The following is an 81,162-nucleotide window of genomic DNA, read 5'->3' as shown; positions in this document are numbered from 1 at the left end:
GAGTTTGATCATGGCTCAGATTGAACGCTGGCGGCAGGCTTAACACATGCAAGTCGAGCGGAGTTATGGTGCTTGCACTATGACTTAGCGGCGGACGGGTGAGTAATGCTTAGGAATCTGCCATTTAGTGGGGGACAACATTCCGAAAGGAATGCTAATACCGCATACGTCCTACGGGAGAAAGCAGGGGATCTTCGGACCTTGCGCTAAATGATGAGCCTAAGTCGGATTAGCTAGTTGGTGGGGTAAAGGCCTACCAAGGCGACGATCTGTAGCGGGTCTGAGAGGATGATCCGCCACACTGGGACTGAGACACGGCCCAGACTCCTACGGGAGGCAGCAGTGGGGAATATTGGACAATGGGCGGAAGCCTGATCCAGCCATGCCGCGTGTGTGAAGAAGGCCTTTTGGTTGTAAAGCACTTTAAGCGAGGAGGAGGCTCTCTTAGTTAATACCTAAGATGAGTGGACGTTACTCGCAGAATAAGCACCGGCTAACTCTGTGCCAGCAGCCGCGGTAATACAGAGGGTGCGAGCGTTAATCGGATTTACTGGGCGTAAAGCGTGCGTAGGCGGCTGATTAAGTCGGATGTGAAATCCCTGAGCTTAACTTAGGAATTGCATTCGATACTGGTCAGCTAGAGTATGGGAGAGGATGGTAGAATTCCAGGTGTAGCGGTGAAATGCGTAGAGATCTGGAGGAATACCGATGGCGAAGGCAGCCATCTGGCCTAATACTGACGCTGAGGTACGAAAGCATGGGGAGCAAACAGGATTAGATACCCTGGTAGTCCATGCCGTAAACGATGTCTACTAGCCGTTGGGGCCTTTGAGGCTTTAGTGGCGCAGCTAACGCGATAAGTAGACCGCCTGGGGAGTACGGTCGCAAGACTAAAACTCAAATGAATTGACGGGGGCCCGCACAAGCGGTGGAGCATGTGGTTTAATTCGATGCAACGCGAAGAACCTTACCTGGTCTTGACATAGTAAGAACTTTCCAGAGATGGATTGGTGCCTTCGGGAACTTACATACAGGTGCTGCATGGCTGTCGTCAGCTCGTGTCGTGAGATGTTGGGTTAAGTCCCGCAACGAGCGCAACCCTTTTCCTTATTTGCCAGCGGGTTAAGCCGGGAACTTTAAGGATACTGCCAGTGACAAACTGGAGGAAGGCGGGGACGACGTCAAGTCATCATGGCCCTTACGACCAGGGCTACACACGTGCTACAATGGTCGGTACAAAGGGTTGCTACCTAGCGATAGGATGCTAATCTCAAAAAGCCGATCGTAGTCCGGATTGGAGTCTGCAACTCGACTCCATGAAGTCGGAATCGCTAGTAATCGCGGATCAGAATGCCGCGGTGAATACGTTCCCGGGCCTTGTACACACCGCCCGTCACACCATGGGAGTTTGTTGCACCAGAAGTAGGTAGTCTAACCGTAAGGAGGACGCTTACCACGGTGTGGCCGATGACTGGGGTGAAGTCGTAACAAGGTAGCCGTAGGGGAACCTGCGGCTGGATCACCTCCTTAACGAAAGATTGGTGACCGGTAAGAATCCACAACAAGTTGTTCTTCGAAGATGTATCTGAGGGTCTGTAGCTCAGTTGGTTAGAGCACACGCTTGATAAGCGTGGGGTCACAAGTTCAAGTCTTGTCAGACCCACCAAATCTGATTGCAGTAGCTTAGATTGAAAGATATGTCGTTCATTAAGTGATAAGCTGGGGACTTAGCTTAGTTGGTAGAGCGCCTGCTTTGCACGCAGGAGGTCAGGAGTTCGACTCTCCTAGTCTCCACCATACATTACGAAGTAATGTAGAAAACGAAAGTTAAATTCCAAAGATAGCTTATAGAAATTAATAAATAAGAAGATCGAATGATCTTGGTTTATTAACTTCTGTGATTTATCACAGTTTACTACTCACCGACGAGGTGGTAGTTAATCATTAACAGATTAGAAAATTGAGTCTGAAATAAATTGTTCAAACTCGATTAATTTGACACTAACGGTAATACGTAAGTATTTCAGTTAGATGAAGAATTAATCTGAGAACTAGCAAAAACACTGAATCAAGCGTTTTGGTATATGAATTAGATTGAAGCTGTATAGTGATTAAATTCACAGACAACAGATAGTAGCAATTAAGTTTGCAACGATAACACTCACTTGTATGTGTTAACGACTGTTTGGGGTTGTATAGTCAAGTAATTAAGTGCATGTGGTGGATGCCTTGGCAGTCAGAGGCGATGAAAGACGTAATAGCCTGCGATAAGCTCCGGGGAGGCGGCAAATATCCTTTGATCCGGAGATTTCTGAATGGGGGAACCCACCCGCTATAAGGCGGGTATCATAAGCTGAATACATAGGCTTATGAAGCGAACGAGGGGAAGTGAAACATCTCAGTACCCTTAGGAAAAGAAATCAATTGAGATTCCCTTAGTAGCGGCGAGCGAACGGGGAGCAGCCCATTAAGTTGTGTGTGTTCTAGTGGAACGCTCTGGGAAGTGCGAACGTAGAGGGTGATATTCCCGTACACGAAAGGGCACACACAATGATGACGAGTAGGGCGAGGCACGTGAAACCTTGTCTGAATATGGGGGGACCATCCTCCAAGGCTAAATACTCCTGACTGACCGATAGTGAACCAGTACCGTGAGGGAAAGGCGAAAAGAACCCCTGTGAGGGGAGTGAAATAGATCCTGAAACCGCATGCATACAAGCAGTGGGAGCCGACTTGTTCGGTGACTGCGTACCTTTTGTATAATGGGTCAGCGACTTATATTCAGTAGCAAGGTTAACCGAATAGGGGAGCCGTAGAGAAATCGAGTCTTAATAGGGCGTTTAGTTGCTGGGTATAGACCCGAAACCAGGCGATCTATCCATGAGCAGGTTGAAGGTTGGGTAACACTAACTGGAGGACCGAACCCACTGTCGTTGAAAAGCCAGGGGATGACTTGTGGATAGGGGTGAAAGGCTAATCAAGCCTGGTGATAGCTGGTTCTCCCCGAAAGCTATTTAGGTAGCGCCTCGGACGAATACCATTGGGGGTAGAGCACTGTTTCGGCTAGGGGGTCATCCCGACTTACCAAACCGATGCAAACTCCGAATACCAATGAGTACTATCCGGGAGACAGACTGCGGGTGCTAACGTCCGTAGTCAAGAGGAAAACAATCCAGACCGCCAGCTAAGGCCCCAAAATCATAGTTAAGTGGGAAACGATGTGGGAAGGCATAGACAGCTAGGAGGTTGGCTTAGAAGCAGCCACCCTTTAAAGAAAGCGTAATAGCTCACTAGTCGAGTCGGCCTGCGCGGAAGATGTAACGGGGCTAAAACTATGTGCCGAAGCTGCGGATTTGACTTTAAGTCAAGTGGTAGGGGAGCGTTCTGTAAGCCGATGAAGGTGTATTGAGAAGTATGCTGGAGGTATCAGAAGTGCGAATGCTGACGTGAGTAACGACAAAACGGGTGAAAAACCCGTTCGCTGAAAGACCAAGGGTTCCAGTCCAACGTTAATCGGGGCTGGGTGAGTCGACCCCTAAGGCGAGGCCGAGAGGCGTAGTCGATGGGAAATTGGTTAATATTCCAATACTTCTGTGTAATGCGATGAGAGGACGGAGAAGGTTAAGTCAGCCTGGCGTTGGTTGTCCAGGTGGAAGGTTGTAGGCATGTATCTTAGGCAAATCCGGGGTACTCTATGCTGAGAACTGATAGCAAGCTGTACTTGTACAGTGAAGTGGCTGATACCATGCTTCCAGGAAAAGTCTCTAAGCTTCAGTTACACAGGAATCGTACCCGAAACCGACACAGGTGGTCAGGTCGAGTAGACCAAAGCGCTTGAGAGAACTCTGCTGAAGGAACTAGGCAAAATGGTACCGTAACTTCGGGAGAAGGTACGCTGCTGACGGTGATGGGACTTGCTCCCTGAGCTATTGGCAGCCACAGAAACCAGGCCGCTGCAACTGTTTATTAAAAACATAGCACTCTGCAAACACGAAAGTGGACGTATAGGGTGTGATGCCTGCCCGGTGCTGGAAGGTTAATTGATGGGGTTAGCGTAAGCGAAGCTCTTGATCGAAGCCCCAGTAAACGGCGGCCGTAACTATAACGGTCCTAAGGTAGCGAAATTCCTTGTCGGGTAAGTTCCGACCTGCACGAATGGCATAATGATGGCGGCGCTGTCTCCAGCAGAGGCTCAGTGAAATCGAAATCGCTGTGAAGATGCAGTGTACCCGCGGCTAGACGGAAAGACCCCGTGAACCTTTACTGCAGCTTGACATTGAACTTTGACCTTACTTGTGTAGGATAGGTGGGAGGCTTTGAAGTTAGAACGCTAGTTCTAATGGAGCCGTCCTTGAAATACCACCCTGGTAATGTTGAGGTTCTAACTCTGCCCCGTAATCCGGGGCGAGGACCATGTCTGGTGGGTAGTTTGACTGGGGCGGTCTCCTCCTAAAGAGTAACGGAGGAGTACGAAGGTGCGCTCAGCGTGGTCGGAAATCACGCGTAGAGTATAAAGGCAAAAGCGCGCTTAACTGCGAGACCCACAAGTCGAGCAGGTACGAAAGTAGGTCTTAGTGATCCGGTGGTTCTGTATGGAAGGGCCATCGCTCAACGGATAAAAGGTACTCTGGGGATAACAGGCTGATACCGCCCAAGAGTTCATATCGACGGCGGTGTTTGGCACCTCGATGTCGGCTCATCTCATCCTGGGGCTGAAGCAGGTCCCAAGGGTATGGCTGTTCGCCATTTAAAGAGGTACGCGAGCTGGGTTTAGAACGTCGTGAGACAGTTCGGTCCCTATCTACCGTGGGCGCTGGAAATTTGAGAGGATCTGCTCCTAGTACGAGAGGACCAGAGTGGACGAACCTCTGGTGTACCGGTTGTGACGCCAGTCGCATCGCCGGGTAGCTATGTTCGGAAGGGATAACCGCTGAAAGCATCTAAGCGGGAAGCCTACCTCAAGATAAGATTTCCCTAGGAATTTATTCCTCTAAAGAGCCGTTCGAGACTAGGACGTTGATAGGTTGGGTGTGGAAGCACGGTGACGTGTGAAGCTGACCAATACTAATTGCTCGTGAGGCTTGACTATACAACACCCAAGCAGTTGTATATAAAGCTCAATTCGATTCAAAACCAAACAGTCAGAAGTGAAAACAACTGATTGAACTTGATTTAGTGAATAAACTAGTTACAATACAGACCAATTATCTAATCCGTTAATAACTCTTTGGACCGTAAGTAAGGCATACGACAATACATCGTGATTAAGACCCGAAAGCACCACAACAGTTTGCTGGCGACAATAGCAAGAGTGAACCACCTGATCCCTTCCCGAACTCAGAAGTGAAACCTCTTAGCGCTGATGGTAGTGTGGCACTTGCCATGTGAGAGTAAGTCATCGCCAGCTTTTAAATACTAAACACCCCCAACCTAACGGTTGGGGGTGTTTTTTATTGGACGGAAGAAAATTGGTAGAAGAAATAGGCTAAAATCGGTTAAATCATTCTTAAAATTAACAATACAATGAAAATTTCTTTGCTCGTAGATCACCCCGAGGCAATTGGAAAAATTGCGAAGTGGTACTATAACGAATGGGCTTATCTCTCTTTACAGATGACCGAAGAAATGATGCACCAAAAGGTGTTGGAAAAAGCAGCTAATCGTGATGTTATCCCCTTAGCAATTGTAGCTCATCATGAGAATGAATTGATTGGCGCCTTAGAACTTAAGCGACATGAGAATAAAAACTATCCAGAATATGAGCATTGGATCGGTGGGATTTTTGTTGATCCTTTATGGCGAGGACAAGGTGTTGCAGGTCAAATGATTTTACTGGCAAAAGAAAAAGCCAGAAAATTAGGTGTAAAGACACTCTATTTACAGTGTGAAAGCCATAATATTTCACTCTACCAAAAACATGGTTTTAAAGTGCTGCATCAAGCCAATCATTATACTGTAGAGGCAACAATTATGAGATATCAACAATAAGAATTGCGAAGTTATGACTTTGTTTGGAGATAATATGGAACAAAAGTTATTTCAAGCTGCGAAAGTTTTTATGGAGAGCCGTTATCCTGACGGCTGGGGTGGCGTTGCTGCACTCGCTACAGAGAGTGGCAAAATTTTGATTAGTGTCGCTCCTGAAACACGGAATGATGCTTTATCACTTTGCATGGAAGTCGGGGCATGCTTGGAGGCACATAAAATCAATGAAAAAATTACACATTCGCTCTGTATATGCAGGGCGTCGGAATATTCAAATATTCTAATTTTAACGCCTTGTGGGATCTGCCAAGAGCGTCTTTCTTATTGGGGTGGCGATGTTCTAGTAGCAGTAAGTACAGCAGAGAACAAATTATTATTTAAACCCTTAAGAGAACTAATGCCCTATCATTGGTCAATTGTGAATGGGGTGCAGCTTTAGTGCTGTGTAGAAGTTAGGGGATATTATATGCTGACTTATCGTCTTCTCTGCTCTGATAATGAAACTGATATAGCCGGTATTCAAGCTGTATTTGAGGCTACTCCAAATTATTTTAAACTCATTCAAGGATATAGCGCAGAGAAAAATGCTGCTCGAAACGATCTAAAAGCTGTACCTAGTGGGCATCCATTTACTGCAAAGTTTTTTTATGCGATTTATCATAAAGAACAGATGATTGGTTGTATTGATATTCTGCAAGGTTATCCCGAGTCATCAATAGTATTTATTGGACTGCTATTATTTATAGAGTCTCATCAAGGTTTTGGTTATGGCTCACAAGCAGTCAATTCTATTTTGGGTCTTGCTAATACTTGGGGATGTGATCGGTTGAGAATTGCAGTGGTTGAATCAAATGAATCTGCGTTCGCATTTTGGTCAAGGCAAGGTTTTGTAGAAATTTACCGTAAAGAACTCAGTGAATATATTGCTCCCGTAATTGTTATGGAGAGACCGCTAACTTTTAAATGAGAGGAACCAGATGAAACTTAACTCTTTTTCTCCACTCCCTGAAGATGATGGTGAACTGCATCTTCCTGAGCTGGTGTATTGGGCATCCCTAGGCGATGTGGAACAAGTTGAGCAATTATTGGCTGAGGGGATAGACCCAAATCAGACTGATGATGAAGGTTATAGTGCACTACAGGCCGCTGCTGAGAACGATAATTTAGCCGTGGTGAAGCTACTTGTGAGTAAGGGTGCAAATGTGGCGTATAAAGGCGAATATACTGCATTACAGCTTGCAGAAATGGCAGAGCATACCGATGTGGCTGAGTATCTAAAAAGTCTTTAGATCACGCATAGAATGACAGATAAAAAGAAGCCCCATCATCCTGACGGGGCTTCTTCATATTCAGTTTATGTCGTTGATATCCTATTAACGACCACATCCTGTGTGTATTCTTATTCTCAATGAGACTTCCTGTCTCTCTATGATTTATATAATAGGTGAAAAGTTTTAGTTGGAATATTCGCCAATCGCTACGATTGTTGTAGGTTTTAACGTACATTCAGTTAAAGGGATATTCATAAATCAGGGTACAAATAATACTTTATTATCACAATTTCAGCTAAGGTTAGCATCAAATCACATTTGTATATCAACTTTGATTATATAGACTCCAATGAATCGTATATTTATGGAAAGGCTGTCTATGGGTTGGGAAGGATGGTTGTCATTGGCGTTAACATTAGGGGGACTACTTACACTCATCTTTTCAAAAGTTGCCCCACATATTGTGATGCTGGCGATTTTGACAATCTTAAGTGTTTTTGGTGTGTTAACTGCTCAGGAAGCTTTGGCAGGTTTTAGTAATTCTGGATTGATTACTGTGGCAGCGATGTTTGTCGTTGCTGCGGGTATTTCTAATTCAGGAGGAATTGATCTGTTTGTGAATAAGCTATTAGGGACTCCAAAATCTGAACGCATGGCATTATTGCGAATTTTCTTACCCATCGCTCCGCTCAGCGCATTTTTAAATAATACACCTGTTGTTGCAACCATGATTCCTGCTTTAAATAGCTGGTCAAAGAAGATTGGAATCGCACCATCTAAATTAATGATCCCTTTGAGTTATACCGCGATTTTGGGTGGAACGATTACCTTGATCGGGACAAGTACCAGTTTAGTGGTCAATGGGCAGTATCAAGCTTTAACGGGTGGAGCTGGCTTTGGCATTTTCGATATCACGGTGATTGGTTTGCCTGTTGCGATTATTGGAATGTTGATCATGTATTGGTTCGCACCAAAATTCTTGCCCAATCATCAAGAGCAAAATGTTTTTTCAAATCTGCGAGAATTTACTTTAGAAGTTGTGGTAAGCCCAAATGGGCCATTGGTTGGTCAATCCGTTGCTGCCGCAGGCTTGAGAAATCTAAAACGAGTTTATCTGGTTGAAATTGAAAGACAGCAAACCATTTTAACAGCCGTGTCTTCGGATGAAATTTTATTCGGCAATGATCGTCTGGTATTTGCTGGAGATACGGAAGCGATCACGGAGCTTTTAAAGATTCATGGTTTGGTTGCCCCTACAAGTATTGACGAAAAAACAGCTTTGGAAGAGACGCATGCAGGCCGTCGCTTAGTTGAAGCGGTTGTTTCTCCGCATTGTGAGGCAATTGGCAGTGCGATTCGCGACTCGCAGTTCCGTAATCGCTATGGGGCTGTGGTCTTGGCGGTTGCACGTAATGGCGAACGCTTAAAAGGTGGTTTGGGTAATATCAAATTACAGGTTGGTGATACGCTATTATTAGAAGCACGTCCAGCTTTTGTGACGCGTCAAAAATACAATAAAGACTTTCTCTTGGTGAATGAGCTTGATCATGAGCCTCTGCAACATGATAAAGCTTTATTATCATGGGGAATCTTGCTTGCAGCTGTTTTTGCAGCCGGTTTTGGTCTACTGAGCATGTTGAACGCTGCATTATTAGCAGCTGGAATGATGTTGTTGACGCGATGCTTAACAGTAAAGCAGGCTGAGAAAAGTCTAGATTTGACGGTTATTTTAACCATTGCTGCTTCGTTTGCATTAGGTGCCGCTTTAGAGAAAACAGGTGTTGCTGAGATGCTGGCACAACTTATTGTGCATTTCAGTGCAGGTGAGGCAATTTTATTATTAATTTTGACTTATTGCTTTGTCTCTATCTTGACAGAAATGATTACAAACAATGCAGCGGCTTTGCTCACCTTACCAGTAGTATTAGAAATCACCACGCAGGCTGACCTGAATCCAATTCCTTTTGTGTTTGCAATTATGATGGGGGCATCTGCGAGCTTTGCGACGCCATTGGGTTATCAAACCAATCTGATGGTACTAGGACCTGGTAATTACCGTTTTAGTGACTTTATCAAAGTCGGTTTGCCCATGAATATTTTGATGGGTTCCGTCACCATTTTACTGCTGCTTTTACTCTTTCCGATAAAGTTATAAATGAGAAAGCCCTGCATCATGCAGGGCTTTTTTTAATATGTAAGTTTATTACTTTAGAAATGAATATCTAAGCCGATATAAGGACCTTTAAAGTTAAATTTAAGGTCATTTTTCTCGTAGTCATCTAGCTTGATATCGAGGATACGATAGCCTGCTTTTAAGCCAACATCGACCAAGAGATTGTCAATAAAGTTATATTGTAACTCGGCTTGGGCATCGGTGATTTTAGCATCATTAAAGTTGCTATATAACAACTCAGCTTTAGCGCTTAAGCCTGTGAAAGGTAGTTTTACCCCTGCTGATCCATAAATCACAGGAACCGTTTTATCGATATCAGTTTTGCTTAAACCTAGTGTTTTTACATCACCATTCAGATTGGTTGCACCTAGACCAACATCTGCATTTACGATGGTGTCCAAGATTTCATAATACAAAATGAAGTCGGTATGATCGATATTCAGATCATAAACTGGCTGACCAGCAACTTCATTTTCAGTCTGTGATTTTAAATTCACATAGCGAATTTTTGCATTCGGAATCAGTGGAATCGGGTGTTCAAATGCAAGAGAAACTTGTGCAGAACCTTTACGATCAAGGTCTTGATCTGGTGCAGAAGTTTGCGCAGCCATATTGGCTTCACCATTGTAATTCCAATAGCTAAGATCGCCTTTTACACCAATCATATCCGCTTGTGCTAGACCACAAAAGCTTGTCCCTAAAGCAAGCATTGATAATTTTAATATTTTCATTGCATTGTCCTAATTAGTATCAAAAACCGTAATGAATTGTTGTGAATTCATCAGTGAATGGGCGAATCATATAGTGATCTTGGGAAATATGCAGTAGTCTAATTTTAAATTTTTATAACGGGATCAAGAATAATGACAGATACAGCAAGCGTGCGGGATTATCCACTTTATGTCGCGGGAAAAGCAGTTAGCACGGGGCAATGGCTTGAAGTCCATGATAAGTATCGAAATACCGTCTATGCACGTGTTGCTCTGGCCGATGCCAAAGTGCTTGAAAAGGCCATTTCTGCTTCGGTAAAAGCAGAAGCGGAAATGGCAGCATTAAAGCCCTTTCAAAAACAACAGATTTTATTGCATTGTGTAAAGCGCTTTAATGAACTTCGTGAAGAACTGACCAATATTCTGATTGCAGAAGGCGGTAAGCCACGAGGTGCAGCAAGCGCCGAAGTCGAACGTCTGATTAATACCTTCCAATTGGCCGCAGATGCGGTGACACAGTTGGACGATGGTCGAATGTTACCTTTGGCGGTCACTCCTGCGGCTGCACGTTTTCGAGGTATGGTCAAGCATGTGCCAATTGGCGCGATTTCCTTAATTAGTCCATTTAATTTCCCTTTAAATCTGGTGGCACATAAGATTGCGCCTGCGATTGCAGCAGGCTGTCCTTTTGTTTTAAAACCGGCCAGTTTGACCCCAATTAGCGCATTGATGATAGCCAAGGTATTAGCTGAAACAGATCTACCTAAAGGCTCATGGTCGATTTTGCCGTGTGACCGTCAAGCCGCAGATATTTTGGTGACCGATGATCGCTTTAAGCTTTTGAGCTTTACCGGGTCAGATCAGGTCGGTTGGGATATGAAAGCACGTGCAGGTCGCAAGAAAGTCACTTTAGAACTAGGCGGCAATGCTGCGGTTCTGATCGATGCAGATACCGTGATTGATGAAGCGCTCATAGATCGTTTGATCAGTGCTGCTTATGGGCATGCGGGGCAGGTCTGTATCAGTGTGCAGCGGATTTTAATTCATGCTGATATTTATGCAGAAGTGAAAAAGAAACTGGTCGCCAAACTGAAAAAAATCAAAGTGGATGATCCCGCTTTAGCAACGACATTGGTTGGGCCCATGATTAAGGAGGCTGAAGCTGTTCGGCTGAAAAAATGGCTGGAGAAAGCCGAGAAAAAAGGAGCAAAAATACTGACAGGAGGAAGTTTACAAGGCATGTTGTTTGAACCCACTTTGCTGGAAAATGTAGATGCCAAACTAGAAATCTATAAAGATGAAGCCTTTGGCCCTGTGGCGATCCTAGAAAAATTTAAGGACTTTGAGCAGGGGATTGCCACCATTAATCAAAGCCGTTTTGGTTTACAGGCAGGTATATATACACAAAATCTGAATAAGATGCTGTATGCATGGGATCATTTACATGTTGGAGGTGTGATTATTAACGATGTCCCAACTTTCCGTGTCGATAATATGCCTTATGGTGGAGTGAAGGATTCTGGTCTTGGTCGGGAGGGTATTCATTCTGCAATTCGGGATATGCAAGAGGAAAGATTATTAGCCATTAAACAATAAAAAAGATTGTGGCCCAAGCGGAGTTTTAGCTTCGCTTGATTGTTTTATGTACTTGATTTTTATAAGTTGACTGCAAGGTCAAAATTACAGTCTGTTGAAAAATAATCAGTTGTTTAAAAAACACGATTTTTTCTTGCAGAATTTACAGTAAAAAGAAATAAAAACAGGTATTGTTCGGCTATTAAAAGCAGAAAAACAAAGCCCAATCTTTAAGGAAGATGGTTTGGTTTTTGCTTTGTTTGTCCATGCAAACGGAGGCCCACAAGGTTGAAATTTCATGCAAGCAAAACAAGATTTTTTATGGCACTTTTCATGTCTGTTGGATAATAAAAACCTAACACAGCATGGAATGGCCAGCAGGACAACTTAGGTGTTTTATGGCAGATTCTCGTGAAAACTGGACATCACGATCTGGTTTTATTATTGCAGCTGTTGGTTCAGCTGTAGGTTTAGGTAACATTTGGCGTTTCCCTTATGTTGCTTATGAAAATGGCGGCGGGGCGTTTCTTATCCCTTATTTACTGGCGTTGATTACCGCTGGTTTACCTCTTTTATTCTTAGATTATGCAACTGGCCATCGTGCGCGTAATTCACCACCAAAAGCATATCGTGCGCTATTTAGAGGTGGTGAGACACTCGGCTGGTGGCAAGTCTGTGTCTGTATCATTATCGGTTTGTATTATGCCAGCGTACTGACGTGGGCGGGAAGTTATATCTATTTCTCGATTGGTCAGGCATGGGGCAGTGACCCAGAAAGTTTCTTCTTCAATACCTATTTACAGACCTCGAAAGCAACAGGCTTCGATCTACAATTTGTGAGTCATTTGTTCTGGCCAATTGTAGGTATCTGGGCACTGACTTTAATCATTTTGTATGGTGGGGTTAAAAAAGGCGTTGAATTATCCAATAAGATTTTCATGCCGTTGTTATTTGTTTTATTCACGGTTTTGGTAATTCAATCATTACGTTTACCAGGTGCGGCGGAAGGCTTAAATGCATTCTTTACTCCGAACTGGTCAGCCATGATGAACTATAAAGTTTGGTTAGCTGCCTATGGTCATACTTTCTTCTCGCTGTCTGTTGGCTTCGGGATCATGGTGACCTATGCCTCTTACTTAAAACCTAAAACCAATTTAACGGGTTCAGGCTTGATCGTTGGTTTTGCCAACGCATCAACAGAGATTTTGGCGGGTATCGGTATTTTTGCTGCATTGGGCTTTATGGCGCATGCTGCAGGTAAAGAGGTACAAGACGTTGTCAGTGGTGGTATTGGCTTGGCATTTATTGCCTTTCCGAAAATCATTTCAAGTTTAGGCGCTGGCGCAGATTTGTTTGGTCTTTTATTCTTCTCTTCGCTATTTGTTGCAGGTATTTCTTCCATGGTCAGTATCTTGGAAGTGCCGATTGCAGCAATGCAAGATAAGTTGAAGTGGGGCCGTACCAAAGCGGTAACGATTATTGGTGGTGGTAGTGCGCTTGTTTCAGTGATCTTATTCTCAAGTGTGAATGCGATTAAACTGGTCGATATTGTGGATCACTTCATCAATAACATTGGGATTATTGGCGGTGCTCTCATCTCTATTATTAGCATTGCTTGGTTTAAACGTTCTGCCTTGATTGAATTGCGTGATCATGTAAATAGCATTTCTACGATTCAATTGGGCAAAGGCTGGTCCTTCACGTTAACTGTCATTACCTCGTTGATCTTATTAACCACGTTGAGTATGACTGTATTTAACTTAGTGAAAAACGGTTACGATAGTTATAGCATGAGCTTACAAGGCATCTTTGGATGGGGCAGTGTGATTTTCTGTGCTGTTGTTGCAATCGTGCTCAGTAAAATGAAAGATCGCTAGGAGAACAATAGATGAACACTTCAGCAATTGTAATGATGGTGATCTCAATGCTTTTTGTATGGGGCGGATTGGCATTGTCTATTCTGCACTTGACCAAACACCCAGAAGAACTTGATGAGGTTCTGGAAGAAGTCAAAGATCAGCATACGCTTTAAATGTTAAAGCTAAAAATAACCCAATCATAGATTGGGTTATTTTTTTGAATCATAACGCAGGCTTTAAACTGTATAATTAAATTTTAGATATTGCAGGATTTTTTATTAAGCGTATTTGTGAATAGCTTTTTACCATTTTTATCTATATAAATGTAATCAACCACAATACCATTTTTTATATAATTCTTTAAATACGTGCAATTATATGCTTGATTTTCTGGAACTAAATTGTTTTTGGCATCGTCGAGATCTACTTCATCTGCAGTATGGTTAAATGTCTGATAAGTATAAGTAACATGAAGCCTATCCTGTTTAATATTAATAAGTTTGACCGCTGAATTAACCTTAAAGGGTATTTTTGATTGTTCTACTAAAAGGTCTTTAGCTATCGATTCAACAAGCTCCGTTTGAAGCTTATGTTTATAAGCAATTAAGGCTGCTATTAGAACTACAGTAAAAGTGATTCCCCAAATGGCTAATTTATATTCTTTGTAACTAAAATTCATTATTGATCATTAAATAAGTTGTTGATATTATTTTAAACATAGACTGAAAGATTGACAATATTAGAGAAAAAAGCAGGCTTAAGGCCTGCTTTTTTATTGTGATTAAGCTAGTTTTCTAATTCGGCAATAATAGAAGCCATCACCAGCGTGTGCAGAAGGAAGCAACTGACGACCATAAGTCTGCTCAATCCCCCAATCTGCATTGATTTTAATTTCTTCTGCATCCGCATGTTCTGCAAAGAATGCCGCCATTTGCTGCTCATTTTCAGCCTTTAGAATCGAGCAGGTGATATACAGTAAAGTGCCGCCGACTTTAAGCTGTTGCCACATCTGCTGCAAAATCTGTTGTTGTAGTGCAACTGTTTGCGCGATATCAGTCGACTGTCTGAGCAGACGAATATCAGGATGGCGACGAATCACACCTGTTGCAGAACAAGGCGCATCCAGCACGATACAATCGACCAGTTCCTGTGCCTGCCACGTGGTGGCATCAGCGGTAATAATTTCAACATTGTCCTGATCTAGGGCAAGACGTTCTAAGTTTTCAGAAACACGCAGCAAACGTTTTGCATCATGATCAAGTGCAATCAATTTTTTAGGATTAAAGCGCTCAAGGATATGTGCGGCTTTACCCCCTGGTGCAGCACATGCATCGACAACAACTTTGTTATCTAAGTTCGGTAAAAGCGTGGCGCACAATTGTGCATGTTCATCTTGAACAGAAAAACCACCTTCTTCGAAACCGGGTAAATGGGTAATATTGCCCGTTTGTTCCAAAACAATACCCACATCTGAAAGTGTGCAAGGACGAGCATCAATCTGTTCTTCGTCCAAAATTTCTAAATATTCGTTACGACTGACTTGGCGTTCATTGACACGTAAGGTCAGTGGCGCGACTTGTTTTAAGGCTTGGCATAGCGGCTCTACTTGCTCAGGCCAATCTTTTTTGAGTCGTTTGAATAACCAACTTGGTAAACCATGGGTATTATTCAACGCGGTTTGAAATTCGTCTGTTTCACGTGAAACACGACGCAGAATTGCATTGACCAAACCACTCATTGGCTCGAAACCGAGTTGCTTAGCCGCATTTACAGTTTCTGAAATCGCAGCATGTACCGGAATACGCGTACATAAAATTTGATATAAACCAAGATATAAACAACTTTCTAGGGCTTCATTGTCTAATGGTTTTGTGAGCAAGGGTAAGGTAATGGCTTTTAACGAATACCATTGGCGTAAACAACCTAAAGTAAGCTCGTGATATAAACCACGGTCACGTTCAGAAACGATATTGATATGTTGATTCAAAACGGAAGACAAAGATTGCCCATTTTGAACCGCCAAAAGTGTTTTGATCACCTGCGCACGCAGATTTAAATTTTTTGCAGATGATTGATTCGATTGGTTCATGGGAGAATTTGTCCAATATGTAATTTTTGAGTTTGGGCAATTTGTACTGGATTTAAGGCTTTAGCACCTGGCCATTGCAAACTGGTTAAGCACACAGCAGTATTGTCGCCACAAGCAACGTGAACACCTTGTTTATCAATGGCAAGGATTTCACCAATTTGTGCATCGGTTTTGCTGAGCTGTGAAAGTGTAGAACCCCAAACACGTAAGGCATTGTTTTCATCGAGCTGAATAAAAGCGACTGGCCAAGGATTAAAGGCACGAATATTACGATCGATTTGAACTGCATTTACAGTCCAATCGATACGGGCTTCTGCTTTAACTAATTTATGCGCATAAACGGTCAGTGCCTCATCTTGCACTTCACGTTTTTCAATAAAATCCTGCAAGCTTTGTTCTGATTCAAGTACCGTACAAATTGCTTCTGCACCTTGATCCGCCAATTTATCATGCAGACTGGCAGAGGTATCTTCGGCGGTGATCGGGCAATAAGTTTTATACATCATATCGCCAGTATCTAAGCCAGCGGCCATTTGCATAATGGTAATGCCCGTTTCAGCATCCCCTGTGGCAATGGCACGTTGAATCGGGGCAGCACCACGCCAACGTGGCAGCAATGAGCCGTGGATATTCAAACAGCCGTACTTTGGGGTGTCTAAAACCGCTTGTGGCAAGATCAAGCCATAAGCAGCCACCACCATCACATCTGCGCCAAGAGCAGCAAGTTCTTGTCGAGCTGCCAAGCCGTCTTCCGTCGATGCTTTAAAATTCAAAGGTTGATAAACAGGTAAACCGTGCTCAAGTGCCAATTGTTTAACAGGAGAAGGTGTTAATTTTTGCCCGCGTCCTGATTTACGGTCAGGTTGAGTATAAACAGCAATAATCTGGTGGGATGTTTTTAATAATGCCGCCAATGCGGTTGCCGCAAATTCAGGCGTACCAGCAAAAATGATTTTCACAAATGGAATCCAAATAAAACTTATCGCAAATTATAAGCGAAAAAGCGACGAGTCCCTAATTCACCGCCTGAATTGCTTTTGTGCAAAAAAAGATAGGCCTGTTGGTCATCTGTTAAACGATAACTTGTAGTATGATGCAGAGAGCTCAGTATCATTTCGCCAGAGAGAATGTTCTATTCTTCTCGAGCACACACTTGTTGGGAATACAAAATGCCTGATTATCGTTCGAAAACATCAACACATGGAAGAAATATGGCTGGCGCGCGTGGTTTATGGCGTGCGACCGGTATGAAAGATGAAGATTTTGGCAAACCAATTATTGCGGTGGTCAACTCATTTACCCAATTTGTTCCAGGTCACGTGCATCTTAAAGATTTAGGTCAACTTGTTGCGAGAGAAATTGAAGCTTCTGGTGGTGTGGCAAAAGAATTTAATACCATTGCGGTTGATGACGGGATTGCGATGGGCCATGACGGGATGCTGTATTCACTGCCATCACGTGATTTGATTGCCGATTCTGTGGAATACATGGTCAATGCCCATTGTGCCGATGCAATGGTGTGTATCTCAAACTGTGACAAGATCACACCGGGAATGCTGATGGCTGCAATGCGCTTGAACATCCCAGTGGTGTTCGTGTCTGGCGGGCCAATGGAAGCGGGTAAAGTTAAATTCCGCGGTGATGAAAAGGCAATCGACCTCGTAGATGCCATGGTAGTTGCTGCAGACGAAAGCTATACCGATGAAGAAGTAGCCGCATTTGAACGCTCAGCATGTCCGACTTGTGGTTCGTGTTCAGGGATGTTCACGGCTAACTCAATGAATTGTTTAACCGAAGCTTTAGGTTTGTCTTTACCGGGTAACGGTTCAATCGTGGCAACCCATGCCAATCGCGAAAAACTGTTCTTAAGAGCAGGCCGTTTAGTGGTTGAATTGGCGAAACGCTACTATGAACAGAATGATGACAGTATCTTGCCACGTTCGATTGCAACCAAAGCAGCATTTGAAAATGCCATGACCTTGGATATTGCAATGGGTGGTTCAACCAATACGGTATTGCATTTACTTGCTGCTGCACATGAAGCAGAAGTCGATTTTACTATGGATGATATCGACCGCCTGTCTCGTCAAGTACCGGTATTGTCAAAAGTTGCACCTGCAAAACAAGACGTGCATATGGAAGATGTACACCGTGCAGGTGGCATCATGGCAATCTTGGGTGAACTTGATCGTGCGAATTTACTCAATACTTCATGCCCAACCGTGCATGAGCCTACGCTGAAAGATGCCTTGGACAAGTGGGATATTATCCGCACTGAAGATGCGGACGTGTATGAATTCTATCGCTCGTCTCCGGGTGGTATCCCAACCCAAGTGGCATTCTCGCAGAACCGTTATTACTCAACCTTAGATGGTGACCGTGAGAAAGGCGTGATTCGTAATGCTGAACATGCGTTCTCTCAAGATGGTGGTTTGGCAGTCCTTTACGGCAACATCGCTCTAGATGGCTGTATCGTTAAAACCGCAGGTGTGGATGAGTCAATTCTTAAATTTACCGGTACAGCACGCGTTTTTGAAAGCCAAGACGCCGCGGTTGAAGCGATTCTGGATCATAAAATCGTAGCGGGTGATATCGTGGTGATTCGCTATGAAGGCCCACGTGGTGGACCAGGGATGCAGGAAATGTTGTACCCAACCAGTTACTTGAAGTCGAAAGGCTTAGGTAAGGACTGTGCTTTGATTACCGATGGTCGCTTCTCGGGTGGTTCGTCAGGTTTGTCGATTGGTCACGTGTCTCCTGAAGCAGCTGAGGGCGGTGCAATTGGTCTGGTTGAAGATGGTGATACCATTGAAATCGATATTCCGAATCGTACTATTCATTTGAATGTTGATGATGCAACCATGGCGCATCGCCGTACCGTTCAGGAAGCCAAGGGTTGGCATCCAGCAGAAGAGCGTAAACGTAAAGTGTCTAAGTCATTGAAGATTTACGCAATGCATTCGACCAGCGCAGCCAAAGGCGCAGTACGAGTTTTGTAATCCCTTTCGGTCCCTCTTTCAATTAAGGGGGACTTTTTTGTTATTTTATAAGATACTGAACAGACTTATTGACTCACTTGTTCCAACCCAAGTTTGAGTATATCGATTCATATTTCACTTTATGACCATTAGAGGCTATCGACATGTCTTTGTTACGTCGTTGGTTTGATCCCATACGATCGAGTTGGTATTATCAGAAACCTTCTCGTCAGGCGGAGTTACCCACGGAACAGGGTTTAAGTATTTACCTGCGTCTAGACGATGTTTATAGCTATCTTGCGGTGCAACAACTTGGCCAGCTCAATGAAATCCTGAGTGATGAACTCAAGCCGTTAAAGGTGATTATTTCGAGGCAAGATGCTGAACCTCCAAATGAGATGTCGAAGCAAGACTGGCAAACCTATTGTTTAAATGATGCCAAAATTCTCGCCAAGCAACATCGATTTGGTTTTGATGACACCCCAGAAATCCCTAGCGCAGAAGCACTACAACAAGCTGAAACCATTCTTCGAAACACCCCCTTACGTGAACAGAACTTCTTACATTTACTGGAAGATGTGTTCCATATGCTGTGGCAACAACAATACGGCAAATTACGTACCCTGTATGCCATGGCCAGTCGGCACCAAAGCCCCCAAGATTATCCTGAACGCATTTTTAAAGATGTGCCCGTTGCTGCCAGTTATTTCGAATTTGGTGAGCGGAAATATCAAGCGGTCGATGATTTATTGCGTTTGACTCGCCGTCTGAAACAACAAAAACTGCTGACTGGAAATCCAATTTTCCTGATTAATCATATCGAATGGCGCGAGCATTTGATTAATGATGGTGAGGCGCTGAATGAAGTGCAAGCCATGCATCCCGAACTGGATCTATATATCGCGCTTGAAGATCCAATGAGCTGGTTATTATTGGCCTATATTAAAGAAGAACTGGCCAATTATTATAATATTCAGTTGAAAGTCTATCCGCTGAGTTATCACGGGCGGGATTGGTTTGACTGGAGTTTGGCAACCCGTGTTTCCAAGCGAACACAAGTGGCATTTACGCCGTTCTGCCGTCCGACCAAGGAAGCGACGTATGAGATGGCACGACTGTTTTATAGTGTCCCAGAGGAACAGCAAGTCGATTGCATCCACCAGATTTTTGAAGGGGTCTGGACACGGGGGAAAGACCTCTCATTTAAAGCCCATTTTCAGCGCATGCAAAAACGTTTAGAGATCGAGCATATCACTGAACAGGATGTCGAAGCTTTACTGCAGCAGAACGATGAACTGTGTCAGCAAAAGCATCAGCCTGATTTTCCAGTGTTAGAATTGCGGATTGACGGGCAAAGTTATGTCTTTAACAGCCTGTATCGGGTCTGGATGATTGAAAGCATTATCAGCAATGTGTTGGAAGATAAATATAGAACCGCCTCAAGCTCTGCCTGAGGCCCGCTCCCAAAAATAAGAATAGGGCAAACTTGGCTTTTTTTCGTAGCATAACTCCGATGCAACATCGGAGATTCGGGCGTGACTTTTTTAGCAATTATTGTGATGGTATTTGTCTTTGCGGGCATGATTAAAGGCATGATCGGCTTAGGCTTACCTGCGGTCTCAATGGGACTGCTGACGATTGCCATGAGTCCATTTCAGGCTGCATCCCTGCTGATTGTTCCGTCCATGATCACCAATATCTGGCAGCTGTTTGCTGAGGGGCGGGTCTGGACTTTTGTACGCCGCTTCTGGTCTTTGTTGGTTGGGATTGTGGTTGGATCGATCTGGAGTTTTTTACCCACTTTAAGCCAAAGCCATGGGCAAAGTAGTGAAATTCTATTGGGTACGATGCTGATACTGTACGGGCTTTATGGTTTATGCGTTAAGAATCTGCCTCACTTGAGCAAGTATGAGCGTTGGCTCTCACCTGTGGTCGGTTATATCGGTGGGGCGGTGACCGTAGCAACAGGGGTGATCATTATTCCTATAGTGCCTTATTTACAGTCTTTGCATTTAAAACGGGATGAGCTGGTTCAGGCTTTGGGCTTGACCTTTACTGTGTCCACCATTTGCCTCGCCGTATTTTTACAGCATAACCCAATGGCTGGCATCACCTTGGATTATCGCCTATCGATAGTGGCCTTGGTCGCGGCTTTAATTGGCATGTGGTTGGGCAAAAAAATCCGCTATCAATTGAATGAGCAACGCTTCCGCCGCCTATTTTTTATGGGGTTAGTTGCATTAGGTGCTTATATGCTATCGCATTAATTTGGGTCTGAACTAAGGACGATGCTGCAATAAAAAATCTGCAAACTGTTGATAAGTCTCGGGGAGTTGGCTGAAATCCTGCGTTGCCAACAGCAGTTTCCGATTGGCCCAAGCGCCCAGCAGTTGTACCGTGTGGAAATGATAATCTGGTTCTAAACGCTGTGCAGCGCGGGCAGGCATAATCGCGATGCCAACACCTTTCGCTACCACTTCAGCAATCGCAGCAAAATTGGGCAAACGCAAACGGTATTGGATATTAAAGCCTAGTAGCTTGGCTTGAGTTTCGATGGATTGCTGCAAAGAATGGTGCGGCATCAACCCAATAAAACCATAGTTTAAGGCCTCGACCAAATTCAATTGTGTGTATTGAGCAAGGGCATGCGAGGCTGGGCAAATCAGCACTAAGGGATCACTGGCAAACTCTTGGGTCTGCAAAGGGCGAATATCAAAGAAACTGGAAACCAAGCCGAGCTTGGCCATACCTTTGCCGAGAGCCGCAATAATCTCTGAACTTTCAGCTTCATGCAGATCGATATTGATGTCAGGATGACGCATCAGATATTGCGGTAACAGCGGTGGCAGATATTCACTTTGTGCAGAGGAGTTGCACCACAGGGTTATGGATTCGGGCTGTTGCTGCCGAAAGCGTTGCATCTCTTGTTCAAGTTGGTCTTTTTGTCGGAGCAAACGTCGCGCATGTTCGGCTAAGGCATGGCCTGCACTGGTGAGCTCAACGCCTGTGGTCTGTCGAATAAACAGAGGTGTATCGAAATATTGCTCAAGTTTTTTGATGCGCTCACTGGCTGCTTGCAAGGAAATTGCAGAACGTTCTGCCCCTTTGGTCAGACTGCCTGTAGTGACGATATGCAGAAATAGGTGTAAATCAAAAAAATCAAAACGCATGATGGCAACGTATTGAAATATAAAAAGCCATCATACTAAACATCGCTTAAATAAAGATAGTGGACTTAATTGCAGCAAAAACTGTTTTTGATGAGCAGCGAAACGTTTAAGCCTGATCCAAAGGATGATCTTTAAACAACTGCACGATCCATTCAATAAATACCCTTTGTCGAGGCGAAACCCGTGTTTTTGAGGGATAAAGCAAAGAAACGGGTAAAGACGGAACAGCATATTGGGTTAACACAGGGCACAGCTGACCATTTTCGATTTGCTTTAAATGACCATAACGTGGCACCTGAATAATACCAAAGCCTTGTTCTGCCGCAGCAGAGTAGGTGTGCGCCCCATTGACCTGAATTCGGGAAGTTAGGTCATAAAACTCAAGCTGATGATTGATGATGAATTCTAAGGGAAGCGCTTTTTGTCGTGCGCTGGAGTAAAAACCCACCATAAAATGCTGTTTTAAATCGCTAAGTGCGTTGGGTGTGCCATATTTTCTGAGGTATTCAGGACTTGCAAGGGTGACTTGCGGGATCTGCCCCAAGGGTCTGACTACCAGTTCACTATTATTTAAATGACCAATCCGAATCACACAGTCTATGCCTTCTTTAATCAGATCAACATAGCGATCACTTTCAGTCAGTTGTAATTGAATTTGTGGATATTCACCGAGAAACTGATGTAGTTTGGGCAGAATAAAATGCGCAGCAAAGATACCGTGAACTTCGACCTTTAACGTGCCTTGCGGTTTGGCATGTAAAAAATCATGATCTGATTCATCAATATAAGCCAGAATATATTTACAGCGCTTATAATACAGATGGCCTTCGTCGGTTAGATTGACCTGTCGTGTGGTTCGAAACAGTAAGCGGGTATTCAGCTGCGTTTCTAATTGTTTAATCGCATCTGTCAGGGTTGAGCGCGGTAAATTCAGAATCTGTGCTGCTTTGGTAAAACTTCGCTGCTCAACCACATGTACGAATGCCGACATTGCATTTAACTTGTCCATAGGCTTGATTCTTTTGTTCGGCCTACCCGTATAAAGAAGCCGAAATTTGATAGATTATCTTGTTCTCAGTGAACAGTATCATAGATCGTATTCCGTGATAAGTTGACTTGAATGAGGTTGAAAATGAATACGCCAACAAATGATAAAAAAGTGATTTTGATTACAGGAGCATCCCGAGGCATTGGTGCTTTTACCGCTGCTTTATTGGCACAACAAGGCCATCAAATCGTGATTAATTATGCACGTAATGATTTAGAAGCGAATCAGCTCGTTGAAAAAATTACAGCTGCAGGCGGGACCGCAAGCGCATTTAAAGCAGATATCAGCCAGTCGCATCAGGTTGAGCAGCTATTTGAATATGTCATCCAAAGCTATGGACGAGTGGACGTTCTGATTAATAATGCGGGCATTATGTGCTTTCAAAAAATTGAAGCTTTAGATGATGAAACCATTGAAAAGGTCTTAGCGATTAATTTAAAAGGTAGCTTATATAGCATGCGAGAGGCGGCGAAACGACTGGAGCAGGGTGGAAAAATTATCAATCTGTCCAGTAGCGTGATCGGTATGAAGCTGGAAGGGTATGGTATTTATACTGCGTCTAAAGCAGCCATCGAAGCTTTGACGGCTATTCTTGCCAAAGAATTAAGAGGCAAAAATATTACCGTTAATGCAATTGCACCTGGGCCAACAGCAACGGAGCTATTTTTTGAGGGCAAGAGTGAGGCATTGATTGAACAGTTGGCCAAAGCAGCCCCTTTAGAGCGTTTAGGTACTGTGGAAGATATTGCTGCGGTGCTTGATTTTGCCGTGAGTGATGCCAGTAACTGGATCAATGCACAGGTGATTAGAGCCAATGGTGGCATTATCTAGTAGAGGTATCATTCGCAAAATAAAAAAAGGCAGCTTACGCTGCCTTCAAGGGTTTAGTTTTTATCTTTTAAACTGAATAACAGGTTCAGGAAAATCGCAGCAAAAGTTGCTGTTCCAATGCCACCTAAATTAAAGCTACCAAATAACAATTCAAAGTTGCCTGCACCTAAAATAATGGTGACTGAGGCAATGATCAGGTTTTTATTGTTTGAGAAATCGACTTTGTTTTCGATCCAGATTTTTGCACCAGCAATGGTAATCAAGCCAAACACCACAATCGAAGCACCCGTCAGGACTGCGGTTGGAATGGTGCTGATCACTGCACCAAACTTAGGTGAAAGGCCCAAGAAAATTGCAAACACACCTGCGATTACAAACACAATGGTGGAATACACACGGGTAACGGCCATCACACCAATGTTCTCACCATAAGTGGTCATACCTGGTGCACCAACACTGCCCGATAAGGTAGTGGCTAAACCGTCGGCAACAAAAGCTTTGCCCAATTGCGGGGTCAGGTTTTCACCTGTCATTGCCCCCACGGCTTTGATATGACCTAAGTTCTCTGCCACTAAGATGAGGGCCACAGGGGCAATGATCAGAATCGCATTTAAATCAAAAGTTGGATGTGAAAAGCTTGGAATACCAAACCATGGCGCTGCGGCGATTTGGGAGAAATCAATCGGTTTGCCATAGCCTAAAACGTTGGTGGCAATCGCATACAATGCATAGGCGATCAATAGACCAACGAGCAGTAATAAGCGTTGTAATAAGCCTTTGGTAAAGACGGCAATGATGCCCATACTCAGTACAGTGATGAGCGCCATCCACATCTCAAACGGTTGACCGGCAACCCCTTTGATGGTGACAGGTGCTAGGTTGAGACCAATGATCATCACGATCGCACCAGTTACCACAGGGGGCATCAGTTTTTCAATCCAGCGCGTACCCGTCAGCATCACCGCAAAACCGATCAAGGCATAAAAAATACCACAGGCGACGATCCCGCCAAGTGCAACCGAAAGGTTAGGATTAGCCCCAGAGCCGGTGATATGTCCTGTTGCCGCAGCAACCACACCGATAAAGGCAAAACTTGAACCTAAATAGCTCGGTACGCGCCCACCTGTGATCAGGAAGAAAATGATGGTACAAATCCCTGACATTAAAATGGCAAGGTTTGGGCTAAACCCCATTAATAAAGGTGCAAGAACTGTTGCACCAAACATTGCAAATGCGTGTTGAACCCCGAGTACCGCACTTTGTAAGGGCGGTAAATATTCATTTGTCGCAACAGGTCGATGATCGATCTTCCCCTGATACGGTTGCCATTTTGGAAACCAACTTGACATAAATTAGACTCATTATGTGATATCAGCGCGTATGATACCCTGTCTTAAAACGAGCTTTCACCTATAAGCCATGGAGAATATTGCCAGAACAGGCATTGTGAGTTTATGTTTTTACCTTTTGGTAAAATTTGTTTCAAAATAAGCTAGCGGTTTTATTATTTATTTTCGTGTTGATGGTTTGAAAAGTTAACTCTCTTATTTTTAAAATATTTTTTGAATTTTTTCTCTTTTTAAAATTTAGATGGCATATTTTGCCAGTCTTGCCATCAATAGGCAGAGTTCCTATTGATGGCAAAGCCGAGTTTAGTGCTTAACCTGTATTACGCAGACCCGCAGCAATTCCTGCAATACTGACCATCAAGGCGTGATCGACAGGGCTGTGTTCGGTTTGATGTTCCGACAGATACAGGCGACGACGTTTCATCAATTCGGCCTGTAATAAATGTAGCGGCAGTAAATACGGTTTACGTACCTGCATGGATTGATCTAAAACCTCATTATTGCTGAGCAGTTTAGATTCACCCTTTAAGCTTAGCAGGGTATCCACTGCATTTTGCAGACGTTGACGTAATTCCACACCGAGTAATTTTAAGTCCTGATCTTGAGTCAGATGTGACTCATAATACAGGGCAATATCGGCATCAGATTTAGACAATACCATTTCTAGCATATCAATCAGGGTCTGGAAATAAGGCCATTGTTCCAACATCTCGTTCAAGGTGTTTTTATGCTGCTCATGCACCTGATTAATCGCCGTACCTGTACCCAACCAAGCCGGCAGCATCAAACGGATCTGTGTCCATGCAAACACCCAAGGAATGGCACGCAGTGATTCAATACCGCCACTGACTTTACGTTTGGCTGGGCGTGAACCCAATGGCAACATTTGTAATTCTAGTTCTGGTGTAACAGTACGTAGGTAGCTGACAAAGTTTGGATTTTCGCGCACAGTTTGACGATAGACTTTGACGGATAAATCAGTCATTTGATTCATCAGATCACGCCACTGTTTTTTCGGTTCAGGCGGTGGCAACAAGGTCGCTTCTAAAGTTGCAGCGGTATAGATTTCCAGATTTTGCAGCGCAATACCTTCTAGACCGAATTTGAAGCGAATCATCTCACCTTGTTCAGTGACGCGGATCGCACCTGAAATAGAACCTGGTGGCTGTGAAAACAGAGCCTGTTGCGTTGGTGCACCACCGCGGCTGATTGAACCACCACGACCATGGAACAAGGTCAATTGCACACCATGCTGTTTGGCAATTGCAGTCAATTCCTCTTGAGCACGATATTGTGCCCAGTTGGCGGACATAAAGCCCGCATCTTTGGCTGAGTCTGAGTAGCCAATCATCACCTCATGTTTGCCCTGAATATGCTGTTTATACCAATGCATATTGAACAAGGTATTCATGGTTTTGGCTGCGCCATCCAGATCCTTTAAGGTTTCAAATAAAGGCACGACACGTAGCGGATGTTGAATCCCAGCTTCTTTTTGCAGCAATAAAACCGCGAGTACATCACTTGGATATTCTGCCATCGAAATAATATAGGCGCCCAGACTCTCGGTCGGCTGTTCCGCCAAGGTACGCATAGTGGCAAACACTTCAAGTACGTCTGGATGCTGAATCAGGCTACCTTCTGGCTCATTGAAGAACTTCGGTAATAATGGGCGTTTGCTTTGTAACTCTTGGATCAGGAAGTTTTGACGGGCTTGTTCAGTCCACGATTCAAAATTGCCTAGACCTAAATATTCAGTAATGGCTGAAATGGCCTGACGGTGACGGCCTGATTCTTGACGAATATCCAGTTTGAGCAATTCAATGCCGAAACAGTTGACCCGATAAATGAAATCCAGCAATTGTCCATTGGCGATTTCGGCTAAGTTACTGTCAATCAATGAGCGATAGCAGAGGAGTAGAGGCGCTAATAGTTCATCTTTATCTTTGATGATATTGCTGTCATCGGCTTCAGCACCTTGTAAGCGTTGCCCCAACCAATAGCGGGTGGCTTTTAAACGTTCACGGGTGTCACGCAGGTATTCACGATACGGTTCAGGGTGTTCATAGCCCAATGCTTGAGTCAGTTCCTCAGAACAACTTTGAATTGACAGTTCCCAACGCAGATTTTCAATATCACGCAAATACAAATCAGCAGCTTGCCAACGTGATAGCCACAGCACTTCTTGGGTGACTTGATGGGTGACATTCGGGTTACCATCGCGGTCACCGCCCATCCATGAGGCAAAACGAATCGGTGCGATGCTCAAAGGCAAGGCATGTTCACAATGCTGCTGCGTCAGTTCATTCAGTTCACGTATGAATTTGGGTACTGCATTCCAGAGCGACTGCTCAATGGTCGCAAAGCCCCATTTGGCCTCATCGACAGGGGTTGGGCGATGTTGACGAATCTCATCGGTTTGCCATGCTGAGCTGACCAATTGCTTCAGGGTAGCAATGGTTTGCTGACGTTCTCTAGGTGTCAGTTTTTGTTGATCTAGCTGTGAGAGGCAGTCGGTAATATCATCATATTTTTGAATTAGGGTGCGACGGCTGACCTCGGTTGGGTGTGCTGTCAGTACCAGTTCAATTTTTAAATCACAGATCTGTTGGAACAATTGCTGTGCATTGATCTGTTGAGTTTTGAATTTTTCGAATAAATGGGGCAGCGGGTTTGGGCTTGGGGCTTGTTCATCAAACTCGGCCTGACGACGGCTACGCACCACATGATATTGTTCAGCAATATTGGCGAAGTTAAGAAAATGGGAGAATGCGCGAGTCAGCGGCAAAATCTCTTCATCTTTTAAACCGAGAAACAATTGTTCGAGCTGTTTTTCGGCTTCGATCTGGCCGTCACGTGCGCCTTTGGCTAATGCGCGAATTTGCTCAATCTGATTAAACAAATCTTGCCCAGCATGTTGCTTTAAGGTCTCTCCGAGTAAATTGCCGAGTAAGCGGACATCTTCACGTAATGGAGCAGTGATTTGCTGAATCATTCTAATTCTCCTGTTGTTCTCACTCGACTATAGCGCGATTGAGAGACATTCCAAGAGCAGAACGTAAAAAAATGTGAATATTCTCTAATTTATTGGTTGATATTTAAGCATAAAAATTTCGATGGCATGTTCAATCATCTGATTGATTTCAGTTGCGGTTGGCACAGGGGCTAGACCAAGTAAAACCTGCTGATGACGGATACCCAACATCAGCGAGATGATCAGCTCCGTTTGCTTGAGCGGTTCATCTGCGCGAATAAATTTAAAGGTGATGGCCTGTTCAAAGAAATCACACCAGACATTGCACATTCGAGTATGCGAGGCATCAAAAAACTGTTGGGTTAAGGGGCTTTGTTCCGCTGCCAATTCAAACAGCAGGCAATCTAATTTCAGCGCTTCAGGCAGATAAATAATACTTAATGCACGTTGACACATGAGCACCAACGCCTGTTTAAAATCAGCATCTGCGGTCAGTTCAATCTGTTTGGTTCGAATCGATTCTTCACAGCTTTCTTCAATCGCACAGATAAACAGATTGCCCTTATCTTGGAAGTGGTTATAGACCGTGAGTTTGGTCACACCAGCTTCTTTGGCAATCTGATTCATATTGGTGGCGTGATAGCCCATTTTTAAAAATATAGATTTTGCAGCCTGTAAAATCTTGGCTCTTTTTTCTAAATCTTTAGGGCGACCACTGTTGATTTGCACGTTATCGTTCTCTTTTAATTAATTTAAAAATCAAAATTCTAGCTTTAATTTTTAATTAGTGTACTCATGGGTATATTAATTAAAAAATAAACAATCTATGATAATGCTCATATCACGCCTTAAAAATCAATTTGAATAAGAGCGCAAAGAGATGAATCAGATCAATCGTATCATATTGGGGTTACTCATTGTCAGTAGTGTACTCCTCAGCGCATGTCAAAAAGAGGTGCCGAAGACTGAGGAAATTCCCTATGTCATGGTGACGCAACCGAGCAGTAATCATGTCGATCAAAAAAGCTATGCGGGGGATGTGCAAGCGAGACAGCAAACTGCTTTGGCCTTCCGCGTCGGGGGACAGATTACCGAACGTTATGTTGATGTCGGTGATCGGGTCAAAGTGGGACAAGTGCTGGCAAAATTAGATGTCAAAGATGCGCAGTTGCAGATGAATGCAGCCAAGGCCCAATTAGATAGCGCGCAGGCAGCTGCAAAGATTGCTGCTGAAGAATATCAGCGTTATCAGCAACTTTTACCGGTCAATGCGGTCAGCCGTTCGCAGTTTGATGCAGTGAAGAATCAATATGAATCTGCACAAGCCAGTTTGCAGCAGGCACGTTCTAATTATGAAGTGTCATCCAATCAAACCGGCTATAACCAGTTAGTTTCCAATAAAAATGGCGTGATTACCCAACGTCAAATCGAGATTGGACAGGTGATTGCAGCAGGGCAAGCCGTTTATCAGTTGGCGATTGATGGTGAACGTGAAGTGGTGTTTGGTGTGCCAGAACAGGCGGTCAGTACCATCAAGGTTGGGCAACCGGTATGGGTCACTTTATGGTCGCAACCAGATGCGCGTTTTGCAGCCAAAGTCCGCGAGGTTTCACCCGCTGCCGATCAATCTCGAACCTTTACGGTGAAAGTTTCTTTACTTGAAGGGCAGTCGACGATTCAACTCGGGCAGAGTGCACGAGTATTCTTTGTCGCAAATGAAAATAACGTGTTGAGTGTACCGCTATCCAGTGTGACCGCCAATGATCAACAAGCGTATGTTTGGGTGGTGAATGCCAATCAAAGCATACGCAAAGTACCTGTTACTTTAGGCACTTATGGTCGAGATAGTGTGCCTGTTGTGTCAGGTTTAAAAGCAACGGATTGGGTTGTGGTCGGTGGTGTACATTTACTGCGGGACCAGCAAAAGATTCATCCTGTCGATCGTGATAATCGTGAAGTCACTGTAAAAGCGGGAGGTTAAACATGAAATTTAACCTTTCAGAATGGGCACTCAAGAATAAGGGGATTATCCTTTATTTTATGCTGTTGCTCGGCATCGTCGGGATTATTTCCTATTCCAAACTGTCACAGAGTGAAGATCCACCCTTTACCTTTAAAGTCATGGTCGTACAGACTTATTGGCCGGGAGCAACCGCCAAAGAAGTCTCGACGCTGGTCACTGATCGCATTGAAAAAGAATTAATGACCACAGGTCAATATGACCGCATCATGGCCTATTCACGGCCGGGTGAGTCTTTGGTGACCTTTGTCGCGAAAGACAGTTTGCCATCCAGTGCCATTCCTGATGTTTGGTATAACGTGCGCAAGAAGGTCAACGACATTCGTTCGCAGTTGCCGAGCGGTGTACAAGGACCCTTTTTCAATGATGAGTTTGGCGATACTTTCGGCAACATCTATGTGCTGACAGGTAAAGACTTTGATTATGCGGTGATGAAGGAATATGCCGACCGTTTGCAATTACAATTGCAGCGGGTCAAAGATGTTAATAAGGTCAATCTGGTGGGTCTGCAAGATCAAAAAATCTGGATTGAATTATCAAATACCAAAGCGGTACAACTGGGTGTACCAGTCACCGCCATTCAGGAAGCCATTCAAAAACAAAATGACATGGCCGGTGCGGGGTTCTTTGAAACAGGTACAGACCGTATTCAAATCCGAGTCAGTGGGCATTTGCATAGTGTCGAAGACCTGAAAAAAATGCCGTTGTTGGTCGGTGATAAAACCATTCAACTGGGTGATGTGGCTGAGGTCTATCGAGGCTTTAGTGAACCTGCTCAGCCACGTATGCGTTTTATGGGTGAAAATGGTATTGGTATTTCGGTTTCGATGCGTAAAGGTGGCGACATCATTGCGCTGGGTAAAAACCTTGAAACCGAGTTCAATCGCCTACAAAAAAGCTTACCTTTGGGTATGAAACTGCAAAAAGTCTCTGATCAGCCTGTTGCGGTACAACGCAGTATCCAAGAGTTCTTAAAAGTCTTGGCCGAAGCTGTGATCATCGTATTATTGGTGAGCTTCTTCTCGCTGGGTTTCCGTACTGGTTTGGTGGTGGCGCTGTCTATTCCACTGGTATTGGCAATGACTTTTGCAGGCATGAATCTATTTGATGTGGGACTGCATAAGATTTCCTTAGGTGCATTGATTCTGGCCTTAGGGTTGCTGGTTGATGATGCGATTATCGCCGTTGAAATGATGGCGATTAAAATGGAGCAGGGCTATAGCAGACTCAAAGCGGCTGGTTTTGCGTGGCAAACCACAGCCTTTCCGATGTTGACGGGAACTTTGATTACCGCAGCAGGCTTTTTGCCGATTGCAACAGCTCAATCGGGGACAGGTGAATACACCCGTTCTATTTTCCAAGTGGTGACCATTGCGCTGATTGTGTCATGGATTGCAGCAGTTTTATTTGTGCCTTATTTAGGTGAAAAGCTATTACCCGATTTTACTAAACAGAATCAGCAGGCGGCATGGTATCTACGTTTATGGGCGCGACTGCGTAAGCAACCTGCACCTGTGGTAGAAGCACATGGTCAGCATCATGACCCTTATCAATCCAAGTTTTATCAAGCCTTCGGTCGTGTGGTGGAAATCTGTATTACCTATCGCAAAACCGTGATTGCGGTGACCGTAGGCATCTTTGTGTTGTCGGTGGCCATGTTTAAACTGGTGCCGCAACAATTCTTCCCGCCATCGAATCGTGCAGAAATTCTGGTGGATTTAAAACTTGAAGAAGGGGCATCACTGACCGCAACTGAACAGGCGGTACACAAGGTGGAGCAGTTCCTGTCCAAGCAAAAGGGCATTGATAACTATGTGGCCTATGTGGGAACAGGTTCACCACGTTTCTACTTACCGCTAGACCAACAATTACCGCAAGCCAGTTTTGCCCAATTCGTTGTGTTGGCTTCCTCCCTTGATGATCGTGATGAAATCCGTCGCTCTTTAGACAAGCAGATTAAGCAGTTATTGCCTCAAGTACGGACAAGGGTATCGTTATTGGAAAATGGTCCACCTGTGGGTTATCCATTGCAGTATCGTGTATCGGGTGAGGACCTCGGCACAGTACGTCAATGGGCGCAAAAAGTTGCCAAAGTCTTAAGTGAAGATCCAAATACCACCAATGTGCATTTGGATTGGGGTGAACCGAGTAAAATCATTGCGATCGAAATTGACCAAGATCGCGCACGTCAGATGGGCGTTTCCAGTGTGGATTTAGCCAATTTCCTCAATGCTTCGGTGACGGGTGCGGTCATGAATCAATATCGCGAAAAACGTGAATTGATTGAAATTCGGTTACGTGGTGATAAATCAGAACGTGTTGAAGTCGCATCTTTAGCAAGTTTGGCGGTGCCGACCAGTAAAGGGACAACAGTTCCGTTAGCGCAAATTGCCAATATTGAATCGCGCTTCGAAGAAGGTTTGATTTGGCACCGTAATCGCCTGCCAACCATTACGGTACGTGCCGATATCCGCACGCACTTACAACCTGCAACTGTGGTGCAACAGTTGGCTGATCAGATGCAGAGCTTACGAGCAGATCTACCAAGTGGTTACCTGCTTGAAGTGGGGGGGACGGTTGAGGAGTCGGCTAAGGGGCAAAATTCAGTGAATGCAGGTATGCCATTGTTCTTGGCTGTGGTGATGACCTTATTGATGATCCAGCTTCGTAGCATGTCACGGGCAACCATTGTGTTACTGACAGCACCATTGGGTTTGATTGGTGTCGTTGCGTTCCTACTGTTATTCAATAAACCCTTCGGTTTTGTGGCGATGCTTGGCACCATTGCCCTGTCAGGGATGATTATGCGTAACTCACTGATTCTGATTGATCAGATTGAGCAAGATATTGATGCGGGGCATACACCATGGGATGCGGTGATTGGTGCAACCATGCGTCGTTTCCGTCCAATTGTGTTGACGGCACTGGCAGCGGTGCTGGCGATGATCCCTTTATCACGCAGTATTTTCTTTGGTCCGATGGCTGTTGCAATTATGGGGGGGCTGATTGTTGCCACCTTATTAACCTTATTTTTCCTACCTGCACTGTATGCGGCATGGTTTAAGGTTAAGAAAACAACACAACTATCGTAATTATTTTGTGAATAAAGGTGCGAAAGATTGAAAATTTCAATATAGTAGCACCTATATTTTAAGACCAAAAAATAATTGAATTTCATAGCATGACAAATTTTGCATAATGCTGTGAATGAGGTGATAGAGAGCATGGGGCAAGACGGTATTGAGCAGCATCGCCGCTATGTGGCGATTTCTTATGTGTTCATGTTTCTTGCATTATTTACGATAGTGTTTGCTGTATTTGCGTACCTATTAGCACGAAAAGTTGCGATTGTGGATAATGCCGAAGTATGGATACATGCGCATGCACTCTGGATTATGCGTAATGTGATGTTGTTTTTACTGATGGCTTTCTTTGCAGCGCTATGGTTTATTCCATTGTTCTTTTTCGCTTGGGATAGCGCACTCTGGGTAACGGCAATGACGGTCGCAGGTGTGGTATTTAGTTCAATTGCATGGTTATTTTTATTGAATGCTTGGCTGAAAGGTATTGCGAAGTACTTCAAGAATAAAGCTGTTTTCTAAAATTATCGCTTTTTTATTGCAATAGACCTTGTAAATTTATCGTACAGTCCCTATTAAGGCTCTGTTGACTTTTTATTTTGAAAGTCGGCAGAGCCTATTTGTTTTTTTAGATTTAAATAAATTCCGTGAGGAGCATCGCCAACCATGGCTAAACGTGATTATTATGAGGTTTTAGGCGTTTCGAAAACCGCAAGTGATGATGAGATCAAAAAAGCCTATCGTAAGTTGGCGATGAAGTATCATCCAGACCGTAACCCTGACAACGCTGAAGCAGAAGAAAAGTTCAAAGAAGCTGCGGAAGCATATGAAGTCCTTTCTGATGAAGAAAAGCGCAGCATGTATGATCGTGCTGGACATAGTGCTTTTGAAGGTGGCTTCGGTGGTGCAGGTGGCGGTTTCGGCGGCTTTAGTGCAGAAGATATTTTTAGTCAGTTTGGCGATATCTTTGGTGGTGCGTTTGGTGGCGGTGGCCGTCAACAACGTCAACGCCGTGGTTCAGACCTTCGTTATGTCATGGAACTCACACTTGAAGAAGCTGTAAAAGGCGTGAAAAAAACCATTACCTTTACTGCCCCAGCGCCATGTGAAACGTGTGATGGAAAAGGATCAAAAAATCCAAACGATGTAGAAACTTGTCGTACCTGCCATGGTGCAGGTCAAGTGCGCATGCAACAAGGGTTCTTCTCCGTTCAGCAGACCTGTAGTACTTGCCGTGGTCAAGGTAAAATCATTAAAAATCCATGTAATAGCTGTCATGGTTCAGGTGTTGCAGATCGTCAACAAACCCTTGAAGTTACCATCCCAGCGGGTGTGGACAATGGTGATCGCGTACGCTTAACTGGTAAAGGTGAAGCCATCCGTGATGGTCAAGCTGGCGATTTATACGTTGAAGTCGTGGTTCGTGAACACGAAATTTTCCAACGTGATGGCGCAGATCTTTATATGGATGTACCTGTTAGCATTGCAGATGCAGCTTTAGGTAAAGAAATTGAAATCCCGACCCTTGATGGTCGTGTCAGCTTAAAAATTCCAGAAGGTACACAAACAGGTAAATTGTTCCGCTTGCGTGCTAAGGGCGTTCGCCCTGTACGTAGCAGCATGGTGGGTGATTTACTCTGCCGTATTGTGGTTGAAACGCCTGTGAATCTAAACAGTCGTCAGCGTGAATTATTGAAAGAATTACAAGCGTCTTTTGATGGTGATGGACATGCTGCCTCTCCAAAGAAAAAATCATTCTTTGATCGTCTATTTGACTAATTAGACATCAATAAAAAAACCTGCTGCGGCAGGTTTTTTTATTGGAAATTTTTAGCGCAGCCACAGAGTTTTGCTATAGTAGCTGAATTGTTTAAATAAAAGACTGGGAAAAATTATGTCATCTTCTCCACGCATTGGAATCTTGGGTGCAGGCGGACGCATGGGGCGTATTCTGATTCAAGCGGTACAACAAGCAGGCTATCAACTGGCAGCGGCTGTTGAACGTCCTGAAAGCAGCTTGGTGGGTGCTGATGCAGGGGAACTTGCAGGCATTGGCAACATCGGTGTCAAGATTGTGGGAAGTTTGAGTGATGTATTAAAAGACTGTGATGTGGTGATTGATTTTACTGCGCCGGTTGCAACTGAACAGCACTTAAAGTTATGCCGTGAAGCGGGTGTGGCAATGGTGATTGGAACCACTGGAATGTCAGATGAGCAAAAGGCATTCCTTGATGAAACAGCAACCCAGACTCCTGTGGTGTACGCTGCCAATTATTCAGTTGGGGTAAACGTTTCGATCAAATTATTGGAACTGGCGGCAAAGGTGTTTGGCGATACAGTGGATATCGAAATCATTGAAGCGCATCACCGCCATAAAGTGGATGCACCATCAGGTACTGCTTTTATGATGGGTGAGGCGATTGCCGATACGTTGGGTCGTAACTTGAAAGAAGTGGCAGTTTATGGACGTGAAGGTTATACCGGTCCTCGTGATCGTCAGACCATTGGTTTTGAAACCATTCGTGGTGGCGATATCGTCGGTGAACATACGGTGATGTTTATTGGTGAAGGTGAGCGTGTGGAAGTAACACACAAAGCCACCAACCGTATGAACTTCGCTTCAGGTGCAGTCCGTGCAGCGGCGTGGGTGGTTGGCCGTGAAGCGCGTAAATATGATATGAAAGATGTTTTAGGCTTTAACGAGATTGAAGTTTAAAACGTTCCTTTTTTGTACTATAAAAGAGCTTGTTGAGCTTTCTTTCCGAGAGGAGTGAAACAAGCTCTCGCCCTTATTACAACAATTGAGCATGACATGAATAAAAAACATATCGTTCTTGCCACATTGCTCAGTCTCAGCAGCTTTGCAGTGACTGCAGCAACAGATACAGCCAAACTCAGTTTGCATCGGAACAATATTAAGGTTTGGACGTACCAAACAGAAAACAATCCGATTATCCAATATAAAGCTGAAACCACATTTGACGTACCCTTAGAGCGCGCTGTAGCAGTAGTACTAGATGTAGAACGTACGCCGCAATGGGTGCCATATGTGGGCAAGGCACAAATGCTGTCACGTGATGATAAGAAAGGTGAATTCACCCTGTATATGGTTTTGGACTTCCCATTTCCTTTAAAAGACCGTGATGTGGTGATTAAAGGTAAAATGATTAAGAATTCGGATGGCAGCATTAGTATTAAAAACAATGCCATTCAGAATAATTACCCTGAGCAGCCTGATGTGGTGCGGTTAAGTAAATATGCCGGTGATTGGACGTTCCAGCGATTGGCAAATAACAAAGTTAAAGTGACAACCAGTGGCTATGCCGATCCAGCAGGCTCAATTCCATTGAGCTTTGTGAATATGTTTGTGCAGCAGCAACCTTATCAAATGCTGATGAAAATGAAAAAAGAAGTGAATAATCCTATATATGCACAACCGAAGTTACCAGATTTATTGAAATAATAAAAAAGCCTGATTTAAATCAGGCTTTTTTATTTGAGCTTAAGCTTGCGGACATTGTTGTAATGGTGCATCTGGCTTGCTTGCTAATTTCATTTGAATGAAAACCAAGATTAAACCAATACCTGCCAGTACTGCACCAATCATGGAGACTGCCGCATAGTTTAAGCCGAGGCTTAAGACGGCACCGCCTGCTGCAGCTCCAATGGCATTGCCTAAGTTAAATGCGCCAATATTCACTGAAGAAGCAAGGCCTGAGGCTTCATGTGCAACCGACATCACTCGCATTTGTAATGGCGGAACAATGGCAAAGGCTGCTGCACCCCAGATCACCAAACCGATTGCTGCGCCTAATTGGCTTTGAGCAAGGATTGGGAAGATGACCATCAACGCGATCAGTAGCACCAAGAAACCAATCAGGGTTTTATCAATAGATAAGTCTGCAAACTTTCCACCGAAATGGTTCCCGATAGAAAAACCAATTCCGATCAAGACCAGCATCATGGTGATAAAGGTTGGAGAGGCATGGGTGAACTCAACCAGACTTGGTGCGATATAGGTGTATAAGGTGAACATCGCTGAGGCACCAAACACGGTTGTGAGTAATGCCAATACCACGGGTAGGCGAGTAAGAACGCTTAACTCCATTTTTACATTTGGCTTTTGTCCAACAGATCCGACAGGAAGAGCTTTCCAAAGTGATAGCATGGTGATGACACCGAGGGCTGAAATCGCGAGGAAAGACATTCTCCAACCAATGTTTTGCCCCACCCATGTTGCGAGTGGTACACCACCAATATTGGCGATGGTTAAGCCCATAAACATGGTTGCCACCGCACTGGCCTGTTTATTTGCTGGAACAACACTGGCTGCCACCACAGAACCAATTCCGAAGAAGGCGCCGTGGTTTAAGCTGGTAATTAATCGGGCACCCATTAAGCTCATGTAATTGGGTGCAAAGGCTGCAATCAGATTACCAATGGTGAAGATTGCCATCAGTAGAATCAGGGCATTACGACGCGCAAAGCCACCAAACCATAAAGTCATGATTGGCGCACCGAGCATCACGCCCAATGCATAACCTGTAATCAACATGCCCGCACTTGGGATCGACACCCCAAGATCATTGGCAATATTGGGCAACAGCCCCATTGGAGAGAACTCTGTTGTCCCAATTGCAAATGCACCAATAGCCAGTGCCAGCAAAGGAAGGTTGATGCGGCTGCTCATGTTATTTGTCCCATTCAGGCGCAAATGGTTCAGGACTCACTTCTCGACCATTACGTTCAAGTTGGGCGATCAACTGCATTTCCTCTGCACTTAAAGTTAAGTCTTGCGCTTTTAAGTTGCTGATCAGATTTTCACGTTTGGTTGATGATGGAATCACCGCAAAACCATTTTGTAAGGCCCAAGCCAAAGCGACTTGTGCTGTCGTTGCGTGATGCTGTGCAGCGATCTCAAGTAAGGTTGGGTCCTGCAATACTTTGCCATAAGCCAAAGTCATGTAAGAAGTCACATCAATATTTTGTTCACGTAAAAAATTGACCAAGGTGCGGTTCTGCAAATAAGGACTGAGTTCGATCTGGTTGGTGGCAATGTGTTCTACACCAATGCTATCAATCGCTTGTTGGGTCAAGGCGATATTAAAGTTTGAAATCCCGATTTGTTTAGTCAAACCCTGTTGTTTCGCCTCTAATAACAATTGCATCACGCTTGGGATGGATACACCGAGTTGTGGTGCCGGCCAATGAATTAAAGTGAGATCAACTGCATCGGTACGTAGTTTTTGCAGACTGTCTTTTAAGCTTGGAATGAATTTATCTTCAGCAAAATTGTCGACCCAGATTTTTGTGGTGAGGAACAGATCTTGGCGGGCTACACCACTTTCAGCAATGGCTTGACCCACTGCTGCTTCATTTTCATAAACTTGTGCGGTATCAATGGCACGATAACCCACTTCCAGAGCGGTTTTAACTGAGTCAATGACGGCTTGATCTTTAAGACGGAAAGTACCTAAACCGAATTGAGGGATACGCATATTTTTCACCTAATCTTTTTTCATGCTCTAAAGAGCTGTTTTGTGGATGGCTGTTATTTTGCGATGATTATTGTTGCTAAAAAATAGAGGAATTTGCAAAATACAGTTGACTAAATATCAATAATTGAGAGGGTGGCAATGAAGTCTACGGTAGAAGAACTGCTTGCTTTTATGACCATCGTCGATACAGGTTCATTTATTGCCGCTGCTGAACGACTGGGACAGACTGCATCTGGACTGAGTCGCTCGCTCAGCCGTTTAGAATCCAAGCTCGAAGTGACCTTACTAGAACGGACCACGCGAAAATTAAAGCTTACCCAAGAAGGCCAGCAGTTTCTGCAACATGCCCGTAAAATCCTGAGTGATTTGAATGCGGCCGAAGAAGCATTACAGAAATCAGATCAAGATACTTCAGGGGTGATTCGGATTGACTCCGCCACACCTTTTATTCTGCATGTGATTACGCCATTGGTACATAAGTTTCGGCAGTGTTATCCCAATATTGAAATCGAGTTGAATAGTAATGATTTGGTGATTGATCTACTCGAGCATAAAACCGATGTGGCGTTTCGTTTTGGTGAATTACATGATTCCAGCTTACACGCCAAATTGGTGTGTAAAAGTCGTATCTATATTGTTGCTAGTCCTGAATATCTAAAACGCAAGGGCACGCCTTTACAGCCGCAAGCATTGCTTGAACATGATGTCATTGGTTTTACCCGTCCAACCTATATCAATACTTGGCCGATTAAAATTGAGGGTGAATATTTTCAAGCACAGCCTAAAGTGAGAGCGTCAAGTGGTGAAACTGTTCGACAACTCTGTTTGCGTGGGCAGGGTATTGCTCGGCTGTCTGAATTTGAAATCTGGCAGGACATTCGAGAAGGACGTCTTGAGGCGCTGTTTGAAGATCAAATCGAATATTCTTATCAAAGCATCCATGCTGTTTATTATCAACAAGAGCACTTGCCGAAACGTGTCCGTTTATTTATTGAGTTTTTGACTGAGCAATTAAGTCAGGGCTTCTCGGTTTGCCAATAGCATCATTTTGAAGTTGTACATTCAGCACCGGAATTGATGGCCCTGTTTTTTGTATCACTGAAACAACAATATGTTGCTGTTGTAGCTTGCATTCAAGTTCGACCGTTGGTAGAAAGTTGCTTGAGAGCATCAGGCCATTTTCATTGGGCTTCTTATAGGTCATTTTGATGATACGAGTCTGTTCGGGTGCATCGCTTTTCTCCATTTTCCATAACTCATAGGTCGGTTGGTTTTGAATTTGCAGATAGCCCTGAGAAAGCGATTTACACACTTGTTGTTGCTGGTAGGTGGCTTGGTCAGTCAGATTGCAGCCTGTAAATAAAACGGTGCTTAATATAAATAAGATATTATTTTTCATGGTCTTATCCTTTGGCTGTTGATTTTTATAGCTTAAAGGTGTTGTATAAACCAATACAGATACAGAAATTTATAAAAAAGCAGTACAGATATGACTTTCCACTATCAGCGCTTGGCAGAACAATTGGCTCACAAGATTTATCAGCATGAGTTACAGCCCCAACAAAAGTTGAGTTCTTTAAGGGAATTTGCGCGTCAGCAAAGTATTAGTTTAAGTACGGCACAGCAATGTTATGAATTGCTGGAAGCAAAGGGGCTGATCTATGTAAAAGCCAAATCGGGCTATTTTGTCAATTCAAGACAATATCAAAGTGCAGTACCTGACAGTCCCAACTTTGAGTCCAAAGCCCGTCAGGTTTCAAATTTAGATCTGCAAAACCAAATTCAAACTGCCTCGATCCAGCATCATTTAACCCCTTTGGGGGCAATCCAACTGTCTCCGCATTTGATTCCTGTCGATGGATTACGTCGCTCTTTGCAACGTGCTTTGAAACATTGCCAGCCTGAAGATTTTTTATATTGTAATAAGCAGGGACATCAGCAACTTCGTAAAGCCTTATCTGATCATTGGCGTGAAGATGGTATCTATGTTGCGACCGATGATATTTTTATTACCAACGGCTGTATGCCTGCCTTATCGCTACTGATTCAACAGATCAGCAAAGAGGGTGATAGTATTTTAGTACCGACGCCGACTTTTAATGGTCAGTTGCAAATGTTGGCTAGCCTGAAACGCAAAATTATTGAGATTCCAGCCGATCATCGTGGCATTGATCTAGAGCGCTTAGAATTTTTTATGAAACAGGGTGATGCCAAACTGTGTTTACTCACCGCCAATTTTCAAAATCCTTTGGGCTATTGTCTTAGCAATGAACAAAAACAGCAGATTGCTCAACTGGCACAGAAATATCAATGTTTTATTTTGGAAGATGATATTTATGGCGAATGTAGCTTTCAAAAAGAACGACCTTTACCTATTCGCTATTGGGATCAGGAAGGCTATGTAATCTGGTGTGGTTCGGTATCCAAGTCATTATCAACCGCCTATCGCGTCGGTTGGTTTTGCTTAGGTCAACAGCTGCAATATTTAAGACCACAATTATTGGCCAACAATGTGGGGGTGAATACGCCTTTGCAACTCGGTTTAGCCGATTTTATTTACAGTCGTGGTTATCGAGAACATTTAGATCAGTTAAGGCCTAAACTGATGCAGCAGGTTGAACAGTATCGGGCTTATATTCTCGACGTGTTTCAGGGTATTCCAATTAGATTAAGCCAGTCACAAGGTGGCTATGCTTTATGGATGCAACTGCCAAATAGTATCACGGGTTTGGAATTGTATTATCTAGCACAAAGCAAAGGCATTAATATCGTACCCGGTGAGGTCTTCGGTGAAGACCGCCGTTATCAACACTTTTTGCGTTTAAATGCAGGTCATGCTTTAACAGCAGAAATCCGCCAAGCGATTCAACAGTTGGCGGATTGGGTACGGCAGAGTATGAATTAGTCGAAGTCTGCTTTGAGTACGATGCGATAACGTGCTTGGCCTGAATGCAGTCGTTCAATCGCTTCATTCAGCTGTGACATTGGAAATAATTCAACCTGTGGTGCGATATTTTTGCGCGCAGCGAATTGTAAAAGTTGGCGCAGGGCTAACGGTGAGCCCGTTGGTGATGAGGTGACAGATTTGGCACCACCCATGATGGCACCGACAGAAACAGGGATCGGTTCCAAAGTCACACCTAGGAAATGTAGACTACCTTTTGGGGCCAAAGTATTGAGATAGGCTTGCCAGTTTAGGGTGACATTGACCGTACTCAGTAATAAATCAAACTTGCCACGTTGTGCTTTGATGGCTTGCGCATCACGGCTATTGACCACGTGATCGGCACCCATGGCTTTGAGTTCCTCAGATTTATCTGGGTTAGAGCTGAAAGCCGTAATTTCACAGCCCCATGCTTTGAGTAACTTAATCGCGATATGGCCTAAACCACCAATACCAATCACACCAACATGATGTGTGGCTTGGATTTTGTGTTTCAGTAAAGGATCAAATACCGTGATGCCGCCACAGAGCAGTGGGCCAGCACTTTCAGGGTCTAAATCGTCTGGTAGGGGAATGACCCATTGCCAACCTGCACGGACTTTATCGGCAAAACCGCCTGCATGCCCAATAATGGTTGCTTTCTTTTCACCTGTACATAGGACTTGATTACCCCCAATACAAGGATCACAGGCTTGACAGGTTTCAGCAGTCCAGCCAATGCCAACACGTTGACCGACGCGTAGTCCTTTGGCTTCTGATCCTAGTGCAATGATAGTGCCAATGATTTCATGTCCAGCCACCGCAGGGTAAACCGATGATTGCCACTCATTATTAATCACAGATAGATCGGAGTGGCACAGACCACAATATTCAACTTTGACTTCAACTTGATGGGCTTGTAATTCTCCCGCATCAAATTGGTACGGCACCACTTGCTCACCTGCTTGCATTGCAGCATAAGCGCGAATTTGATTATTGCTCATTGGAACTCCCATTCAAGGAAAATCGATGATGATTTGTTATTTAAATTGGCAATCATTTTCGTGGTCATTGACCATACCAACCGCTTGCATAAAAGCGTAGCAGGTGGTCGGGCCCACAAATTTAAAGCCACGTTTTTTTAGGGTTTTGGATAGTTTTTGGCTAAGCTCAGTTTGTGCAGGTGCTTCGCGGTAATTCGCCACATCATTATTTTCAGTTTGATGTTCGACAAAACTCCATAACCAAGCAGGGACATCTTCGACTTCATCCTTAAGCTTGAGCCAAGCAATGGCATTGTCGCGGATGGCTTTGAGTTTGCCGATATGACGAATTAAACCTGCATCACTGAGTTTAAGTTCGAGTTGATCATCGGTGAGTGCTGCGACGTCTGCGATGGAATGTTGAAAGAAATGTGAGCGGTAGTGTTCGCGTTTTTTCAGTACCGTGATCCAAGAAAGTCCTGCTTGCTGTCCTTCCAGACAGAGCATTTCAAACAAGTGGGCCTCATCATGTTGCGGCTTGCCCCATTCCTGATCATGGTAGGCAATATAGAGGGGATCATCGGAGCACCAGCCACAGCGTTGAGTTGACATATTTGATGCTCCTTGTTGTTATTTGAACAGTATAATTTAAAGTTGGAATGCCACCCATTCATTTGGGCGAGTATCCCAATAATACAGTTCTGCGCTATTTAAATCAGTAAACTTAAGCCAAAAGTCTTTACCTGATTTATCGGCAAAGCCTGTACTAATCAACAAAGCATCTTCGGTAATTTCCATGATCCAACCTTGATAGCTGGTACCACCCATGACGATTTTTTGCTGATTTCCAGACTCTGCAAATTCAACCAGACGTTCAATCAATGCTTCTGACATTGTAGATTCCTAACGTAAATACGGGTATGGATTGACTGCACCACGCCCTTTGCCATTTAAATAAATTCCGTAGTGTAAATGCGGAGAGGTATAACGAGCATTGCCGGTATTTCCCACATAACCGATCAGATCACCTTTACGCACATAGTCGCCAACATTGAGGCCGCGCTTATGACCATCCAGATGCGCATAATAATGCCAAGAGCCTGCTGGCCCAATAATCCAGATGACTTTGCCGCCTAAATTATTATTACGTAAATCAGCAACTAAGCCTTCGGTCGCACTATACACTTTCGTACCACGCTCTGCCATGATATCGATACCTTCATGGCTACGACCTTGACTACGTGCCGCACCCCAAGTATCGCGTAATTCGTTTCGACTCACGCCTTTAACTGGGACTGGCAGGCGACTGTCTAAACGCATCATTTTGAGTTTATTTACCTGCGCGTTGGGCAAGGGCGTTGGTTTTGGGGGGGCAGTGGTACATGCTGAAAGTAGAACCATCAACACGCCAACAACGGTATAGGAAATCGAATGACGCACATAAACTCCTTGCGTTTGATATACAGCGTTTGCGGCGTTAAGCCTTTTGTTTGGCTGTAATCAATTTTTTCATGGCTGTTGGAATGCCTTTGGCAATCGCATTTTCTGGGCTTAGCCATATGCCATTTAATTCGATACTCAACTGTTCTTTTTGATCGTGTTCCACGTGGAACAGTTTTTCATGCAGTAACCAAGTGAAGTGAGTAAAGCTATGGCTAATCTGCAATGATGATACTTGAGCTTTTAGTTTGAAGTGTTGTTCAATCTGTTGTAATTCGGTTGCTTGTTCAATGATTGGAAGGCAATACAATCCTCCCCATAGGCCATGTGCCTCACGTTGTTGCCACAGCCATTCATCTCCAGATTGGATCAGGAGTACATTGGCTGTTTTGACAGGAACGGGTTTCTTGGCTTTTTTGAAAGGAAGTTCCTGTTCCATGCCTTGTTGATAGGCTTGGCAGTGTTGCTGCATTGGACAGTATAAGCATAGCGGCTTTTTCGGGGTACACACGGTTGCCCCTAAATCCATGATCGCCTGGGTGTAATCATGATTGCGTGTTTCTGGGCAGAGATCTTCCGCAATTTGCCAGAGTGCCCGTTCATGTTGTGGCTTGGATAGATCATCTTCGATGGCGAGGAAACGAGCCAATACACGTTTCACGTTACCATCCATAATTACGCCATATTGACGTAAGCCAAGTGACATGAGCGCACCAGCGGTGGAGCGGCCAATGCCTGGTAGGTCAATCCATTGTTCTAGTGTTTCTGGAAATTTCCCTTGGTGACTGACAATGCCTGCTGCTTTATGTAGATTGCGTGCACGGGCATAGTAGCCGAGACCTGCCCAATAAGGCGCGACATCATCCCAACTGGCTCTTCCTAGGGTTTCTACGGTCGGGAAGCGTTCAATAAAACGGTCGAAATATTGCAGTACTGTTTTGACTTGCGTCTGTTGCAGCATGATTTCTGAGACCCAGACTTTGTAGGGATCATCGACCACTTGCCATGGTAGGTCGTGACGACCGTGTTGGTCGAACCATGTAAGTAGTGCATCAGAAAATGAGAAATCAGACATGAATCAGAACAGTAAAAAGCAGAGGCGTAGTATAGCGGAAATAGGTTTTTTTAGGCGTTAAAATTCGATTGGAACATAAACGAGGCACAGGTTGTCAAAGACATGGTTTGAAATTCGATGAGCATTTGGTAAGACTCCGTTAAGTTTGCACTGCCCCATTTTTTGAAAGTTTATATATTTACGTGCAGGCGATGCCTTACTTTTGGCGGGGTAAAAGTAACCAAAGCATTTGTTGAACTGACATTAGGTCCATGTAATGCTGTTCAACGGGCGACATCCATGTCGCCTTGCACGAGTAGAAATTTTCTAGGATTTAAACAAACGATATATTCTCTCAATTCCGTATAGATGGGGTTTTTAGAGATCGTCTTTTCAAATCACTTTAAATGTTTATCTAACAGCTCATACATCGCTTCAAGACTTTGATGTTCTGCTTCCGCGTTATAGCCTAAGTCAACATTGTTGGCCTTGGCACGCTCATCTGCAAGAGGGTTACTAAAACCATGCTTGGCATCTTCAAAAATAATCACCTCATGATCAACAGCAGCATCGTGCATTTCCTGACGGAAGCTGGCCACATTATCCAAGGTCACCATGCTATCGAGTTCACCATGCAGGACTAAAATCTCGGCTTTAACTTTGCCTTTTTCAGCAGGGGCTTTCGGACTTAATATCGCATGGAACGTGGCAACGGCTTTGATATCAGCACCTGAACGCGCCAAATCTAGTACCACTTTACCGCCATAGCAGAAACCAACCGCTGCCAATTTGTCGGCATTGACTTCAGTTTGAGCCGCTAAAGTATTTAAGCCTGCTTGAGCACGGTCAACAATGGTATCCGCATGCTCAAAAGTTTGATTCATCCATTCAGAGGCTTGTGGCACACTGGTTGTAACTTTTTTATCACCATACATATCAATGGCGAGAGCGGCAAAACCATGTTCTGCAAGTTCACGGGCACGTTGCTCGGTATAAGCATTGCGACCCCACCATTCAGGCGCCACAATCACGCCAGCAACGGGCATATCAAGTGCAGGAGCAGCAAAATAACCAATTAGGCGTTGACCATCCGGAGCGGTATATTCAATTTCACGTGTGTTAATCGGGAAGCTCATTGTTTAATCCTGATCTGTATTTTTAGAATGCATTGATTAAAGCATAAAAAAGTAAAATGAGTGATATAGCAAAATGAGAAATGCAGTGTCTATCATGACTTTCAGTAATAAAAAAAGAAGAATCAAAGATTCTTCTTTTTATGTTTTCGCGATGTGAGTATTGAACTAAACTTTGCCTCTTGATAAGAAGCCGACGATCGCCAAAATTGCGGCAACTACCAGTAAAATCACAGCAAAGTCTTTGGATAACCCTGCTACTCCACCGAAACCTAATAAGCTGGCGATTAATGCAATGACTGCAAAAATAATGGCCCAACGAAACATGTTGTGTCCTCCTATTTTTTCATTATTTTTTTACTATAACGCGGCTTTTTTGCACAAAATGTGGTGTTTATGTGGTTTAAATGTTTAATACTTAAAGAAGTGTTAAATCAATTAAAAGAGATTGAAGCCAGCAAAGCAAAGATGAATGCTATAATAGAAAGCTCATTTTTAGTATTGAAACCTCTGTATGTCCGTCGAACTGCGTCCCAACTTTTGGAAACACTATCCGCTTGATCAGCTCAGCAACGCGGAGTGGGAAGCATTGTGTGATGGTTGTGGTTTATGTTGTTTGGTCAAGTTAGAAGACGAAGAAACAGCCGAGGTTGCGTATACCAAAGTGGCATGTAAATTACTGGACTGTAACACCGCGCGTTGTTCCGATTATCCTAACCGACAGCAGCAAGTGCCTGATTGTATCCAACTTACTCCTGAGCGGCTCAGCACGATTTCTTGGTTGCCACCGAGTTGTGCCTACCGTCGATTAAGTGAAGGTAAGAATTTACCTTCTTGGCATTACCTCAATACAGGTTCACGTCAAAGTGTGATCAAGGCAAAGAAGTCCGCTGCAGGGCGTTGTATTTCAGAAACTGAAATCGATGAAGAACAAATTGAAGATTATATTGTGCGTTGGATACGTTAATCGCGTCTAGTAAATCAATAAGACATGATGATCATAAAAACAACACTTTTACAGTATTTTTATTAGCGATGTCCCCTAAGATGAAGGATAAACAGGGAGATAAGCAATGAATAAACTGTGGATGACACCTTGGCTATATAGCGGCATTTTATTGCTGGCTGCATGTGGTGCCAATGAAAGCAACTCCAAAACGCCAGAACAGACGACAGCACAACAGGCGTCAAGCCAGCGCATTGCACAAAAGTATCGGATTGAGACCGTCGCTGAATTTGATGAGCCATGGGCGATTGCAAGTTTGCCAGACCAACGGTTGTTGATTACTGAGCGCAAAGGGCAATTAAAATTATTTGATCCCCAAACCAAGAGCAGTATCAATGTTGCTGGTGTTCCAACTGTTAGCTATGGTGGGCAAGGTGGTTTAGGTGATGTGATTTTGCATCCTGATTTTCAGCAGAATCACGAAATATATTTGAGTTATGCCCGCAAAGGTCAGGGGGGGTATGGTGCGGAGATTGCACATGCGAAACTGGATTTATCTGATCCTAAGCAACCCAAGCTCACGGATTTAAAAACCATCTGGCAACAAGTGCCAAAAGTGTCAGGGCAAGGTCATTATGGTCATCGCATGCAGTTTGGCCCAGATGGCAAACTGTGGGTCAGTTCGGGTGAACGTCAGAAGTTTGATCCGGCACAGGATTTAAAAAGTAATCTCGGTAAGATTCTGCGTTTAAATGCAGATGGAACGGCTGTAGCAGACAATCCGTTTTATCAGCAAAGTGGTGTAACTGCGGAGATTTGGTCATTGGGCCATCGTAATCCACTGGGAATGGCCTTCGATGAACAGGGGCAACTGTGGGTAGTTGAAATGGGACCCAAAGGTGGCGATGAATTAAACCGTATTGTGAGAGGGGAAAACTATGGCTATCCAACGGTTTCGAATGGTGACCATTATTCAGGTTTGCCTATTCCTGATCATCATACCCGTCCAGAATTTAAAGCCCCTGAGATCGATTGGACACCTGTGATCTCACCGTCTAGCTTGATCATTTATTCAGGTCAGCAGTTTCCTTTGTGGCAACACAAAGCATTGATTGGAGGGTTGTCTTCTAAAGCAATTGTAGTGGTTGATTTAGCTGCTAAGCCTGTCCAAGAAGTTCAACGACTTGAGATGAAACAACGAATTCGCGGCCTACATCAAGCGCAAGATGGTTCGATCTGGGTGATCGAAGATGGACTGAAAGCCAAACTACTTAAACTTCATGCTAATTAAATTTTAACTTCAAGTGATGCACACAATGAATCAGCCGAAAGCCTTTTCTATGACTTTAAAAAAACTATTTTTATTTACAGGACTATTGTCCTGCGGTTCGGCGCTTTGGGCTGGAAATTTGACCGAGCAACAAGTTCAAACGATTGTTGACCAGCAATTTAAGCCTTTATTAGCACAATATAAAATTCCAGGTATGGCCGTTGCTGTGACCTTGAATGGTCAACATTACTTTGTGAATTATGGGCTTGCCTCTAAGCAAAACCAACAAACGGTAAGCAGCAATACTTTATTTGAACTTGGCTCTGTCAGTAAGACCTTTAATGCGACTTTAGCCGGTTATGCACAGGCACAAGGACAACTATCTTTGTCGGATCATCCTGCCAAATATTTTCCTGAACTGAAAAATACTGCGGTCAATCGTGCCACATTATTAAATCTCGGAACTTATAGCGCAGGTGGCTTTCCGTTGCAATTCCCTGATGAGGTAGTGCAGCAACAGGAGATGGTGAAATATTTTCAGACTTGGCAGGCAAAAACCAAAGTCGGTGCTGCGCGCCAATATTCCAATCCAAGTATTGGTTTGATGGGCTATGTCACGGCCTTGGCAATGAAAAAACCGTATAGCGAACTGATTGAAAAAACCTTGCTGCCGCAATTGGGAATGACACAAAGTTTTATTCGAGTACCTGAGCAGCACATGCCGCAATATGCATGGGGATACAAAGCGGATCAAGCCATGCGTGTTTCACCAGGTATGTTTGATGCAGAAGCTTATGGTCTGAAAAGTAGCAGTGCGGATATGCTGAAATTCCTCGATGCGCAAATCAATCCGCAGCAGTTCAAACAACCACTTCGCCAAGCGATTGAAAATACTCATGTGGGCTATTTTAAAGTGGGTGCAATGACCCAAGGTTTGGGCTGGGAACAGTATGCTTATCCAGTATCACTTGAAACACTTTTACAGGGTAACTCGAGCAAAATGGCTTTAGAAAGTCATGCAATCACAGCGATTAAACAACCGAAGCTTGCCACACCCGCGACCTATTTTAATAAAACAGGCTCAAGTAATGGTTTTGGTGCTTATGCCGCCTTTATTCCGCAGCAAAAAATTGGAATTGTCATGTTAGCCAATACCAATTTTCCCAATGAAGAGCGGATCAAAGCCAGCTATCGGGTGATACAACAGTTGGTTCAGAGCAACAGCGCGCAATAGAATGTCGCGTGAGTGCAGATTCAAATTGTAGATTTGAGCCAGACACAATAGACTAGGGTAAAAGATCATAAAGCCAGTGATGATGTCAGATACGCATATTCCTTTACCTGAACGTTTACGCCCTCGTGACTTGTCCGAAATTATTGGACAAGATCATTTGCTGGGTGAAAATGCCCCTTTACGTCAGATGATTGATCAAGGGCATTTGCCTTCGATCATCTTCTGGGGGCCTCCAGGGGTAGGGAAAACCACGATTGCATTGTTATTGGCGCAGGCTGTGGATCGTCCTTTTATCAGCCTTTCTGCACTCAATACAGGCGTGAAAGAACTCCGTGAGGTGATTGCGGAAAGTGGGGACTTGTTGACCCCTGTGGTGTTTATTGACGAGATTCATCGCTTCAATAAATCGCAGCAAGACGCCTTACTCAATGCAGTTGAGAAAGGCAAAATCACCTTGATCGGGGCGACTACAGAGAATCCTTCCTTTGAAGTGAATAGTGCCTTGCTGTCTCGCTGTCAGGTGTATACCCTGAATAATCTGAGTGCTGAGGCGATTCAAACTCTACTGAATAAAGCCATTCAAACGGATAAGTTTTTAAAAGAACGTTTTATCCAGATTGAAGAATATGATGCGCTGATTCAGTTTGCGGCAGGTGATGCACGTAAGGCACTCAATCTGATTGATTTGATTGCCAGTACCTTTGAGCCTGACATTGAGAATATCGTAACCAATGCCATCGTCGTTAAAGTCGCGCAGCAAAATATTGCGCGTTACGACAAATCGGGTGAGCAGCATTACGATCTGGTTTCGGCATTTATCAAATCGATTCGCGGCAGTGATCCAGATGCGACCCTGTACTGGATGGCACGCATGCTGAAAGGTGGTGAAGATCCAGTTTTTATTGCACGTCGTATGCTGATTGCCGCATCGGAAGATATAGGCAATTCCAATCCAAATGCCTTGTTGCTGGCGGGAGAGTGTTTCCGTTCAGTCCAAGCGGTAGGAATGCCTGAAGCGCGTATTATTCTAGGGCAATGTGCTGTGTATCTGGCTACCAGCCCGAAAAGTAATAGTACCTATCTCGCGATTAACAAAGCCTTGGAGCTGGCAGAAAAAACCGCAAACCTGCCTGTGCCTTTGCACTTACGCAATGCGCCAACCAAGTTGATGAAGCAGCAAGGTTATGGCGTGGATTATCTGTATCCGCACAACTATCCTGAACACTTCGTGTTACAAGACTATTTGCCTCCAGAATTACGCGGTACCAAACTGTATGAGCGAGCCTTAAATAAACGTGAAGTCGAAGGCGAACGTTTGCAGCAGCGTCGTTGGCAACAGGAACAACAGCAGCAGTAATCAAAACTCGGTGAATTCACCGATCATTTTAAAATTGTCCAAAGCAAGATTCTGAATCGCATCGATAGATTCTGCTTTGGCCTCAATATTCTATTTGTATAAAAATGAACGCAAAAAAAGCAACACTAATTGGATTGGTCGCGATCTTGCTCTGGAGTTTGATTGTTGCCTTGATTAAGGATGTCAGTAGTCATTTTGGCGCAGTGGGTGGTGCAGCACTAATTTATACACTGGCCTCAATTTTTCTGTTTTTCTCGGTCGGTTGGACCAGCCTCAAAAGCTTTCCCAAAACCTATTTAATCTGGGGCAGTATTCTATTTGTTGCCTATGAAATTTGTTTATCGCTTTCGATTGGCTATAGCAGTAATAATCGACAGGCGATTGAGGTGGGGATGGTCAATTATTTATGGCCGACCTTTACCATGGTCGCTGCCATTGTTTTTAATCAGCAAAAAGCCAATTTTTTGATTATTCCTGGCTTTATCATTTCAATATTGGGGATCTGTTGGGTACTCGGTGGAGAGCAGGGCTTAGATTTGTCAGGGATGTTACATAACATCCAGAATAATCCATTCAGTTATGGGCTTGCCTTTATCGGAACATTGCTGTGGGCAGCGTACTGCACGCTCACAGCAAGAATTGCGCAGGGAACCAATGGCATCACCTTATTTTTTATCCTCGTCTCGGTGGTGCTTTGGATTAAATATGCATTGATGGGTGGTGGTCGCTTTGATTTTGATTGGTCCTCTTCAATTTCATTGTTTTTTGCGGCAGCAGCGATGGGCTTTGGTTATGCCGCTTGGAATGTTGGGATTTTGCATGGCAATGTGACGTTATTGGCAGGGGCATCCTATTTTATTCCAGTTTTATCTGCCTTTTTCTCGGCAATTCTACTCAGTACGCCATTAGGCCTTTCTTTCTGGTATGGCGCATTTATGGTGTGTTTAGGCTCGATTCTATGCTGGCTAGCAACGCAGAAAAAACACTAAAACATTGTCTGGTTTAGCTTGTTGTTGCTGATGCGCTGAACAGTCACTGTATTTTTGTAAGTGACCTCTAGACACTATAGATAAAAGGTCGCATCATCCCGCTTATCAAGGATGATCAAGCTCCACCATGACCACAAACAAAATTAATGCTGCGGAAAGTATCCGAGGCTTGGCATGTCTCGCCGTTGTGTTGTCACATTTATCACTGACCTTTTTTCCGCAACTGCATAATTTTGATGTCAGTGCTGTACCACGATATGACTTTTTTGCGCAGTTACATCACTCGCCCTTGGCCTTCTTTTATTCAGGTACAGGTGCAGTTTTTGTGTTCTTTGTTTTAAGTGGCTTTGTACTGACATTATCCAGTTTTAAAAAGCACAATACCGCAACGCAATTGAAAAATTCCTTGGTCAAACGTTACCCACGCTTGGCGATTCCAGCCTTTGTCTCTTGTATCATCGCGTATCTGGTGTGTTTTGTGCCTGTGGATGTGTCGCATGTTTCCGAGTGGGGAGCAGCACTTGCCAACCCACATCCGCAACTGGGCACCGCCTTATATGAAGGCAGTATCGGTGCATTCTTATTTGGTGATTCCAGCTATAACTGGGTGCTGTGGACCATGCAAATTGAGTTGCTTGGGTCACTGGTGATTTATCTGGCCTGTTATTTCTATGGCAAGCTGCCGATTCTATGCGGTCTATTTCTCATCATCAGTATTGTGACAGCGTATATGATCTCGCAAACCGTGTTGTTGGGTCTTCTCAGCTTTGTTTTAGGGATGGGGCTGTTTCTCTATGCCGCAGAACTGAGTACAGCAGTTTCAGTACTGCTATTTTTGTTGGGATTGTATTTTTGTGGTGCACATAACAGTAGCTCAAGCTATCAGCTTTTTAGCCAGTTCCTCGGTGAACAAACATATGACTACCTCAATTTTATTGGTGGCTTTTGTATTGTTTATGCAGTACTCAAAGGCAAATGGCTAGCACAGTTTTTTGATCGGTCTGTTTTGGTATTTTTAGGCAAAATCTCATTTTCAATTTATTTAATTCATCTTGCTGTACTTTATGCTTTGGGCATTCCATTGTTTAATCTTTTATATGTACAAGGCAGCTTGTCCTATCTCAATGCGGGATTACTCGCAAGTTTACTGATCGTGTTGCTGAGCATTATTTTGGCACAACCTTATAGCCGTTATGTCGATGATCTTGCGATTAAAGTCTCCAATAAACTGGCCAAAATGTTTTAACCACTGAGCTGTGTGGCACTTAGGTAACGCTGCTGCACAGTCAAAAATTGACCAAACATTACAAAAATAATCAGTGAATGCTTTCTATTACAAGCGGAATCAGCTTTAATCAAAAAAGACATAATAAAAATATGGATTTTAATTCATGAACCGTACTTATCTCAAACAGTGCATCTTATTCACTTCTATTTCACTGGCTGTTGCGGGCTGTGCAACTACAGCAATGCCTGTAGCATCGACAGAACAGCTGTTTTATGGCGGCTCGATTCTCACCATGTCGGGCAATACCCCTGAATATGCAGAAGCCCTGTTGGTCAAGGATGGAAAAATTCGTTTTGTGGGCTCAAAGCAGCAGGCTGAACGCTTAGCGGATAAAAGAGTTCAAGCTATTGATCTAAAAAATAAAACCTTATTGCCCAGTTTTATTGATGCGCATAGCCATGTGAATATGGTCGGTTTCCATCAAATGGTCGCCAATCTCTACCCAATGCCTGATGGTCAGGTCTCAGATATCAATTCTTTGGTGAATGTGCTGAATAGTTGGAAAGTTCAAAATCCATCCGTGATTAAAACCATGGGAGGTTGGATTTTGGGTAATGGCTATGATGATGCACAACTGAATGAGCAGCGTCATCCGACGGCAACAGATTTAGATCGGGTGTCTCTAGACCAACCCGTGATGATTTTACATCAATCTGGGCATTTAGCATCGGTTAATCATAAAGCACTTGAATTACTGAAGATCAATCAAAATACCCCGAATCCAGCGGGTGGCGTGATTCGCCGTGAAGCCAACTCAAATGTCCCAAATGGTGTGTTAGAAGAATCTGCTTTATTTACTGCAATTGGCTCAATTTTTAAAGATGTACCCCCTGCGGTGATGTTCCAAATTGCAGAAAAAGGCATTGATGCCTATGTAAAAAATGGTTTTACCACGGTACAAGAAGGGCGGGCCGATCAGGGGACCACTGAAATGTGGCATGCCTTAGCCAAGCAGAATCGACTGCCGATCGATGTTGTTTCGTATCCTGATATCACCACCAGTCAAGACTATATGCTCAAGCAAGGCAGTAGCCATCAGTATGATCATCATTTTCGGATTGGTGGGGTCAAAATTAGCTTGGATGGCTCACCTCAGGGGAAAACTGCTTGGCTGACACAACCATATTTGGTACCACCGGAAGGCAAAGATAAGACTTACAAGGGCTATCCAGCGATCAGTAATGATCAACAGGTCAAGGACTATATCAATTTGGCCTTTAAACAAGGCTGGCAAGTATTGGCGCATGCCAATGGTGACGCAGCCATTGATCAATTTATTGGGGCAGTGAAAGATGCCACAGCAAAACAAGGGCTGGCAGATCGTCGTAGTGTATTGATTCATTCGCAAACCATCCGTGATGATCAACTGGATCAGCTTAAGGCCTTAGATATTATTCCATCGTTCTTCTCGCTACATACCTTTTATTGGGGCGATTGGCATCGTCAGCAAACACTAGGCGAAACCCGAGCTGCCCATATTTCGCCAACTGCAACCGCTTTAAAAAAGCATCTGATCTTTACCGAACATCATGATGCACCTGTAGTACCACCGAGCAGTATGATGATGCTCGATGCGACCGTAAATCGAGTGACACGTACGGATTATATTTTGGGCCCTGATGAAAGAGTTAGCCCTTATCTGGCATTAAAGTCGATGACAGACTGGGCTGCTTATCAGTACTTTGAGGACCAGACCAAGGGTACTTTAAGCCAAGGTAAATTGGCTGATTTGGTCATTTTGAATCAGAACCCGCTGACGGTACCCAGTCGTGAGATAAAAAACATTAAAGTGCTGGCAACCTATAAAGAAGGCAAACTGATTTATCAGAACACGCAGAATTAAAGTGAAAACCGAGCCAGAAGGCTCGGTTTTTGATTACTACCAACGATAATTGATCTTGCCGTAATAGAACGCACCATTAAAGCCAAAAGGCGAGAACTGACTATAAGGCAAGCTGCCACCTGTGGGTTGGTTGATATCGTAGACATCTTTATCAGGATATACATCGGTAATATTGTCGCCACCGACAGTGAAGTTCCAGTTTTGATATTGGTAAGACAACGCTAAATCGAGTAACCATTTGGCTGAGAATTTTTGGTCTTTGGCTTCGCCAGAATTACTAAAGGTTTTAAAACTGCCATAACGTGTGACGTTGGTATTCACAGTGAAGTTTCCAAGCTTATAGTCATTCGCTAAACTGAATTTATGTTCAGGGGTACTGCCAGCCAATAAACCGTATTGCTCTCGACGATCCAAACGCATGAGGTTAATGCCCAGCGCATCTAAGATGGCTGGATTTCCATCCACGTGGGTCACTTTATTTTTATTGTAGTTGTAGGCCAGTGAGGTATTTAGTTCGCCATAAGGCAATGCAGTCCATTTATAGGTCGCAACTAAGTCAACACCGCGCGTGCGGGTATCGCTGGCATTGTTGAAATACCGAATCGTGTTGAAGTTGGTGTCGGTGATCCCTTTTGAATTCAGGTATTGGCGAACGGTCGCACTGCTGGCATTGATATTGGACGACAGACTAATCCGATTATCAATGTCGACTTGATAAGCATCCAAAGTCACATATAACTGATCTGTAGGCGTCAAGACCAAACCCACGCTATAGTTTTTTGATTTCTCTGGTCTGAGTTGTTCCGCACCAAGCAGTTGAGCAACGTATGACGTGGTTGGGAAGGTTCCTGCTTCAGCAAATTGACCATTGATCAGCTGTGAAGAGGTTTGGGTAAAATATTGTTGAGCAAGACTTGGGGCACGGAAACCCGTAGAGGCGCTACCACGTACGGCAATCGCTGGGTGAATCGCATAACGCAAAGACAATGACGCATTATCGGTGTGACCAAAATCATTGTAATATTCATGGCGATAGGCCGTAGATGCAGACAGTTTGTCAGTTAAATTGGCCTCTAAGTCCAGATAAGCTGCATAACTATCGCGTGACCATTCACCAGCATCGGCAGAGCGAAAGCCTGCTAATCCAGAAGAGCCACTTTTATAATAGGAAGCGGGATCTCCTGCTTGGATTTGATACTTCTGATTCAAATATTGCGTACCAAAAGCAATATTCAGTGGGCTGGCGAGTGCTGCAAGATTAACCTCTCGAGAAAGATCAAAATTCACCACCGTTTGTGCATTTTTCAGTGTGCCATTTTGGAATCCGAAAGGCGTGACGGTGGTGTCTTTATAGAGATCGACATTAATTGTTTTGGTATCAACATCATAGCGATTTAAACCATAATTCACCGAAGCATCATAATGCCATGCAGACCAATCACCTTTGATGCCTGCAACCGCAGCAAAATCATCGAGTTGGCCCTGAATGATCGGTAGATAGCCATTGGGAAACAGGGCAGGAATATTATTGGAGGCATTACTTAAACGATAGAATCCAGCAGTTTCTGCATTACGGTGGCTATAGGTCGCAAAAGAATACAGCTCAGCTTGATCACTGAGGTCATAACCTAAATTCAAGGCTGCTTTTACCTCATCGGAATCTGGATCCCCAAAACGGAAAGTACGCTGTCCATAGGTATTGGATTTGGGATCACGCAGGTCAGGGCCAGCACGATTGGTGGCTTGGCTATCCTGCCATTCCCCTGAAAAGATCGCATAACCATAATTATTCAGTTTGGTGCCACCTGAAACAAACGATTGTTTTTGCTCACCATCTCCTTTGTTATAAATCCCGTATTTAATCCCTGCTTCGCCATGTGTAGGGTTGGATTTCAAAATAATATTAATCACCCCAGCAATCGCATCGGAGCCATAGCGAGCCGATGCGCCTTCACGGAGTACTTCGATACGGCTAATCGCTGAGATTGGAATCGCATTTAAATCGGTTGGGGCAGAACCACGACCAATGGTTCCGCCAAGGTTAATAAAGGCACCGGTGTGGCGACGTTTGCCATTGACCAAAACCAGTACCTGATCAGGTGCTAGTCCTTTCAGTTGAGCAGGACGAACCAGTTCAGTTCCATCCACCACGGTTGGACGTGGAAAATTAATTGAAGGAATAATTCGAGATAGCGCTGTGCCGAGTTCATTGGAGCCCGTGCGTTCGGTCAGCTCTTTGGCACTAATCACATCAATCGGCTGTAAGGATTCCGTTTGTGAGCGATTGTTGGTACGGGTTCCAGTGACCACAATGGTTGCGAGTGTTTTGACTTGTTCGGGCTCTATGGGATTGTTTTCAGCTGCATGAACATTGCTATACAGGGCAAGCAGAATCAGGCTACTACTTAGACTTAAAGGAAAAGTTTTTACAAGGGGAGCATTCATTTTGATCTTCTAACTCAAGTTCTGTAAACATTTGTGAACATGGTAGGAGCATCAAAAAAAATTCAAAAACAATATAAAAACATAAGGTTAGAACAAAACTCGCAAAGCTATATCTATAGATTTTAAGTTGATGATTTATATGGTATTGATATTTAAAATGAAGTTACTCATTTTTGGGTTGGCAATAAAAAACCAGCCCGATTGAGCTGGTTTTTTAGAAACAAAAGTTTAGTCAGACTTAGATGTCATCTAAGTTAATACCTAAACGAGAAGCAACTTCTTCATAAGCTTCAACCACACCACCTAAACCTTGGCGGAAACGGTCTTTATCCAGTTTTTTCTTGGTATCTTTGTCCCATAAACGGCAACCGTCCGGAGAGAATTCATCACCCAATACGATGCGGTCGTGGAATACGCCGAATTCAAGTTTGAAATCAACCAGAATCATATTACCTGCGTCAAATAATGCTTTAAGCACATCATTCACTTGGTAAGTCAATTCTTTCATTTTTTCAAGCTGTTCTGCAGTCGCCCAACCTAAAGCAATTGCTTGAGATTCATTCACCATAGGATCGCCAAGCGCATCATCTTTGAAGAATAATTCAAATGTTGGAGGCGTCAATTCTTTGCCTTCTTCAACGCCTAAACGACGGCAAAGAGAACCAGCCGCATAGTTACGAATCACACATTCAACTGGGATCATCTGAAGTTTTTTAACCAATACTTCAGTTGGAGAAAGCAATTTTTCAAAATGCGTTTCGATACCCGCAGCAGCTAATTTGTCCATGATAAAGGCGTTAAAACGGTTGTTGACCTTGCCCTTACGATCGAGTTGCTCGATTTTTTCGCCATTGAATGCCGAAGCATCATCACGAAAGACCAAAATCAGGTGATCAGCGTTATCTGTCTCGTATACAGATTTAGCTTTACCAGTATAGAGCAAGGTTTGTTTTAACATGGAGGAACCTTTTGAAAAAAATGCCTAGTAAACGACTAGGCTGGCCAATTTTGGTAAATCTGGGCTAACACTTCAGTTGCAACTGCTGGTTCTGCAAAAGTCGTGTCGAGTTTGAAGAGGGCAATGGTATTGCTTGAGCCAACCGCAGAAAGCTTTAACAGGTAGTTTTGTTCACCGACCCTAATCGTTGCTTCGTAGCCATGATCTGCTTGAGAGATGACTTTGTAGTTGAGGCTGCTCACGGTTGCAAAGGCATATTGCCAAGCAGTTGCTGTTGGACCTTCCACTTTCAGTAATGGGTTTTTATTCCCATCCATCACCAATTGTGGACGGCCTAATGTCGTTGCAGCCGCTTCAGTGCTATTGCTTGCAGTTTTCATTGACTCTGGACGAGGCAATGCATAACGGTTGCCAGTCTTGCTCTCAAATGTTGGCGCATGTTGAATCGCAAGTGGATCAACCGTCGGTGCTGGATACAATGGCGTGAATGGTCTTACCGTTGCATTCTCAGGGAACTTGAGTGGTTCAAGCGCTTGCGCTTTTTTATAATCTAAAGAATGATTATTGAGGGCAAAACGACCACAACCAGCCAAACTTAAAGCTGAAATGACTAGGACAACACCAAGACGTAATTGCATCATAAATTGCTCGTATTAAATAATGCCCGCAGTTTTTAAATCTGTGCGGAGCGGTTCACGATATTGTTCTGCGAGAGCGGTTAACGGCAGGCGTAGACCTGTACTAATGTATCCCATCTCATGCAACGCCCATTTCACAGGAATTGGGTTTGATTCGCAAAACAAAATATTGTGTAGATTTGCAATTTGTTGATTCAAACTTTGTGCTTTGGCTTGATCGCCAGCTAAAGCTGCTTCACAAACTTCGCTCATTTGTTTTGGTGCAACATTGGCGGTAACCGAGATATTGCCTTTCGCGCCAAGTAAAATCAGTTCCCAAGCGGTTTCATCATCGCCTGAGTAAACTGCGATTTTATCATTTAGGCCTTCGATGAGGGCTTGACCACGAGGTACATCACCTGTTGCATCTTTAATCCCAACAATGTTTTTAACATCAGCTAAACGAATGACAGTTTCATTTTGCATATCAACGCCAGTACGACCTGGAACATTATAAAGAATTTGTGGAATATCAACTGCTTCAGCAATTGCTTTATAGTGTTGATATAAGCCTTCTTGTGTGGGTTTATTATAATATGGCGTCACGAGCAATGCCGCATCTGCACCGAGTTCTTTGGCTGCTTTGGTTAATTCGATGGCTTCGCGTGTTGAGTTTGCACCTGTACCCGCGATAATTGGAATGCGTTTATTGGCTACACGAATCACTTCTTTGATGACTTGTGTGTGTTCTTCCATGCTTAATGTAGACGCTTCGCCCGTTGTGCCAACAGCAACAATACTATGTGTACCTTGTTGGATGTGCCACTCAACGAGCTTCTCAAGACTCTTCCAATCTACGCGACCATCTTCAAACATAGGGGTGACGAGTGCGACAATTGAGCCTTGAATATTCTGTGCTAGCTGAGTCATTTTAAAAAACTATCCTATTTTCCCATCCGAGATTGAATTAGTTGAAACGAAATATTGGATGGTTGCAGTATTTTGATTCGTCGTTCAATAATGAATTCGATTGAATGACAATTATGCAAATTATGACTGATCGGCGGCATAAGAACAATATGCTTTAGTCAAACAGCCGAAAACTTTAATTCATCTTTTACTTGAATGATTTTCATCTTATGAAAAAGTTTAGGGCTGGTTGGCTAGTCAGAAACGGAGAGGCAGCGTATTGTACAAGGAGCAATCTAGGTTGAATAATGAGATGCAAAACGATTCAAAACACAGCGCATTAATTGTTGTCGATGTGCAAAATGGATTTACCCCAGGTGGAAACTTGGCAGTCACAGGTGCCGATCAGATTATCCCTGTGATTAATCAATTGGCGCATCAGTTTGAAACGGTGGTGCTGACGCAAGACTGGCATCCTGATCAACATATTTCTTTTGCTGACAATCATGCGCATAAAGTGCCTTTTGAAACGATAGAGTTACCTTATGGCACACAGGTGTTATGGCCAAAGCATTGCGTACAGGGGACACAGGATGCCGAATTTCACCCTGATTTAAATATTCCAACGGCACAATTGATTATTCGTAAAGGCTTTCACGTTAATATTGATAGTTATTCCGCCTTCATGGAAGCGGATCGTAAAACACCGACGGGATTAAAGGGTTATCTTCAAGAACACCAAATTAATACAGTCTATATTGTGGGCATTGCTACTGATTTTTGTGTGGCATGGACAGCCTTGGATGCTGCACAGATGGGTTTTAAAACCTATGTGATTGAGGATGCTTGTAAAGCGATTGATCTGAATGATTCATTGCACAGTGCATGGCAAAGTATGTTAGAACATGGCATTCAGCGGATTCAGTCTGCTGCAATTTTGGCATAAGCTTGAGCTGTTTGATCTAAAGGCGTTACACTTCTCAGGCTGGTGCATCAGCATCCGTTAAATTATGCCTTAAACCTTAGCTGAGCGTTTTATGACCGTCGAACTTGATGATTTTGATCAAAAAATTATCCATCATTTGCAAATGAATGGACGCTTGGCCAATCAGGAATTGGCTGAATTAGTCGGTTTGTCGACCTCGCAATGTTCACGTCGTCGGGTTCAGCTTGAGCAGAAGAAAATTATCACGGGTTATTATGCCCAAATCGCATTGAGTGCAGATCCTGCGCCGATCATGGGCATTATTGAAGTGAAATTGCAGAACTATAGTGATGCAACGCATGATCGTTTTGTAGAGTTCCTCATGCATGAGCCTGCCGTGAAGGATATCCATAAATTAACAGGCAGTTATGACTTTGCCCTTAAAGTCGCAGTTAAGAACCTTGATGAGATGGTCAAACTCATTGGAATTTTGTCTTCAAAGAACTTTGGTGTCAGTAATCTGAACACTTCAATTGTGTTGGAAAAATTAAAAGAAAACGGGATTGCGATTAAATAAAAAAATGGATTTCATCGTCACTTGATCTGAGACGAATTCATAACAAGGCTGATCGAAGCACATAGATTATTCGAAATGGATTATTTTGAATATAAATTGCATTTATGGCAAAAATATAAGAATAAATTGCGAAATTTTAATAAAAATGATCAAATATGCCATGTCTTTCTTTGAAAGATCTCTCTCCCTTTAGCTGTTCTCCTATTTGAGTTGTACCGTTATGAATACCGAGCAAAATGTATCTCTGGTAAGTCCAGTCATGCCTGTGATTGAGCAGCACTCTAAAATTGAAGATGCATTGGCGATGTTGATCGGAACATTCATTCTGTCTTTTGCAATGACTTTATTGCAGCAGGCAGGCATTATGACGGGAGGGACAGCAGGCTTATCTTTGCTGATTCATTACATTACCGATCTGAAGTTCGGCGTGTTATTTTTCCTGATTAATATTCCATTTTATTATTTTGCCTATAAAAAGATGGGCATCGCGCTGGTGGTGAAAACCTTTATTGCCGTTGCATTATTGGCGGGATTTACTGAAATTATTCCACAATTTTTTCATCTCTCCGATGTTAACCCAATCTACGCTACGATTTTTGCCAATGTCTTGATGGGTGTGAGTTTTTTGATTCTATTTAGACATCGTTCGAGCTTAGGTGGTATCAACCTACTGGCGTTGTATTTGCAGGAACGCTTTAAAATTCCAGCAGGAAAAGTGCAAATGGGCATTGATGTGGTGATCTTATTAACCTCGTTGCTATTTGTGGACTGGAAGCTAATTTTGGTCTCAATTTTCGGCGTGATCATTTTGAATTCAATCATTTTATTGAATCATAAAAACACACGTTATGTGGCTTGATGCATGTGCATTTCTGCTATGGGTTTGATTATTGCATCACTCAAGCTATATCGATCATCAGATGCTAGACGTGATCTAATCCATTAAATGACTGAGATCATAACAAATCCAAAAAAAAGCGCCATAAAGAATTTCTTTATGGCGCTTTTTTATATATCAGCGTCGTAACAAACGACGCTGATAGCAGTATCGAATTACTCGACCGTAACACTCTTCGCGAGGTTACGTGGTTGATCGACATCGGTACCACGTAAGACGGCAACATGATAAGACAGCAGTTGTACAGGCACGCTGTAAACGATCGGTGCTAACCATTCATTTACCGCTGGCACATGAACCACGTGTTGTCGGTCTTTACCGTGAATACCACTGTTTTCATCTGCAAAAACGAATAATTCACCACCACGGGCTTGTACTTCTTCCATGTTCGATTTGAGTTTATCGAGCATTTCATCCTGTGGTGCTAAGATGACGACAGGCATTTCATTATCCACCAATGCCAATGGACCATGCTTCAATTCACCTGCTGCATAACCTTCCGCATGAATATATGAAATTTCTTTCAGTTTCAATGCACCTTCAAGTGCGATCGGGAAGTGTGTACCGCGACCTAAGAATAAGCAGTGATTTTTTTCAACAAATAACGCCGATAAGCGCAGAATTTCAGTATTACCTTGTAAGGTATCTAAAATCACTTTCGGGCAATGCCACAATGCTTCAGTAATTTCAGTCAGTTGAGCATCAGACAAGCGTTGTTTAACCTGACCAATTTTTAAGATCAATAACATCAATGCTGCAAGTTGCGTGGTAAAGGCTTTGGTTGACGCTACCCCAATTTCAGGACCAGCAAGAGTCAGTAAATGATGATCAGTTTCACGAACCATTGATGAGGTCGCAACGTTACAAATCGTCATGGTGCTGATGTCAATGTTGTTGGCTTTAGCACGTTTTTGGGTTTCGCGGAGTGCCGCTAAGGTATCGGCTGTTTCACCTGATTGAGAAATACAGATATATAGTGTATTTGCCACAATCACTGGTGTGCGATAACGGAATTCACTCGCAATTTCAACTTGGCAAGGGACACCAATCAATTGCTCGAACCAATATTTAGCAATCATCCCAGCATGGTAACTGGTCCCGCAGGCAATGATTTGGATTTGCTGGATTTTATCAAAATCAGCATTGGCATGACTGAGAAAATCTTCACGTAAAGAATTGCCATTCAATGCTTGGGAAATGGTTTGCTGAATCGCTTCTGGTTGCTCATAAATTTCTTTGAGCATAAAGTGCTTATATTCACCCTTAGATGCATTGCTGACCGTTGCATCTAGCTCTTTCATTGGGCGTTCTACAGGCTCACCATTTGCAAAAACTTCAATGCTGGTACGGGTTAAGCGTGCAATATCACCTTCTTCTAAATAAACGAAGCGATTGGTCACAGGCAATAACGCCAATTGGTCTGAGCTAATAAAGTTCTCGCCAATACCGACACCAATCACCAATGGTGAACCTTCACGAACTGTAATCAGTTCGTCTGGATGTGCTGTATGCACAATCCCAAGCGCATAAGCACCTTTAAGGCGTGGCGTAATCTTTTGTACTGCTTCCAACAGGCTATCTGTTTGTTTTAACGCATCGTTAATAAGATGTGCAACAACTTCAGTATCGGTTTGCGAGGTAAATACATAGCCTAAAGCTTGCAATTCATCTTTAAGGTCTTGGTAGTTTTCAATGATTCCATTATGAACCACTGCAACATCACCCGAAACGTGCGGGTGGGCATTATTTTCTGTTGGTTTACCATGAGTTGCCCAACGTGTATGCGCAATACCCACATTACCAGTTAAATGTTGTTCTGATACGGCTTCGGCCAAGTTGGCAACTTTACCAACACGACGTTCACGTAAAATTTTCTGATTATTGAGTAATGCTAAACCAGCAGAGTCGTAACCACGATATTCCAGACGTTTTAGTCCTTCAATCAGAATATCGGTTACACAACGTTCCGCAACGCCACCAACAATACCACACATAATTTTATCCTCTTATTTTTTCAGCTTTTGGGGACGTTGATAATTTGCTTTTTCAAACTGTTTTGCTCGTTCGACAGCCAAACTATGCTCAGCCACATCTCGGGTGAGGGTTGATCCTGCACCTGTTGTAGCACCTCGACCAATTTTGATTGGTGCAACCAAAGAGTTATTGGTTCCAATAAATACATTGTCTTCAATAATGGTACGGTGTTTGTTGGCACCATCATAATTACAGGTAATGGTACCTGCACCAATATTACAGCCCGCACCAATATCTGCATCACCTAAGTAGGTAAAGTGATTCGCTTTTGAGCCTAGACCCATATTCGAGTTCTTCACTTCTACAAAGTTACCGATATGCACATCATTGGCAAGATTGGCGCCTGGGCGTAAACGCGCGAAAGGCCCAATTTGGGTATTTTCACCAACAATCGCATTCTCAAAAATGCTATAGGCCTGAACTTTGGTACCAGCAGCAATACGGGTATTCTTTAGAATACAGCCTGCACCGAGTTGGACGTTATCACCCAGCTCGCAGTCACCTTCGATGATGACATTGACATCAATTTGTACGTCTTGTCCACAGCTTAAGGTACCACGTAAATCAAAACGATTTGGGTCAATTAAGTGAACACCTTGTAGCATCAATTCTTTGGCTTGTTGCTGTTGGAACTGACGTTCCAAGGTCGCAAGTTGTAAGCGGTTATTGACACCTTCAACTTCAAATGCAAGCTCTGGTTCAACTGAGGCAACCTCTAAGCCATCTGCAATTGCCATCGCGACAATATCGGTGAGGTAATATTCTCCTTGCGCATTTTCATTGGAAAGTTGAGGCAACCACTCATGAAGTTTTGCGTTGCTCACACAATAAATGCCGGTATTAAATTCTTTAATTTGGCGTTGTGCCTCATTGGCATCTTTATGTTCAACAATGGACTGAATTTTGCCATCTTGACGGACAATACGGCCATAACCTGTTGCATCATCTACAGTGAGCGTCACTAAGCCAATGCCTGTTTGAGTTGATGCATCCAATAATTTTTGTAGCGTATCTGCCTGAATACAGGGTACATCGCCTGATAAAATCAGTGAAACACCATCTTGCGGTAAAACAGGTAAAGTCATTTGTACTGCATGACCTGTGCCTAATTGTTCTGCTTGCTCAACCCATTCGATCTGTTCTGCGGCAAAGCTTTGTTTAACCTGCTCACCGCCATGCCCATAAATGGTAATAATGTTTTGGGCATTGAGTTTTTTTGCGGTTTGAATGACATGACCGAGCAGAGGGCGACCTGCAAGTGGTTGTAATACTTTTGGTAATTGTGAACGCATTCGCGTTCCTTTCCCTGCTGCAAGAATAATAACAGTTGTTGACATAACTAACTCTAATAGTGGCTTAAGTCAAAAGATAAAAATGAAAAATAAGAATACAGAGTGCCGCCCAAAGGCCAGCAATGATGTCATCCAGCATAATCCCTAAGCCACCAGACACTTTTTGGTCAGCCCAGCTAATCGGGAATGGTTTCCAGACATCAAATATACGGAATAAGATGAAGCCTACAATGACCCACAGCCAATTCATTTGTTGTAAATAGAGCAAAGGCAGTAGGGTAATGGATTGTCCTGCAAACTCATCCCAGACAATGCGACCATCATCATGCACATTGATGACTTTAGCTGTATGTCCACAGATATAAATGCCAATCAAGGACATTAAAACAACCACGACGATACTGGCCGATAGACCTAGATAGAGCCATAGGGGCGTAAATAACAGTGCAAAGGCAGAACCAAAGGTTCCAGGGGCTTTGGGTGCTAAACCAGAACCAAAACCGACACCGCAGAACACGATGAAACGGTCAAACCAAGTCATTTGGTTAAAGTGAATGGCAGGCTTATGCAAAGTGTTGGTATCCATGAACATGTAATGGGTGTGCTTTGCCCATATACTTAAATAACAATCCAGTTTGTTGGGTAATTTCGCCGATTATTGTAAGCGGAACATCTAATTGTTGTTGCGACAGTTGTTTAAACTTTTGCGGTGATATTGTAAAGCATAATTCGTAATCATCACCACCTGCAAGCGCATAATGCCAAGCTTGTTGCAGATCCAGTTGTTTGAGTGAGGGATCTAACGGAAGTTGCTCAAGCTGTAATTTTGCACCGACATTGGATGCTTTTAAAATATGGCCTAGGTCTTGAGCCAATCCATCTGAGATATCAATCATACTCGATGCCAACCCTTTGAGTTGTTGACCCAAATGACAACGTGGGGTTGGATAATCTAAGCGTTGTTGTAAAGCATGGCCCAGATGTTGTAATCCAAACGCGGCATCGCCGATTTGGCCACTGACACAGATATAGTCACCGACTTGTGCACCTGCACGGGTAATGGCCTGACCATGTTCGATCCAGCCTAGCGCAGTCACGCTAATCGTGAGTTGAGTGCTTTGGGTGGTATCACCACCAATCAGGCTGACACCAAACTGATCACAGCAATCAAACAAGCCCTGACTAAATCCAGCCAACCAGTCATGATCAACAGTCGGGAGACTCAGTGCGAGTAAAATACTATGAGGTTTTGCCCCCATTGCTGCCAAGTCAGATAAATTGACTGCGACGCTTTTCCAGCCGATGGCATGGGCAGCGGTGTCTAAGGGGAAATGACGACCAGCAACCAGTGTATCTGCACAGATCACCAGTTGTTGTGAAGATGGTGGGGTAATAATGGCTGAGTCATCACCGATGCCTAAACTGACATCTGTATTGGATGTGCGTTTAAAGTAATGCTCAATAATTGAAAACTCAGCCATCTAACACAAGCCTATTATTTTGCTTGCTGTTTTTCAGCTTCACGCAGCTTTGATGAAAGACGGTCTAATACACCATTGATGTATTTATGACTGTCTGCACCACCAAAATGTTTAGCTAGCTCAATCGCTTCGTCAAGTACAACACGGTATGGAACTTCGAGATGATCTCGGAGTTCATAAGCACCTAGTCGTAAGGTTGCAAGTTCTACGCCATCCAGGGCATTTAACTCACGGTCAAGTACAGGGATGAGTAACTCATCTAAAGCTTCATGTTGAGCAACCACTTGAGTGAGCAATTCATGGTAATAGTTAAGGTCAACTTTGTGCATGGCATTTTCAACACGCGTGCGTGCTTCAATTTCATGAACTGGGTTATGACTCATTTGCCATTCATAAATCCCTTGTACAGCAAAACGACGTGCTTTGCGTTTCGCTGCATAAGCGGCCTGAAGTGTTTGCGACATGCTTTAAATTGCCTTTAATAAGTTAACCATTTCGATTGCAGTCAATGCAGCTTCGCTACCTTTATTTCCTGCTTTCGTACCAGAACGTTCAATTGCTTGTTCAATGCTGTCGGTCGTTAAGACACCATTGATCACAGGCATTGTGCTTTCAAGTGCAACCACACCTAAACCTTTTGCACATTCACCTGCAACAAAGTCAAAGTGAGGTGTGCTGCCACGAATCACTGCACCTAATGCAATGATGGCATCAAATTTATTTGAAGCTGCTAATTTTTTCGCAACAATCGGCAGTTCCCATGCACCTGGTGCATGAATAACAGTAATCGCTTCTTCTGCAACGCCATGGCGTTTTAAAGTGTCGATTGCGCCTTCAAGTAAATGTTCAACAACGAAGCTGTTGAAACGACCCACTAAGATCGCATAACGACCTTCGCTTGCGAGATGTAATAAACCTTCAATTCGGCGAATTGCCATAGCAACCTCGATTATTTTGCTGTGATTTGATCGGCAGTGATGTATTCCACTACCTCTAAATTGAATCCGGATAAGGCATTGAAACGAAGTGGAGAACTCAACAACTTCATTTTCTCAACGCCTAAATCACGTAAAATCTGTGCACCCACACCAATAGTTTGATATTGATGAGAAAGTGCTGCATTGGATTTGAGTGGTTTTGGCTGATTTAAATTCTGCAATGCAGGACCAAGGTCTTCTAATTGACCCTGACCAATCCATACCAGTACACCGCGATCACTTGCAGCAATCGTTTGCATGGCAAGGTCTAAATTCCAAGCAGGAGAGCCGTCGGCTTTATTCAGTTTTAATAAATCACGAATCGGGCTGAAACCATGAACACGTACTGTGGTGACGCCTTGTTTTGGTTCACCTTTAACTAAGGCAACATGAATATCAGGATTGCCGATTTCACGATACTTATACAGCTCAAACGTTCCGTATTCAGTCTCAATGGTTTCTTGAGACAAACGTTCAACGGTTTGTTCATTGGTCATGCGGTAATGGATCAGATCCGCGATGGTGCCAATTTTTAAGCCGTGTTTTTCTGCAAATACTTCTAAATCAGGACGACGTGCCATTGTACCGTCATCATTGATAATTTCACAGATCACAGAGGCTGGTTCTAGACCTGCTAAGCGAGTGAGGTCACAACCTGCTTCGGTATGACCTGCACGGTGCAAAACACCACCTGGTTGTGCCATTAACGGGAAAATATGACCCGGTTGAACGATATCACTTGGTTTGGCATGTGCCGCAACCGCGGTACGAATCGTATGGGCACGTTCCGCAGCTGAAATACCTGTGCTGATGCCTTCTGCAGCTTCAATTGAAAGGGTGAAATTGGTTGCATGTTGCGCGCCGTTTTGATCAACCATCAATGGAAGGTTGAGTTGTTTACAACGGTCGCGACTGAGTGTTAAGCAAACCAAACCACGTGCATGGGTAATCATGAAGTTAATATCTTCAGGGCGAACATGCGTTGCGGCGATGACTAAGTCACCTTCATTTTCACGATCTTCATCATCCATCAGGATGACCATTTTGCCTGCACGAATATCTGCAACAAGCTCTTCAACATGACTCAGCGGCATTCGCTTTCACCTTTTATCTTGCCTTTTTAGGCACTAGTATTCGATAAATCTGGCATAGTTTACCGCATTTTAAAAAATTTCGCCTGTGCTTCTTTATCAATAAAAAGTCAGGCCAAACAAATTATCTTGCAACACATTATCCTGCCCAGCTTTGCCACTTTAAAAGACAGGGTGATGTGAGTGTAAGGTTTATATCTATGGGCTAAACAAAAAAACACAAGGCTTTGTATCTAGACAAAGCCTTGTGTTTAGAATGACTCTATTAGCGTAGCCTAAGTGTTATTTATTCAAGCTCTGTCGAAGCTTTGGCTTTTTTACCCATTAAAATTTCTGTACGTAGCGTTTGCGCCAACGTTGCACATTCTTCATTCATACCATTAATCATAAAGGCATGACGGGTCATGATATTACTTGGATTTGGCATTGCCACTAATTCATAACTGTTTTGAATAGTTTTGAGCTGATCATGATTTAAATGCAAAGCTGCTTCTTTGGCATGTAGATGTTGTGCCAATCGTTTCGCGGCTTCAACTGCATCTAGCTGCATTGCATCGACTGCACTTGCAACAGCACCACGGGTTTGTAAGGCAAAACGTTTATCTTCACGATAACGTTTATACAGTACATCGGCCAATAATTGGAAAACAGCACCAACCATCATCAGACATTCAAGGGCATGACTGTTTTCAGACGTCGTTGTTAAGCTTGCACCATCTGCATTGAATTCTTGAACCACCTGAATCTGATTCGCATCGATCTGGTAATGCTTGGCACAGAGCGCAATACTTTTATCTAAAAATAATTGGCATAGTTTGAAATACGGGACTGAAACAGACTGGTTTACACTATTCAATAACTGCTTAGGATCATAAAACTGAATATTGAGCGCCAAAGCTTGATCATCCAGTGATACGGATTCAGCTGGATTTTTTTCAACACGCGGTTTGGCTTGAACTTTGGCCTGCTGTTGTGCCTGACTAACCAAAGTCACAGCATTTTGTTTTTCAAGTGCAAGAGCTTGGGTTAAGCGTTGAATCTCATGCTTGAGATGATTCTCTTGATTGATACGTGCCAAGTATTCGCTACGTGTTGGGCGTGCGATTGCGCGATAGGCTAACCAAATCAGGCCATGAATGAACAATGAGACTAAAATCGCTAACCATTGGGTACGTAAAATCTCACCGATACTCGGTTGGATTAAGGTAATTTCAACGGTACCGACTTTCTTTTCATTTTGTAGCGCATCCCGAACAAATACTTCACCTTGGCGGGTTTTAGCCATCCCACTGGTTGCAAGCACTTGTTTATTGGCATCTAAAATACGAATGGATGCAACACTTGGGTTGGTTGCATAACGATTCGCCACCAATGCCAGTGAAACAGTATTGGCTGGTTCCAACTCGGCAAGACTATCTGCCACTAACTGACTGGTCATCAGTTGTCCTTGGCTAGCGCGATTTTCATTGAGTTGATGTGTCGTTGCAATCACCAATAAAAAGGTATGCAATGCAAAACTTACGATCAGTAGGCTAGCAAATAGCCCTTGGCGAGGCGCATTCAAGTTAAATTTCCAAGGCAAATAGATTCATGGGTTATGTTATGATTCTTACAATAGTTGTCGCTCAACCACGAGTCAATTCATGCGAGAAATCATTCTTATATCCTTTCTAGGACCAGATCAACCGAATCAGTTTACTCGATTAATGCAGGTACTATCCGTACATTCTTTGCAAATACTCGATGTGGGGCAGGCAGTTATCCATAATCAACTGACCCTTGGGATCGTTGTTGCATCGGATAATGAGACTGCAACTGCATTAGCAATGAAAGAGATTTTGATTTTAGCACATGATATTGGCTTAACTGTGCGATTTAAACCAATCTCCAACGCAGAATATGATCAATGGGTGAGTGAAGGCGGTCGAACTCGCTATATCGTGACTGCGCTTGCACCTGAACTTACCGCTGCACATCTGCAAGCCGTGACTAAAATTGTGTCAAGTCAAGGCTTTAATATTGAAACGGTCACTCGTTTATCGGGGCGTTTAGATCTGGATGCAGAAAGCCAATTTCCACGTCGTGCCTGTGTGCAGTTTGGCCTTAGTGGACAGATGTTGGATGCCCAAGCGATGCGTGCAGCATGTTTAAGCCTATCTGGCGAGTTAAATATTGATGTCGCTGTGCAAGAAGACAATGCATATCGCCGTAATCGTCGTTTAGTTTGCTTTGATATGGACTCCACCTTGATCGAGCAAGAAGTGATTGATGAACTGGCATTAGAAGCAGGCGTTGGCGCTCAAGTTGCTGAAATTACTGAGCGTGCCATGCTGGGTGAACTTGATTTTCAACAAAGTTTCCGTGCCCGTGTTGCTTTATTAAAAGGTTTGGATGCTTCTGTATTACCGAAAATTGCACAACGTTTGACTGTGACCGAAGGGGCAGAGCGTTTGATCTCTACCTTGAAGGCCTTAGGTTATAAGACTGCAATTTTATCAGGCGGTTTCCAGTACTTTGCTGAGTACTTACAAGCAAAACTTGGGATTGATGAAGTACATGCCAATATTCTTGATGTAGAAGATGGCTTTGTAACGGGTGAAGTGAAAGGTGCGATTGTGGATGGTGCTCGTAAAGCAGAGTTACTGCGTCAACTGGCTGAAAAAATGGGGATTTCGCTAGAGCAGGCGATGGCCGTTGGTGATGGTGCCAATGACTTACCGATGCTTTCAATTGCAGGTCTAGGCGTTGCATTCCGTGCTAAACCTTTGGTCCGTCAAAATGCCAATCAGGCAATTTCAAGTGTGGGTTTAGATGGCGTGCTGTACTTATTAGGCATGCATGATAAGGATTTAAACCGCGCTTAGATCAATATTTATTGCGTTTCAATAAGGTCGCTTTTACTGCGGCCTTATTCATTTTTTGTACGTCATTTATTCGTCATAATTATGTCTAAATGTATAGAAAAACAACGATAAAAAAATTCCGAAAAAAGTTTTTTTGCAGCAAAAAAGAGGCATAGTTTTTTGTAATGACACGCTGTAATTGATGCTATATGGACATTCAAGACTTTTATATGTTTTAAAAATGTAATGACAAAAGCATATTGCGACAGCTTGTGTCGTAAGGTTAATTTCAGGCTCTTTTTTTCTAAAAAAAACGCTCCATAATGCATAAAGACGTTAATGCAATACGAAGTACTGTTAGAGATTACAGAACAATATAGAGGTCTGAATTAAATACAGGCCACCCCTTTTAAGACGGAGGTTTCTATGGAAGCAGCGAATTTCACCATGTGGGTTGGATTTGGCTTAATCGCTGTCGCAGTTATTGCTGTTTTCTTTTCTCCTTATCGTCGTTGGTTAGGTTTTATGTTGGCGGGTATGCTGTGCTGGGGACTGTTAGAAGTGGTGCGCTTTGGCGCGCAAACCATATTCGAGATGTCCGTCGCCTATAGTTATTTGACTGCGTTAAGCCTTGCGATGATAACGGTTACATTTATCCTTTTACGTGAAGACAAACAAGCACAAAAACAGCTGGCAAATCGTCAGTATATTGAACATACACCTGTATATAAGGACGACCAGCAGCAATGTTCTAGCAGATAAATTATAATAATTTGAATAACATCAAAGGCATGCTCAGCATGCCTTTTTTGTACTAATTTTCTGCAACAAAGCTTTTACAGACTCATATACAATTGTGCTAGGATACGGTTGTCTTAATTTTCATCATAATACTGTAGGCATAAATGTCATGAAGCTTTCTTCTTTACCTGTGGTTAAGTTACCTATCGTTGATGTAAGTACTGATCCACTTGATTTATTAGTGGCAGGTTTGGCGTTACGTATGAAGCAATTGGCACGTACCAGCCCAAAGTTTATTGAATTGGTGCATGACCGTGAATTTCGTATTCAGATTGGTACAGATTTAGGTTTTGCCCGTCAGATTCTTGTGAATCGTGGCAAGATTGATACGGTTGCAGGCAGCCCAGAAAAAGCAGATTTTATTTTACAATTTGCATCAAGCGAGCAAGGTGTTAAAACTTTGTTGAAAGGTGACCCGACCGCATTTATGACGGGTATGCAAGATGGCAGCATCAAAATGGAAGGTGACTTTAGCTTATTGGTGTGGTTCAACCAAGCGGCGAAATTGATTCCACCTAAAGTGCCAAAACCAGTTAAAGAAAAAATCCGTCAAGCACGTGCCTTTATTAAAGAAAAAACTGGCAAATAAGCTGACATAAAAAACTCCCAAATCGGGAGTTTTTTATTGCCTAGAATTATTCAATCTCTAAATTGAAAGTGACTGGCCCATCATTAATTAAATGAACTTTCATATCCGCTGCAAAAATGCCTGTTTGCACATGGTCGAATTGTTGTTGTGCATATTCAACCAATTGTTCATACAGAGCTTTGGCTTCTGCTGGGGGCATGGCGGGTCCAAAGTCAGGACGTAAGCCTTTTTGGGTGTGTGCCATTAAGGTAAATTGTGAAACCAATAAAATCCCACCATTGGCTTGGCTGACATTCCAGCCCATTTTGCCTTGCTCATCATCAAAAATACGATACTTCAAAATCTTATCAATCAGCTTTTGGCCTTTTTCTAAAGTGTCTTCTTTGCCTAAACCTAAAAACACCAATAAGCCGTGTTGAATTTCGCCAGTGATTTGCCCTTCAACCACAACTTTGGCTTCGAGGACACGTTGAATTAATGCGCGCATAAAAATGAAGATCGGTATTGAATCAGCGCAACAGTCTAACAGATTTGGTTGTTCTACACCGACCCCAGCAAGATGCTTGGTTGGCCTTAATCTTATTTTTCGATTTACTTCATTAAAATTATCTTTTTTATCTATTGTTCAAATCTTTGTATAGTCCCCTTGCAGGAAAGGTATTTAGATTTTGGATTTAATAGCATGTTTAAGCGAACTTTTTTATTTACGATAATGGCAGCAACGCTTGGCACCGCGTATGCAGCACCTTTAACAAAAGACAACGGTGCACCTGTAGGTGATAATCAAAACTCCATGACAGCCGGTGCGAATGGCGCAACGTTACTGCAAGATGTACAACTGATTCAAAAATTACAACGTTTTGGCCGTGAACGTATTCCTGAGCGTGTTGTGCATGCACGTGGTACCGGTGTATACGGTGATTTCGTCGCAACAAAAGATTTGTCTGATTTAACCGTCGCATCTGTGTTTAAGGCAGGCGCAACCACCCCTGTTTTTGTCCGCTTTTCAACGGTGATCCATCCTAAAGGCTCGCCTGAAACCGCACGTGACCCGCATGGTTTTGCCGTGAAGTTCTATACAAATCAGGGCAATTGGGATTTGGTCGGCAATAATCTACCTGTATTCTTTATCCGAGATGCGATCAAGTTTCCTGACTTTGTACATGCGATGAAGCCTGATCCTGTCACCAATGTCCAAGATCCGAACCGAGTTTTTGATTTCTTAAAAAGCCAGCCATGGTCAATCAATATGTTGACTTATGTCTATTCAAATTTAGGCACACCAGAAAGCTATCGTACTTTAGATGGTTTTGGGGTGCATGCATTTAAACTCTATAACGACAAAGGTGAATATAAGTACGTTAAGTTCAACTGGCGTTCGAAACAAGGTGTGAAAGGTCTGAATCTCGATCAGGTGCGTGAAGTTCAAGGTCGTGATTGGAACCACTTGACCAATGATATGTACAAAAATGTTTATGCTGGAAACTATCCGAAATGGGATTTGTATATTCAGGTACTTGATCCAAAAGATTTGGATAAATTTGATTTTAATCCATTAGATGCAACCAAAATCTGGCCGAATGATCTAGTGCCTGAAGTCAAAGTCGGAACCTTGACCCTGAATCGTATGCCGAAGAACTTCTTCCAGGAAACAGAACAATCGGCATTTGCTCCAGGTAACTTAATTCCTGGGATTGAGCCATCGGAAGACCGTTTGTTACAAGGCCGTATCTTCTCTTATTCGGATACACAGTTATATCGTTTAGGTGCCAATCATCAACAGATTCCAGTGAATCGTCCTCGGGTTGCGGTGAATAACAACAACCAAGAAGGTTTTATGAACATGGGGCAAACAGAGTCTCAGGTCAATTATGAGCCAAGCACGATAGAGCCTAAACCTTCAACGGAGATTGCAAGAGCGGTCGCAACACCTTTGCAAGGAACGGTTTTACAACAGGCGATTCAAAAAGAGCAGCCATTTAAACAGGCAGGTGAGGTATATCGGAGCTATTCAGCAACGGAAAAAAATGACTTGATCCGTAATCTTGCCGCAGACCTCGGACAAGTCAAAGATGTAGAGACCAAAACGCTTATGGTGTCTTATTTCTATAAAGCTGATGCAGATTACGGGACACGTCTTGCTAAGGCCGTAGGTGTAAATCTTAAAAATGCTCAAGCGAAAGCAGCGCAATTGAAAGACGAATAAGTACTTTTAGCATGTAGCATGTGGTAACAGGTGCCTGAATGTTACCCCCAGAAAGTCCTGTAACCTCAATAGCCTTTCCTGCACCTAGGGCGAGTGTTACAGGCATTCCTTTTTAGACTTTTAATTGGATGTTAATAGTGCTTCATTTTCGGTCTTTATTATTCACGATCAGCCTACTTTTTGGCAGTTTCTCTGTTTCTGCCAATGCAGACACTCCATCTGTCCCAGACAAAGGATCAGAGGAGGTGGTTGAGCTATTTTTCTCTGCGGCCAAAATAGGCAATGTTGATGTTTTACAAGAGTTTTTAAAGCATGGTTTCCCGATCGATGTACAGGATCACTCTGGTTATAGCGCATTGATGATGGCGAGCTATTATGGGCAAAAAGAAGCGGTTAATATTTTGATCCAACAAGGTGCCAATCGCTGTCTACGAGACAAGCGTGGACATACGGCCTTAATGGGGGCGATTGTCAAAGCTGAATGGGGCATTGCCAAACAATTACGTCAGGTAGACTGCGACCTCAATGCAGAGAAAACGGGACAGCTCACCGCAGAACAGTTCGCAATTCAATTCGGACAACAACAACGTTTAAAACAGATTCAGGCTGAGCTCTCCAACTAAACTCTGCTATTGCTCTAAGTTATTGAATTTAAAAGGACACCAAATCAGATGATTTTGAGAAAAATATCCATCGTCGTAGACAGTCTCATTTCTGGATAAAAGTATGCTTTAATGCTTGAAATAGAATAGATCCTAATTCAGTCATGTCTACAGCAATTATTCAATCTTTACTGGATACCGACTTATATAAATTCACCATGTTACAGGTGGTGTTGCATCAGTTTCCGCAAACGCATAGTGTTTATTTATTTCGTTGCCGCAATTTAGAAGATACGGTTTATCCTTTAGTTGATATTTTGGATGACTTGAATCAGCAGCTGGATTTGCTGTGTGAACTGCGTTTTGCAGAAGATGAATTACAGTACTTGCGTTCATTGCGCTTTATTAAAAGTGATTTTGTTGATTATCTGGAACTGTTCCAACTCAAACGTCGTTTTATCCAAGCGAGTATTGATGAGGCTGGGCGTTTAGATATCCGAATTGAAGGCCCTATGGTTCAGGCGATGATGTTTGAGATTTTTGTCTTGGCTATCGTCAATGAATTGTATTTCCGTCGTATCCGTAGCGATGAGGTATTGGTTGAGGGTGAACGCCGCCTGCAACAGAAATTGCTACAGTTACAGCACTACGCCCAAGAACAACAAGATAAAGAACCACCATTTTTAGTGTCTGATTTTGGCACACGCCGCCGTTATAGCTTTGAATGGCAAAAGCATGTGGTGCAAGCCTTTCAGGCTGCGGCACCCAAAGTATTCCGAGGCACCAGTAATGTATTATTGGCCAAGCAATTGGGGATCAGTCCAATTGGTACTATGGCACATGAGTTTCTACAGGCTTTTCAAGCACTTGATGTACGTTTGCGTAATTTCCAAAAAGCCGCATTGGAAGCGTGGGTGCAAGAGTATCGTGGGGATTTAGGTATTGCCCTGACCGATGTGGTGGGAATGGATGCCTTCCTGCGTGATTTTGATTTGTATTTTGCCAAGTTGTTTGATGGTTTACGTCACGACAGTGGTGACCCGTATGAGTGGGGTGATAAGGCTTATGCGCATTATCGCAAACTCAAGATTGATACCAAGACCAAGATGTTGACCTTTAGTGATGGTTTGAATTTAGAAAAAGCATGGTCATTGCATCAGTATTTTAAAGATCGTTTCCAAGTAAGTTTTGGGATTGGCACCAATTTGACCAATGATATGGGGCAGAAGCCTTTGAATATTGTATTGAAATTGGTGGAGTGTAATCGTCAGTCGGTGGCGAAGATTTCGGATAGTCCGGGTAAGACCATGACGGATAATGATACGTTCTTGGCGTATTTGCGTCAGGTGTTTGATATTGAAGAGAACGAAGTTAATGTCTAAGCAAACAAGTTTAGAGGATGGTGATGGCGGTATCTTACTGGGCATTTTTAAAATATTAGGTTCAACCTTCGGTTCGACCTACTTTTCTTTCGGGAAAAGTAGGCAAAACCATTGTCATCCACAAAACCTGTTCATTTCCTTCTTCTATTTTATATTTCGCAGAAACAATATCTTGTAGATATTTCGCAGGTTGTGGATGACGTTTTCGAGGATCCAATTTCATGAGATAGGTTATATTAAATCTCAAAAGCATTATGGATATTCGTCAGACGGTATATCTATTTTTCTGCTAAATCAATGCAAAAAATCAGACAAAGATAAAAAGTCGGCTATGTTAATATCATCCCCAATGCGGATGATAAAACAGCATAACCATGACTGACGTAGATTTTAAACTGGGTTTACTGATTGAGCCTGAACAACTGGTGCCGTATTTGGGTAGCGAGTTGATTCGGATTGTCGATTTAAGCCGAGCTTCGGTATATGAACAACTGCATATTCCTCATGCGATTCATTTACAGCCTAAATACTTGGTTGCACAACAAGAACAAGCCAATGGGGTATTGCCTGATTTAGTAGGCTTACAGGCTTTAATCGAAAAATTAAATATTTCACCTCAGCATCATGTCGTGGTCTATGACGATGAAGGTGGAGCTTGGGCAGGGCGTTTGATCTGGAATTTACATTGCCTTGGTTTTAACCGCACCAGTTTGATTAATGGTGGCATTCATGGCTGGTTGGGGGCAGGTTTGCCGACCACAGCTGAAGTTGATCCAGTAAAACCCGTTGCGGATCTGTTCCAGATCGATTTAGATACCGTACAACAGCATCGAATTGAATATCACGAATTGTTACAACAGGTCGAACAAGACAATATTCAGCTCTGGGATTGCCGTACCAACGAGGAATATACAGGCTTGCGCTTGGCTGCGCGACGCGGCGGTCACATTCCAAATGCACTGCATTTTGAATGGAGTACTGCCCTAAACCGTGAAAATCATCTAAAATTACACCCGCTTGAACGCACACAACAACGTTTAGAACAATTAGGCTTTAATTTACAACAACCTGTGGTGGTGTACTGTCAGTCTCATCACCGTTCTGGCTTGGCGTATATTTTGGCAAGATTGCTCAACTGGCAAGTTAGAGCCTATGACGGTGCGTGGAGTGAATGGGGCAATCGCCTCGATAGTCCTATTATTTCAGGGGAGTCACCGTCTTGAGTTTTGCAGCAGATTTAAAAAAACAATTATTTATCAAAGCACAGAATCTTGTGCCGCAACATCAACTCAGCCGTGTTGTGGGTAAGGTTGCCGCAAGTGAAAATCTTTTGGTAAAAACTGCTGTTATTCAAGCGTTCAAAGCAAAATACGGCATTGATATGAGCATTGCTGAACAAAGCAATGCGCAACACTATAAATCTTTCAACGAGTTTTTTACTCGTGCATTGAAAGATGGTGTCCGTGGTATTGATGAGCAAGCGGATAGCATTGTTTGTCCTGCGGATGGTGCGATTTCGCAACTGGGTAAAATCGAAGCGGGTGATATTTTTCAAGCCAAAGGCCAAAGCTTTTCTGCTGAAAAATTGATTGGTGATCCGCAGTTGGCGAAACCATTTATTGATGGTCAATTTGCAACCGTGTATTTATCGCCGAAAGATTATCACCGCGTCCATATGCCATTGGCAGGGACATTGACCGAAACCTTATATATTCCGGGCGAGTTGTTCTCAGTCAATCAAACCACGGCTGAAAACGTACCAGGTTTGTTTGCACGTAATGAGCGTATGGTGTGCTTATTTGATACCGAACTGGGTCGTATGGCGGTGGTTTTAGTTGGGGCAATGATTGTGGCTGGGATTGAAACGGTTGCGACAGGCAAAGTAAAACCATCGGGCAAAGTTGAATTGCAGCATCACCAAATGAAATTGGAGAAAGGTGCCGAGTTAGGTCGCTTCTACCTAGGTTCAACCGCTGTGGTTTTATTTGAAAAAGATAAAATGGTTTGGGAAGAACAGTTTAAAGCCAATTCGACGGTGGTGATGGGTGAGCGATTAGGTCATTCGGTTTAATTTAGATATGATTTTAAAAAAAGCCCCTTAAAACTTTAAGGGGCTTTTTTTTACCTACTTCGCATAAGTTGTATTATGTTAATTTTAATAAAATTAAGACCTTAAAATACTTTATAAAGTTAACTTCCTTAAATTTACTAAAGAGAAGTTTCCTATAATTTTAAGCAGACATTATATCTTTGATTTGACAGAATAGACAAATAAGCTATACAGATTGATCTTAATTACTAAATATTAATGATTATTATTATTATTCGTGTTAATTTTATTTTTCTACATAATGTAGAGCAAAACAATATAAATAAGAGGTAAGTAATTATGCCGTTGCAAAATAACGCAGTAGATCTACTACTTGATCAAGTCATAGCATCAATAACAGAAGAAGATATTGAAAAAATATTTAAACGTGAAGCAGTGTGCCCACCAGGACAAGGTGGTCCTGGTGGTTCTTGTCCTAACCCTATACCAATACCACCCCGGCCTCCTCTTCGTATGATCGCCTATGATGATATGGTTAATGATACTAATAATTGATGTTATGCCTCTACACTCTCTCAAAAATAGGGTTATAGCGTAGCATCAGTAAAATTAGAGGCTCTAAGGAGTCTCTGATTTTTATAGTTATTTATAATAAAGGTGAAAAAATGATTCTTCAAACAAGCATATCAGAACAAATTCAAAATATAGTATTAATGATGGCAAGAAAATATGCAGGTGATACAAAAAATCTTTCATCTATTTCAGATCTTAAAACTATGTATCGTCGGTATTTGAAAGAAACACAGGGTAGAGAGGCGAGTGATTCTGAAAATTTAGTAATAACTGATAACTTTGAAAAATCTTCTGCTATGGCTAAAGAATTCAATGGAGAAGTTCAATCAACATTAGATGATATGGGACAAGCTTCAATAATAATAATTGAGGAAAGCATAGATTCAGGGTTAAAAAGAAAAAAAGTTGAAAATGCATTAGAGGAACTAGGGCTTTTTTCTTCTGATCATTATTCATTGCTACAAATGATCATAACAGATATTTTCATTCTTCCCTCCCATGGTACCAGAGGAGGTTCATCTACAGATGGAATTGGTTTGATATGGGCTAACCCTAAAGAAACTTACCCACTATTTGATGTTGTAGAATTTTTGGTACATGAATTAACACATCATTGTATGTTTATTGATGAGCAACGTTATGGTCATTATGATTATGACACGATATTAAAAAAAGAGAATTGGGCCGAATCTGCAATTCTAAAAAAACCTCGCCCAGTAGATAAAGTTTTGCACAGTATTGTCGTTTCATTAGAAATAATATTGTTTAGAGATTCTGTTACAGGACATCCTGTAAAGCCAAAGGTACATCCTCCGACACAGATGTTAATAAATCAAATTAAAACT

General features: G+C 43.2%; 72 protein-coding genes, 2 tRNA genes and 3 rRNA genes (1 of these 77 running past the window's edge). 45 read left to right on the top strand and 32 right to left on the bottom strand.

Annotated elements, in window-relative coordinates:
- From F896_RS16665 to F896_RS16710, 10 genes are all read left to right on the top strand, one after another.
- Positions 1-1,530: ribosomal RNA gene (locus F896_RS16665) — 16S ribosomal RNA — on the top strand; the annotation flags it as partial.
- Between the two features lie 59 nt (positions 1,531-1,589).
- A tRNA-Ile gene (locus F896_RS16670) sits at positions 1,590-1,666 on the top strand.
- 55 nt (positions 1,667-1,721) lie between these two features.
- Positions 1,722-1,797 (top strand) — tRNA-Ala (locus F896_RS16675).
- A 400-nt stretch (positions 1,798-2,197) separates the two neighbouring features.
- Positions 2,198-5,089, top strand: a 23S ribosomal RNA gene (locus tag F896_RS16680).
- Between the two features lie 203 nt (positions 5,090-5,292).
- Positions 5,293-5,407, top strand: a 5S ribosomal RNA gene (gene rrf, locus F896_RS16685).
- 116 nt (positions 5,408-5,523) lie between these two features.
- Positions 5,524-5,988 (top strand): GNAT family N-acetyltransferase, encoded by a 465-nt coding sequence (locus F896_RS16690; protein WP_016162534.1) that lies wholly within the window; start codon positions 5,524-5,526, stop codon positions 5,986-5,988.
- Between the two features lie 34 nt (positions 5,989-6,022).
- Positions 6,023-6,424 carry a cytidine deaminase gene (locus F896_RS16695; RefSeq protein WP_016162533.1) on the top strand — a complete coding sequence of 134 codons (402 nt, stop codon included), beginning with the start codon at positions 6,023-6,025 and terminating at the stop codon, positions 6,422-6,424.
- A 27-nt stretch (positions 6,425-6,451) separates the two neighbouring features.
- Positions 6,452-6,952, top strand: coding sequence for a GNAT family N-acetyltransferase (locus tag F896_RS16700; RefSeq protein ID WP_016162532.1), 501 nt, complete (start codon positions 6,452-6,454; stop codon positions 6,950-6,952).
- Positions 6,953-6,962: 10 nt separating this feature from the next.
- Positions 6,963-7,274, top strand: coding sequence for an ankyrin repeat domain-containing protein (locus F896_RS16705; protein WP_016162531.1), 312 nt, complete (start codon positions 6,963-6,965; stop codon positions 7,272-7,274).
- 361 nt (positions 7,275-7,635) lie between these two features.
- Complete coding sequence (locus tag F896_RS16710) at positions 7,636-9,411, top strand: SLC13 family permease (protein ID WP_016162530.1); 1,776 nt, start codon at positions 7,636-7,638, stop codon at positions 9,409-9,411.
- 53 nt (positions 9,412-9,464) lie between these two features.
- Here the strand turns inward: F896_RS16710 and F896_RS16715 are convergent, their stop codons facing one another.
- Positions 9,465-10,160, bottom strand: a complete 696-nt coding sequence (locus F896_RS16715) for a TIGR04219 family outer membrane beta-barrel protein (protein WP_016162529.1) — start codon at positions 10,158-10,160, stop codon at positions 9,465-9,467.
- A 132-nt stretch (positions 10,161-10,292) separates the two neighbouring features.
- On the opposite strand from F896_RS16715, the gene F896_RS16720 reads away from it, so the two are divergent.
- From F896_RS16720 to F896_RS20310, 3 genes are all read left to right on the top strand, one after another.
- Positions 10,293-11,735 (top strand): aldehyde dehydrogenase family protein, encoded by a 1,443-nt coding sequence (locus F896_RS16720; protein WP_016162528.1) that lies wholly within the window; start codon positions 10,293-10,295, stop codon positions 11,733-11,735.
- Between the two features lie 377 nt (positions 11,736-12,112).
- Positions 12,113-13,591, top strand: a complete 1,479-nt coding sequence (locus tag F896_RS16725; protein WP_016162527.1) for a sodium-dependent transporter — start codon at positions 12,113-12,115, stop codon at positions 13,589-13,591.
- A gap of 11 nt (positions 13,592-13,602) precedes the next feature.
- On the top strand, positions 13,603-13,746 hold the full coding sequence (locus tag F896_RS20310; RefSeq protein ID WP_016162526.1) for a methionine/alanine import family NSS transporter small subunit: 144 nt from the start codon (positions 13,603-13,605) through the stop codon (positions 13,744-13,746).
- A gap of 83 nt (positions 13,747-13,829) precedes the next feature.
- Here the strand turns inward: F896_RS20310 and F896_RS16730 are convergent, their stop codons facing one another.
- The 3 genes from F896_RS16730 to fmt form a co-directional block, all read right to left on the bottom strand.
- Complete coding sequence (locus F896_RS16730) at positions 13,830-14,252, bottom strand: hypothetical protein (protein ID WP_016162525.1); 423 nt, start codon at positions 14,250-14,252, stop codon at positions 13,830-13,832.
- A 102-nt stretch (positions 14,253-14,354) separates the two neighbouring features.
- Positions 14,355-15,662, bottom strand: coding sequence for a 16S rRNA (cytosine(967)-C(5))-methyltransferase RsmB (gene rsmB / locus F896_RS16735; protein WP_016162524.1), 1,308 nt, complete (start codon positions 15,660-15,662; stop codon positions 14,355-14,357).
- A complete protein-coding gene (gene fmt, locus F896_RS16740; RefSeq protein ID WP_016162523.1) occupies positions 15,659-16,621 on the bottom strand; it encodes a methionyl-tRNA formyltransferase in 963 nt (320 codons plus the stop codon). The genes rsmB and fmt overlap by 4 nt, the downstream gene beginning before the upstream one ends.
- 210 nt (positions 16,622-16,831) lie before the next feature.
- Between fmt and ilvD the strand changes: the two genes are divergently transcribed.
- The 3 genes from ilvD (at position 16,832) to F896_RS16755 (ending at position 20,907) form a co-directional block, all read left to right on the top strand.
- Positions 16,832-18,661, top strand: a complete 1,830-nt coding sequence (gene ilvD / locus F896_RS16745) for a dihydroxy-acid dehydratase (protein ID WP_032882001.1) — start codon at positions 16,832-16,834, stop codon at positions 18,659-18,661.
- A gap of 143 nt (positions 18,662-18,804) precedes the next feature.
- Positions 18,805-20,094: a hypothetical protein gene (locus F896_RS16750; protein WP_016162521.1), complete on the top strand. Its 1,290-nt coding sequence runs from the start codon at positions 18,805-18,807 to the stop codon at positions 20,092-20,094.
- An 81-nt stretch (positions 20,095-20,175) separates the two neighbouring features.
- Positions 20,176-20,907 carry a sulfite exporter TauE/SafE family protein gene (locus F896_RS16755; protein ID WP_016162520.1) on the top strand — a complete coding sequence of 244 codons (732 nt, stop codon included), beginning with the start codon at positions 20,176-20,178 and terminating at the stop codon, positions 20,905-20,907.
- Positions 20,908-20,919: 12 nt separating this feature from the next.
- Here the strand turns inward: F896_RS16755 and F896_RS16760 are convergent, their stop codons facing one another.
- Both F896_RS16760 and F896_RS16765 read right to left on the bottom strand, forming a co-directional pair.
- Positions 20,920-21,810: a LysR family transcriptional regulator gene (locus F896_RS16760; RefSeq protein ID WP_016162519.1), complete on the bottom strand. Its 891-nt coding sequence runs from the start codon at positions 21,808-21,810 to the stop codon at positions 20,920-20,922.
- 106 nt (positions 21,811-21,916) lie between these two features.
- The gene (locus F896_RS16765; RefSeq protein WP_016162518.1) at positions 21,917-22,819 is read right to left on the bottom strand and encodes a LysR family transcriptional regulator; all 903 of its coding nucleotides are present in this window, start codon (positions 22,817-22,819) and stop codon (positions 21,917-21,919) included.
- Between the two features lie 123 nt (positions 22,820-22,942).
- On the opposite strand from F896_RS16765, the gene F896_RS16770 reads away from it, so the two are divergent.
- Entirely contained in the window at positions 22,943-23,689 is a 747-nt protein-coding gene (locus F896_RS16770; RefSeq protein ID WP_016162517.1) for an SDR family oxidoreductase, read from the top strand.
- 53 nt (positions 23,690-23,742) lie between these two features.
- On the opposite strand, the gene F896_RS16775 is transcribed toward F896_RS16770, so the two are convergent.
- From F896_RS16775 to F896_RS16785, 3 genes are all read right to left on the bottom strand, one after another.
- Positions 23,743-25,038, bottom strand: coding sequence for a solute carrier family 23 protein (locus F896_RS16775; protein ID WP_004803411.1), 1,296 nt, complete (start codon positions 25,036-25,038; stop codon positions 23,743-23,745).
- Positions 25,039-25,348: 310 nt separating this feature from the next.
- Positions 25,349-28,030: a phosphoenolpyruvate carboxylase gene (ppc, locus tag F896_RS16780; protein WP_016162516.1), complete on the bottom strand. Its 2,682-nt coding sequence runs from the start codon at positions 28,028-28,030 to the stop codon at positions 25,349-25,351.
- A gap of 84 nt (positions 28,031-28,114) precedes the next feature.
- Positions 28,115-28,738, bottom strand: coding sequence for a TetR/AcrR family transcriptional regulator (locus F896_RS16785; RefSeq protein ID WP_016162515.1), 624 nt, complete (start codon positions 28,736-28,738; stop codon positions 28,115-28,117).
- Positions 28,739-28,889: 151 nt separating this feature from the next.
- Here F896_RS16785 and F896_RS16790 point away from each other — a divergent pair, with 151 nt between their 5' ends.
- From F896_RS16790 to F896_RS16815, 6 genes are all read left to right on the top strand, one after another.
- Positions 28,890-29,990, top strand: a complete 1,101-nt coding sequence (locus F896_RS16790) for an efflux RND transporter periplasmic adaptor subunit (RefSeq protein WP_016162514.1) — start codon at positions 28,890-28,892, stop codon at positions 29,988-29,990.
- Between the two features lie 2 nt (positions 29,991-29,992).
- Entirely contained in the window at positions 29,993-33,121 is a 3,129-nt protein-coding gene (locus F896_RS16795; RefSeq protein WP_016162513.1) for an efflux RND transporter permease subunit, read from the top strand.
- Positions 33,122-33,253: 132 nt separating this feature from the next.
- Positions 33,254-33,631, top strand: coding sequence for a hypothetical protein (locus F896_RS16800; RefSeq protein ID WP_016162512.1), 378 nt, complete (start codon positions 33,254-33,256; stop codon positions 33,629-33,631).
- A 144-nt stretch (positions 33,632-33,775) separates the two neighbouring features.
- Positions 33,776-34,888: a molecular chaperone DnaJ gene (gene dnaJ, locus F896_RS16805; protein WP_004803417.1), complete on the top strand. Its 1,113-nt coding sequence runs from the start codon at positions 33,776-33,778 to the stop codon at positions 34,886-34,888.
- A 115-nt stretch (positions 34,889-35,003) separates the two neighbouring features.
- The gene (dapB, locus tag F896_RS16810; protein ID WP_016162511.1) at positions 35,004-35,825 is read left to right on the top strand and encodes a 4-hydroxy-tetrahydrodipicolinate reductase; all 822 of its coding nucleotides are present in this window, start codon (positions 35,004-35,006) and stop codon (positions 35,823-35,825) included.
- A gap of 96 nt (positions 35,826-35,921) precedes the next feature.
- Complete coding sequence (locus F896_RS16815) at positions 35,922-36,572, top strand: START domain-containing protein (RefSeq protein WP_016162510.1); 651 nt, start codon at positions 35,922-35,924, stop codon at positions 36,570-36,572.
- Positions 36,573-36,611: 39 nt separating this feature from the next.
- Here the strand turns inward: F896_RS16815 and F896_RS16820 are convergent, their stop codons facing one another.
- Both F896_RS16820 and dkgB read right to left on the bottom strand, forming a co-directional pair.
- Positions 36,612-37,799: an MFS transporter gene (locus F896_RS16820; protein ID WP_016162509.1), complete on the bottom strand. Its 1,188-nt coding sequence runs from the start codon at positions 37,797-37,799 to the stop codon at positions 36,612-36,614.
- Position 37,800: 1 nt separating this feature from the next.
- Complete coding sequence (gene dkgB / locus F896_RS16825; RefSeq protein WP_016162508.1) at positions 37,801-38,607, bottom strand: 2,5-didehydrogluconate reductase DkgB; 807 nt, start codon at positions 38,605-38,607, stop codon at positions 37,801-37,803.
- A 138-nt stretch (positions 38,608-38,745) separates the two neighbouring features.
- Here dkgB and F896_RS16830 point away from each other — a divergent pair, with 138 nt between their 5' ends.
- Entirely contained in the window at positions 38,746-39,648 is a 903-nt protein-coding gene (locus F896_RS16830; protein ID WP_016162507.1) for a LysR family transcriptional regulator, read from the top strand.
- Here F896_RS16830 and F896_RS16835 read toward each other — a convergent pair.
- Entirely contained in the window at positions 39,596-40,006 is a 411-nt protein-coding gene (locus tag F896_RS16835) for a hypothetical protein (RefSeq protein ID WP_016162506.1), read from the bottom strand. The genes F896_RS16830 and F896_RS16835 overlap by 53 nt on opposite strands.
- Before the next feature lie 90 nt (positions 40,007-40,096).
- On the opposite strand from F896_RS16835, the gene F896_RS16840 reads away from it, so the two are divergent.
- The gene (locus F896_RS16840; protein ID WP_016162505.1) at positions 40,097-41,512 is read left to right on the top strand and encodes an aminotransferase-like domain-containing protein; all 1,416 of its coding nucleotides are present in this window, start codon (positions 40,097-40,099) and stop codon (positions 41,510-41,512) included.
- Here the strand turns inward: F896_RS16840 and ahr are convergent.
- The 7 genes from ahr to F896_RS20305 all read right to left on the bottom strand — a co-directional run bounded on the left by ahr (position 41,509) and on the right by F896_RS20305 (position 46,467).
- Positions 41,509-42,534, bottom strand: a complete 1,026-nt coding sequence (ahr, locus tag F896_RS16845) for an NADPH-dependent aldehyde reductase Ahr (protein ID WP_016162504.1) — start codon at positions 42,532-42,534, stop codon at positions 41,509-41,511. The genes F896_RS16840 and ahr overlap by 4 nt on opposite strands.
- 36 nt (positions 42,535-42,570) lie before the next feature.
- Positions 42,571-43,125, bottom strand: a complete 555-nt coding sequence (locus F896_RS16850; protein WP_016162503.1) for a DNA-3-methyladenine glycosylase I — start codon at positions 43,123-43,125, stop codon at positions 42,571-42,573.
- Positions 43,126-43,161: 36 nt separating this feature from the next.
- Positions 43,162-43,407, bottom strand: a complete 246-nt coding sequence (locus F896_RS16855; protein WP_016162502.1) for a hypothetical protein — start codon at positions 43,405-43,407, stop codon at positions 43,162-43,164.
- A gap of 9 nt (positions 43,408-43,416) precedes the next feature.
- Positions 43,417-43,914 (bottom strand): M23 family metallopeptidase, encoded by a 498-nt coding sequence (locus F896_RS16860; protein WP_277606262.1) that lies wholly within the window; start codon positions 43,912-43,914, stop codon positions 43,417-43,419.
- A 76-nt stretch (positions 43,915-43,990) separates the two neighbouring features.
- A complete protein-coding gene (mutY, locus tag F896_RS16865; RefSeq protein ID WP_016162500.1) occupies positions 43,991-45,028 on the bottom strand; it encodes an A/G-specific adenine glycosylase in 1,038 nt (345 codons plus the stop codon).
- A gap of 377 nt (positions 45,029-45,405) precedes the next feature.
- The gene (locus F896_RS16870) at positions 45,406-46,143 is read right to left on the bottom strand and encodes a dienelactone hydrolase family protein (protein ID WP_016162499.1); all 738 of its coding nucleotides are present in this window, start codon (positions 46,141-46,143) and stop codon (positions 45,406-45,408) included.
- A gap of 165 nt (positions 46,144-46,308) precedes the next feature.
- Entirely contained in the window at positions 46,309-46,467 is a 159-nt protein-coding gene (locus tag F896_RS20305; protein ID WP_016162498.1) for a DUF1328 domain-containing protein, read from the bottom strand.
- A gap of 187 nt (positions 46,468-46,654) precedes the next feature.
- On the opposite strand from F896_RS20305, the gene F896_RS16880 reads away from it, so the two are divergent.
- The 7 genes from F896_RS16880 to F896_RS16910 all read left to right on the top strand — a co-directional run bounded on the left by F896_RS16880 (position 46,655) and on the right by F896_RS16910 (position 55,067).
- Complete coding sequence (locus F896_RS16880) at positions 46,655-47,107, top strand: YcgN family cysteine cluster protein (RefSeq protein ID WP_016162497.1); 453 nt, start codon at positions 46,655-46,657, stop codon at positions 47,105-47,107.
- A gap of 106 nt (positions 47,108-47,213) precedes the next feature.
- On the top strand, positions 47,214-48,377 hold the full coding sequence (locus F896_RS16885; protein ID WP_016162496.1) for a PQQ-dependent sugar dehydrogenase: 1,164 nt from the start codon (positions 47,214-47,216) through the stop codon (positions 48,375-48,377).
- 25 nt (positions 48,378-48,402) lie between these two features.
- Positions 48,403-49,590, top strand: a complete 1,188-nt coding sequence (gene ampC / locus F896_RS16890; RefSeq protein WP_016162495.1) for a class C beta-lactamase — start codon at positions 48,403-48,405, stop codon at positions 49,588-49,590.
- 82 nt (positions 49,591-49,672) lie between these two features.
- Positions 49,673-50,947, top strand: a complete 1,275-nt coding sequence (locus F896_RS16895; protein ID WP_032857357.1) for a replication-associated recombination protein A — start codon at positions 49,673-49,675, stop codon at positions 50,945-50,947.
- Positions 50,948-51,051: 104 nt separating this feature from the next.
- Positions 51,052-51,936 carry an aromatic amino acid DMT transporter YddG gene (gene yddG / locus F896_RS16900; protein WP_016162494.1) on the top strand — a complete coding sequence of 295 codons (885 nt, stop codon included), beginning with the start codon at positions 51,052-51,054 and terminating at the stop codon, positions 51,934-51,936.
- A 127-nt stretch (positions 51,937-52,063) separates the two neighbouring features.
- Positions 52,064-53,182 (top strand): acyltransferase family protein, encoded by a 1,119-nt coding sequence (locus tag F896_RS16905; protein WP_016162493.1) that lies wholly within the window; start codon positions 52,064-52,066, stop codon positions 53,180-53,182.
- A gap of 145 nt (positions 53,183-53,327) precedes the next feature.
- Entirely contained in the window at positions 53,328-55,067 is a 1,740-nt protein-coding gene (locus F896_RS16910) for an amidohydrolase (RefSeq protein WP_016162492.1), read from the top strand.
- A gap of 36 nt (positions 55,068-55,103) precedes the next feature.
- On the opposite strand, the gene F896_RS16915 is transcribed toward F896_RS16910, so the two are convergent.
- The 4 genes from F896_RS16915 to dapA all read right to left on the bottom strand — a co-directional run bounded on the left by F896_RS16915 (position 55,104) and on the right by dapA (position 60,017).
- Positions 55,104-57,512, bottom strand: a complete 2,409-nt coding sequence (locus tag F896_RS16915; RefSeq protein WP_016162491.1) for a TonB-dependent receptor plug domain-containing protein — start codon at positions 57,510-57,512, stop codon at positions 55,104-55,106.
- Positions 57,513-57,750: 238 nt separating this feature from the next.
- The gene (gene purC / locus F896_RS16920; RefSeq protein ID WP_005201682.1) at positions 57,751-58,470 is read right to left on the bottom strand and encodes a phosphoribosylaminoimidazolesuccinocarboxamide synthase; all 720 of its coding nucleotides are present in this window, start codon (positions 58,468-58,470) and stop codon (positions 57,751-57,753) included.
- A 35-nt stretch (positions 58,471-58,505) separates the two neighbouring features.
- Positions 58,506-59,108 (bottom strand): hypothetical protein, encoded by a 603-nt coding sequence (locus tag F896_RS16925; RefSeq protein WP_032882000.1) that lies wholly within the window; start codon positions 59,106-59,108, stop codon positions 58,506-58,508.
- A 15-nt stretch (positions 59,109-59,123) separates the two neighbouring features.
- The gene (dapA, locus tag F896_RS16930) at positions 59,124-60,017 is read right to left on the bottom strand and encodes a 4-hydroxy-tetrahydrodipicolinate synthase (RefSeq protein ID WP_005317184.1); all 894 of its coding nucleotides are present in this window, start codon (positions 60,015-60,017) and stop codon (positions 59,124-59,126) included.
- Between the two features lie 292 nt (positions 60,018-60,309).
- Here dapA and pncA point away from each other — a divergent pair, with 292 nt between their 5' ends.
- From pncA to F896_RS16945, 3 genes are all read left to right on the top strand, one after another.
- Positions 60,310-60,942, top strand: coding sequence for a bifunctional nicotinamidase/pyrazinamidase (gene pncA / locus F896_RS16935; RefSeq protein ID WP_032881998.1), 633 nt, complete (start codon positions 60,310-60,312; stop codon positions 60,940-60,942).
- Between the two features lie 91 nt (positions 60,943-61,033).
- Positions 61,034-61,498 carry an Lrp/AsnC family transcriptional regulator gene (locus F896_RS16940; RefSeq protein WP_004803451.1) on the top strand — a complete coding sequence of 155 codons (465 nt, stop codon included), beginning with the start codon at positions 61,034-61,036 and terminating at the stop codon, positions 61,496-61,498.
- A gap of 220 nt (positions 61,499-61,718) precedes the next feature.
- Positions 61,719-62,357, top strand: a complete 639-nt coding sequence (locus tag F896_RS16945; protein ID WP_016162488.1) for a YitT family protein — start codon at positions 61,719-61,721, stop codon at positions 62,355-62,357.
- Between the two features lie 194 nt (positions 62,358-62,551).
- Here F896_RS16945 and glmS read toward each other — a convergent pair whose 3' ends face one another.
- The 8 genes from glmS to F896_RS16985 form a co-directional block, all read right to left on the bottom strand.
- Positions 62,552-64,390, bottom strand: a complete 1,839-nt coding sequence (glmS, locus tag F896_RS16950) for a glutamine--fructose-6-phosphate transaminase (isomerizing) (RefSeq protein WP_016162487.1) — start codon at positions 64,388-64,390, stop codon at positions 62,552-62,554.
- A 12-nt stretch (positions 64,391-64,402) separates the two neighbouring features.
- On the bottom strand, positions 64,403-65,767 hold the full coding sequence (gene glmU / locus F896_RS16955; RefSeq protein WP_016162486.1) for a bifunctional UDP-N-acetylglucosamine diphosphorylase/glucosamine-1-phosphate N-acetyltransferase GlmU: 1,365 nt from the start codon (positions 65,765-65,767) through the stop codon (positions 64,403-64,405).
- A 19-nt stretch (positions 65,768-65,786) separates the two neighbouring features.
- Positions 65,787-66,308: a phosphatidylglycerophosphatase A family protein gene (locus F896_RS16960; protein ID WP_016162485.1), complete on the bottom strand. Its 522-nt coding sequence runs from the start codon at positions 66,306-66,308 to the stop codon at positions 65,787-65,789.
- A complete protein-coding gene (thiL, locus tag F896_RS16965) occupies positions 66,286-67,203 on the bottom strand; it encodes a thiamine-phosphate kinase (RefSeq protein WP_016162484.1) in 918 nt (305 codons plus the stop codon). The genes F896_RS16960 and thiL overlap by 23 nt, the downstream gene beginning before the upstream one ends.
- Before the next feature lie 14 nt (positions 67,204-67,217).
- Positions 67,218-67,667: a transcription antitermination factor NusB gene (gene nusB / locus F896_RS16970; protein WP_004657014.1), complete on the bottom strand. Its 450-nt coding sequence runs from the start codon at positions 67,665-67,667 to the stop codon at positions 67,218-67,220.
- A gap of 3 nt (positions 67,668-67,670) precedes the next feature.
- Positions 67,671-68,141 (bottom strand): 6,7-dimethyl-8-ribityllumazine synthase, encoded by a 471-nt coding sequence (gene ribE, locus F896_RS16975; protein ID WP_004803462.1) that lies wholly within the window; start codon positions 68,139-68,141, stop codon positions 67,671-67,673.
- 11 nt (positions 68,142-68,152) lie between these two features.
- Positions 68,153-69,274, bottom strand: a complete 1,122-nt coding sequence (gene ribBA, locus F896_RS16980) for a bifunctional 3,4-dihydroxy-2-butanone-4-phosphate synthase/GTP cyclohydrolase II (RefSeq protein ID WP_004803465.1) — start codon at positions 69,272-69,274, stop codon at positions 68,153-68,155.
- A gap of 283 nt (positions 69,275-69,557) precedes the next feature.
- Positions 69,558-70,853 carry a hypothetical protein gene (locus tag F896_RS16985; protein WP_171069632.1) on the bottom strand — a complete coding sequence of 432 codons (1,296 nt, stop codon included), beginning with the start codon at positions 70,851-70,853 and terminating at the stop codon, positions 69,558-69,560.
- A gap of 61 nt (positions 70,854-70,914) precedes the next feature.
- On the opposite strand from F896_RS16985, the gene serB reads away from it, so the two are divergent.
- The 3 genes from serB (at position 70,915) to F896_RS17000 (ending at position 73,504) form a co-directional block, all read left to right on the top strand.
- Positions 70,915-72,135, top strand: coding sequence for a phosphoserine phosphatase SerB (serB, locus tag F896_RS16990; protein WP_016162482.1), 1,221 nt, complete (start codon positions 70,915-70,917; stop codon positions 72,133-72,135).
- 405 nt (positions 72,136-72,540) lie between these two features.
- The gene (aciT, locus tag F896_RS16995) at positions 72,541-72,876 is read left to right on the top strand and encodes a ciprofloxacin tolerance protein AciT (RefSeq protein WP_004803470.1); all 336 of its coding nucleotides are present in this window, start codon (positions 72,541-72,543) and stop codon (positions 72,874-72,876) included.
- Positions 72,877-73,024: 148 nt separating this feature from the next.
- Positions 73,025-73,504 carry a hypothetical protein gene (locus F896_RS17000; RefSeq protein WP_004657026.1) on the top strand — a complete coding sequence of 160 codons (480 nt, stop codon included), beginning with the start codon at positions 73,025-73,027 and terminating at the stop codon, positions 73,502-73,504.
- 46 nt (positions 73,505-73,550) lie between these two features.
- Here F896_RS17000 and dtd read toward each other — a convergent pair whose 3' ends face one another.
- Positions 73,551-73,991 carry a D-aminoacyl-tRNA deacylase gene (gene dtd, locus F896_RS17005; RefSeq protein ID WP_016162481.1) on the bottom strand — a complete coding sequence of 147 codons (441 nt, stop codon included), beginning with the start codon at positions 73,989-73,991 and terminating at the stop codon, positions 73,551-73,553.
- Positions 73,992-74,186: 195 nt separating this feature from the next.
- Here dtd and F896_RS17010 point away from each other — a divergent pair, with 195 nt between their 5' ends.
- From F896_RS17010 to F896_RS17040, 7 genes are all read left to right on the top strand, one after another.
- Entirely contained in the window at positions 74,187-75,710 is a 1,524-nt protein-coding gene (locus F896_RS17010) for a catalase (protein WP_016162480.1), read from the top strand.
- A 137-nt stretch (positions 75,711-75,847) separates the two neighbouring features.
- Entirely contained in the window at positions 75,848-76,333 is a 486-nt protein-coding gene (locus tag F896_RS17015) for an ankyrin repeat domain-containing protein (protein WP_032881997.1), read from the top strand.
- A 143-nt stretch (positions 76,334-76,476) separates the two neighbouring features.
- Positions 76,477-77,694 (top strand): nicotinate phosphoribosyltransferase, encoded by a 1,218-nt coding sequence (gene pncB, locus F896_RS17020; RefSeq protein WP_016162478.1) that lies wholly within the window; start codon positions 76,477-76,479, stop codon positions 77,692-77,694.
- A 374-nt stretch (positions 77,695-78,068) separates the two neighbouring features.
- A complete protein-coding gene (locus tag F896_RS17025; RefSeq protein ID WP_016162476.1) occupies positions 78,069-78,917 on the top strand; it encodes a sulfurtransferase in 849 nt (282 codons plus the stop codon).
- Positions 78,914-79,765: an archaetidylserine decarboxylase gene (gene asd / locus F896_RS17030; RefSeq protein WP_016162475.1), complete on the top strand. Its 852-nt coding sequence runs from the start codon at positions 78,914-78,916 to the stop codon at positions 79,763-79,765. The genes F896_RS17025 and asd overlap by 4 nt, the downstream gene beginning before the upstream one ends.
- 318 nt (positions 79,766-80,083) lie before the next feature.
- Positions 80,084-80,299 (top strand): hypothetical protein, encoded by a 216-nt coding sequence (locus F896_RS17035; RefSeq protein WP_016162474.1) that lies wholly within the window; start codon positions 80,084-80,086, stop codon positions 80,297-80,299.
- Positions 80,300-80,409: 110 nt separating this feature from the next.
- Positions 80,410-81,162, top strand: partial view of an aKG-HExxH-type peptide beta-hydroxylase gene (locus F896_RS17040; protein ID WP_016162473.1) — the 5' portion only. It continues 117 nt past the right edge of the window; 753 of the gene's 870 nt are visible here — the first part of the coding sequence; it begins with the start codon at positions 80,410-80,412; the stop codon falls past the right edge of the window.

Origin of the sequence: Acinetobacter genomosp. 15BJ, assembly GCF_000400715.1 — a bacterium.
Classification (GTDB): Bacteria; Pseudomonadota; Gammaproteobacteria; order Pseudomonadales; family Moraxellaceae; genus Acinetobacter.
The sequence above is the reverse complement of the archived record's forward strand: the minus strand, read 5'-3'. Positions and strand labels throughout refer to the sequence as shown.

Bases quoted from the DNA above. Each gene is read 5' to 3' on its own strand.
- F896_RS16710 (WP_016162530.1), top strand. From the start codon at position 7,636: ATGGGTTGGGAAGGATGGTTGTCATTGGCGTTAACATTAGGGGGACTA.
- F896_RS16770 (WP_016162517.1), top strand. From the start codon at position 22,943: ATGAATACGCCAACAAATGATAAAAAAGTGATTTTGATTACAGGAGCA.
- F896_RS16945 (WP_016162488.1), top strand. From the start codon at position 61,719: ATGAATACCGAGCAAAATGTATCTCTGGTAAGTCCAGTCATGCCTGTG.
- ilvD (WP_032882001.1), top strand. From the start codon at position 16,832: ATGCCTGATTATCGTTCGAAAACATCAACACATGGAAGAAATATGGCT.
- yddG (WP_016162494.1), top strand. From the start codon at position 51,052: ATGAACGCAAAAAAAGCAACACTAATTGGATTGGTCGCGATCTTGCTC.
- rsmB (WP_016162524.1), bottom strand. From the start codon at position 15,662: ATGAACCAATCGAATCAATCATCTGCAAAAAATTTAAATCTGCGTGCG.
- F896_RS16790 (WP_016162514.1), top strand. From the start codon at position 28,890: ATGAATCAGATCAATCGTATCATATTGGGGTTACTCATTGTCAGTAGT.
- pncA (WP_032881998.1), top strand. From the start codon at position 60,310: ATGCAAAACGATTCAAAACACAGCGCATTAATTGTTGTCGATGTGCAA.
- F896_RS16860 (WP_277606262.1), bottom strand. From the start codon at position 43,914: ATGGTTCTACTTTCAGCATGTACCACTGCCCCCCCAAAACCAACGCCC.
- dtd (WP_016162481.1), bottom strand. From the start codon at position 73,991: ATGCGCGCATTAATTCAACGTGTCCTCGAAGCCAAAGTTGTGGTTGAA.
- ppc (WP_016162516.1), bottom strand. From the start codon at position 28,030: ATGATTCAGCAAATCACTGCTCCATTACGTGAAGATGTCCGCTTACTC.
- ahr (WP_016162504.1), bottom strand. From the start codon at position 42,534: ATGAGCAATAATCAAATTCGCGCTTATGCTGCAATGCAAGCAGGTGAG.
- nusB (WP_004657014.1), bottom strand. From the start codon at position 67,667: ATGTCGCAAACACTTCAGGCCGCTTATGCAGCGAAACGCAAAGCACGT.
- ribBA (WP_004803465.1), bottom strand. From the start codon at position 69,274: ATGCCGCTGAGTCATGTTGAAGAGCTTGTTGCAGATATTCGTGCAGGC.
- F896_RS16795 (WP_016162513.1), top strand. From the start codon at position 29,993: ATGAAATTTAACCTTTCAGAATGGGCACTCAAGAATAAGGGGATTATC.
- F896_RS16870 (WP_016162499.1), bottom strand. From the start codon at position 46,143: ATGAGCTTCCCGATTAACACACGTGAAATTGAATATACCGCTCCGGAT.
- F896_RS16820 (WP_016162509.1), bottom strand. From the start codon at position 37,799: ATGAGCAGCCGCATCAACCTTCCTTTGCTGGCACTGGCTATTGGTGCA.
- dnaJ (WP_004803417.1), top strand. From the start codon at position 33,776: ATGGCTAAACGTGATTATTATGAGGTTTTAGGCGTTTCGAAAACCGCA.
- F896_RS16730 (WP_016162525.1), bottom strand. From the start codon at position 14,252: ATGAATTTTAGTTACAAAGAATATAAATTAGCCATTTGGGGAATCACT.
- F896_RS16880 (WP_016162497.1), top strand. From the start codon at position 46,655: ATGTCCGTCGAACTGCGTCCCAACTTTTGGAAACACTATCCGCTTGAT.
- dapA (WP_005317184.1), bottom strand. From the start codon at position 60,017: ATGACTCAGCTAGCACAGAATATTCAAGGCTCAATTGTCGCACTCGTC.
- F896_RS17000 (WP_004657026.1), top strand. From the start codon at position 73,025: ATGAAGCTTTCTTCTTTACCTGTGGTTAAGTTACCTATCGTTGATGTA.
- thiL (WP_016162484.1), bottom strand. From the start codon at position 67,203: ATGGCTGAGTTTTCAATTATTGAGCATTACTTTAAACGCACATCCAAT.
- dkgB (WP_016162508.1), bottom strand. From the start codon at position 38,607: ATGCGTATCCCTCAATTCGGTTTAGGTACTTTCCGTCTTAAAGATCAA.
- F896_RS16690 (WP_016162534.1), top strand. From the start codon at position 5,524: ATGAAAATTTCTTTGCTCGTAGATCACCCCGAGGCAATTGGAAAAATT.
- serB (WP_016162482.1), top strand. From the start codon at position 70,915: ATGCGAGAAATCATTCTTATATCCTTTCTAGGACCAGATCAACCGAAT.
- dapB (WP_016162511.1), top strand. From the start codon at position 35,004: ATGTCATCTTCTCCACGCATTGGAATCTTGGGTGCAGGCGGACGCATG.
- F896_RS16775 (WP_004803411.1), bottom strand. From the start codon at position 25,038: ATGTCAAGTTGGTTTCCAAAATGGCAACCGTATCAGGGGAAGATCGAT.
- F896_RS16750 (WP_016162521.1), top strand. From the start codon at position 18,805: ATGTCTTTGTTACGTCGTTGGTTTGATCCCATACGATCGAGTTGGTAT.
- F896_RS17035 (WP_016162474.1), top strand. From the start codon at position 80,084: ATGCCGTTGCAAAATAACGCAGTAGATCTACTACTTGATCAAGTCATA.
- F896_RS16835 (WP_016162506.1), bottom strand. From the start codon at position 40,006: ATGAAAAATAATATCTTATTTATATTAAGCACCGTTTTATTTACAGGC.
- F896_RS16850 (WP_016162503.1), bottom strand. From the start codon at position 43,125: ATGTCAACTCAACGCTGTGGCTGGTGCTCCGATGATCCCCTCTATATT.
- F896_RS16960 (WP_016162485.1), bottom strand. From the start codon at position 66,308: ATGGATACCAACACTTTGCATAAGCCTGCCATTCACTTTAACCAAATG.
- aciT (WP_004803470.1), top strand. From the start codon at position 72,541: ATGGAAGCAGCGAATTTCACCATGTGGGTTGGATTTGGCTTAATCGCT.
- F896_RS16765 (WP_016162518.1), bottom strand. From the start codon at position 22,819: ATGGACAAGTTAAATGCAATGTCGGCATTCGTACATGTGGTTGAGCAG.
- F896_RS16760 (WP_016162519.1), bottom strand. From the start codon at position 21,810: ATGCGTTTTGATTTTTTTGATTTACACCTATTTCTGCATATCGTCACT.
- F896_RS16840 (WP_016162505.1), top strand. From the start codon at position 40,097: ATGACTTTCCACTATCAGCGCTTGGCAGAACAATTGGCTCACAAGATT.
- F896_RS16885 (WP_016162496.1), top strand. From the start codon at position 47,214: ATGAATAAACTGTGGATGACACCTTGGCTATATAGCGGCATTTTATTG.
- F896_RS16940 (WP_004803451.1), top strand. From the start codon at position 61,034: ATGACCGTCGAACTTGATGATTTTGATCAAAAAATTATCCATCATTTG.
- F896_RS16925 (WP_032882000.1), bottom strand. From the start codon at position 59,108: ATGCAATTACGTCTTGGTGTTGTCCTAGTCATTTCAGCTTTAAGTTTG.
- ampC (WP_016162495.1), top strand. From the start codon at position 48,403: ATGAATCAGCCGAAAGCCTTTTCTATGACTTTAAAAAAACTATTTTTA.
- F896_RS16705 (WP_016162531.1), top strand. From the start codon at position 6,963: ATGAAACTTAACTCTTTTTCTCCACTCCCTGAAGATGATGGTGAACTG.
- F896_RS16720 (WP_016162528.1), top strand. From the start codon at position 10,293: ATGACAGATACAGCAAGCGTGCGGGATTATCCACTTTATGTCGCGGGA.
- purC (WP_005201682.1), bottom strand. From the start codon at position 58,470: ATGTTAAAACAAACCTTGCTCTATACTGGTAAAGCTAAATCTGTATAC.
- glmS (WP_016162487.1), bottom strand. From the start codon at position 64,390: ATGTGTGGTATTGTTGGTGGCGTTGCGGAACGTTGTGTAACCGATATT.
- F896_RS16910 (WP_016162492.1), top strand. From the start codon at position 53,328: ATGAACCGTACTTATCTCAAACAGTGCATCTTATTCACTTCTATTTCA.
- F896_RS20305 (WP_016162498.1), bottom strand. From the start codon at position 46,467: ATGTTTCGTTGGGCCATTATTTTTGCAGTCATTGCATTAATCGCCAGC.
- F896_RS16855 (WP_016162502.1), bottom strand. From the start codon at position 43,407: ATGTCAGAAGCATTGATTGAACGTCTGGTTGAATTTGCAGAGTCTGGA.
- F896_RS16700 (WP_016162532.1), top strand. From the start codon at position 6,452: ATGCTGACTTATCGTCTTCTCTGCTCTGATAATGAAACTGATATAGCC.
- F896_RS16800 (WP_016162512.1), top strand. From the start codon at position 33,254: ATGGGGCAAGACGGTATTGAGCAGCATCGCCGCTATGTGGCGATTTCT.
- F896_RS16830 (WP_016162507.1), top strand. From the start codon at position 38,746: ATGAAGTCTACGGTAGAAGAACTGCTTGCTTTTATGACCATCGTCGAT.
- ribE (WP_004803462.1), bottom strand. From the start codon at position 68,141: ATGGCAATTCGCCGAATTGAAGGTTTATTACATCTCGCAAGCGAAGGT.
- F896_RS16815 (WP_016162510.1), top strand. From the start codon at position 35,922: ATGAATAAAAAACATATCGTTCTTGCCACATTGCTCAGTCTCAGCAGC.
- F896_RS17025 (WP_016162476.1), top strand. From the start codon at position 78,069: ATGACTGACGTAGATTTTAAACTGGGTTTACTGATTGAGCCTGAACAA.
- F896_RS20310 (WP_016162526.1), top strand. From the start codon at position 13,603: ATGAACACTTCAGCAATTGTAATGATGGTGATCTCAATGCTTTTTGTA.
- mutY (WP_016162500.1), bottom strand. From the start codon at position 45,028: ATGTCTGATTTCTCATTTTCTGATGCACTACTTACATGGTTCGACCAA.
- F896_RS16725 (WP_016162527.1), top strand. From the start codon at position 12,113: ATGGCAGATTCTCGTGAAAACTGGACATCACGATCTGGTTTTATTATT.
- pncB (WP_016162478.1), top strand. From the start codon at position 76,477: ATGTCTACAGCAATTATTCAATCTTTACTGGATACCGACTTATATAAA.
- F896_RS16915 (WP_016162491.1), bottom strand. From the start codon at position 57,512: ATGAATGCTCCCCTTGTAAAAACTTTTCCTTTAAGTCTAAGTAGTAGC.
- F896_RS16895 (WP_032857357.1), top strand. From the start codon at position 49,673: ATGTCAGATACGCATATTCCTTTACCTGAACGTTTACGCCCTCGTGAC.
- F896_RS16715 (WP_016162529.1), bottom strand. From the start codon at position 10,160: ATGAAAATATTAAAATTATCAATGCTTGCTTTAGGGACAAGCTTTTGT.
- glmU (WP_016162486.1), bottom strand. From the start codon at position 65,767: ATGTCAACAACTGTTATTATTCTTGCAGCAGGGAAAGGAACGCGAATG.
- F896_RS17010 (WP_016162480.1), top strand. From the start codon at position 74,187: ATGTTTAAGCGAACTTTTTTATTTACGATAATGGCAGCAACGCTTGGC.
- F896_RS16695 (WP_016162533.1), top strand. From the start codon at position 6,023: ATGGAACAAAAGTTATTTCAAGCTGCGAAAGTTTTTATGGAGAGCCGT.
- F896_RS16905 (WP_016162493.1), top strand. From the start codon at position 52,064: ATGACCACAAACAAAATTAATGCTGCGGAAAGTATCCGAGGCTTGGCA.